Raw genomic sequence first — 115,343 nt, 5'->3', positions numbered from 1 at the left:
GCCCAGCGAGAAGGCCTTGGGTGTCAGGGATGTGTCGTTCATGTCCTAGCTCCTTGAGGATTCGTCATGCATGGTGCCGCCGTGGTGGCCGGCAATTCCTTTCAGCGCAGCGGCCAGAGCATACGTCGCAACGTGTCCTGGCCCTCCATCAGATGATGCTTGAAGGCGGCAGCGGCGTGACCAAGCGACAGGATGACAAGCGCCCAGGCCGCGTACCAGTGAACGTCTCCTGCCAACGTCGCCTGATCCTTCATCCCGCTGAGCAAGGCAGGCACGTCAAACAGCCCGAATACGCTGATGGCTCGTCCATCCGCCGTCGAGATCAGATACCCCGAGATCATCACCAGCAACAGCAATGCATACAGCAAGGCATGCCCGATGCGCGCCGCCCGCTGCTCGATGCGGGAGCCATGCGCCTGTGGCGTCGGCTGCATGGCTCGCCAGACAAGGCGCAGCAACGTGATCACGAACAGCACCACGCCCACGGAGCGATGCCACCAGGGACCCAGCTGATACCAGCGATCATAATAGCCCAGTGATGTCATCCACCACCCGAGGGCGAAGAGCCCGATGATGGCCAGCGCCGACAGCCAGTGCATCACGATGACGGGCCAGCCCCACCCCCGACGACTATTGCGCCACATGCTTGTCTCCCTGTCCTGTCATCCAACGCGCCGAGCGTGAGCCCACCTGCCGTGATCGACGCTCTGAACCGCGATACGACACCGTATCGTGATGATGCCTTCCCATGGCTGCCAGCTTACCCACTGGCCTGCCACGCGCCAAGCGATAGTCCCACCCCTTTCTCATCATGCCGCGCCAGCCATGCCGGCGCTGAGCGCTCTCTTCCCGAGACACCGGCCACCGTCACGACCGAGCAGATGCAGAAACGCCCGGCATGGCCGGGCGTTCCCTCACGACGGTGCTGGTCGACTCATGCAGACGCCAGGCGATCCAACCCAAGCGCCAGATCACGCTTGATGTCATCGAGATCTTCCAGGCCCACTGCGATACGCACCATGCCGTCCACGATACCGGCGGCCGCTTTCTGCTCATCACTCAAGCGGCCATGCGTGGTGGTGGCAGGATGCGTGATGGTGGTCTTCACATCACCGAGGTTGCCGGTGATCGACAGGATGCGCGTGGCATCGATGACCGACCAGGCCCCTTCACGGCCTCCCTTGATGACCACCCCCAGCACGGCACCGAAGGCCTTCTGCTGAGCCTTGGCGAGTGCATGCTGCGGATGACTCTCGAGGCCTGAATAGTGGACGCGCTCGACCGCAGGATGCGCTTCCAGCCAGTGCGCCAGCTCCAGCGCACGTGCACAGTGGGCCTCCATGCGAATGTTGAGCGTCTCCAGTCCCTTGAGGAAGACCCAGGCATTGAAGGGGCTCAGGCAGGGCCCGCACGTCCGCACCACGCCGAAGACCTCTTCCATCAACGCGCTGCTGCCGACCACTGCCCCGCCCAGGGTACGCCCCTGACCATCCAGATACTTGGTGGCGGAGTGGATGACGATATCCGCGCCCAGGGTCAGCGGACGCTGCAATGCCGGGGTACAGAAGCAGTTGTCGATGGCAAGCCATGCATCATGTTCATGTGCCAGCGCTGCCAGCGCCTTGATGTCACCGATCTCGGACAACGGATTGGAGGGTGTCTCGGCGAACAGCAGCTTGGTGGACGGTGTGATGGCCGCGCGCCAGGCCTCGAGATCCCCCAGTTCGACGAAGCGCGTGGTGATGCCCAGCTTGCCGAAGTACTTGGTGAACAGGCTCACACTGGAGCCGAAGATGGAACGCGAGGCGACGATCTCATCCCCGGCTTCCAGCAGGGCCAGCACGGTGGACATGATCGCGGCCATGCCGGAGCTGGTGGCCACGCAGCGCTCACCGCCCTCCATTGCCGCCAGTCGCTCCTCGAAGAAGCGCACCGTCGGGTTGGTGAAGCGCGAGTAGATGTTGCCGGCTTCGTCACCACCGAACTTGGCTGCCGCCTCGGCCGCACTGCCATAGACGAAGCTGGACGTGGTGTAGATGGGCTCGCCGTGCTCCTGCTCACCGCCACGCAAGTGACCGGCGCGGATGGCGAGCGTCTCCAGTCCCAGCTCATCGCGGGAAAGGTCGGCGCGGGAAAGATTGTCGTCGTGCATGGTGTCCAGTACCTCTACTGATGGAATCCGCTGATCTCTGTCTCGGATGACATGGCTCACGGGATTGTCAGGTCACGCGCCGCGGGCGCTTCTTTCATGAGCCGGGAAACAGAGCAGAAAGCTGTCGGTCAATGTTACCGGTTTTGAACGCGCAACGGGCCCCGGATTTCTCCGGAGCCCGTTGCGAATCACTCACCCTGCCATGACCTGTCACGCGAGACAGGTCATGGGGTCAGTCGATGTCTTCGGAATCGTTGTGCAGATCCACGACCGCGTGGGTCTCGCCTGCGTTCTTGGCACCATCGTTGCGTGAGGCCTGCAGGTCGTTGAGGTAGGCCTCATCGATATCGCCGGTCACGTAGATGCCATCGAACACGGAGCAGTCGAACTCGTCGAGGGCAGGATTGACCTCGCGACAGGCGTCCTTCAGGTCATCGAGATCCTGATAGAACAGACGATCCGCGCCGATCAGATCCGCGATTTCCCTCTCGGTACGACCATGGGCGATCAGCTCTTCCGCGGCCGGCATGTCGATACCGTACACATTGGGATAGCGAACCGCTGGCGCCGCCGAGGCGAAGTAGACATTCTTCGCGCCCGCCTCACGGGCCATCTGGATGATCTCGTTGCAGGTGGTGCCACGCACGATGGAATCATCCACCAGCAGCACGTTCTTGCCGGCAAACTCGATATCGATGGCGTTGAGCTTCTGACGCACGGACTTCTTGCGCAGCGTCTGCCCCGGCATGATGAAGGTACGGCCGATGTAACGGTTCTTCATGAAACCTTCGCGGTAAGTCACTCCCAGATGCTGAGCCAGCTCGAGAGCGGACGTGCGCGAGGTATCCGGAATAGGGATGACGACATCGATGTCCTGCTCCGGCCATTCCCGCACGATCTTGTCGGCCAGCTTCTCCCCCATGCGCATGCGGGTGCCGTAGACATAGGCACCGTCCAGCAGGGAGTCCGGACGCGCCAGATAGACGTGCTCGAAGATGCACGGCTTGAGTACCGGATCATCAGCGCACTGCAGGGTATGAAGCTGACGCTCCATGTCGATGAAGACGGCTTCCCCCGGTGCCAGGTCACGGATCAGCTCGAAACCGGCGACGTCCAGCGCCACGGATTCGGAAGCGATCATGTACTCGGTACCTTCAGCAGCCTCGCGCTTGCCGAAGCACGCCGGACGAATCCCGTGCGGATCACGGAAGGCGACCAGGCCGGTGCCGTTGATGATCGATACGGCGGCATAGCCGCCCTTGCAGCGACGGTGCACACGACGTACCGCATCAAAGACATCACCCGCGCCCAGACGCATGCCCTGCTTGCCCAGCTCGTGAGCGAAGACATTGAGCAGCACTTCGGAATCGGAGCTGGTGTTGATGTGACGCAGGTCGGAGGAGAAGAGCTCCTGCTTGAGCTGCTCGGAGTTGGTCAGGTTGCCGTTGTGCGCCAGGGTGATGCCGTAGGGCGAATTGACGTAGAACGGCTGCGATTCCGCCTCGCTGGAAGAGCCAGCGGTCGGATAGCGAACATGGCCGATACCCATGTTGCCCTTGAGTCGCTGCATGTGACGAGTGCGGAAGACATCACGCACCAGGCCATTGCTCTTGCGCAGCAGGAAACGACCCTCGTGCCAGGTCATCATCCCCGCGGCATCCTGCCCACGATGCTGCAATACGGTCAGCGCGTCATACAGCGCCTGGTTTACCGAGGCGTTGGCCATCAAACCTACAATCCCGCACATCCCGTCATTACCTCACTGATACACACTAGGAGAGGGAGGCGCCAGCCATCATCAGCGCGCCTCCACATGGCAATATGAGTGCTCACATGCCGCAATTGTCAGGCCTGCCCACACCACAGGCAACACCTGACCGATGGGTCAATCGATACCACGATGCTTGCTGCACCTCGACGCGCTGACCTGCTCGGGGGGGCGAACAGACAAAACAAAAGCGCCGAGCAAGAATGCCCGGCGCTTTTGTCGTCTCAAGGTGCTGCGGTGTCACCATCACGCTGCTGATGCTGCTGACGCATGAACTGCTCGGCGACCTGCTGACTGACGCCTTCACTCAGCGTGCGGCCTTCGTGGCGGGCACGCTCGAGCAGGCCACTCGCCTGCTGCTGGAAACCTGCAGTCTGTGAGGATGGAGCCGTCCCGTCCTGCGGCAACTGCCAATCTCCTCCCGTGTCCCACTCACGGTAGCGTGCCAGCGACCAGTCGCGCAGCTGCTCCAGCGTCGGGCGCAGCTGCGCCGCCTGCCAGTCCGCACTGTCACGCAGAGGTGTCAGGCCGACGACAGCCGTCACCAGTACCAGGATCACCGCCGCCCGAAGCGCGCCGAAGACACCCCCCAGCAGGCGATTGAAGCCCCCCATGCCGACCGCCTGGACCAGGCGTTCGAGCAGACGCAGCATCAGGCCCCAGACCAGCACCGTGCCCAGTACCACCAGCACGAAGCCGACCGCGGTGCGAATGCCCGGAGACAGGATCACCTCGTCGAGCAGAGCCCCGGCTTCCGCCCCGAACTGGCGTGCCGCCACCAGGGCCACCAGCCAGCCTGCCAGTCCCAGCGCCTCGCTGAGCAGACCACGCATCAACCCCAGCAACACGGAGATGATCAGCAACCCCAGACACAACCAATCGATCCAGACCAGCGCGTTCACTCACCCTCCTTCCGGCGTACCAGAAGGCCCTTGATATTGACCTGCTCCTGAAGGCGAGAGCGCGCGGACTCACCAATCTCGGAAGATTTGTAGGGACCGACGAATACCACGGTCAGATTGCCATCCCGCGCGACGCGATAGGCCGCGAATCCCTTGCTCTGCAGGTCCTTCTGGAGTCGCTCGGCGTTGGCCGGCTTGCCGAAGCTGCCGACCTGCACCGCCCAGCCACCGGCGGAAGAAGATGGCGCGCTGGCGGCAACGGCAGGCTTGGGCTCAGGCGCCGGTTTGGGCTCTGGCTTGGGCGTCGGGGCCGGCTTGGGCTGCGGTGTCGGCGCAGCCTTCGGCTCGCTGCTGGACACGGATCTGGTCGGCGACAGCTGCTGCGCCTCCGCCACGCGAGCTCGCGACTCGGAGGCGTTTTCGATGCCGGGTCCGGGATCACTGTCACGCACCTTGCCATTGCCATCCACGAAGGTGATGGGGACATCGGTACCAATCTTCAGCTCGCTGGGGGGCTGCGGTGCATCCACCGTCGAACGGTCGATATCCACCGGCTTGCCCAATGTCATCACCGGACTGGGACGCTCATCACGGGCCGGCGGCTCATCAAACAACATCGGGATGAAGATCACGCCCAGGGCCAACAGGATGACTGCGCCGCTGATCCGTTCTCGCTTGCCATATTTCATCGTGCCATCTCCCTTGCACCCGGATTCCAATGACCGCGGTCCTGCTTCACCTCAGGCATCCTCGTCGTCAAGCCATGCCAGCGCTTCGCCGACCGTGAAGAAGGAGCCGCAGACCAGCACCTCCCCCGCGGTGGCATGCTCCACCAGCCAATTCGCCGCCTCAGCGACCGAATCGCATTCCGCCAGCACGGTCCCCTGGCAGGCACGCACCACGGCAGCCAGCTCACTGGCCTGGCGAGCACGCTCGCCGCCCAGTGTCGCCACGACGAAGCCATCCACCACGGGCGACAGCGACTCGATCACGCCTCGTGCGTCCTTGTCTCCCAGCATGGCCAGCAGCACCAGACGCGGTCGAGCGGAACGCTCACGCGCCGCCAGACGACTGGCCAGATAACCTGCCGCATGCGGGTTGTGCCCCACATCCAGACACCAGTCACGCCCATGACGCTGGACCCATTGCATGCGCCCCTTGAGCTGGACATTGGCCATGGCATGGCGCACGCATGACACCTCAAGCGCCACACCGGCTGCGATGAGCGCATTCAGCGCACTGGCCGCGTTGTCGCGTGGCAGGCCGGGGTCCGGAAGTGCCTCGAGGGTCATGACGGGGTCGCTCAGTCGCTGCCAGCGCCAGAGCCCATCCGCTGACGACCTTGCCGGGGAGGCGAGGTCCTGCTCGCAGGCGTCCTGCCAGACAAAGTCCTGCCACAGCACCTGAGGCGTCACACCCAGCGAGCGGGCGTGCTCGGCACAGCTGCTCGGCAAGTGATCGGAGCCGAAGATGGCCGGGCGCCCTGCACGCAGGATACCCGCCTTCTCGAAGCCGATGTTCTCGAGGTCCGTACCCAGGAAGGCAGCATGATCCTGTGCCACGGTGGTGATCATCGCTACATCGCAGTCGATGATGTTGACGGCATCCAGACGCCCGCCGAGACCGACCTCCAGAATCGCCAACCGTGGCTGTCGCTGAGCGATCAACCACAGGCCAGCGAGCGTGCCGGCCTCGAAGTAGGTCAGGCTGATCACGCCCTGCCCATCTCCCGCATCCGAATGACGCGCCGAATCCACCTGCTCGAAGGCAGTGATCAGCTCGGCATCACTGGCGTGCTGCCCATCGAGGGTCACACGCTCGTTGTAATGCAGCAGGTGCGGAGAGGTGTAAGTCGCGGTCGTCAGACCATGCGCACGCCCGAGCGCCTCGAGCATGGCGACCGTGGAGCCCTTGCCGTTGGTACCGGCCACGGTGATGACCCGCTCGCCAATGCGACGAGCCCCGGGGCCGACAAGCCCCAGACGCTCAGCCACGCATTGCACGCGGGCGAGCCCCATGTCGATGCTGACGGGATGCTGGCGCTCCAGACGCGAAAGCCAGTCTTGCAGTGACAGCTCGCGTGGCACGGCCTCATGCAGGGCAGCAACGCTCAGCGGAGGCCGCTCACGGGACTGCAGCACCTCTCGGGTGCTGCAGTGGCCCGGCGCATTGGCCTGCTCAGCCATCGCGACGATCGCCTTGCGGCTTGTCGGCGGAGAATGTCTCGTCAAGCACGCTGTCAACCGCGGAGCGCGGCTCTGCAGGCTGCGGCTCGCTCGGTGCAGCCTCGACAGCCTCACCTTCGACGACGACTTCCGTGGCATCTACCCCCGGTGCCTGCAAGTCAGCCTTGACCGGCAGACCCTGCAGCTTGAGCAGGATGCTGGACAGACGCTCACGCATGTCGCGACGGTGGATGATCATGTCGACCGCGCCATGCTCGAGCAGGAACTCTGAACGCTGGAAGCCTTCCGGCAGTTTCTCGCGCACGGTCTGCTCGATGACACGCGGGCCAGCGAAGCCGATCAGGGCATTCGGCTCGGCAACGTTCAGGTCGCCCAGCATGGCAAGCGATGCCGATACGCCACCGAAGACCGGATCCGTCAGCACGCTGATGTACGGTACGCCTGCCTGCTTGAGCTTCTCGAGCGCAGCGGAGGTCTTGGCCATCTGCATCAGGGAGAACAGTGCTTCCTGCATGCGCGCGCCACCGGAGGCCGCGAAGCATACCAGCGGCACTTCTTCCGCCAGCGCGAGTTCGGCGGCACGCACGAACTTCTCACCGACGATGGCACCCATCGAGCCGCCCATGAAGCTGAATTCGAAGGCAACGGCCACGACAGGCTGTCCGGAAAGCGTGCCGCGCATGGCGACCAGCGCATCCTTTTCGGACGTCTGCTTCTGGGCGGCGCTCAGGCGATCCTTGTACTTCTTGGAATCGCGGAACTTGAGGCGATCGACCGGCTCCAGATCTGCCGCGATCTCCTCGCGACCCTCGCTGTCGAGGAACCAGGACAGACGGGCACGCGCAGTGAGACGCAGATGGTGGTCACACTTCGGGCAGACGTTGTCGTGCTTGGTCAGCTCCGGAAGGTACAGGACTGCTTCGCACTTGGGGCATTTACGCCACAGGCCATCAGGAATGGAGGTGCGCCGATCCTTGCGTTGGATACGGCTCATTGACGGCACAATCTTGTCAAGCCAGCTCATGGTGGGGAGGCTTCCGTTTTGCTGCTGTTCTGGGCACCGCTCGACGACTGTCGGCGGCCATGCGAGTTGGCACACGCCCACCTCTCCAGGAGGCAAGGACGTGGCGGGCAACGACTGACACCCTCTTCGCCCCCTTGTCTCGGGACGCTGGAGGAAGTCAGTGGCGCCAAAGGAAAAGACCGTGCAACCCATTGGTCGTACGGCCCCTTTTCCAGATTCTGGCAAACATTGTAGCGGCTTCGCCCCCCTTGCGGGTAGTGCGATATGCCAATTGCCTTGTGGAGTCCAGTGTTGCGCCTGTCCCGCGCAGGCCTTGCGGCATGCCGCGCAGGGCATCAGTGGAGTCAGTCGGCGGCTCGTACTGCCTGACAGAACGCCTGGAGGCGCTCCCATGACTTCTCGCCAGGGGCAGACTCTACCCCTCCCGAGACATCGACCGCGTGGGGCGCTACCTGCCTGACCGCCTCCGTCACGTTGCCGGCCTCGAGCCCGCCCGCCAGGATCACCGGCAGGGGCAATTCTCGAGGGATGCGCGACCAGTCAAAGGTCTCGCCCGTGCCACCGGGGACACCGGGACGATAGGCATCCAGCAGCAGACCGCGTGCGTCATGGAAGCGTTCTGCCTCTGCCGCCAGGTCGATCCCGTCACGCATGCGCAACGCCTTGATATAGGGGCGGCCAGCGGCGCGGCACTGCTCGGGCGTTTCGTTGCCATGGAATTGCAGCAGATCGAGATGCGGGGCAGCGGCGGCCACTTCGGCCTCACTGGCATCGACGAACAATCCGACACGCATCACGAATGCCGGCACCAGGCGCGAAAGCTCCGCCAGGCGAGCAACGTCCACCGCCCGCTTGCTGCCCGCCCACAGCACGAACCCCAGCGCATCGGCACCTGCCGTCACGGCGCCGGCGATATCCTGTTCACGTGTCAATCCGCAGATCTTGATTCGGGTACGCTGGCTCGCTCGAGCGCTCATCTCGGTCATGGGATCACTCCGTTCAACGTGAGGAATCATTCTGTGCGACAGGCGATCCTGCGGCAGGCGATCCTGCGGCAGGAATCGCTTGTTCATGTTCCCGACTGAGACGCTCGGCCTCACGGGCAACGCTTGCCAGCCGAATGGCTTCCTTTTCACTGAGCTTGCCTGCCGCCCGAGCCTCTTCGGCACCCTCGGCTTCGGCACGGGCCAGGCGTGAGCGTACCATCGGGCAATCCGGCAAGGGGCGCTCTCCCGTCCACTCCCCGAGATGGGCCACCAGACCAGGCCCGAGCGGCTCCCTGGGAAGCTCATAGCGCGGCGGGTAGATGACGTCGACGAAGTGAAGTCCCGTGGCTGCTGCCGTGGCACTCGAACGCGTGCGATCTCCCCCGCGCATCAGCTCGACGATCCACTCGACAGGCTTCTCGCCACGCCCGATGGCCATCAAGGTACCGGCGATATTGCGCACCATGTGGTGCAGGAAGGCATTCGCCTGGATGTCGATCATGACCAGCTGGCCGTGACGACTCACCTCGATGAAATGCACGTGGCGTCGTGGCGAGCGCGACTGACAACCTGCCGCACGGAAGGCCGAGAAGTCCAGCTCCCCTACCAGATGGGCGGCCGCCGCCTGCATGTCGGCGACATTCAGGGGTTCACGACACCAGGTGGCGTTGTGACGCTCCATCACCGGCCGAAAAGGCTGATTGATGATCATGTAGCGATAACGACGCGCGATGGCGCTGAATCGGGCATGGAAGTCATCGGGAACGGGGACCGCCCAATGGATGCCGATATCCGGGGGAAGATTGACGTTGCCGCCCATGCGCCATGCCTTGCGGCTGCGGCCCACGGGGGTATCGAAGTGCACGACCTGACGCACGGCGTGCACACCTGAATCGGTGCGCCCGCTGCAGTGGACGGTGATGGGAGTGGAAGCCACCTTGGAAAGCGCCTTTTCAAGCGTTTCCTGCACGGAGGGTGCGTGGCTGAGGCGCTGCCAACCGCAATAGCGGCTGCCATCATACTCGACGCCCAGAGCGATGCGCCCCGGGCGTCTTTCATTATCATCAAGCGGTGTAAAAAAGGGCATCAGGTCAGACCAAAGCGCTCCATCAACGCCAGCGCCTCTTCACGGATCATCCCGTCACTGGCGGAGGCGAGCGGCTCAAGCAGCGCTGCCGCTTGATCATCCTCACCATCCACCAGCAACTGGCGGGCTTCCTCGAGCTGCTGGAAGGCCACGCTGTCCTGGGCGCCAGCCCCTGCCCCTGCCATGCCGACAGAGGGATAGGCATTATCCTGATCCCCGGACTCGAACGCCACTTCCTCCACCTCGAATTGCGAGATATCACGACGAGGGACATCCACCTCTTCCAGCGTCATGCTATCCAGCGACGGCAACTCGTCGGCTGCTGAAAAGGCGCTTGCAGGCGCCACCTCGTCGCCTGAAGGTGCACTGGATTTCGCAGATTCACCTTCCTCATCGATGGAGGCGGAGGTAAATTCGACCGCCTCACCCTTGAGCGCCTCGTCCGCCTTCTCGGCACTTGCCACTGCCGCAGGCTCCACACCGTCATCAAGCGTCAGTTCCGGCGCCTGGTAATCTATCACGTTGTCACTGAAGAAACTGGTATCGGGTGCCGCCTTTCCGTGCTCGGGACTCTTGCCCTTGAGGCCGGGCTCGAATGCGACTCCCACGTCTGCCGGAGTGTCATTCGTGACGGCGGCATCAGCGTGCAAGTCATCCTCGAACGAGCCACTGTCCTGCCCTTCGCCTGAAGAGTCAGACACGTCACCTTCCGGCTCGCGCTCATCGTCCTGCAGGTTCGCGCCACCTGCCGCCAGCCTTTCAGAGGCTGCGCTGGCCGAGGATGGCACACGCAGGGACTGGGCATATTGACTGACGACACCGGAGAGATGCGTCACGTTGCTTGCGGCCACCGCGCCACCCATGGCGGCACGCATGGGGCTACCCATTCCGGCATAACGGTTGAGCAGCGCCTGAGCCTCTTCACGCTCTTCTGCATTGCCCGCCGCCAATACCTTCTCGCTTTCGTGATTCAGCGCCTCGAGATTGCCAAGCTCTCCATGCACACCCATCAGCTTGAGACGCAGGTCCTGACGACTCTCATCGTCTGCAAGACCGGCTTCCAGCAGGGCTTGCGCCTGATCGAAGCGTCCATAGGCGATGAAGATATCCGCCTCGCTGATGGCAGCGGCCTCAGGCTGGGCCAGAGGCTCAAGAGTGTGAGAGCCACGACTTGCCACTGCGGACGTCTCTTCCGGGACCTGTCTGTCAGCGGTACCCGCTGCAGCTCCAAAGGCACCCCGTGACGGGTCCTGCAGGTCCTGGTCGTTGTGACGCACGGCATCCGCGAAGCTCATGCTGGAGTCATCCTTCGGCCCCGAGCGACGACGCAGCAACAGCAACAGCAGCAACAGCAATGCTCCCGCCGCGCCGCCCACCATCATCAGATTGTCCTGTACCCACTTCCACGTCGCCTGCGGCCAGGGCTGGCTGGGCAACACGAGATTGCCTTCACCATCACGCGGCTGGCCCAGATCCACCCCGGCAGCGACCAGACTCTCGGGTAGCGTCAAGGGAGTGATGCCGCTGTTGACCAGCAGACGGTTCTGCTTGGCCAGCAATACCTTGGCCGTTTCCAGCTGCTCGGTACGCTCGGCCAGGGAAGCACGCAGTTCACCGACTTCACTGCGCAATGAAGCGACTTCACTACGCAGGTCGTCACGCTCCTGCTCCAGTTGATCCAGACGCTGCTGGTTGGTCAGCAACTGGTCTTCCAGCGATTCGAGGCGATCCGACAGCTCATCGATGGCCTGCTGGCTGCCTGCGGAAATCTGCGTACTGGCGGCCGCCTTGCTCGCCGGCGTGGCCTCTTCATCGATCAGCGTCAGGCGCGGCTTGCCGTCAGCACCCGCACTGGCGGGGCCGCTGGGAGCGGGCGCTGCAGCGGGCGTCTCACTGGCCGTGGCGGTATCCTTCGGAGACGCGGGCGTCGTCTTCTTGCTGGCCGGGGCAGGAATGGTCTTGCCTTGCGCCCCCGCGACCCACTGTTGATATTGCTCACGCACTTCGCGATCGGCCGCCGTGCGCGAGCGGCCCAGCATGGTGGCGCGATCGGGAACGCTCAGGACCACCCCCGCCCTCAGCTTGTTGATGTTGCCGCCCGGGAAGGCACTGGGATTGGCTTCCTGAATCGCCAGCATGGCCTGACGGATGCTGACCCCGGCATCCGGCCGCACGCGTCGTGCGATGGTCCACAGGGAATCGCCACTGCGTACCTTGATGCTTGACGGCGTTTCGCCCGCCGCGGGCGCAGCGCTTGCCGAGGACGACTGACCACTGTCACGGAAGACCACGGAACGCGAGGGTGTCGACCCCGTGTCGGCCAACGGACGTGAGCGCGCACCAGAAGGCGTCACCAGTGCCGGTTGACTGGAATAGCCCGCCGGATCGAACAGCAGCGTGACCTGACGCTGCAGCTTGCCATTGGGCCACTCGACGTCCAGCAGAAGATCCACATAGGGCTCACGTACCGCCCCGTTGGTGGTCAGCTGAAGATAATAGCGGCTGCCCTGCTGCTTGATGGCCACCTTGACGTCATCACTGACATAGCTGCGGTCCACACCGGCACGCGCAAAGGCGGCGGCATCGGAGACGTTCGCCTTGATCAGGCTGCTATCAAGCCCGGAGGTATCTGTCAGGCCGATGCGGGCATCCAGCGGTTGATTCAGATTCGAGCGCAATCGCGGCGATTCCATGCCGACCGCCAAGGCCTGAGCACTATAGATGGCGAAGGAGATCGCCAGTGCGAGAGGAAGCTTGCGTCCCATTGAGTGTCCCTTCGTATGCGACCGATTCAGTGTCCGGCCGGCGCATTATGTTACGTATTCTTACATATAAGATACCAGAGAGTCCGCCTCATGATTCAGGCAAGGCGCGACTCAGCCAGAAAAATTTCAACGCTAGCGGGCGTCGTCCCCTCTGATAGCCCACCTGCTCCCCGGATGACAGGAGTGACCAGCTCCACCTCATCCGGCTGACACGATACTCAAATATGCATACGAGATGCCATCATGCATCAACATCGCCAGCCAAATTCGCAAAAAATGCGCAAGCCGGAATGAAGCCGGTCAGTCATTGGAATGACATGCCGGTCATCTGATGCCCATGGCACTGCCGATCATCGGCACGACCGACCATCGCAATCACCCTTCATTGGGCATTCGGGACATGACCGGGAACCCGGACATGGTCCGCCAGGACATTCGCTAGGACATTCGCCAGGGACGTTCGAGTGCATGGACATTCGATTGCAGGATTTTCGATTGCAGAATTTTCGAGCGAAAAAAAGTCGCCCCCGGCTCCGAAGAGTCGGGGGCGACGTCTTGCATCACGCCATGGCACTCAACCGCGAGGGCCAGCCATCGTGATGATCAGGCAGCGCGATGTTCCCGCAGAATGGTCAGCATGCGCTTGAGCGGCTCCGCGGCCCCCCACAGCAGCTGGTCACCCACGCTGAAGGCAGACAGGTATTCACCACCCATCGCCAGCTTGCGCAGACGGCCGACCGGAACGGTCAGGGTGCCGGTAGCAGCAGCCGGTGTCAGGTGCTTGAGGCTGTCTTCCTTGGTGTTGGCGACGACCTTGACCCAGTCATTGTGCTTGGCCAGGCGGTCTTCGATCTCGTCCAGCGGCACGTCCTGCTTGAGCTTGACGGTGAAGGCCTGGGAGTGGGAGCGCATCGCACCGATCCGCACGCACAGCCCATCGATCATGATCGGGTTGCCCTGGCTGTCGAGAATCTTGTTGGCCTCGACACCGGCCTTCCACTCCTCGCGGGTCTGACCGGATTCCATCGGGGAATCGATCCACGGCAGCAGCGAGCCGGCCAGCGGCGCACCGAACTGCTGGGTCGCGAAATCATCGCCGCGCATGGTGGCGGTCACCTTGCGGTCGATATCCAGAATCGCGCTGGCCGGGTCTGCAAGCTCCGAGGCCACGCTGCCATTGAGCTGGCCCATCTGGGTCAGCAGCTCACGCATGTGGCGCGCACCACTGCCGGACGCCGCCTGGTAGCTCATGGAGGTCATCCACTCGACCATGCCGGCCTCGAACAGGCCGCCCAGGCCCATCAGCATCAGGCTGACGGTGCAGTTGCCGCCGACGAAGGTGTTGGCACCGGCACCGATCTTCTCATCGATCACGTGACGGTTGACCGGGTCCAGCACCAGCACGGCATCCTTCTCCATGCGCAGGGTGGAGGCCGCATCGATCCAGTCGCCCTTCCAGCCGGCTTCACGCAGCGGGCCGAACACCTGCTTGGTGTAGTCGCCGCCCTGACATGTGACGATGACGTCCAGCGCCTTCAGCTCGTTGATGTCGTTGGCATCCTTGAGCGCCGGCACCGGCGTGCCCACGTCCGGGCCGGCCTGACCGACCTGGGAGGTGGAGAAGAATACCGGCTCGATACCGGCGAAATCGTTGTCATCACGCATGCGTTGCATCAGCACGGAACCGACCATGCCACGCCAACCGACAAATCCGACTTTCAACATGCTTGTTCTCCTTGTTCATGCACGGCCGGGAACACGGAAGACACCGAAGCTCCCGGCACAGGAATGACCCGCAGCGAGCACAGGCAACTCACACGAGGCGAGCCTTGCCTAACGCTCCAGCCGCAGGTCCTGACACGAAAGCCCAGCGACGCACGCCAGGCTTCCTCATGATCATCTCGCGTGAACGCCACTCACGAGCGGCGTTCACGCGGGTCTTGCCTTACGCCTGGGCCTTGAAGGCGGCCAGCACGGCATCGCCCATCTCAGAGGTGGAGACCTTGCGAGTGCCAGCGTAGGCGATATCGGCGGTACGCAGACCTTCATCCAGCACCACACCGACGGCCTTCTCGATACGCTCGGCCCACGCCGCTTCATTCAGCGAGTAGCGCAGCATCATGGCCACCGACAGGATGGTGGCCAGCGGGTTGGCGATGCCCTGACCCGCGATGTCCGGCGCGCTGCCGTGGCACGGCTCATACATGCCCTGGCCGCTGGCATTCAGCGAGGCGGACGGCAGCATGCCGATGGAACCGGTCAACATCGCGGCCTCATCCGACAGAATGTCGCCGAACATGTTGCCGGTGACCATCACGTCGAACTGCTTCGGTGCGCGCACCAGCTGCATGGCGGCGTTGTCGACGTACATGTGCGACAGCTCGACATCCGGATAGTCGGCGGAGATGCGCTCCATCACGTCACGCCACAGCATGGTGACTTCCAGCACGTTGGCCTTGTCGACGCTGCACAGCTTCTTGTTGCGCTTCTGGGCCATCTCGAAGGCGGTACGGCCGATACGCTCGATCTCGGACTCGGAATAGACGTAGGTGTTGTAGCCGACCTGCTGTCCGTCGCGCGTCTCGATGCCACGTGGCTGGCCGAAGTAGATGCCACCGGTCAGCTCACGCACGATCATGATGTCCAGACCGGACACCACTTCCGGCTTGAGGCTGGAGGCCTCGGCCAGCTGCGGGTAGAGAATTGCCGGGCGCAGGTTGGCGAAGAGTTCAAGCTCCTTGCGCAGCCCCAGCAGGCCGCGTTCCGGACGCAGGGAGATATCTTCCAGCTTGTCCCACTGCGGGCCACCGACCGCGCCGAGCAGGATGGCGTCTGCCGCCTTGGCGGCGTCCAGCGTGTCCTTAGGCAGCGGATGGCCCGCCGCGTCATACCCTGCACCACCGACCTTGCCTTCGCTCAGCGTGATGTCCAGCCCTTCGCTGCGTGCGGCTTCAAGGATCTTCACGGCTTCGGCCGTGATTTCCGGGCCAATGCCATCACCGGGCAGAATCAGGATATTGCGGCTCATCTGGAACTCCTTGGGCCGGAGAGCATCCGGCAAGACCGACGGTTCACCGCCGGTGCTGAGACTGGGCTCGCTGCCACTCTGGACGGCGAGCCATGACGAATGTGTTGCGACTTCGGCGCTGACTGGCGTGACGCTGGACAGATCAGGCCGTCTTGCCATCGCGGAACAGCCACGGACGCTCGGCGCGATGACGCGTCTCGAAGCTGTCGATGGCGTCCTGATCCTTGAGAGTCAGACCGATGTCATCCAGGCCTTCCATGAGGCAATGCTTGCGGAAGCTGTCCACCTCGAAGGCGATCGACTCACCGGACGGCGTGATGACGGCCTGCGCCTCGAGATCGATATCCAGACGATACCCTTCCACCGCTTCGGCTTCCTTGAACAGGCGATCCACCGTGCCCTCGTCGAGGGTGATCAACAACAGGCCGTTCTTGAACGAGTTGTTGTAGAAGATATCGGCGAAGCTCGGCGCGATGACGACACGGAAGCCGAAGTCGGTCAGTGCCCAGGGCGCGTGCTCCCGCGAGGAGCCGCAACCGAAGTTGCGACGTGCCAGCAGCACGCTTGCGCCTGAGTAACGAGGCTGATTGAGCACGAAATCCGGATTCAGCGGACGCTTGCTGATGTCCTGTCCGATATAGCCCTCATCGAGATAACGCAGCTCATCGAAGAGGTTCGGGCCGAAGCCGGTACGCTTGATCGACTTCAGAAACTGCTTCGGGATGATCAGGTCGGTATCGACGTTGGCGCGATCGAGCGGTGCCACGAGGCCCTGCTGGCGAATGAACTTTTCCATGTCGGGCCTCCTCAGGCTGCGTGGGTATCGGAAGTAGGAATGGGGGCAAAGTCACGAACATCAACGAAGTGACCCGCAATCGCGGCAGCGGCGGCCATGGCCGGGCTGACAAGGTGCGTACGCCCACCGAATCCCTGACGACCTTCGAAGTTGCGGTTGGAAGTCGAGGCGCAATGCTCGCCGGCGCCCAACTTGTCGGCGTTCATCGCCAGACACATGGAGCAGCCCGGCTCGCGCCATTCAAAGCCCGCGGCGAGGAAGATCTCGTGCAGTCCTTCGGCTTCCGCCTGTGCCTTCACCAGGCCAGAGCCCGGCACGACCATCGCCTGCTTGAGGCTCTTGGCGACCGTACGGCCTTCGGCCACGCGCGCCGCTTCACGCAAGTCCTCGATACGCGAGTTGGTGCAGGAGCCGATGAACACGCGGTCCAGCTTGATGTCGGTGATCTTCTGCTGAGCGCTGAGGCCCATGTACTCGAGCGCACGGGTGATGCCACGCGCTTCGGTGTCATCGTTGGCGGCTGCCGGGTCCGGCACCACGCCATTGACGCTGGTGACCTGCTCCGGGCTGGTGCCCCAGGTGACCTGCGGGGCGATGTCTTCCGCCTTGAGCACGACAACCTTGTCGAATTCGGCGTCTGCATCGGAGACCAGATTGCGCCAGTCGGCCACGGCCGCTTCCCACTGCTGGGCGTTCGGCGCATAGGGACGGTCGCGCAGGTAATCGATGGTGATGTCATCGACCCCGACCAGACCGACCCGTGCCCCGGCTTCGATGGCCATGTTGCAGATGGTCATGCGGCCTTCCATGGAAATGTCCTGGATGGCGGAGCCGCCGAATTCGATGGCATAGCCGGTACCGCCGGCGGTACCGATCTCACCGATGATGGCGAGCACGACATCCTTGGCGGTGACGCCAGTGCCGAGACGACCATCGACGCGCACCAGCATGTTCTTCATCTTGCGCTGGATCAGACACTGGGTGGCGAGCACGTGCTCGACCTCGGAGGTGCCGATACCGTGAGCGAGTGCCGCGAAGGCACCGTGGGTCGCGGTGTGGGAATCGCCACACACCACGGTCATGCCCGGCAGGGTTGCGCCCTGCTCCGGCCCGACCACGTGCACGATGCCCTGACGCGCATCATTGATGGTGAACTGCTCGATGTTGAAGCTGTTGCAGTTGTCGTCGAGGGTCTGCACCTGGATGCGAGAGGTTTCATCCTCGATCCCCGCGATACCGGCAGCGCGCTCCTTGAGAGAGGTCGGCACGTTGTGGTCCGGCGTTGCCAGGTTGGCATCCAGACGCCACGGCTTGCGACCGGCCAGACGCAGCCCTTCGAAGGCCTGCGGCGACGTCACTTCGTGCAGCAGGTGACGGTCGATGTAGATGAGTGCAGTACCGTCTTCACGTTGCTTGACCAGATGCTGGTCCCACAACTTGTCATAAAGGGTCTGGCTGGCCATGTCGTGTCTCCTCGTGGCGCCCTACGGTAAGAGCGCTTGCTGCCTCGGGGCTCGTGGCGGCCCCTTGATGAGGTGTGTCGTCCAGTGTTGATGGCGGGGCGGTCGTGCGAGCCATGTCGCAGGTGGCTTGCCACCAGAGGCTCGAGCATCGCCGCCGCGTCCTGTGCATCAAGAGTACTCGGCGGCGATGAATAAAAGCAATTCATGTTTTTCATGCTTTGGATTCCCAGAAGGAATACCATTGCCTCAGCCGACATTCCCCCTGATCGCACGGAAGATCATTCTTCTGAATGCCCTCATGACAGGATAGCTGCCCCACATGGACACACCCTCTCTGCAGGCCTTCGTTGCCGTCGCGGAAACCGCCTCCTTCTCACTGGCGGCCGAACAGCTGCACCTGACACAACCCGCTGTCTCCAAGCGCATCGCGCAGCTGGAACAGCTCCACGGCGCGCGGCTGTTTGATCGCATCGGGCGGCGCGTCACCCTGACGGAGGCCGGCAACATCCTGCTGCCGCGGGCACGTGCCATTCTGGTGATGCACGATGACACGCGGCGCGCGCTGCGCAATCTGTCCGGCGAGGTAAAAGGCAGCCTGACGATGGCGACCAGCCACCATGTGGGCCTGCACCGTCTGCCGCCACTGCTCAAGGCCTTTACCATGTCCCATCCCGAGGTACGCATGGACATGCGCTTCCTGGATTCGGAACAGGCCTATCAGGGCGTACTGGATGGGGAGCTGGAACTGGCCGTCGTCACTCTGGCACCGCATCGCGATCCCAATCTGACGGTGGTGCCGGTGTGGCTGGACGAGATGCGCTTCGTGTGCGGACGAGACCACCCGCTGGCGGGACACAAGGCGTTGCCGCTGGCCGCCCTTTCACAGCACGACGCCGTGCTGCCGGGCCACCTGACCTTCACGCGTGGCATCGTCATCGACACCTTCGCGCGTGACGGCCTCTCGGTGGAAGTCTCGATGTCCACCAACTACCTCGAGACCCTCAAGATGATGGTCGCCATCGGCCTGGGCTGGAGCGTGCTGCCGGAAAGCATGATCGACGACGAGATCGAGATCCTGCCCATCGACCACCGCCCCATCGAGCGCCAGCTCGGCTACCTCTATCACAACAACCGCACCCTCTCGAATGCCGCCAGCGCCATGATCGAGCTGCTGGAAGGGGCAAGGGATGCGGCCTCGAGACACCGCTGACGAATTTCGAAAGCACAACGCCAGCCCTGAGGGCTGGCGTTGCTGTAGAACGTCCTGCTGGTGGTGCCGCTGATCAGCGCTTGCCAGTGTCCTTGTCATTGCCCGCTGAGCCATCCGTCTTGCTGGCCGCAGGCTTGGCCTCGTCCTTCTTGGCCTCTTCCGCTGCCTTGGCGGCGGCGGCCTTGCTGGCGTTGGAGGGACGGCCACGGCGCGGCTTGGGCGCTGCGCTGCCGGTATCACTCTTGGCATCTGCACCCGCCGCACTGCCAGTGTCCCTCTTGGCGGCAGATCCAGCAGCCTTGGCTGTGCTTCCAGCACCTGTGCTGCTGGCGGTCTTGGCAGTGCTTCCAGTGCTCGCACTCCCCGTCGAGCTGGAGGCTGGCTTGCTGGCCGCGGCGCGCTTGGTGGTGCTGGCTGTCGTCTTGCTGGAGGCTGGCTTGCTGGCCGCGGCGCGCTTGGTGGTGCTGGCTGTCGTCTTGCTGGAGGCCGCCGGCTTGCTTGCCGCGGTGCTCTTGGGAGCACTGGCCGCCGCCTTGCTCTGTGTCGCAGGCTGCTTGGCAGCGGGCGATGTCGCCGTGCTGCTGGAGCCCGAGGCAGTGGAAGCAGCGCCGCCGGTTGAGGTGCCGGCCGCAGACGGCTTGCTGTCAGAGGCTGACTTGCTCGCAGTCGTCTTGCTGGCAGCTGTCTTGCGCGGCGTGGAGGTCTTCGCCGCTGAGCTACCTGTACTGCTGGCAGCCGTGCTCGCAGTGCTCGGTTTTACAGTGCTCTGTTTTGCAGTACTCGGTTTTGCAGTGCTGTCGCTGGCCGTGCTGCTGGTGGTCGTTGCGCTCTTGGCAGCAGTGCTCTTGGTAGCAGGGCTTTTGGAAGCTGTGCTCTTGGGTGCAGCACGTTTGCGCGCGGCGGGCTTGCTTGCCGGCGCTGCTGACTCAGTAGCCGCTGATGCCGCCTTGGAAGCGGCAGGCCCGGTGCTGGCGCCTTGCGCCCTGGAGGCACCGGACGAGCTGCTGCCCTTCGCATCGCTGGCATCATTGCTCGCCTTGCCCGCCGCGCTCCCTGTCATTGCCGACACCATCTCTTCCAGTGGCAGCGTGACCTGCTTGAGCGCGTCATTCATGCGCTTCTCGACCGTCTCCTGCACATCACGCACGGTCTTGAGCTGCGCCTGTGCGGCTGAGGTGATCTCTTCCGGCACAGTCTGGCCGAGTACTTCGGGGATGGTCTGGCGCGCATAACGCCCCGGCGCCGCTTCGATCACGTCGAGCTTGCCCTCACCCGGCGTGCGCGCAGAGACTTCCGGTTCCGGCTCGACGAAACCATTGCCGGACATCCATGCCTGCCAGTCATTCCACCAGGAGCCTTCATGCGCCTCGGTGCCCTCAAGCCAGGCATCCGGTGTCGCCGGCAGCTCGTCATTGGTGACGTAGCCGTACTTGTTCTTGTGCGGCGGATTGACGATACCCGCGATATGGCCTGAGCCACCCAGCACGAAGCGCTTGATGGAAGCCTTGGGCAGCTGGGTGCCGTTGTAGGTGGTCTGCCACTTGGCGATGTGATCCTCGCGGGCGGAGACCCAATAGCTGGGAATCTCGATCTGCGAGAGGTCGATCGGGACACCGTCCAGCTCGATACCGCCGGGCTGCACAAGGCGGTTCTCCAGATACATGTGACGCAGATACCAGGCATGGGTACCGGCCGGCAGGTTGGTGCCGTCGGTATTCCAGTACAGCAGGTCGAACGCGGTCGGCGCTTCGCCCTTGAGATAGTTGGAGACGTAGAACGACCAGAAGAGGTCATTCTCGCGCAGCAGGTTGAAGGAGAACGCCATCACGCGGCCATCCAGGTAGCCGTCCTGCGCCATCTGCTTCTCAAGGCCCTGCAGTACCGGCTCGTTGAGGAAGACGCCGATCTCGCCGGGATCGGAGAAGTCCTGCAACGTCGCCATGTAACTGACCGAGCGCACGCGATCCGCCTGTTTCCTGGCCGTGAGATAGGCCATGGTGCTGGCCGTCAACGTGCCGCCGATGCAGTAGGACAGGATGTTGACCTGCTTCTCGCCGGTGGCCTGTTCGATGGCATCCATCGCGGCAAGCGGCCCCATCTGCATGTAATCGGCCCAGGTGAGATCGCTCTGCTCCGGCCCGGGATTGCGCCAGGAGATCAGGAACACGGTGTGCCCCTGCTCCACCAGCCAGCGCATCATCGAATTGTCCTGACGCAGATCGAGAATGTAGTACTTGTTGATCCACGGCGGCACGACCAGCAACGGCGTACTGAAGGCCTTTTCCGTCGCCGGGCGATACTGGATCAGCTGGATCAACTCATTCTCGAACACCACATCCCCCGGCGTGACGGCGATGTTGTCGCCGAGACGGAAGGCTTCGGTGTCGGTCATCGCGACATTGATGCCTTCGGCGGAGTTGGCAAGGTCTTCCCGCAGACGCTTCAAGCCGTCGAGCAGATTCTGGCCGCCGGTTTCACGGGTCACCCGCTGCACTTCCGGGTTGGTGGAGGCGAAGTTGGAGGGCGAGAAGGCACTGACGTACTGGCGCGCGTAGAACTCGAGATTGCGCTTCTGGCTCTCTGGCAATCCCTTGATGCCCGCCAGCATCTCATCCACGGCGCGCGAGAACAGCAGGTATTGCTGCACGAGGAAGTGATAATACGGTTCGCTCTGCCAGGCCTCATCGCGGAAGCGACGATCAGAGCGTGCGGGGCTGATCACGGGCTCGACACTCTCACCGCTCATCTCGCGCAGCGTGCCCTGCATCAGGGCCATCTGGTCCTGGAAGAGGCGGGTCTGCGTGGAAATCAGCAACTGGGGGTCACGTGCCAGTGCCTCCGCGCCTGCCTGGAAGCAACGTCCCATCTCGTCGTAGATGGTGGAGGCAGCAGCACTTGGCCACAGGCGCTCCAGCATGTCACTCATCAGAGCCTGATACTGGGTGCTGGCTTCCTGTACCACGCCGGCCCATTCGCCGCCGTCGACGCCATCGGGGAACAGATGGGAAAAGGCCTGAGAGAATGCCTGAGAAAGTGCCTGCTGCTGGGCTGAAACCATATCGCCCGTCCTCCTTGTCATTGGCTATCGAAGCATGGCTGTCGAACGAACGCCGACATGCACGATTTCATCGAACCGAATCCTTCCGTACCTCTGCAGTGCAATGCCCTCGAAAGGCGTTCGCGGCGCCGTCACTGGCACCTTGCACCGACTCTCTTCACTCTGGCGTCACTCTGGCAGGCCAGAGCCTTGCAGTCCGCTTTCCGTCGCATTCATGCCAGAGGCGCGAATACGACGGAAAGCCGGCTGAGACCTCTCATCTGTCGTCTTGCCGCCTCGGGGGGGGCGACTCTCAGCATGCACCCGGGCCGTGATGGGGGCAATGCCTGACCTCGCCAAAAAAAGGGCTGGCGCGTGCGCCAGCCCTCTCGATGATTCTTCAGCTCTGCTTGGCGCGGCTGGTGGCACTTGCCGGCTTGCTGGTGCTGTCTTTCGCGGCATCCGCCGTGGCGGAAGACGCCTTGCTGGCAGCGGAAGATGCCTTGTCCGTGGCTTCCTTGCCCGCATCGGAATAGGCCTGTTCCATCTGGCTGCGCATCTCGTTGCCCATTTCCGCCAGTTTCAGGGAATCGTCCATCATCTGCTGGGACAGCTCGGTGGCCACTTCCAGCTGACGATTGCCGAATTCGCTGAGCTGCTCGACACTCTTCACTTCCGTCGCGGCGCGGGCACGCTCGAAACCGGTATCGGCATAGCGCTTGGCGGCATCCATCTGGAACTCGGCCACCTTGCTCATGTGGTCGAGCACCAGGCTGTTGAGCTTGCGCATCGGCTGATAGAAGCTGCGGGCCTGCTCGGCAAAGGCGTTGAACATCTGATCCTGTTGCATGACGGTTCCTCCCATGGATTCCGTACCGGAAGAGCGCGCAGAAGACTCTGCGCCATCTTTGGAGCGCAGCATTATGCTGCACTGCACAAAGACTAGTCTGCTCCCGAAGCGGTTGCAATCCCATGACGATAATCCTGCACCGCAATGCCTTCAGCTTCCCTCGTCATCCATCAATCACGCTGACTGCGTGAGCGCGCGCTGGCGGCCTTGGGTCTGTCCTCGGCGGTCGCCTTCTGCGCAGCTCCCGCATGCGGGTCATTCCCAGCGGGCTCACTGTCGCCACCACTGGCCCCACCACTGGCGTTGCCCGTGCCCTGCTGACCGAACTGCTGCAAGGTATCCAGCATCATCTTCTGGTACTGCTGGAAAGCCGCCATGCCCTTGGCCATGCTGTCGCCCATCTCGTTGGATGAGGCCCCCGGGGAATCGGCCGCTGACGCGCCGCCCATCCCCGCCATGCCTTCCGCCATCCCCGGCGGCATGAACCTGGCAAACGGCGTGCCCGCCCCCGGTGTCATCAGCGGCTTGAGCAGGCTCATCGGATCATAGCCCTCGACGCCCGCTTCCATCTGACGACGAAAGCGCTCCATCAATTCCTGTTGAAAGGCTTCCACATCCGGCAGGCCCATCGCCTGGCGAAACTCCTGAGGCGTCAGGTCGAATTCGACATTGATCTTCATGGCAGTGTCCTTGTGTTGTCTGCCCGCGCACGGCGTGGTGCGCGAGTCCGCTGGCATGCTTGCCATTCGAGTCTAGCAGCGAGAATGACACGGGGGCAGCCTGCTACTTACGCCTTTTCTTATTTACTTTGTGCAAGCCAACCCACCACGCAAGACGCCCCAGCCACGGAGGATGCAGGGCATCACTCCACGGATGGGGCGTCTCTTTCTCACTAAAAGTTCAGCAGCTTGGCAGCGTTACAAGTTCAACAGCTGGGCAGCGCCAGCAGTTCAGCCGCGCCGCAAGCGGCTTACACCTCGCGCAGCACCGGTGTGTCGACCTTGACGTCGGTATTCTGGCCACGATGGCGCAGCAGGTGGTCCATCAGCGTCAGCGCGACCATCGCCTCGGCGATCGGCGTGGCGCGGATACCGACACACGGATCATGACGGCCAGTGGTGATCACCTCGACTGCCTCGCCGTTGACGTCGATGCTGCGACCCGGCAGTCGCAGGCTGGAGGTCGGCTTGAGCGCGATGCTGGCACGCAGGGTCTGGCCGCTGGTGATACCGCCCAGGATGCCGCCGGCATGATTGGAGAGGAAACCTTCCGGCGTCATCTCGTCACGGTGCTCGGTACCCTTCTGGCTGACCACGGCGAACCCGTCCCCGATCTCGACGCCCTTGACGGCGTTGATGCTCATCAGGCCATGGGCCAGCTCGGCATCGATGCGATCGAAGATCGGCTCACCGAGACCCACCGGCACGCCAGTCGCCTCGACGGTGACCTTGGCGCCCACGGAATCGCCTTCCTTGCGCAGGGCGTCCATGTACTGCTCCAGCTCCTCGAGGCGGTCCGCATCGCCACAGAAGAACGGATTGGTGTCGACCAGCGACCAGTCCTTGACCTCAAGCTCGATGGGACCGAGCTGGGACAGATAGCCGCGCACCTGCACGCCGTGGCTCGCCAGATACTTCTTGGCGATGGCACCGGCGGCAACGCGCATGGCCGTCTCGCGCGCGGAGCTGCGGCCACCGCCACGGTAGTCACGCTCACCATACTTGTGGTGATAGGTGTAGTCGGCGTGGGCCGGACGGAACTGGTCCTTGATCTTGCCGTAGTCCTTGGAGCGCTGATCGGTGTTCTCGATCATCAGGCCGATGGCCGTGCCGGTGGTGCGGCCCTCGAACACGCCCGAGAGAATGCGCACCTGGTCCGGCTCGCGACGCTGGGTAGTGTGACGCGAGGTGCCGGGACGGCGGCGGTCCAGATCGATCTGCAGATCCGCTTCGCTGATCTCGATGCCCGGCGGGCAACCATCGATGATGGCGCCCAGCGCCGGGCCATGGCTTTCGCCGAAGGTGGTGACAGTGAACAGCTTGCCGAAGGTATTTCCGGACATTCAGGGGGTCCTCAGGCGATGCCGCCGGTCATGGCCGACGGCGTTCTGATAATAGTTGTCGTGAGCTTTTTCAGGTCTGGCGCTGAAGCGAAGGCACCAGACGAGCCTGTCTTCAGGCGAATTCGGGGGCGCAAACGTCCAGTGTCTGGGCATCGATGGCGAAGACGCCGTTGCCGCCGCGCTCGAACTCCAGCCACATGAAGGGCACGTCCGGGAACGCGTCCATCAGGTGGCGCTCGGAGTTGCCGACCTCGACGATCAAGACGCCGTCGTCGGTCAGGTAGTCACGCGCCTCGCGCAGGATACGGCGCACGATATCCAGGCCATCATCACCGGCGCCCAGCGCCAGCGCCGGCTCATGGCCGAATTCCTGCGGCATGTTGGAGAGATCGAAGGTATCCACGTAGGGCGGATTGGAGACGATCAGGTCATAGCGCTTGCCGGCCACGCCCGCGAACAGGTCCGACTGCACGGCGATGACCCGCCCTGCCACGTCGTGACGTTCGATGTTGCGACGCGCGACTTCCAGCGCCTCGCTGCTGATATCGACCAGGTCGACCTCGGCGGTCGGCATCACCAGCGCGGTGGCGATACCGATGCAGCCGGAACCGGTGCACATGTCCAGCACGCGAGTCGGCGGCAGTTCCGGGAACCAGGCCGAGAAGCCGCTCTCGATCAGTTCGGCGATCGGCGAGCGCGGAATCAGCACGCGCTCATCGACATCGAAGGGAACGCCGGTGAAGAAGGCTTCACCGAGCAGATAGGGCAGCGGCTTGCGGGTGGTGATGCGTTCACGCACCAGCGCCACGATGCGCGCACGCTCCATGGTCAGCAGACGGGCGTCGATCACGGCGGGGTCCGTGTCCCACGGCAGATGCAGCGCACCCAGCACCAGCGCCACCGCCTCGTCCCAGGCAGAGTCGGTGCCGTGGGCGAAGTGCAGACGGTGCGCGTGGAACTCGCTGGTCGCCCAGCGAATCAGGTCGCGCAGAGTCACCAGCTCCTCGACGAGACGGGAATCCGGCTCACTGAGGCTGGAAGGATGGCGCAGGTCGGACGCGGAAGTAGTGGACACGGTGATTCCTGTAAGCGGACAGATGGACAACGAGCGCCGCCAGTCATGAAGCGTCGGTGGCGTCTCGCGCAGGCATTGTAGCGTTCACGAGGCGTGGCGGCGACCCTTGCACGCGCCATGGTCACCGCGCGTGACGTGCGCGACATCATGGGACGCCACTGACCTTGCACGGCACGGCGCGGTGCTTCACAGCACCGACAGCCACGCTATACTGCGCCCCTTGCCATTCACCGCTTGCGGAGCCCCCAGCCATGCCCCCCCGACACGACGACAGCTCGGATGACGGCGACGATTTCAACGCCTTCCGCGCCGCCCTCAAACAGGCCGGCGTGCGCAAGATCACCAGCAACCGGGCAGACCCCGGCCGCAAGCCGCTCAGCCGTGACGAGCAGGCCCGACTGGCCGCGCGTCGCGCTGCCGCCAGCGAAGCCTCGACCGACTCTCTCGGCACGCCATCGCGCACCACGGACGGCCAGGTCGAACCGGTCACGCCCAGCCAGCTGCTCGACTTCGCGGTACCGGACCTCCCCTACCGCCAGCGCCAGCGCCTCAAGCGCGGCGAGATCGCCTGGGAAGCCGGTCTCGATCTGCACGGCTACACACTGGAGCAGGCGCGCAGCGAGCTGGAATCCTTCATCGATGACGCCATCGCGCGGCGCTCACGCTGTGTGCTGGTCGTACATGGCAAGGCGTGGACCGGCATGGCGGATCACCCGATCATCAAGAGCCACGTCAACGCCTGGCTGCGCCAGTGGCCGGACGTGCTGGCCTTCACCTCGGCGCTGGAGCTGGACGGCGGCAGCGGCGCAGTTTATGTATTGTTGCGCAGCAAGGGCCGTGATCCGCTGATGGACTGAGCAAGCCCCTCCATCGCCACGCCACGGAGTAGCGACACAGGACATCTGAGCAACTGAACACCTGAGCAACTGAACACCTGAGCAACTGAACATCTGAAGCAGGCCTCACGCCGAGCCTGCCATCATAACGACAAGGGAACACCCCGATGACACCCAACGCTGAACACTCCACACGCCAGCCCTCACGCCGCGCGCGCTCCACCGCCATCTTCAGCGGCGTGACCGCAGCCACCCTGTCACTGACGCTTGCCACGCCCGCTGCCGCCAGCGATTCCCTGGCCGACAGCACGCTTTCCCGCGTGAAGGAGACTCAGGTGCTGAAGGTCTGCACCACCGGTGACTATGCCCCCTTCAGCCATCGTGAAGACGACGGCGAGTTCGAGGGCATCGACCTCGACATGGCCGCCTCGCTGGCCGCAAGCCTGGGCGCAAGCGTCGAGACGGTTCCGACCAGCTGGCCGACGCTGATGGAAGACTTCACCTCCGGCAAGTGCGACATCGCCATGTCCGGTATCTCGATCAAGCTGGATCGTCAGGCACAGGCCTACTTCAGCCTGCCCTACCAGACCGGCGGCAAGACGCCCATCGTGCGCTGTGAAGATGTCGACAAGTACCAGACCGTCGCCCAGATCAATCAGCCGAGCGTGCGCATCACCGTCAATCCGGGCGGCACCAACGAGCGCTTCGCCAATGAATTCCTGAGCGATGCCACGCGCGTCGCGCATAACGACAACCGCACCATCTTCAACAACATCATCGAAGACCGCGCCGACGTGATGGTGACGGATGCCATCGAGACCCAGCTGCAGGCCAGCCGTCACCCGGCGCTGTGCAGCGTGCATCCTGATGCGCCATTCACCTTCTCCCAGAAGGGCTATCTGCTGCCGCTGGGTGACAACCTCTGGAAAGCCTATGTGGATCAGTGGCTGACCCAGATGCAGGGCACCGGCGAGCAGGCCGCCATCTTCGAGAAATGGATCAAGGGCTGAACCAGCGCGTCAGCGTCAGCCTGAGCCACATGCCAAAAGCCCCCGCCAATCTCGTTTGGCGGGGGCTTGCGTCATTGCCGCGTGCTCATCGACCTCCTAGCCATCCAGCCCCTTCTCGTAACGATCCAGCGCCTCGGCGGCCAGGTGACGGCCCAGCTTGATCAGGCCTTCGGCCCGGTGGAATTCGTAGGCGCCACACACCGTCTTGGGGATCTCGACCAGAATGTCCGGCGGATACCCGGCGATCTTGTACTTGGCCAGTGTCGCCTGGGTGATATCGAAGGAGCGCATCATCATGTCGAGCTTGCCCCAGGCCTGCTCCGGCGAATTGTCGTCGTCGACTCCCTCCTCGATCTCCGCGAGGCGCCGCAACTCCCGATTCTCGCTCTGACGCCCCTGCGCCTCGCGCGGGTCAGCATCTTCCCGGCCCTCCTTCACGGCCTGATTCAGCACATCGTTCAGGGTCGCGCCCGTGCTGGTGGCGGGCTCCGTCTCCGGCGCCTCCGATAAGGTCGTGAAGGGCGGGGCGAGACTGCCTCCCGGCGGCAGCGGCACGCCGCCCAGGGGGCTCACCGCCGAGGTGGAGGATGGCGGTGGCTCAGCGAGCTCAGGAGGCTGTGTCGCCTCACGCTCGGCCGAGAACATGCGCTCGGCACTGCGGCGCACGCCACGCAGCCAGTCACCGAATCCGCCCTCCTGCGCCTGCAGCGCGGCCTCGCGTGCTTCCTCTTCGGCCGCCTCCGCCGGGGGCAGCATCTGCTCCAGCGTCTGGTTGCGCGGCGAGTGCGCGGTGGCATTCACCGCCAGCACCAGATCCACATGCGCGGCCACCAGCGGCGTGATGGGCAACGGATTCATCAAGCCACCATCCACCAGCATCTTGCGATCGCGCTGCACCGGCGTGATCACCCCCGGCACGGCGATGGAGGCCCGGATCGCCTCGAGCAGATTGCCGCTCTGGAACCAGACCTCCTTCTGGGCGATCAGGTCCGTGGCGACGGTGGTGAGCGGTATCGGCAGGTCCTCGATGCGCGTATCCCCGATCAGGGCCTCCAGCTCTTCCATGATGCGACGGGCGCGGATGGCGCCCATCGGGCTCCAGGTCACGTCCACCAGGCGCAGCACATCGAAATAATCCAACTTGCACACCCAGTCCCGATAGGCGTCGAGCTGACCGGCGGCATAGATGCCGCCCACCAGCGCGCCCATGGAACAGCCGGAGATGGCGCGAATGTCGTAGCCCCGCGCCAGCACTTCCTCGATGACACCGATATGGGCATAACCGCGTGCCCCGCCACTCCCCAGTGCCAGGGCGATGGTCTTGCGCTTGGCCATGGCATGTCTCCCGATGACGATGATGAAGGATGACCTTGGCGCGACGGACTACTCGCCCGCGACGATCCAGTCGATGATCCGTGCCGCGACCGCCGCGACATGTCCCGGCTCCAAATGCAGGTGATGGCCGCCGGGCAGGACGCAACGCTCCAGCCCGCGCACGGCCGCTCGCGCCAGCTGCGCTTCGGGCCGCTCCCTCAGGATACCCTGCTCCCCCTCGATCAGCAGCACCGGCTGATTGACGGCGGCCAGCAGCGCCAGTACCTGCTCCGGGGTATAGCGCATCACCGAGGGTCTGAGCAGACGACGGTCACTGCACAGCCGCCAGCCCTCTTCGAGGGGTTCGAGGTTGCGCTCGACCACCGGGCGTATCGTCTCGGCATCCACGGGCGTGACGCCACCGGCCACACGCGCCGCCACCGCCTCCTCGATGCCACGATAGTGCGCACGACGCGAGGGCTGGCTCCCCGAGGCCTCTCGCGAGAGCGGACGCGCATGAAGCGCCAGCAGGCCACGGCGCAACTGCCCCACCACCTCGTCAGCCGGTGTCGCCAGCGCCCCGATACCGTCGATCAGCACCAGTCGGGCGACATGCTCCGGCAGGGCCGCTGCGACTTGTCCGGCGACGGCAGCGCCAAGCGAGTGCGCCAGCAAGGTGACCGGCGCCTCCGGCATGCCCTCGCCTCGCAACCCTTCCAGCGCTTCGATGACATCGTGACAATAATCCCACACCGCATAGTCGCCATCCGGCCCCTGGGGACTCGAGCGACCATGCCCGACCAGGTCGATGGCCACGATCCGGATGCCCAGTCGCTCACACAGCAGAGGTGCCAGGCGCGTGAAGCTGGCGGCATTGTCGAGCCAGCCGTGCAGCGCCAGCCATACCGGGGCGTCAGCGCTGGCCTGCTCGGAGCGCCACTCCAGCGCCGCTATCTCGCCGCCGCAGCGACGCGTGAACGTCAAGGGACGAGGGGATGGGCGTGATGTGCCCGTCGTGGAATTCATGCCATCAACTCCGGTGCCAATTGCGAGAGGGTCGCCAACAGCGCCTCACGCGTCAGATCAGGATGCTCAAAGGGATACATGTGTCCGCCCGGCACCGTGGCGACCTCAAGCCCGGCCCGTTGGAGCCTGGCGATGCGCGGTGGCGTCAAGAGGTCCGACTGCTCACCTGCCAGTATCTTCACCGGCACCTTGAGCCTGGCCACGGACCCCGTGAGGTGATCACTCAGATGCCGGAAGATCTCCACCTCGTGACGCGTATCGAAGCTCAGCGACAGGCTGCCATCGCCGTGGCGATGCGTGGCATGCTCGATGTAGTCCGCAAGTGCGCGGGGCGTGAAGTTGGCGAACAGCGAGCGGCGACGCAGGTAATCATGCATCGCCTGAGGCGAATCCCAGCGGGCACGCCGGCCACGCGTGCGCCCTGCCGGCGTGACACGGTCGATGAAACCGAAGCGCTTGGCGATCTTGAGGCCGATGGCATCACGTCCCAGCATCAAGGGCGGGTCAAGCAGGATGACGCAGTGGAAACGCGCCGGCTGCTTGAGCGCGGCCATGTAGTTGACCACGCCTCCCAGCGAATGCCCCACCCCGATGACCTTGCGACTGTCCGGCGTGCCTACCGGCCCCAGCGCCGTGTCCAGACAGGCCAGCCATTCGTCCCGCAACGCGATCAGATTGCGCCCCACCGGATAGGCGGGATCATGCGCCAGCCTGTCCACCGGCAGCAGATCGAACGACTCGGCCAACGGGGCCAGCAGGCTGTTGTAACAGGCGCCGGTGAAGCCATTGGCATGGGCAAACGCCAGCAGCGGACGTGACTCTCGCGGCTCGGACACCTCCCGAGGCTCCGCTTGCGGCACGACCTCTACGGCCCCCGCCACGGCGGCTTGCCCAGCGGATGCTGATGAGGCATTGCGGGATGGCACTGTCATCATGAAGTCTCCTCACCTTGCGTGGCGGTGTCGCCGGATGCCACAAAGCAAACGGTCGTTTGACCCAGTCTCCCAGCATGCCAGCCCCACCGCCACCACGCTACTCGCCTAATGTCTCACCTTGCGCGGCAGACCTGGCATCCGCCGTCGAAGCCACCTCTTCGCTCGCGTGGGAAGCCGCCTGCAGAGCGGCCTGAATCGCCGTTGGCGACAGTCTGCCCGCCTCGAGGCCACCGCCCGCCTCTGCCGAGCCAGCGGACACGCCAGGATGAGGCCCGGTATGGGTCTCGATGACCTTGCCCAGACCGATCAAGCGCTCGCGCAGCGCACCGTTGACCTGGATCTCCACCGCCGCGAGACGCCGTACCAGAGCCGCCGGCCAGCGCGTACCCTCCAGGGTCAGACGCGCCCAGGGCTTGCTGCCGGAAGCGATGGACAGCGTCAGCTGCAGGTGATCATCCCGCGATGGCGGCTGGCGATACTGCCGCGCGGCGTGGGACCAGTTCAAGGTCAGCGTGACCGCCGGCTGCCAGTCCGCCTGCGCGACACGCAGGCGCAGATCGTTCTGGTTCAGGGGCGAGAGCGCCGCCATGAGGGCCTCGGCCGCCGCGCTGTCGGGGGCAAGCCCCCGCGTGTGCGGGGTATGGGATGCCTGCGGATGAGGCGCCAGACGCACCTCCACACGACTCAGCGCGGGCGGCCCCTGCCTCTCGTGCAGCAATGCGGACAGATCCAGCACCTCGCTTGCCGCCAGGCCGCCCCGCCAGTCCGGCAAGCCGATGTCGCGAGACAGTTCCAGCACCGGCGAATCCGGCAGCGAAAGCCAGCGCACGTAACGCCCCGGCAAGGCATCAGCACCACTGCGGGCAGCCGACGGCGTGCCGCCCAGTTGCAGACTCACCTCACCATCACTGCCGGTGACATTCACTACCGGAGACTGCCCCGCCAGCCCCAGCGCCTGAAGCGCCTGGTCAGTCGCGGGCTTGCGCGTGCGCAGGCGTGCCTCGTTCAGCTGGTGCAGCAGCCCGGTCACCTTGTCCTGACGCGCCGGCCAGTTGCCCAGTGATGCCAGCTGCCAATCCCCCTTCGGGTCTCGCGTCAGACTCAGCCAGTCCTGCGCCTCATCGGGATGGCGACGAATGCCGATTCTCTGCGCCGTCGCGGCGACATGCGACAACGCCGGCAGCGGTGTCAGGATGGCGCTTGAGGCCTCGCCCTCCTGAAGCGGAGCGCCTGGCCCGGCATCCGGAAACGAGCCCGACTCACGCGGGCCGAGCGTCAGAGCCCCGATCGCCAGCAACGAGGCCAGTGCTGTCAGCGCCCATCCGGCGCGATTGAAGCGACTCATGCGTCATCTCCCCTGCGGCGCTCGCCGCGATGATCCTCAGCGGCTCGGTCAGACGTGCTGGATGAGGCCGGCCTGTCGGATGCCGACGCCGTCTCGGCGCTGGTGGACGCGGACAGTCCCCCGCCACCGAGGCGATGACGACCGGGCTGACGATGGCCGGACAGTCGCCCGGCAGGGCGATAGCCCGCTCGACGGCTCGCGTGATAGCGCCGCCAGCAGATCAGCTCACCCAACAGGCCCAGCAACACCGGCAGCGCCAGCAAGGTCCAGAGACGAAGCCTGCGACGCAGATCATCACGCTCGGCATTCGCCGCGCGCTGCTGGCGCGCGAGTGCGCTCTCGAACGCCTGTTGCATGTCATCCAGTGCCGTTCGCTGGCGTGCCGCCTCCGCCTTGTCGGCCACCGGGGCAGCCCCCAGTGCACTCAGGCGCGACTGCCAGTCATTGCGCAGACGGGTTTCCTCGGCCGCCTGGCGATCCGCCAGCTGATGCAGTCGCGTCAACTCGCGCACCTGATGGGCACCGGCACGCAGCGCCACCAGCTCCGGGCTGCCCGCCAGCACATCCACCGCGTTCTCCAGCCAACGGGCATTGGCATTCAGCTCGTGCTCACTGCCGTCCGCCGCACTGCGCCGCCACAGGCGATCACTGGCCATGTCGACATCGCTGACCACCAGCAGCTGGCCCTCACGCCCGTCTTCATGCCCGTCGTCACGCGCTCCCTGACCCACTGGCGCCGGCCAGTGGGTCAGCACCGCCAGCCCACCCTCCTCGACGCCCTGTCCAGACAGGCCGGACAACGGCCGCGGGTCCATGCGGTTGGCGTACACCTTGTCGGCCGACAGCAGGCGCGTGGTATCGGCCCCTCGGATCAGCCACTGCCGCGAGGTCGCTGACGGTGTCTCCGCCATCTCCTCACGCGGGGCCAGCCAACCGGCGCTGGACATCACCAGCTGATCGACATTCTGGTTCAGCAAGGCATCCGACAGACGGTCCGGGCCGATGCCAAGCAGCGTCGGACTCAGGGCGCGCGTGCCGTCCAGCAGACCGATCGGCAAGGCAAGTCGGGTGTCCGCCACCACCTCGCCCGAACGTGACTCAAGTCCTGCATGGGCCAGCAAGGCGCTCAGAGCCTCAGAAGCCGGGGCTGGCTGATCGAGCATCTCGGGGAGCGGGTCCAGCATCATCAGCACTCGCCCACCACGATCCAGATAGTTACGGATCGCCGTCAGCGTCGCCGTCGGCAACAGGCGCGGGGCGATCACCAGCAGCGCATCCTGATCGGCGATCGGGCGCGTCGGGTCATCCCCGCCGGACAGCCAGTCGATGCGCAGGCGGGCATTGAGACGTTCCATCAGCCCCCAGCTGCCCAGTGCCCGGCCCTGCTCCATGCTCGGCTGACCCATCACCGGCAGGCTGGAGATCACGCCCAGACGGGGTGGCTGGGTGCGCGAGACTTCCTGGATCTGACGCGCGACCTGCGCTTCCAGTCCGCCGAGATCGGAGGCCTTGAGCATCGGGATCGCACGGCGCTCGGAATAGGGGCCATCGATGATCAGACCGAACAGCATTCTTTCACCGCCAGGCAGCGAAAGCGCCGTGAGTCCCTGGGCCTCGAGATCCGTGAAATCGGCACTGTCCGGCTGCGGGTCCACCCGCTTCAGGCGCACCTGAGGCTCACGCGCGAAGGCGCCCAGACGCGTCTCGATACGTGTCGCCAGCTCCCGCAGCTGGGGGAGGTCCGCGGCAAAGCGCTCGCTGTAGGCGAAGGTCAGCGTCACGGGGGATGTCAGCCGCGACAGCAGCTCCCGGCTGGCAGGGCTCAGGCTGTGCTGGCGGGTATCGGTGAGATCATGCGCCGTGATCAGCGGATTGGACGCGTTCGGGGATACCATGGCGGGCAGACGCTGGGCGGCCAGCAGCACGGCCGTGACACTTGATGCCACGGCCAGGGCGACCAGCCACTGGGGCGCCTGCCGACGCGTGTTGCGCTCCTGCTTGAGGCCACGCACCTGCAGCACCAGACCGGCCAGGGTCAACGACAGGAAGTAGCCGACATCCAGCAGCGCGGGGCGCCCTTCGCTGAAGGGCGTGAGATGGGCCGGCAGACTGATCAGGTCCAGCAGCTGCACCCAGTGTGGCGCCAGATGACGCGCCAGCTGTGCGGTCACTGCCGGCGTGCCCGGCAGCATCAACGCCAGCCCCAGCACCAGCGCCCCCAGCCAGGCCGAGAGCGCCGAGGGCGCACGGACCGCCAGCGCCTGACCGAGACTTGCCAGTGCCATCACCAACAGCGCCATGCCAAGATACCCGCTGAGCACAAGGCCGAGATCGGGATCGCCCAGCCAGTGGATCAGCACCAGCAATGGTGCCGTCATCGCCAGGCCCAGCCAGCCCAGCACACAGGCGCTTGCCAGGCGGGCGCCCGCCAGCCGCCATGGACCAAGCCCGAGCCCTGACAGCCATTCAAGCAGGCCATTGGCGCGCTCTTCCGGCCAGCCACGCAGGGCCAGCAACGGTGTCCATAGCACCAGCAGCCATGGCAATACCTGCCACAGCGCTCCCAGGTCCGCACGATCACGTGCCAGAAGATCACCGACCTCGAAGGCCCCCAGCGGGGCCAGCACCGCCATCACCACCAGCAGAGACCAGCTGGCCCCCTGGGTCATTGCCTGATGCAGGTCACGCCGCACCAGCGCCATCATCGCCCTCATGACGACACCTCCTGATCCGCATCCAGGGGGCGCTTCACGCGCGGCAATGGCGCGGGCTGCTCGGCCATGCGCGCCACCAGCTGACGGAATGCCACCTCGATGTCCCCCCGCTCATGCACGCACTCATCGAGCCGTATCTGCATGTAGCTGCACCACCGCGCCAGCGCGGAGCGCGGGTCCTGCCCGGGCCTGCCCACCAGTCGATAGGCCGGGTCCGCCATCAGGCGTCGCCCTGAGCGGGACACTCGCTCGGCGCCCTCGGGCGACACGGCGGTGATGGCCGCGACACCGGGCAGCCGCGAGACGCTGGCCAGTTCCAGCTCGCTGAGTTCACGGCTCAGGATCACCCGCCACACCGGCAGGGGCGACGTGCCGCCATGAGCGGCACCGAGTCGCTCACGATAGGCACTGGGCACCGCCTCGCTGACGGACAGGGCCGCCAGCGCCGCCGGCGTGTCATCGAAGCCCAGCTGGCCGTTGGCCATGACCAGCACGCGATCACAGATCCGCGGCACCTCTTCCAGCAGATGAGTGGAGACGATGATCAGACGCTCGCGCCCCAGCTCACGTATGAAGGCGCGCACGCTGTCCTTCTGCAGCGGGTCCAACCCATCGGTGGGCTCATCCAGCAGCAGGATGTCCGGGTCATGGGTCAGCGCCATCGCCAGTGCCACGCGCCGGCGATAGCCTTTGGATAACACGGCGCACAATTGATTGGCGAACGGCGTGATGTCGAGGCGATCCATCAAGGCAGGCAGGCGCTCCTTGCGAGTCCTGCGCGACAGACCATGCAGACCCGCGACGCACTCGAGCGTCTCGCGCACGGTAAGCTGCGGCCACAGTGGTGCCCCTTCCGGCAGATAGCCGATCCGTCGCTTCAGGCGATTGAGCTGACGCTGACCGGCTCGCCCATCGAAGGCCTCTCCCTCGAGCGTCAGTTCGCCATCGGTTGCCGCCAGGGTGCCTGCCAGCATACGCAGACTGGTGGTCTTGCCGGCGCCATTGGGCCCCAGCAGACCGATCACTTCGCCGCGAAAGGCCTTGAAGGAAAGTCCGGACACGGCCTGGTGAAGGCCGAATTGACGCCCCAGCCCCCGGCTTGCCAGCAGTGGCACAGGCGCAGGCTGATGGGGCAAGGGCACGGAAGACGATGCGGCAGAGGTCGCGTATGGGTCCTGCAAGTTACCCGCTCCTTGTGATGATGTGGGGCCTGCGCCCGAAAGATTGCAGCACAGGGTAAGCGGACAGCCTGCGCTCGCCAAGCCGGGCGCGCGCCTTCCAGTCTGCTGCGCTGCAAAATCCTGATATGCTGGCGCTATTCTGCCGCAAGGCGAGGCGCCGGACATCCGTGAGGCGCCGGGACCACGCGCTCACCCTTCCAGGAGTTCCCATGCCCGATCCGCACGTCAACTCGCCCTCTTCCGGCTCCCGTTCGAACGCCTCACCGACACCCGAGGACCTGGAGTCTTCCACGGACGAGCGCTCGACCAGGCGCCCGCAGCGTGACACACGCCTGCGCAATCGCCTGTTCTGGGCACTGCTGGCGGCAGCATTGATCACCGGCTTCTGGCTGATCTGAGGGCGGACTGACATGAGCGAGAGACTGACATGAGCGAGAGACTGGAATGAACGACATGCTGGCGCTGTTCGTCGCGACACTCAACATCACCGTGCCGGTCTTCGCGATGGTATTTCTGGGACTGGGTCTCAAGCGTCTCGGCTGGATCGATGACACCTTCATCGGCACCGCCTCTTCCCTGGTCTTCAAGGGCACCATGCCCGCACTGGTGTTTCTGTCCATCGTGCGAGCGGACCTCGATCACGCCCTGCGCCCCGGCATGCTGCTCTACTTCGCCTGCGCCACGCTTGGGACCTTCCTGCTGCTGTGGGGCTGGGCCATCTGGCGCATTCCGCTGAAGGAGCGCGGCGAGATCGTCCAGGGGGCGTTTCGTGGCAACTGTGCCATCGTCGGGCTGGCACTGGCAGCCAACCTCTATGGCGATCTCGGCCTGTCGATGGGCGGCATCCTGATGGGCGTCGTCATCCTGTCCTACAACATGCTGTCAGTGGTGGTGCTATCGAGTTATCTGGGCGATGGCCGCACCAGCTGGAGTGCCATCGCGCGCGGCATCATCACCAACCCGCTGATTCTCGGTGTCCTGGCGGCGCTGCCCTTCGCGGCGTTCAGCTGGCAGCTGCCCCAGTGGCTGGAAACCTCCGGCGACTACTTCGCGCGCATGACGTTGCCGCTGGCGCTGATCTGCATCGGCGGCACCCTCTCGATGCGCTCACTGCGTGAAGGCCGCCAGCTGGCGCTGAGTGCCAGCCTGATGAAGATGATCAGCGTGCCACTGGTGGCCACGGCCTTCGCCGTGCTGCTGGGCTTTCGCGGCACGGAACTCGGTGTGCTGTTCCTGTTCTTCGCCTCACCGACGGCGGCGGCAAGCTTCGTGATGGTGCGGGCCATGGGCGGCAATGATCGCCTCGCCGCCAACATCATCGCCATCAGTACCCTGATGGCCGCGCTCACCATCACCCTGGGCATCTTCCTCCTCAAGCTGAGCGGATTGGTCTAGCACCTTTCGGATGACGCAACGCAAGCGCCCCCGACAGCGAATGGCTGACGGGGGCGCTTGCGTCTGAAGCTCATGTCCCGGTCCCGGTCCCGGTCCCGGGCACGCGCCTGCGCGTGTTCAGTCAAGCTCCGCCGGGCTGACGAAGTGGTGCAGGTCCGCCAGACCTGCCGCCCAGATATCGGCATCCAGCCACGCCAGACTCGCGGTGGCAAAGGCCAGCTGAGTGCTGCCGGGGCCATCCACCAGCGCACTGGCCAGGCTCGACACCAGCGGGTTGTGGCTGATGATCAGCCAGTCACGCGGCTCACGCGCCTCGCTGCAGGGCGGGACGTGGGTCTGCAGCCAATCAAGCACCGGCGTGAGCGGGTCATCCGGGGTGATGATTTCCAGAGTCGTCTGTTGCTCACCGGCAAGCTTGAGCGCCGAGGAGACTTCCTGCGCCGTCTGCTGGGCACGGGTGAAGGGGCTGACGACGAGGGTCAGACGGGCACGGCGTTCCGCGGGCAACTGATGCGCCAGCCATTGCCCCATGCGGCGGGCTTCTTCACGCCCTCGGGCGCTCAATTCCCTGCTGGCGTCCGGCGAGCCGGAGCTTGCCTCCCCGTGACGCATGATCAATACACTCATGGCTTTCTCCTGAAGAGTGACTACCGCGCGGGACGAAGATCCGCCCTCGGCGGTCGATGACAGTGCTCGCACGGCCGGAGCGCCGAGCGAGGAACGGGATGGCACCACTCAGCCGATGCCACCCCATGGAATTGAGAGTCTTCAGGAGCCATCAGGTTCCAATTGACGCGCCTGCTTGACGGACTCGCGCGACAGCACGAACTCCACATCCGTGGATTGCTCACCGCCCATCAGGGCGCGGGCCATGTGGTGAGGATCGACATCCTCGAAGAGCACCTTGGCCATGCCATTCACCAGCGGCATGTAGATCTCCAGACGCTCTGACTCATCCTGCACCAGTCGCACCGTATTGACACCTTCCGCGACCTGCCCCAGCACCTCCACGGCCTGATCCAGAGTACGCCCCTCCCCGAGGGCGTAGCCGACCCGGTAGTTGCGCGACAATGGCGACGAGCAGGTGACGATGAGATCCCCCACGCCGGCCAGGCCGAGGAAGGTCATCGGATTGGCACCCTTGGCCACGGCGAAACGGCTCATCTCGGCCAGCGCCCGCGTCATCAGCATGGCGCGGGTGTTCTCCCCCATGCCCAGGGCCGCCGCCATGCCCGCGGCGATGGCGTAGATATTCTTCAGCGCCCCGCCCAGCTCCACCCCGTAGCGATCATTGCTGGCATAGACCCGGAAGTAATCACAGCCGAAGGCCGTCTGCACGCGTGCGCGGGTGAAGGGGTCATCCGAGGCGATCACCGTCGCGGTCAGCTGACGCTGAGCGATCTCACTGGCCAGATTGGGGCCGGAGAGCACGCCGATGTGGGAGAAGCCGGTTTCCTCTTCCAGCACCTCGCTCATCAGGGTGAAGCCTTCGCTCTCGATCCCCTTGGTGGTCGCGACCAGAATCTGCTCCTCGCGCAGATGCGGGCGCGCTTGACGCACCACACTGCGAAACGCCTTGGAGGGAATCGCCACGCACACCAGTTCCGCCTCCTTGAGGGCCTCTGCCATGTCGGTGGTGGCCCGCACGGCCGAGTTGATGACGAAATCCGGCAGATAGCCCGAATTGCGGTGCTCGGTGTTGACCTCTTCGGCCTGGCTTGCATCACGCATCCACTGGGTGACATTGGCACCATTGTCGGCGGCGATCGAGGCGATCGCGGTGCCGAAGCTGCCGCCGCCCAGCACACAGACATTCAAGCCGGCTGCCTGCGGTGCACTTTCCGAAAGCTCGCGATCACGGATGGCGCGACGAGGAGCGGGTGAAGAGGCAGACATGAAGACTCCTGGTAGTGGCGTAAGAAGGAGAAAGAAACGCGGATTCGGCAACTGTCGCGCATTGTACCTCTAGTCAGTGCCTGTCGTCGGCACCTGTCGGGCTGCCCACGCAAGCCAAAGCCTGCGTGGGCGATGACATCCTGACAGTGGTGGCGATGACGTCATATTCAACTCTCCTTGATGAGGGATGGCGAACACGAAAACGCCGACAACTCTCAAGGCAGGAGCCCCGGAAGTTGCCGGCGTCGTCACGAAGGCCGATGGCCATCGCGTCTTGCATCAGGCAGCGATCACCGCCCGGCAGTCAGTTCAGAGAGTCTTGAGCGCCGTGATCATGTCGCCCACCACCTTCTGACCATCGCCATAGACCATGCGCGTGTGGTCCAGATAGAACAGGTGATTCTCGACACCCGAGAAGCCTGCTCCCTGGCCACGCTTGATCACCAGCACGTTGCGTGACTGATCGGCATTGAGGATCGGCATGCCGTACAGCGGGCTCGAGGGATCGTTCTTGGCGACCGGATTGACCACGTCATTGGCGCCGATGACCAGCGTCACGTCGGTGTTCTCGAAGTCGTTGTTGATCTCGTCCAGGTCCGCGATCATGTCGTAGGGCACCCCGGCTTCCGCCAGCAGCACGTTCATGTGGCCCGGCATGCGACCGGCGACCGGGTGGATCGCGAAGCGCACTTCCACCCCACGCTCGCCCAGCAGCTCGACCATCTCCCAGACCTTGTGCTGCGCCTGGGCCACCGCCAGACCATAGCCCGGCACGATGATGACGCGCTCGGCGAAGGCCAGCTGCACGGCAGCGTCCATCGGATCAGAAGCCTTCATGCTGCCTTCGATCTCGCCCTGCTCCGCGCCGCTTGCGCCACCGAACTGCTTGAACAGCACGTTGCGGATCGGTCGGTTCATCGCCTTGGCCATCAGCTGGGTCAGCAGCGTACCCGCCGCCCCGACCACGGTACCGGCGATGATCATCGCGGCATTGCCCAGCACGAAACCTTCCATTGCCACCGCAAGGCCCGTCAGCGCATTGAACAGCGAGATGATCACCGGCATGTCCGCGCCACCGATGGGCAGTGCCAGCATGGCGCCGAACAGCAGTGCCAGCACGAAGAACACGATCACCAGCGAGCTTGACGGCTCCACCGCCGCGATCACCACCCCGAGATAGATCGCCAGGCCCAGCACGATCATGTTGATCAGCTGCTGATTCTGGAAATGGACAGCCTTCTTGATGCGCCCGTCCAGCTTGGCCCAGGCGATGATGGAACCGGAGAAGGCCACCGCACCGATCAAGGCACCGAGCACGCCCAGCCACAGGGCCAGCGAGCCGTGCTGCTCGATCAGCCCCGGGTTGTCGCTCATGCGCATCAGCTCGACCGCGGCGATCGCCGCCGCCGCGCCGCCGCCCATGCCGTTGTAGATGGCGATCATCTGCGGCATGTCGGTCATCGCGACCTTCTTGCCCGAGTACCAGGCAATGCCGCCACCGATCACGATGGCCAGCAGCATCAGCCCGTAGCGCCCGTCAATCTGCGGGTGCAGGAAGGTGAGCAGCGTGGCCACGACCATCGCGATCCCGGCCCAGTGGATGCCGCTGCGCGCCGTGGTGGGGTGCGACATGCGCTTGAGGCCCAGAATGAAGACCACCGCCGCGGCGAAATATCCTGTTTCGACCAGCCAGTTCATCAGCGAGCCTCCTTGTCGTTGATGGCGTTGGCCGCGTCAGCGCCCTTGCTGCGATCACTGGCCTTGAACATTTCCAGCATGCGCTCGGTGACGACGTAGCCGCCCACCGCATTCCCCGCACCCAGCAGCACGGCGATGAAGCCGATGAACTGCTGCATGCCGGTCTCGGCCTGGCCGAGGGCGATCATCGCCCCGACCAGCACGATGCCATGGATGAAGTTGGAACCGGACATCAGCGGCGTATGCAGGATCACCGGTACCCGGGAGATGACCTCGTAGCCGACGAAGGCCGCCAGCATCAGGATGTATATGGCTGAGAGTCCTTCGATCATGCGGCGTCCTCCGCGCGAGCGCGTACGTCATCGTGGGTGATGCGACCCGCTTCGGTCAGGCGCATCGGGCCGAGTACCGCATCCTCGAAGTCCAGCGACAGTTCGCCATCCTTCATGAAGGGTGTCAGCAGGTTGAAGAGATTCTTGGCGTACATCTCGCTGGCATTGACCGACAGGCTGGAGGCCATGTCCAGCGGGCCGAGCACCGTGACGCCGCCATGTTCGACCCGGGCACCGGGCTGGGTCAGCTCACAGTTGCCGCCCCCTTCCGCCGCCAGATCCACCAGCACGGCGCCGGGCTTCATGCCCTCGACCATCTCGCGGCTGATGATGCGCGGCGACGGACGCCCCGGAATCGCCGCGGTGGAGATCACCACATGGGCATCGCCCATGTGACGCGCCAGTGCCTCGGCCTGCTGGGCGCGCTCCTCATCGGTCAGCTCACGGGCGTAACCGCCCTCACCGGAGGCATCAACACCGGTATCGATCATCTTGGCCCCCAGCGACTCGACCTGCTCACGGGCGGCTGCGCGAATGTCATAGGCCCAGACCTGCGCGCCGAGACGCTTGGCGGTGGCGATGGCCTGCAGCCCCGCGACACCGGCCCCGACCACCACGACACGTGCCGGACGCACGGTGCCGGCAGCGGTGGTCAGCATCGGGAAGAATACCGAGGACTCGTTGGCCGCCAGCAGTGCGGCATGATAGCCGGCCACGGCGGCCTGGGAGGACAGGGCATCCATGCTCTGGGCACGCGAGATGCGCGGCACGAACTCCATGCACAGGCTGGTCAACCCGCGCTGGGCAAGCGTCTGGATCAATTGCGGATTCTGATACGGCGTCATCAGGGCCACGATGACCGCGCCCTCACGGAAGTCGTTGATCTGGGACTCGCTGGGCGTACGCACGCAGAGGATGAGGTCCGCCGCGGCACGTGCCGCCGGGATGTCCTGCTCGGCGACGATGGCGACTCCGGCCTGCTCGGCATAGGCGGCATCATCGAAGTGCGCATGGCGCCCGGCGCCGCTCTCCACGTGCACGATGGCGTCGCCGGAGTCAGCGATGGCGCTGTCCAGATGACGCGCCAGCTTGCCGGCCGTCACCGGGTCCAGCGCGACACGACATTCTCCGCGCGCCAGGGTGGGGTCTGCGCTGCCCTGCTGTCCGTCTGCGGCCTGCGAGACAGTATCGGGCGCACGCATTTCACGCACGACAAGAATATTCAGCATCGCGCACCTCGTTTCACATCCATGTTCATGCCAGAGGCTGCCAGCCTTGAAAGGTTCATGGCGTCGTTCCTGTTGAGCGCTGATTCGCGTCATCCCTGCCTGCCCGATGCGCTTTCAGCGACATTATTGTCTGTCACAGGTGAGGCGTGCCGGAATCGCAAGCCGCGGGTCACGCACGGCCAAGAGGCCTGACATCCCCTGTGACACGATGAGTGTCCAGTATCAGTCTTTTCTCGTCGGTGTATCAGGGTCAAGCGCTGCATTGCAAAAAAGGCAATAAAATCAATCATAAAGCTAACGTTATGCGCGACATAACAGTGAGCTTATGCCTGAACGACACTCCACATCTCGCCAAGCGACTGATTTCCAATGAGTTTGTGAATCAGGCCCTTCCAAGAATAGCTCAGCTTTGTGTTATGCATCGCATAATCTCGAGCTTATGGCTGTTGCCGCCATTGCCACGGGAAACGGGATGCCACCGAAGCAGCCTCCCCTCGTGATGGTGCCGACGTGAGTACCAGTGCATGATCCCGGCATTGCGCCCAGCGGATGCTCGGCCAGCGCTTGCACTGTCAGAAAGCGGTCCAGCCCTCTCGCCAGGCGCGGCTCAGGAAGAGCAGCTCATGCAGATCGGCGCGGCATTCGCCGCCGGCGGGCGTGTCCAGTCATCGACGAGTTCCGCCTCGACACCCTGCGCCTGACCGAGTACCTGCGCCGCCTCGAGACTGCCCTCTTCAGGACGATGGAACGGGGCACCCAGGCGCTCACGGAACGCTTCGAGCGTCGTGTCATCGCCCTGCTCGACCCGCGCGATCACTTCCAGCAACAGATGCGTGCGCGGCACGTAGAGCGGGTTCATACCCAGCATGGCGAGGCGCCGCTGGCGCTCATCATCGGCGGAGAGCCCGATGGCCATGACACGTGTCTGATAGCGTGCAAGCCAGGCCGAGGCTTCATCGCGCGCCTCTGCCGAGTTGCCGTGCGGCCCACGCTCGCCCGCCAGGCGCACGACCAGCGCTTCCGGCGCGGCCTGCGTGACATCCCAATGGCTGAGCAGACGATAGGCGTGGGTGTGATCCACCTTGCCGGCCGCCAGCAGCTCACGCCATTGCTGCACCAGTGTCATGTCCTCATCCCGGGAATCCGGCAGCCCGAGACGCGCGCGCATCAGGCGAGCATATTCGCGCTGCAACTCGCCTTCATAGGCGCCCAGCGCGGCGGAGAGCGCTTCCACATCGATCAGCGGCGACAGCGCAATCCCGAGGCGCTCCAGGTTCCAGAGCCCGATGCCCGGCTGCTGGGCAAACCCATAGCGCCCGGCCTGGTCGGTATGGTTGGGGATCAGATTCTCTTCGTAGCCATCGAGGAAGGCATAGGGGCCATAATCGAAGGTCAGCCCCAACAGCGACATGTTGTCGGTGTTCATCACGGCATGCACGAAGCCATACGCCTGCCAGGCCGCGATCAGTTTCGCGGTGCGAGTGATCACTGTCTCGAACATCAAAAGCGCGGCGGCGATGCGCGTCTCATCCGCCAGCGGCGCGCTGGGCGCTTCACCTGCGCGCGATGCCCCTTTCTCCGTGTCGGGCAGACACTCCGGGAAGTGCTCCCGCAGGGCGTGGTCGATCAACGTCTTGAGGTCGGCGTGACGGCCGGAGTGCGCCAGCCACTCGAAATGTCCGAAGCGCAGATGACTCTCGCAGACCCGCAGCACGGTGGCACCGGGCTCGAGCGTCTCGCGCTGGACCTGCTCGGCATTCACCGCCAATGCCAGCGCGCGACTGGTCGGGATGCCCAGCGCCGCCATGTACTCACTGGCCAGATACTCGCGCACGCTGGAGCGCACCACCGCCTGCCCATCACCGAAGCGGGAATATGGCGTACGCCCGGCTCCCTTGAGATGCAGGTCGAAGACGCTGCCGTTCTCGGTCTGAAGCTCACCGAGCAGCATGCCGCGCCCATCGCCCAGCTGCGGGTTGTAATGACCGAACTGGTGCCCGGTGTACTTCTGGGCCAGCGCGTCCATGCCCGGCAGCAGGCGCTCCCCTGCCATCAGCAGGCGAAGTGACTCGCGATCCTCCCGGCTTGACGCCATTTCCGCCACCAGCGAGTCCAGGCCCAGCAGGCGGGCGCAGTCAGGACTCACATCGGCCAGGCGAGTGCCTTGACGTGGCTGCGGCGCAACACGACTGAAGAAGTGCTCCGGCAGACGGGCGTAGCGGTTGTTGAAGCTCAATGACATCAGATCAGGCACGTTATCTCCGACAGCCGGGCTGTCTTCGCTGGGTTCATTCATCGGAAAGCGGGTCGCGCGGACGCGGTGGCGTGACGGCACCATCCGGGGATTCACGGGAGCTACGCTCCTCGTCACTGCCAATCCCAGGGGCTGTCGCGGGAGGCGCTTCAGGGGTCAACAGGCTACGCAGCCCCCCTGGCGGACGCCCCGGCGGCAACTGGCTGGCCATGTCATACAGCTTGCGCGCCGTGCTGTCCCTGTGCGCCTGACGCTCCAGCGCCTGGAGGCCGTCGTCGTGACGAGGCCGGGTCTGCACGTCGGGGGCCAGCTCGGCACCGGTCTGTCGGTGCTCGGCGGCGGCCCGAGTCGGTCGCACTGGTTCGTCGACGGCCTGATGAGTCCGCTTGAGCATCAGACGCTTGCGGGGCGTCAGGGCGAGTTCGGCCAGCCGCGCGCGCCCCCACCAGGGGTGAGGGGCACGGCTGCCATGGGCAGCCCCCGCCGCCTGCCCCCCCGCGGCCGGACGCCACATCGCCAGCATCTCGGCGGGCAACTCCTGGATCAGAGGGAAGCGCTCACTCTCGGCCTGCGCCTGCCACCAGTGGCTCAGCCGTTCGTTGAGCACCAGCAGCTGTCGTGCCCGCGTGGCAGCGGTGTAGGTCAGATTGGTGACCAGCACCTGATTGGCAAGCTGCTGTCGTTCACCGGGCAACATCAGGTCATCCGCCAGCACGACGCAATCGAACTCCAGGCCCTTGGCGCGGAAGACGGTCCCGAGCATGACGCAAGGCAGCGTGACGGTCTGGTCGGCCAGGATGGCGGCCTGCAGATCACCATCCTGCCTGCGCAGCTCACCGATCCATTGGTCCAGCGGCGCCTGCGCGTACCAGGAGGCCAGCTCGTGCAGGCTGCGCGCCTGATGATCATCGAGGCGCGCGAGAGCCCCCAGCACCTGTGCCGGGGTCTGGCCAAGCCGCGTCAGTGCTGGCGGCAACTGACGCCACCATTGCTGCTGCTCGTGCCTGTCGCCCTGCTCCGCCAGCTGGTGGCAGCGCCACAGGCGCCAGTGGTCCAGCAGACCCGCCAGTGGATAGCCTTCGATGCCGTCCAGCCATGCCACCGCGATGCCACGCTGATGCAGTGCCAGCGCTTCACCCAGCGCCGCGATGGGCCCGGCACTGATCACGGCATGTCGCGCGCCGGCGGTCAGCAAGGCCTCACGCACACCCGGTGCCGCCAGACGCGTGGCAGGCCCGAGACCGCTCATGGCCTGCTCACGCGAGGTCGGGGAACAGGCCGCCAGACGCGTTCCCAGCGCGGCCAGTGACGGCCCGAATCGCCAGGCCCCCGGCAGGGAATAGACGGTGGCATCGCCAAGCAGCGGCGAATCCAGCGAGCTCAGTCCCTCGGCCTGGCGTGCCAGACTCTGGTGTGGGTCGCCGATCAGCAGCAGATCACAGCGCTGGCGTCTCAGCATGGCCAGCAGCGCCGGCGTGGCGTCCTGGGCCTCATCCAGCATGACCAGATCGGCATCGAGCGACTGACCATGCTGGGACCACAGCTTGAGCAAGGCATTGAAGGACAGCGCCTGCTGATGGTCCGCCGGGTCCAGCAGGCACTCCCACACCAGTCGCATGCTCTCGACCAGCTGGCGCAGCTCATTGGCGCTCAAGCGGTCGGCGCAGCCCTCCGGCAGATGCTCCGGCATGGGCACGGCATCACTCAGCGTGAAGAAGGTATTGAGTCCCTGGGCGATCAGGCTGCGCGACTGACTGGACAGGCTGCCCAGCCAGTTGAGGCTCTGGGGCGACAGTCGGCGCGTGATGTCCGGCTGCCGCTTGAGCTTGTCGCCGTACTCTTCCTGCAGCGCCTGACGCGCCAGCTGGTGCAACGACAGGGACTGGACATTGGCCGGCAGCTGGCTGGCCGTACGTCCCGCGACCGCCGGGTTGAGTGAGGTATAGATGAGGATCTCATCGGCATAGGTCCGCGCCAGCTCCACCATCAGGACGGTCTTGCCGCTGCCGGCACAGGCTCGCACCACCACGCAATCGCTGTTCTCGGCACTGGTGGCCGGCGTGCGATCGCGCAGTCGCGAGGGAAAGGGGTGGGCGAGAATCCGCCGTTGATCATTGCTCAGATGCATCGGGGCATGATCCCTTCTGTCAGACCGTGGGACAAGCGATTCACGCAGGACGATATCCAGCACCAGGGCTCACGACAAGACACCATTGGCCGCCAGGCGCTCACGCACGGTACGGATCAGGCCGCGATTCCAGCGCAACAGCTCATTGAGCGTCGCGAAGTAGGCCTCGCCCCGGGTCGAATAGGCGCCCAGCATCGGGATGAGATCCTCGGCGCGCACCCGCTCGCCGGCATTGCGCAGGCGGGCCCGCAGCTGGCGCATCCTGGCATAACGCGGGTTGGCATTGAGGTTCTGGTAATAGGCCGCCAGCCCCGCCTCCAGACTCTCGAAGCGCTGATATTCACGCCCTGCCCGGCCGGTACCGCAGCCGGAGGTGAAGCAGCGCATGCCGAACAGATTGTTGGCGTTGCGGGCGTGACCGGACGTCCCCCAGCCGGACTCCTCGATGGCCTGTACCATCACCATGTCCAGTGGCAGGGTATCGATGCTCGCCAGCAGGTCGTCCCAGGGAATGCCGATGTCCGCGGCGCTGACGCTGCAGCGCTGCTGCGCCTGCTCGCACAGGGCATTCAATCGCTCCTGCTCACGCTCGCTGTAGTCTCTGCCGGCCTCGCCTGCTCGCCGACGCATCGCCTGCAGCCAGTCACGCTGCTCCGAAAGACGCTGATTCTGGGCCACCACCAGCGGGATCATCAGCTCGAAGAAGGCGACCTTGCGTGGATTGCCGGCAGCAAGGACACGCAGGTCCGGCATCTGATGGGTGGTGTCCCTGACCAGCAGCTCGTCATCCAGGCGTGCCGCCTCGGCGACCGAGCACACGGCCATCACCACCATCAAAAGGCAGAGGCCGGATCGACGTTGCATGCGTGACCTGGCAAAACGGCGCAGGAGTCGCTCGCCGGCGGCCAGCAGGCCACGAGCCATCGCGAGAGGCTGCAGGGACTGACGGCGGTTCGGGAGTCGACAGGAAAGCAGGTAGGTCATGCGCGGCGCTCATGTGATGAGACATGTGATGAGAATGGACACATCCAAGACGCATAATCACTGGCAGCGTATCTCATGAGGCTGCATGAAACCCCAAAAATGCCGTCTGGAGAAGCCCATCTCATCGCCAGCGACACGAAAGACTGACAGGCTGACAGGCACGGTTGCTGAAATACACGATGCCTGAAACGCACGATGCCCCCGCAGCCGGGGCTGCGGGGGCATCACGTCAAGCATGGCCGGTCACGAACGACCTGTCACGACGGGCACTCGAGCCTCCACGTGACGTGTTCGGTCAGTCGTCTCAGGCGCTGAGCATGCCGTTCAGGCGACGCACGTAGGCGGCCGGGTCTTCCAGCGCGCCACCTTCGGCGATGATGGCCTGATCGAGCAGCACGTGAGCGAGGTCGGTGAAGTAGTCGCCGTCGCCGCCTTCCAGACGCGAGACCAGGGCGTGCTCCGGGTTCAGCTCGAGAATCGGCTTCACTTCCGGCAGCGGCTGGCCGGCGGCTTCCATCATCTTGCGCATCTGGTAGCCCATCTCGTGCTCCGGCAGCACCACGCAGGCCGGGGAATCGGTCAGGCGGTGCGTGATACGCACTTCCTGAACGCTATCAGACAGCGCTTCCTTGACACGCTTGACCAGATCTTCCTTGGCCTTGGCAGTCTCTTCCTGGGCCTTCTTCTCTTCCTCGTTCTCGACATCGCCGAGATCGAGATCGCCCTTGGCGACGTCGGCGAAGGACTTGCCGTCGAACTCGGTGAGGTGGCTCATCAGCCACTCATCGATACGGTCGGTCAGCAGCAGAACCTCGATGCCCTTCTTGCGGAAGATCTCGAGATGCGGGCTGGACTTGGCGGCGTTGAAGCTGTCGGCGACAAGATAGTAGATCTTGCTCTGACCTTCCTTCATGCGCTCGACGTACTGGGCCAGCGACTGATCCTGAGTGGCACTGTCGGTATGCGTGGTGGAGAAGCGCAGCAGCTCGGCGATCTTCTCGCGGTTGGCGTAGTCTTCCGCCGGGCCTTCCTTGAGCACGGAGCCGAACTGGTTCCAGAAGGTCTGGTACTGCTCGGGGTCCTTGGCCAGCTTCTTGAGCATGTCCAGGCCACGCTTGGTCAGCGCGGACTTGAGCTTGTCGACCTGCGGGTCCTGCTGCAGCAGCTCACGCGAGACGTTCAAGGACAGGTCATTGGTGTCCAGCACGCCCTTGATGAAGCGCAGGTACAGCGGCAGGAACTGTTCGGCGTCGTCCATGATGAAGACGCGCTGCACGTAGAGTTTCAGGCCACGCGCGGCATCACGCTGGTAGAGGTCGAACGGCGCACGACCCGGCACGAACAGCAGGCTGGTGTACTCGAGCTTGCCCTCGACCTTGTTGTGGCTCCAGCTGAGCGGGTCGGAGAAGTCGTGAGAGACGTGCTTGTAGAAGTTCTTGTACTCCTCGTCGCTGACCTCGGACTTGGAGCGCACCCACAGCGCAGTGGCGGAGTTGGCGGTTTCCCAGTGGATCTGCTCGTTGCCTTCCTCGTCCTTCTCGACACGCTGCATGCGCACCGGCAGTTCGATGTGATCGGAGTACTTGGTGACCAGGTTGCGCAGGCGATGTTCATCGGCGAACTCGAGGGCATCGTCCTTGAGGTGCAGCACGATCTCGGTACCGCGCTCGGCGCGCGCGATGTCCGCCACGCTGAACTCGCCCTCGCCACGGGACTTCCACTCGACACCCTGGTCGGCATCGAGGTCGGCGCGACGGGTGCGCACGGTGATCTCGTCGGCGACGATGAAGCCGGAATAGAAGCCGACACCGAACTGGCCGATCAGACGCGAATCCTTCTGCTGGTCACCTGACAGGTTCTTCATGAACTCGGCGGTGCCGGAGCGCGCGATGGTGCCCAGATTGGCCACCACGTCATCGCGGCTCATGCCGATGCCATTGTCACGCAGGGTAATGGTCTTCGCGTCGGCATCGTGCTCGATCTCGATGCGCAGCTCGCTGTCGTTGCCGTAGAGGGCATCGTTGTCCAGCGCCTGGTAGCGCAGCTTGTCGCAGGCATCCGCGGCGTTGGAGACCAGCTCGCGCAGGAAGATCTCGCGATTGGAGTACAGCGAGTGGATCATGAGGTGAAGCAGCTGCTTCACTTCTGTCTGGAAGCCATGCGTTTCGGTGTGGGTGGCGGTGGTCATCGTGAAGGACCCCTCTATGTCTGTGCCTGATGTGGAAACCGGCGGCAACCTGCGTCACCGCTGCAAGGTGGTGGCGAAGGCTCGCCCGTCATTCTCGGGGACGGGTCGAGTCACGCTCTCGTGGACCAGATATGGGGCAAGGATGAACGATTTCAAGGCACTAGAGGCAGCATATTGCGCTTGGCGTCACGCTGATTCCTTCAGCAGGTTCTGCCAGCAGGTTCCGTCAGGCCAGGCGTGAGACGACAGGGCACCCGCGCGGGGTGCCCTGAGGTGTCGCTGACGAAGGTGGTTGAGGATCAGACCTCTTCATCTCTTGCCAGAGGTTCCAGCACGAAATGCATGCGCGCACTGGCGACCGGCCGTTGACTGGAGTGCTGCCAGGCACTGACGCGCACGTTGGCCATGCGCCGTCCCTCGCGCAGCACCTCACAATCGATGCGCGTGACACTGTCACCCCGCGCCGTGGCCAGATAATCGATGGAGAAATCGATCAACTTGGGCAGACGCGCCTGACGCCCTCCACGGCCATTCAAGCGCAGCACCTCGAGCGTGGCGGCCGTCTCCATCGCGGCCGCCAGCACGCCTCCATGCACGGCGGGCAACATGGGGTTGCCGACGTTCTCGGGCATGGCGGCCATCGCATAGCGAAGCGGGGTGGTCGGCAGCGGGTCATCCTCTGCCAACGAGGAGGGCGCCAGGGAGCACAGGCCCAGCCCGATGGCTCTGGCGTAGGGCAGGCTTGCCAGCAGGTCGGCAAGATCCCCTCGGGTGCGCTGGCCTTCGACGAAACGCCGGGCATGCTGCAGCCCGTTCCCCGGACGGCTGACGAACGGCTGCGACACAGCAGGGAGCGCCTCGTCGTCAGCGGTCTTCTGCGGGTCATCGATGACAGAGCCGGCCGCCCCCGTCGATGGGCGACCCTGCGCGGCGGCCATCAGCGCCTCGCCAAATCCCGGAGGCGTATTGCGCGCCCCCAGGCGAACGAAGTTGCCGATGGCGCGACACAGAAGCTTGCCCGGTTGCTGCCAGATCTGCGCTTCGGTGAAGACCATCGACTCGGTGACACGCAGGACGCGTGCCTCGCCGATCAACGCCATGCCTTCCACCCCGGGACGATAATGATCGAGGCGCAGATCCAGCGTCGGGCAGACTTCCGGACGCTCAAGGCCCGTCAGGACGGCACTGCCGCACAGGGTGTCGGCGAACATCGTCAGCACGCCGCCGTGCACCAGGTGGCGATGCGGGTCCCCCACCAGTGCCGCCTGCCAGGGTAACGTCATGCGCACGGCTGGCGCGGCGACCTCATCGACACTGACCTGCAATCTCGCGGTATGCGGAATGAAGCTCACGAACCCCGTCAGCGCCCTCACCCAGCTGGCGTCATCCAGCCCTCCTCCCGCCGCCGGCACGTCAGCGCGATTGACGGCCAGCCCCAGCAGACTGTGCGGCCCGTCTTCCGTCGCCTCCGACGCCGTCACATCCATAGCGGCATCGCGATCAGCGCGAGGGAGACCAGATAGCCGACGCCCCACAGCAGGGAGCGCAAGAGCGCGATATTCGCCAGATAGCAGCCCCAGTACCCCAGACGCGCCAGCACGAAGATCACCGCCAGAGTGGTGGCGATCGGCGCGCCGGGTGCGACGATGACACTCACCAGCACCCCGGCGGCAAACAGCGGGAATGCCTCGTTGCTGTTCTGATGCGCGGCGAGCGCACGCGCCCCGAAGCCCGTGAGTTCGCGCTGCTGCGCGCGGGGGTCATGGTTGTCATAGCGTCCGGTACGTTGCTGGGCCCAGGCGACGGGCGCCTTGGTCAGCACCAGCATCAGCGCCGCGAACAGCAGACAGGCATAGATCAGCATGCAGGATTTCCTCGAGACTCGTCATGAAAGGCATCGTCCGCCAGGGCGCGTGTGCATGTCACCGGCACGACGCGGTTCAAACTGGTGTTTGATGATCCCTCACGAGCATGACAGGTGATCCCCATCGCCGCCATGCGGCCAATGGGCAGTGCCCTGCCACCGCATGATCCGCCAGCGCCGTCAGGGTGCCGAGGGATCGGAAGGCTCGGGGTCAGGGACCTCGCCGCGCCACAGGCGATAGTCGGCCAGCGCATCATCGAGCTTGCCGAGCAACCAGGTCACGATCACCAGATCATCCAGAATCCCCAGCCCCACCAGCATGTCGGGGATCAGGTCCAGCGGCGAGACCAGATAGAGCAACGCACCTGCGGCCAGTCCCAGCGCCTTCCACGGCACCGGACGATAACGTCCACTGATCACGTCACGGCACAGCGGAACGAGTGTACGCAATGCCGCGCCGGCCTTGCCCAATACGTGTCGGCGACCAAACAGGCGGGTCAACCACATTGCCTTGCCCATGGGAACACTCCTCGTACATTGCCTGTATCGCAGGTATTGCATGTATTGTGACTGTCAGCATCCATCGACACTGTCATTCCTCGTCATCGGCTGCCACGATAGCCCTCAATGGGTGCTATCTCTGCAACCCCTGATACACGACATCGGGGCACTGGGGCGTCTACGCAAGATGCGGGCGACGCCTCAGCCCTCTTCACCTCGTTCATCGCAGGAGTCTCCAGGTGACACTAGGCAAGTTCGTATCCCCACCGGGCCGCGGCGCCCGCGCCATGCGCCGCCTCACATCGTTGCGCCATTTGACAAGCCTGGGTCTGCTGCTGGGCCTCAGCCTGCCGCTGCAAGCGGCCACCCCCAGTGATCAGAGCTTCCGCGCTGCGCTGGAGGATGCCCGAGCCAAGCGCTTCCAGGATATCCAGCAGGTCGCCGTCAACGGCCATGTGCTGGAAGGCTATATCGAATATCACCAGCTCAAGGCACGCCTGCCCTACGCAACGCCGGCGGAAGTCCTGTCCTTCATGGAGCGTCACGCCGATTCCCCCCTGGCGGAGTGGATGCGCGGCCAGGCCATCTCGGCCTACGGGCGCACCGGACGCCATGATGCTTTGCTCGAGGTCAGCGATGGCGTGCCGGCCGGCGCTAGCCGTCAGTGCCATTACTACACGGCACAGCTGAACAATGATTTCGCCAGCGCCTCGCAAGGCGGCCTGAAACTCTGGCATGTCTCGGGCTCGCAGGATTCCGCCTGTGACCCGCTGTTCTCGACGCTGCGCGAACGTGACGTGATCGATGATCAGGCCGTCTGGGAACGCATGATGCTCGCCTGGGCCGCCGGTCAGGGCAGCATGGTCAGCTACCTGGAACGCCAGCTGTCGGGCAACTGGCAGCAGGCCATCGCCGCACGTGAGCAGCTGGACGGCAACTTTGCCGCCATTACCCGGATTCCGACCGATCTGGGTCACGGTGGGCATGCCTTTGCCGCGCTCAGTGTCGCTGCCATGCATGGCTTCGTGCGCGCGGATACCGAGGCAGCCCTGGAGGCCTGGCGCAAGGTCAGCCCGCACATGCCGCTGAGCGATGAGCAGCGTCATGAGGTCGAGCGTGATCTGGCCTGGTATTCCCTGGTGCGTGACATTCCCAACAACCAGGGCTGGGTGGATGAGCGCCTGGCCATGCTCGATGATGAGGAGCTGTTCGACCTGCGCATGCGCAATGCCATTCGCGATGGCGCCTGGGGCGAGGTACGCGAATGGGTCCTCAAGATGCCGGAACGCTTCAGTGGCGAAGCCCGTTATCAGTACTGGCTGGGCCGTGCGGATGACAGCCTGGGACGCCGGGATGAGGCACGCGCCGCCTGGGCACGCGCCAGTGGCGAACGCAACTTCTATGGTTTCCTCGCCTCGGACCGGATCGGCAAGGCCTATTCGCTCAATCGCGATGACCAGACCTTCGATGATGCGCAACTGGCAGAGATTGCCCGCACCCCGGCCGTCAGGCGTGTCAGGGCGCTGATGGAGATCGATGAGATCGGTCTGGCGCGTTCGGAATGGTTCAATGCCGTGAGTCAGGCCGATGACGCCGGCGCGCGTCGCCTGGCGGCTTACGCCCTCAAGCAGCAGTGGTATGACCTGACCGTGTTCGCGACCATTCGCGGCAAGCTGTGGGATGGCCTGTCCTGGCGCTTCCCGCCCGCCTGGCAGCAGGACTTCCAGCGCTATGGGGCCAACGCCGGCGTGGACCCCTGGATGCTGATGGCACTGGCGCGTCGCGAGAGCGCCTTCAATCCTACCGCCACCTCGCCCGTGGGTGCCCGTGGGCTGATGCAGCTGATGCCGGGCACGGCGGCCAAGGTCAGTCGTGACCTGGGGCTTGCCACGCCCAGCCATGCCGCGCTCGGTGACCCGGACACCAACATCCGCCTCGGCAGCACCTATATCCGCGAGATGCTGGACCGCTACTCCGGCAATCGCCTTGCGGCAGCGGCGGCCTACAACGCAGGCCCGGGCCGCGTGGATCGCTGGCTGGCCGATACCCCGCGCGAATATGACCGCTTCGTCGAGCGCATTCCCTTCAAGGAAACCCGTGAGTACGTCAAGGCAGTACTGGCGTATCGCGTCATCTTCGAGTCGCTGGCCAAGGGCACGAGCGACGGCGTCAGAGTGGTCAGTGAGCGCGAGGTCAATCAGCCCTACACCACCGCGCTGGTGGACCGCCGCTGAAGAGAATCATGCCGAACGTCCAGCGCACGCGCTGACAGACCACTCGTGACGTCACACACGACAACGCCAGCCTCAGGGCTGGCGTTGTCGTCGTGCGTCTCCGCTACGGCTCAATCATCGCGTCGGGCATGGATTCCCGATAGCGGTGGCGTCTGGCCGTCACCCTGTCGGGGAGCTTCCTCATGCTGGGGAGCGTAGCGATTCAGCGCCTCGGCATAGCTCAGCGGACGCCCATCACCGCTGTCGCGCTGACTGCCCTTCCGGTTCTCGTCCTTGCGGGCGAGAGAGGGATTCGCGGGATATGTCGAGGACGGGGTCTCATGGGGTGTCTGGCGAGCCCCATCCGAGTGACGAGCCGAATGGCTGACGCGAGGGCGGCGCCACAGGCGCCAGGCCAGTATCAGCCCCCCTGCCCAGCTGACGCTCCCCAGCAGCCCGTAGGCGATCATGCTCCAGACATTGCCGGGACGATGGCCCGCATTGATGATGATCACCCGCGACAGGTCGATGTCCGGCCAGCGTTCACTCAACAGGGCGCGCTCGTCTCCGGGGAGGTCGGTCTCGGCATGCAGCACGGTACCGAACAGGCCATCCGGGAACTCGATGAGCGGCGGGACGTTCTTCAGGCTCTGGACGGAATCGGTACGCACCAGCACGCCCATGCGCTCGATGCGCGGCCACTCGTCCGAGGGAATGCCATCGATGCCACCGAAGGCGCGTGACAATCCTGCCAGCTCCAGCAGATAGGGGTTCATGTCCGAGATCACCGGGTAATAGAGCGTCTCGATTCGCTGCCCACCTTCGGCAGCCGCATCCAGACGAAAGGTCTCGGCATGTTCGCGATAGACGGCCCAGTGATCGCGTAGCGACACGAACTGATTGACCGGAAGATTGCCCTGTTCGACGGCTTCCAGGTTCAAGGTCTCAGGCCGGGACGTGACACGGCCCACCCAGCGCCCCTCTTCGAAGGCAAACAGCCAGGCCGCCAGCCCCACGAGCAGCAAGACGACGATACCCGCCCCGGCCAGCCGGCGACGCAAGGTGTAGGAAGGACTCATTGGTTAGCATTCCCTGCTTCTGCCAGCCTGACGTGCGGCCGGTCTTGATGTAATGACGACACGAACCATCGTGATCTTCACGACAGCATACCTCATCCACTCACGCGGCCTTTCCACACTCGGCCGGCCACGCAACAGCGGTGAGCGTCCGGACTCAAGGGCCCTTGAGTCGCGAGGACAGACGCTCACTTTCACGACAGTAACGCTGACGCAGACGCAGCACCTCAAGTGAGTTGCTCGACAGCGCATCCAGCACATAACGATTGCAGGCGCGTTCCGCACGTTTCTGGGCAGCTTCCAGCGCCTTGCGCGCCTCACGCTGGGCAGGTGTCATCCCGGCATAGGGGTCGCGCAGGGGCTTGTAGGTGGCGGCCGCCTTGCAATACATGGTGCGAGTGTCGAGATGGGCAGCACGCCCCCTCTGCTGCAGGGCGTGACAGGTCTCGACGAACAGACGGCTGGCCATGCGTGAGCAATCACGTTGCTCCGCCGCGCTGCCGGTCTTGCTCAGCCGAGCACACACCGACTCCTCCTGGATACGCCACAACTGATGACGGAAGTCGACGGTGTAGCCGTGATAGAGCACCTGTACCTGCTGGACACGCGAATCGTAGACATCGCTGATATCACGAGACTCAAGATGGGTCACGATCTTGAGGAAGGAGGCAAGGGTCAGCGTAGCAGGATCCATGTGGCGTGAGGGATAAGGCGTTCATCCCCGGCTTCTCCGTCGCAATGAGTGCTCTAGTGCCCGCAAAGGGCCGCGTGCAGATGTCAGACGCCGCCGTCAGCGGCTCAGGGCCAGGCGCGCGCCGAGTGCCACCATCACGGTGCCGGTGATGCCTTCCATCCAGCTGGCGACACGGGGTCGAGCCAGCCAGCGCCCGGCACCGCCCACCATCACCGCCACACCGATCTGCCACAGGTTGGCGATCACGAAGTGGACACCTGCCAGCCACAGCGACTTGAGAATGGCCGGGTCGGTCGGTGCGATGAACTGCGGCAGGAACGCCATATAGAAGACGACGGTCTTGGGGTTGAGCACGTTGGAGAGGAAGCCTTCGCGCAACGGTTGCCAGAGAGAGACTCGCTGACGCGCGACATCGGCCTGGATATCCAGCCCGCGAGTGCGGCGCGCACTGAGCAGACTCTTGATCCCCAGCCATACGAGATAGGTAGCACCGACCAGCTTGAGTGCCGAGAAGGCCCAGGCGGATTGCAGAAGAATCAGCGAGATCCCCGCCGACGACACCAGGGCATGCACGAAGAGTCCGGCACAGATGGCAACACTGGTGAGCACCCCGTCGCGCAGGCCGCCACGCAGGGTGTTGCGAATCACCAGCAGGGTGTCCACTCCGGGGGTCACGGTGAGCAGCGTGATGGCCACCACGAATGACCAGAACGCGGTATCGAACTGAATGAAGTCAAACATGCCGCATATCCTTGTGACGGACTTCTCCACGCCCTGCGGCATGAACGGATGTCCAGTCTAAGCGAGGGATGCGAGCCTGAAAAGTCATCGCTGACAACCTTCAGACCGCCAGCCCATCCTCGTCGCTCAACTGCCGCCCTCGCCCCCACCTCGGCGTGATCCCTTCCACTGAGACTCGCTCATGCCTTCGAGGGAGGCGCCCCGGGCGCCGAGGCGCCGCAGGGCTTCAACCGACCAGCCACAATCCCGCCACCACATCGGCAAGCAGCACCGCCAATGCCAGCAGAATGACGACGCCATCCTCACCGATCAGCCCCAGCCCGAGCAGCAACAGCGTCGCGGCGGGCAGTGCCGAGGCAAACGGCACCAGCTCCAGCGGCACCATGGTGGCCGCCAGCAGAATGGCCAGTGCAGCGATCAGACGATAGGCGATGCCACGTGTCATGAAACCGAGCCGCGGCTTTAGCAATCGGTCGATGCGCCGTGTCCAGGGACGCGCTCGCTGCACGCCATGGGTGAGGCGCTCATGCTCGAAACTGAAGCTGGCCAGCCGTCTGGGCAACCAGGGAGTGCGATGGCCCAGCAACAGCTGGAAGGCGATCAGCCCGATGAACAGCGCACAGGTAGTCGGCACGCCCGGAATGGCCCCGGTCGGCAGCAGAACCAGCAGCGCCGGCAACACCAGCAAGGGGCCGAAGCCGCGTGAATTGAAATGTTCCAGTATGGCACCCAGCGAGATGTCGCCTTCTATCTCGCGGTCCAGCTCTTCCAGCAATGCGGTGAGACCGCTGTCCTTGGCGTGTTCGCTCATGAGATATCCGTGGTGAGACGTGACAGGGAAGAAAGAGCAGACACATGGCAATACCGATGTCGGTCAGTCCTGCTATCGGCAAGCGGATCGCCTGCCATCAGCCGACCAGACGTTCACCGAGCATGCCGATCATGAATCCCAGCGTGGCCCCCAGCGGTGGAGACCAGTGATGCACCACTCGCGCCTGGGGGGCGATGTCCTGAAAGATCAGATATAGGATACCTCCCGCCGCGAAGGCCATCAGCCCGCCCAGCAACCGGGGGGCATCCGCCAACCACAGATGGCCGGAGAAGGCCGCCAGCGGACCGAGCAATGACAGCAGCAGGAAGGCGCCCAGTCCCTGTCGCGCGGTGAGGCCAGCGCCTTCCAGCTCCCGATAGGCATTGAAACCTTCTGGCAGGTTCTGCACGGCGATGAACAGCGCCATCAGCATGGCCGCCGCAGGTGAGGCGGATGCCAGGGCCCCGAGAGCGATCGCCTCGGGGATGAAGTCCATCAACATCGCCAGCAGCTGTCCCCTGGCGTCGCCGCTGCGGGCCAGCCAGCGATCCAGCTGCATGAAGACGAGCGCCCCGAGCAGAAACAGCCCGAGCAGAGGCAGGACGGACAGGGATTCCATGGCGCGAGGCACCAGCACCAACGCGACCGCTGCCAGCAGGATGCCTCCCCCCAGCGCCGTGATGCCAGCCAACCAGCTGCGCTTGACGTGGGTTTCGTGGCTACGCTCCAGTTGCGCGATCACCCCGCCCAGCGGGATGCACAACCCGGCCGCCCAGGCCATCGCCAACATTTCCCAGGGGAGGTCTGCCATCATGCTGCCGGGCGGCCACCAGGGGCCGGACGTTCACCCAGCACGCGCATCAGCAGGCTGGTACCGAGCCCCCAGGCACCATTGAGAATCAGGCCGCCGATGATCATCATCGGCACCACGGCGATGCCCTTGAGCGGGAAGACGACCAGCATGGCCACTGCCGTCGGACCGACGGCACCGAATGCCAGACTGATCAGCCAGTGGCTCATGCCGGTGCTGCGGCGTACCAGCGCCCATAGCGGCAGTCCCCATAGCCCGCCCCAGAAGGCCAGCGAGAGCACTGACGGAACGCCCAGCGGCCCGGCAGGGGTCATGTTGTAGGGCGCCTTGGGCAGGATATCGGCCAGATAGAAGAGCCCGAACAGCCCCTGATGGAAGATCAGGGTCGCCAGAAAAGCCGCCACGAAAGCCTTGAGCCAGATCATGTGAACATCCTTGTGATTGAGGCCGCCTGCACTGAAGGTCGGCGGCGTCCGGACAGTCCCGGAGCCACCTCCCGGGACCGATACGGCACTGACGCTTGCCGAAGGTGGATCAGCGGGCCTGTTCCTGGGAGATCTGCTCGTTGAGCGTCCAGAAATCATAGAGCACGCCGATGAAGAACAGCCCACCGGTACACAGATAGATCAGCCCGGTCAGCCACTTGCCCATGTACATGCGGTGGACGCCGAATACGCCCAGGAAGGTGAGCAGAATCCAGCTCAACGAGTAGTTGATTGGCCCTTCACGAAAGCGGAAATCCGCCTCGCGGTCCATGGCGGGAATCAGGAACAGGTCGATCAGCCAGCCGATCCCCAGCAGGCCGAAGGTGAACAGCCAGATGGTGCCGGTGACCGGTTTGCCATAGTAGAAACGATGGGCGCCGAGGAAACCGAAGATCCACAGCAGATAGCCCATGGTCTTGGAGTGCGTGTCCTGTACGACGGGCGATGCGGTCATCTGTAAAGCCTTAGCCGTGAAACGGCAGATCATGATTGCGAATACAGTCAATGCGGTCTTGGCGGGCGGGAATCAAGCCTCTCGTGCCCGCAAGCCCTGTCCAGACGCGACAACGCCACCCACGCAGCCGCGCGGGTGGCGTTGAAGCCTGTCGTGTCGTCACCGAAGCCTAGATCACGCCCAGTTCGCGCAGACGTTCCTTGAGATAGGAATCCGCGGTGTGCTTGTCAGACAGCACCACTTGTGGACGCGGATGCAGGAACAGCGGCAGGGACAGACGCGACTGACTGCACCCTTCCCCCGTCGGATTGATCACGCGATGCGTGGTGGACGGGAAATAGCCGCCACTGGCTTCCTGGAGCATGTCGCCGACATTGATGACCAGCTGACCCGGATCACAGGGCACGTCCATCCATTCACCATCGACATCCATCACCTGCAGCCCCGGCTCATTGGCGGCAGGCAGCACGGTCAGCAGGTTGATGTCCTCATGGGCAGCGGCACGCACGGCACCCGGCTCTTCCGAACCGGTCATCGGCGGATAGTGCAGGACGCGCAAGAGCGTCTGCCCACTGTCCTTGATCATGTTGGAGAGCGGCTCACGATAGAGCTCGGCCACTTCAGCGGGCGAATGCGCTTCCACCCAGCTCAGGAGCTCCGCGGCGAAGGCTTCTGCCTGACGGTAGTACTCCATGGCATTCTCGCGCAGGCTGTCCGGAATCTTTCCCCACGGATAGATGTGGTAGTACTCCTTGAGGTCCCGCGCCGTATGTCCCTTGGCGGTCTCGGAGACATCCGCCGGGAAGAGACCATCCTGGGTCTTCGGGTCGTAGCGCCACTCCAGCTTGTCGGCACTCGCGAAGAATTCCGCCCATTCAGCGTAGATCTTCTCGACCAATTCATGAGAAATCGGATGATTGCGAATCACGCCGAAGCCTGTCGTGCGCAGGGATTCGACAAATTTTTCGGCAGCATCGGCCGAGCGGTAATCTACGTTCTGGACCTTCATGGCATTTCCATCTATGTTGGCTCTGTGTACGCATCCTACTTGAGCAGGCAGACGTCGCCAATACGACGACTGACTATTCGGTCAAGATGCGAACATGTGCAGTTTCTACTGCAGGCGTAGGTCAAGCAGGAAAGGATGTCGTCGCAGGACGTAACGCGTCTCTCTGGTGGAATTCCCCCTAGCCGCACCAACGCAATCCGGTCTGATGGGCAGACCACCAACATCATCACGTAAGCAAGGAAAGAATCATGGCAACTGGCACAGTCAAGTGGTTTAACGACACCAAAGGTTTCGGCTTCATTTCTCCGGACGACGGCGGCGACGACCTGTTCGCGCACTTCTCTGAAATTCAGGCAGAAGGCTTCAAGTCCCTGCAGGATGGCCAGAAGGTTTCCTTCGACGTCACCCAGGGCAAGAAAGGCCTTCAGGCCGCAAACATCAAGCCGGTCTGATCATCTGATCACTCCGGTCAGTCCACCCTCATCGGTGGCCTGATGATGGCAAGACACAGAAACGCCCGCCTATTGGCGGGCGTTTCTGTGTCCGCTGCCTCCGCCAGAGCGATGGCACTACATCGCTTCAGGACGGCATGAGAGCAAGACGCACAACGCCGCAGCACGGGGCCGCGGCGTTGCAGGCAGGACATTCACTCACGTGAGTGATGGCATTGCCTCAAACGATCACTGCTGAGCGTCATCAACGGATTCGTTGGCCGCCTTCTGAGCTTCATTGATCTCGGCGTTGGCTTCCGCCGCAGCGTCATCACCCTGCTGTTCAGCGGAGTTGGTCAGTTCAGCAGCCTGCTCCTTGGTGGAGTCGTAGGCGTTCTTGGCAGCATCGGCGGTGGCGTCAGCGGCATCGTTCACACCCTGCTTGGCGGACTCGTAAGTCTCGCTGGCGGCGTTCTTGGTCGCATCGAGGGCATCATCGCTCTCGGCGGCAGCTTCGTCACCCATGGCGTCAGCGGACTGCGCTGCGTCATCGGCCATGTTGTCAGCCTTGTCAGCCGCGTCGTCCATTTCAGCAGCAGCTTCATCTGCAGCCTGGTCCATCTCGGCAGCAGCGGCTTCAGCAGCCTGATCGGCACTCTGCTCAGCCTGCTCTGCGCTTTGCTCTGCAGACGTCTCGGCTTGCTGGGCGGCCTTGTCGGTATCGCCATTGTCACAACCGGCGATGGCCAGGGACAGGCCAGCGGCCAGTGCGGGAATCATCCATTGCTTGAGCTTCATCGTCTTCTCCTTGATAGGTGGGGAGTCATCAGCCCCTTGTTTCCTGCGCAAAGCATTGCAACAAAGGTCGAGTATTCATGCAAGCGAAAGCGTGTTCAAACGCTTGGATGACTTCAACATGGTGCTCGCTTGGCAGCTTTTCAAGCAAATCGCCCTTTCAGTAGCATGAAAATGTTAACGAACACCATTTCTTTTCTCTGACGACTCTCTGATCACTCTCCGATATCTTCGTTCCATACTTCCGGCTGTTCGCGGATGAATGTCTCCATCAGCTCCCGACAACGCGCATTGTCCACGACGTCCACCTTGACGCCTTGAGCGCGCAGATGGTCTTCCGCGCCCATGAAGGTCCTGTTCTCCCCCACGACGACATGGGGAATCCCGTAGAGCTGGATGGCGCCACTGCACATCGGGCACGGGGACAAGGTAGTGTAGAGCACGCACTCGCGATAGACCTTCGCCGGCAGACGTCCGGCATTCTCCAGCGCATCCATCTCACCGTGCAGTACCGTGCTGCCCTTCTGCTGACGCTGGTTGTGGCCACGCCCGATGATCTTGCCATCGTGGACCAGTACCGAGCCGATCGGTACGCCACCTGTGGCATGGCCCTTCTCGGCCTCCTCGATGGCCGCTTGCAGGAAACCTTGGTGATCCTGAGTCTGCGCTGACATGGTCTTGCTCCTGAATATTCAGTAAGGGGGTTCAGTCATGAAACATCGGCGATGACGACATGGGGAGGCCACCCTGCAGGCACGCCCCTGTGAGCGAACCTGGCGTGAACGGCGAGCATCACCCGAGTCCCGCTTCCCCTGTCATCATCTGACGGGCTCGTCTCAGCCCTTCATTGCCGGCATTGGTGGGCTCACCGACTTCATTGGCAAGCTCGCGGAAGCTGCCCATCGCACCGAGCAGCGCCGAGGCTTCATAGGGGATGAAGACTCGATCACCGTCACGGGCCATGTCCGGCAGCATCTGCAGGTATTTCTGTCCCAGCATGTAGCCCACCACCAGTTGCGGATCTTCCGCCCCGATGGCATCACGCAGCTGGTAGATGGCCTGGCGCTCACCCTCGGCACGCAGGATGGAGGCCTGCTTGTCGCCCTCGGCGCGCAACACCGCGGACTGCTTCTCACCTTCCGCCGTGGCGATGGCCGCCTCGCGCTGACCATTGGCCTCGGTGACGGTGGCACGACGCCGGCGCTCGGCCGCCATCTGCAGACGCATCGCATCCTCGACTTCATCGGGCATGCTGATGTCCTGGATCTCGACTCGGGTGACCTTGACGCCCCACTTGTCACCGACCTCATCCATGGTGACCTGCAAGGCATCATTCACTTCCTTGCGACTCTCGAACAGCTTGTCGAGCTCCATTCGTCCGATCTCGGAACGCAGGCTGGTCTTGGCGAGCACCTCGATGGCCTGGGTGAAGTTCTCCACTTCATAGACCGCGCGCTTGGGGTCGACGATCTGGAAATAGAGAGCGCCATTGACGGTCACCGTCACGTTGTCCGTCGTCACCACGCTTTGTCCCGGAAAGTCCATCACCGTCTCACGACGGTCGATGCGCGTCTCCTCGACCACAAGCGGCAGGTTGTCGCCCTTGATCTGGCGATAGCGGCGAATGGTAATCGAGCGCGGCTTGTCGATGAAAGGCACGACCAGATTGATACCGGATTCCAGAGTACGGCTGTAGCTGCCGAGCCGTTCGATCACGACGGCTTCGGACTGCTGGACGATCATCAATCCCTTGGCCAGCAGAATGACGACAAGCGCCACGATGAAGAGAATGATGATGAGACCCGGACTGATGATCATGTTGCTCAACTCCCTTGAACTGGGCAGCTTCCTGCCGCCCGAATGAATGGTGATATCACCACTTGCCCGACCGCCAGGACGGCGAGGCGGACCTTGAGACAGATTACTCGACGCGCTCCACGCAGAGCGTGATGCCTTCGACGCTGAGGATCCTGACCGTGTCCCCCGCTGCCGGCTTCGTCTCCCCCTCCCAGCGTAGCGGATACTCATTGCCTGACACGCGCACGGCAAGTTTGCCGCCGTTGCCGATGATCACCTTGACCAGCTGGCCGGTCTCCGCGCCACTGCCCAGGGTACCGTAGGGCGTCTTGGGCAACAGATAGGGATGGATCTTGCGGACGAACAACGGCACGACCACCAGCGCCGTGATCGCCACGCTGATCAGCTGGACGTTGAGCCCCGCCCCGAGAACGGATGCCAGAGCGCCACTCAGCGCACTGACCCCCAACGCCAGCAGCACGAATTGCGCTCCCAGCAACTCAAGCCCCGCCAGAATCAACCCGAGAATGACCCAGAGATGCCACGCTGCCACACCTGTCATGCCATCGTTCTCCCAAGCGTTTCTCTCGTCCATTGCGGTCAAGAGACTGAAGAAATCTCGTGCTGAAAATGCCACGAGCGCAGCCCGAGTAAACCTCAGACTGCGCTCGTGTACCAGACTGGCATCGATGATGAGAGGAGCGCTAGCGATTCGCCTGCAACAGCTCGGTATCCGCCGGCGCCACCAGTTGCAGTGCCTGTGGCGCGATACTGAACTCGCTGTCCTCGATCAGATGACTCTCGCCGTCCAGATTGACCGGCAGCGGCTCCCCTCGATAGCGCAGCGTATCGGTACGCACATAACGCACGAAATGACCGTTCTCAGGCAGGGATTCCAACTCTTCCACCACCTCACCGATGCGCGCGATGGGGAAATCACGAATCACCAGCACATCGAAACCGGCATCATCGAGCAAGGCCCGTGGCGCCAGCTCCTGCCCGCCACCGGCCTGCCGACCATTACCGATGGCCAGCACGAACAGCGCAAGCTCTTCCTCGACCCCATCGAGCGTGAGACGTCCTCGATAGGGACGGAAATCCCACGCCTTGAGCACGCCCATCAGCGAATAGGCCCCACCCCCGAACAGCTTCTTGAGTCCGGCCGGGGTCGAGCGGGTCACCTCCGCTCCGAAACCGGCCGAGGCAACATTGAGGAAGTAGGCATCATCGAGCTGCACCAGATCCACCGCTCGTGATTGCCCTTCACAGGCCAGTGCCAGAGCCTCGGAGATACCGGGCGGTATCCCGAGCGAGGTCGCCAGGTCATTGGCCGTCCCCAGCGGAAGAATGGCCAGTTCCGGACGTTGAGCCCGTGGATGCGTCATCAGCGCATTGGCCAGCAGGTTGAGCGTGCCATCCCCGCCCCCGGCAATCAGGCGTGTGACGCCTTCCGCGATCGCTTCATCCACCAACCTCGCGACATCCTGTGCTTCGAAGGTCAGACGTATCTCCAACCCCTGGGTGCGCTCACGCTGGGCGAACAAGGCATCACGCAGCTCAGGCTGCTGTGCCTTCTCACCGTTGAGTATCACGCGCACACGCGCCGCTGATTCCATGTGGTGTCTCCTTGGCGACATGCGGATCGAGCGACAAGCATACTCCCGTCAGGCCTCAGGAATGAACCACCCACGCGAGCCCACATCGGTTAGCTGCCCTGAGGTGTCTCATCGACGCCAAGCCCCGGCTGACGGCGCGCGCCCAGCAACAGCAAGGGAAGAATCATCACCACGCTGATCAGGAGCAATCCCTGCTGCGGCGCCAGCGGGGTACTGAGCAGCGCGGTGGCCACGATGGCCGAGCCCCCCAGCTGAATGCTGCCCAACAGCGCCGCCGCCGTACCGGCACGCTCACCGAAGGCTTCCAGCGCCAGACTGGAAGCGGCGCCCAGGGCCAGCGAGAAACCGACTGACAGCACTCCCACCGGCACCATGAAGGCTGCCGCCGACAACGGCAACCAGGCCATGGCGGCCCCTTGCATCAGCCCGGAGACCAGGATGATCGCCAGTCCCAGCCGAACCGTCGGCTGGCGTCCCAGCCGGGTGATCACGCGCGGTGCGAAGAAGAACGTCAGGATATTGATCACGGCGTTGCCCCCAAACATCGCGCTGAAGGCAAGCTCGGAATGGCCCAGCGTTTCCACCAGCAACTCGGAAGAGGAGGAGACATACAGCAGGATCGCACTCATCGCCGACATGGCCACCAGCGCCTGATACAGGAAGCGCCAGCTGGTCAGCACCGGGCGATACCGCGCCCAATTGTAGAGCGGACGCTCCACCACCGTGTTGGCGGGGCGCGTCTCGGCGAACAACCGCCAGGCGGCTGACCCGACGCACAGCGCGAAGAACCCCATGAACAGGAAGTTGGATCGCCACCCGAACTGCACCGCCAGCAGGCCGCCCAGAACCGGCGCCAATGCCGGAATGATGCACAACGCACCATTGAGGTAGCTGTACATCCTGGCACCCTGCTCCGGCGTATAGCAGTCACGCACCGCCGCGAAGGCCACCGTGACGGTAGCACAGGCCCCCAACCCCTGCAGGATGCGCCCGACATACAACATGCCGATGTCCTGGGCCAGCGTCGCGACCACGGCACCTGCCAGATAGACCAGCGCGCCGCCCAGCAAGGCGGGACGACGACCATAGAGGTCCGTCAGCGGCCCGACCAGAATCTGGCCGACCCCCACCGCACCGAGAAACAGGGTCACCGTCATCTGCATCACGTCGGTGGGCTGCGCAAACTCGCGCGCCATCGCCGGCAGCGATGGGAGATAGATATCGATCGCCAGCGGCGAGAACATCACGCAGCCGACCAATAGCAGCAGCAGTTGTCGGGCACTCGGCAGGGGCCGTGCGGTAGCGGAGGAAGACGCGGACATGGAGTCTCTCATGGAGTCGGAAGGCAGCTCAGCGGCGAATGGCGAGCGAGTCGGAAGCTGCAGAGACTAGCGCCTGTGACTTATGCTGCAAAATGATATTATTTCAGCCCTGATATTCCACTGGCGAAATTCATGACCTCGACTTCCCGCCATGCTCCCTCCAATGCTGGCCTCCGGTCACCCGGCCCCCTCAATCCGCGCCTGGACCTCAATCTCCTGCAGGTGTTGCAGGTGCTTCTGGAAGAATGCAGCGTCACGCGGGCCGCGGGCCGACTGCACCTTTCCCAGTCGGCCGTCAGCAAGAGCCTGGCTCGCCTGAGAGCGATGTTCGATGACCCCCTCTTCATTCGAGAGCGTCATGGCCTGCGGCCCACGCCACGTGCGCTCGGGCTCAGGGGTGAGCTTGCCGAGCTGCTCTCGCGTCTCGAGCATCTCAGCGCACCGCCGACCTTCACGCCCGCCACCAGTCGCCGACGCTTCCAGCTGGCCGTGCTGGAGAGCGCCTGGGCGACGCTGATGCCCTCCTGTACCCGCGCCCTCACCCAGGCCCTCCCGCTCGGCAGTCTCGAGATCAGTCGCTGGCAGGCCGACTGTCTCAATCTGATGGAAAGAGGCCTGCTGGATATCGGCCTCGGGGCACACGACCATCCGACCGACACGCCGAGCGAGCCCCCGGCGCTACCGAGAGGCTTCCACTCGCACACCCTGTGGCGCGATGATCACGTGATGTTGCTGCGCGACGGCCATCCACTGCTCGAGCGTTCGGTGCCGCTGACTCTCGAGGAGTTCGCCACGCTCGATCATGTCCAGGCCACCTGCGAGGGCCGCTCTCGCTGGTCGCTGGATGAGCGGCTCGAACGGCATGGTGCTCCGCGTCGCATCAAGGTACTGGTGCCGGACTTCCGGGATGCCTTGAGCATCGTCGCGCACAGTGAGCTCATCTTCTGCGCACCCAGAAGCTTCGCCCAGGCCAGCCGCCAGCAACACGGACTGGTCATTCGCGAACTGCCGCTGAAACTGCCGGCCCTGAGTTATCGCCTCATCTGGCATGCCAGCCACGAGCAGGACCCGGGCCATCGCTGGCTGCGTCAATCGCTGATGACCCACATTCGCAACGCCCATGGGGCAGACGCAGCCGCCGACGAACACTAGAATGGCCGCACACTCTGCAACCCACCGCTTTTGCGAGCGCTGACCGAGGGTGCTGATCAAGAGCACTGATCGCAAGCGCAGTGCAAGCGTCGTCAAGCCCGTCACCAGGGCTTGACCCGACGCGCAAGCACTCACCTCATATCACCATCCGCCTGTACACGAGGTATTTCCATGCGCCCCATCATCCGCCTGTTCTTCCGCACTCTGCGACTGGTACTGGCCCCCTTCATGCTGCTCAGCGAGAAGCTGACCCGCGGCAGCGCGCTCGAGCGCAGCCCCGCCCAGCAGGCCGAGGTGGACGCCGAGACGGCCAAGCTGGCGCTGTATCAGTTCTCGACCTGCCCGTTCTGCATCAAGGTGCGCAAACGCATGCATCAGCTGAACCTGAACATCGAGCAGCGCGACACCCAGCACAACGCCACTCACCGCCAGGCCCTCGAACAGGGTGGCGGTCGCGTCAAGGTGCCGTGCCTGCTGATCACCCATGACGATGGTCGCGAAGAGTGGATGTACGAATCCGACACCATCAATGCCTACCTGCAGGAGCGCTTCGGTAGCGCGGCCTGACAATACAAAGGCTGATACGACGCAGACCGCAAGAGGCCGCTCTCATGAGCGGCCTCTTGCGGTCTGGTGAGCGCGATCACGCGCGCTTGGGTGTCTCTCTTCTGCTTACCGTCTTGCCCACATTCTGCCTCTCATCAGGCCAGCGCCTGCGAGACGGATGCCCGCTTGTGGCGAGCCGCCTGGCGCATCTGATCCATCGCCCACACCATCGCCAATGTCAGCATGACGGCCCCCAGGGTGTGCGCCAGCGCCAGATCCAGTGGCAGCCACCACAGCACATTGGCGATCCCCAGCCCAGCCTGCAGCCCCCAGGCTGCCAGCGCCCAGCCCCAGGGATTGAGCGTCCCCGTGGACATGAAGCGCCTATTGCCCGCCAGCCTCGCCAGCGGGCGTGCCAGTGAAGAGGAAGGTCGCGATGGAAGGACGGCCTCGGGATGCCCGGATTGCACATGACGCCGCTGGCGCCAGTAGAGCATCAGCAGCACTGCGCCCAGCAACACCGCTCCACCGCGATGCGCCAGATGGATGGCGGTACGCGCCTCCCCATGCAGCTGTCCGTGCAGATAGCTCGGGCCGACATCCTGAGACAGATGGAAGCCCTCTCCCCAATCCATCGCCGGCCATAGCGAGCCATTGCAGGTGGGGAAACCCTCGCAGGCGAGTCCGGCATAATTGCTCGAGGTCCAGCCTCCCAATGCCAGCTGTCCAAGCAACAGTGCCGCTGCCAGCGTGGCCAGCCACGGCTGACGCAAGACACGATGCCCGTGATCGTCCGCCGCCTTGGGCAGCGTTGCTCTCGCGTCACGCGCCGCCAGTCGTCGCGTCAGTGACAACCACAGCAACAGCAGCAGACTCGCCACGCCCAGGCCGCCCAACAGATGCAACGTCACCACCTGTGGCCAGAGCTTCAGCGTGACGGTAAAGGCGCCGAAGGCACCTTGTATCAGCAATGCCGCCAGCAACAGCCAGCACCCTGCCAGCGGGAAACAGGTAGCCATGTCCAGCGCCCGATGACGCATGCCTGCCGCCGACCGGGCGAGCCGCAGGCGGCGCTCACGCCGCCGGACACGCCAGCCCAGCACGAGTAATGCCAGTGACGCCAGCCCGAGCAGGCTCGCCGCATAGCGGTGAATCATCTCAGCCCATGCCTTGTAGCCCTCCAGCGGGTGGTGAGGACTATGCAAGCTTGCCGTGTGCGCATCCGGCACCACCAGGGCGCCATAACAGCCAGGCCAATCGGGGCATCCCAGGCCGGCATCCACCAGGCGCGTCCAGGCCCCGAGGCCGATCACGAGAATGACCAGTCCCAGCATGCCGGCGACCAGCTGCCGAGCCATCCGCCACACACGCAGGAGGTCTGTCTGACTGCCTGCCTGCCGGGCCATCGAGTCATCAGCAGCGGCCAGCGGTGTGATTCCCGGCACACTCCCAGGCAAAGGATGCCCTGTCAGCGAAGTGGCAGAGGTTGAGTGACGCAGGAACGGCGGCGGGGGTATCAGCGCGGCACCGCGCTGACGGGCGCGCGCGCTGACACGGGGACGCAGAGGGTAGCGCGGGTGCGAGACAAGGCGAGACATGGCGTATCTCCCTGCTGGAGAGCTAGGGGCGAGCGAGTGATCGACGCATCACACGCTCAGCTCAGCGCGGCGCAGCCGGATTGCGCTTGAGCAATCGGCGCACATCCTTCATGACGGCCTGCGGTGTGATCTCGGGGCCATATGCCACCACGACTCGCCCCTGTGGGTCGATCAAGCGCAACGGCTGTGGCGAGGCCCCGGCGCCATTCGCCGAGGGCCAATGGCCCAGCGCACGCTGCTCCCCCGGTACTTGGGGATGCTGAAAGGACTGCTCGGCCACCACCAGACGCCCCAGCCGCGGCGCCTCCTTGCCAAGGGCGCGGTGCAGACGCCACCAACGTTCGGCCTGCGCCGTGGCCAGCTCCGACCGCCCCGGCTCCGGCCAGCTGAGCCAGAAACGCTGCTCATCCGCGCCCCGAGCGGCTCTGGGCGGCATGCCACTGTCATCCTCGGGCTGTCGCGGGGCTGATGCACTCACGAGATACTCCAGTGACCAGTCCTGCAGCGGCATCACGTCCGGCAGCAAGGCGCCGTTCGCCACCCGCCCTTCGGGTATCCCCACCTGCACACTCAGCATGGCCCACGCCAATGGCAACGGGGCAGACAGCAGCCCCAGCAATGCCACGAGTTTCAGACGCTGTCGCATCACGTGTGTCATACCACCTCCTCCAGAGCAAGACGTCCCTTGACTCGCTAGACCTGGCGCTGACGCAGCGCGGCCTGTCGTTGGCGGCGCGCGCCCACGATCATCACCACCGCCGCACCGAGACTGAGCCCCAGCCACTGCAGGGCATAGGCGTAATGGCGCTCAGGCGTCATGTTGCTCGGCTGCCACCAGGGCAAGAACCTTCCCGCACCGCCGGTCTGATGCACGATGCCGGCAAACGCCGGAGCACCAAGCGCCTTCCAGGCACTCAGATCCACCTGCTGCAACCGCTGCCCCTCCCGGTTGGGGCCGAACAGTGGCCCACCGCTGGTCCCCTGGCCGTTCAACCACTGCCAGCGACCCCTGATCACCAGAGAGCCTTCAGGGGTGGTGAACTCCGGGTCCGCACGTGGCGCTGGCGATGCCACGAAGCCCCGCTCCACCAGCCACCAGCGGCCATCCCGGGACCTGAAAGGCGTGAGCACCGCCACGCCATGGCGCTTGTCCAACGTCCGGTTATCCAGCAACAGGCTGTGCTTCGCGAGCCACTCGCCCTGCAGCTCGATCAGGCTGGCACTCGCTGGCGGTGCCGTCGGCATCACCAGTTCCGGCGCACTGGCCGTATCTTCCAGATGCTGGGCTCGCGCCTGGCCACGCATCACCTGCCAACTGCACAGACACAGGCCCAGCACGATCAGACATCCCCAGAACAGCCACCAGCCTCGCCCGACACATCGCTCCTGCGGCGCCTCCGGTGACGCCAGCGCTGTCATCGCCGACTTGCGCTTGTCCGTCGGATGGGCTCGACTGTCAGATACGGGGCGAGCGAGAGCCTTGCCCTCGCCTGACAACGTCTGCGCCCCGGGAGGTGACATGCTGCTCAAATCGCTGATCGCGCTGGTCTTCGTCGGCATGCTGGCAAGTCTCATCGCCGGAGCCGGCTTTCTGTTACACGACGGCAGCCGCAGTCGACGCCTGCTGACGTCTCTCAAGTGGCGAGTGGGCCTGGCGGTCTGTCTGGTGATTCTGCTGGTCATGGGCTTCTCCACCGGAATGCTGAACTGACTCGCGCTCGACGCTCTTCGGCCTGCCTCAGAACACGTAGACGAACAGAAACAGGCCGATCCACACCGCATCGACGAAGTGCCAATACCAGGCAGCCGCCTCGAAGGCGAAATGGCGCTCGCGGGAAAAATGACCGCGAATCACCCGAACCAGCATCACGATCAGGATCACGGTGCCGATGGTGACATGCAGGCCATGAAAGCCGGTCAGCAGGAAGAAGGTACCGCCATAGACACCGGCTTGAAGCGTCAGCCCCAGATGATGCCAGGCCTCGTAATATTCGAGCCCCTGCAACAGCAGGAAGCACACCCCAAGCGTCACGGTACCCGCCAGCCAGTTGCGCGCCGTGCGGCGATATCCCATCTTCAGCGCCTCATGGGCCACCGTCAGGGTGACACTGGAACTGACCAGCAGCAGCGTATTGGCCAGCGGCAACTGCCAGGGGGACAGCACTTCCTTCGGTCCGGCAATGCTGGCATCCGGCGGATTCATCAAGGGCCAGCTGGCCGTGAAATCAGGCCACAACAGGGCCGTCACGCCCTTGGCACCCTCGCCATCCAGCCATGGCAACGCGAAAGTTCGTACGTAGAACAACGCGCCGAAGAAGGCTGCGAAGAACATCAGTTCAGAGAAGATGAACCACGCCATGCCCCAACGAAACGAGCGGTCCATCTGATCGTCGTAAAGGCCGCCCATCGACTCGCGAACGACATCGCGAAACCATCCTGCCATCACCAGCACCACGGCCAGCATGCCGATGCCTGACAACCAGGCGGCGCTGCCATGCACCATCCAGATTCCCGTGCCGATCATCATCCCACCCACGGCCAGCACACCGAGGATGGGCCAGGCACTGTGTGCCGGAACGTAATAGCTGCCACCGCTCATCGTTCACCTCCTGCAGAGTTCTCTGCCAGGTCGCCCGCCGGCATCGACGGCATCGTGACCGGGTAAAGGGTATAGGCCAGCGTCAGGTCGCGAATGCCCTCGGGGAGATCCGGGTCCACCTGGAAGACCAGCGGCAACTCACGCCGCTCTCCCGCCGCCAGCGTCTGTTCCTGAAAGCAGAAACACATGATCTTGCGCAGATGCAGCGAGCCCTCGGCAGGACTGACGCTGGGGACCGCACGACCACGCACCGGATGATCGGCGTGATTGGTGAACACGAAGCGTGCGCGGTACTGGCCACCGGGGTGGATGCGGAACTGCTCATCCAGCGCCTCGAGTGTCCAGGGCAGACCCTGTCCCTGCTGGGTGATGAAGCGCACCGAGACCCAACGGCTCTCGTCGATCTCCATGGCCACCGCAGCCCTGGCCTGACTGGCGGCCTTGCCATTGAGGCCCGTGAGATTGCAGAAGACGTCATAGAGCGGCACCAGCGCGAAGGCGAAGCCCAGCATCCCGACCAGCGCCAGCAGCGTGCGCCGCACGGTACGTGCCACCGCCTGTTGCTGTGCTGCGTGATCGCGTGAGGACATGTCACTCTCCTGGCCACTGGCTATCGCTCAGCGGATGATCTGACCATCGCGGGTCTGCGGCGGTATCTCGAAGGTATGCAGCGGTGCCGGGCTTGGCACGCTCCACTCAAGATCCACCGCCCCTTCCCAGGCCTTGGCTGGCGCCCTGACACCGCCGCGCGCGCACTTGATGATCACGACCAGGAACAGCAGCTGCGAGATACCGAACAGGAAGGCCCCGATACTGGACAGCATGTTGAAGTCGGCGAATTGCAGCGCGTAATCCGGAATGCGCCGTGGCATGCCGGCCAGCCCCGAGAAGTGCATCGGGAAGAAGGTGAGATTGACGCCGATGACCGACATCCAGAAATGCCATTTCGAGAGCCCCTCGTGGGGATAGAAGCCAGTCCACTTGGGTAGCCAGTAATAGGCCCCGGCGAGAATCGCGAACAACGCGCCAGGCACCAGCACGTAATGGAAATGGGCCACCACGAAATAGGTGTCGTGATACTGGAAATCCGCTGGCGCGATGGCCAGCATCAACCCCGAGAAGCCGCCGATGGTGAACTGGACGATGAAGGCGATGGCAAACAGCATCGGGGGCTCGAAGCTTAATGAGCCGCGGAACATGGTGGCGATCCAGTTGAAGACCTTCACGCCGGTCGGCACCGCGATCAGCATCGTCGTGTACATGAAGAACAGTTCCGCCACCAATGGCAGGCCGACGGCGAACATGTGATGCGCCCAGACCAGGAAGGACATGATGGCGATGGAGCCGGTGGCGTAGACCATCGAGGCGTAGCCGAACAATCGCTTGCGCGAGAAGGTCGGCACGATGGCGGACACGATGCCAAAGGCCGGCAGGATCATGATGTAGACCTCGGGATGGCCGAAGAACCAGAACAGATGCTGGAACAGCACCGGGTCTCCCCCGCCTGCGGCATTGAAGTAACTGGTGCCGAAATTGATGTCGAACAGCATCATGGTGATGGCACCCGCCAGCACCGGCATCACCGCGATCAGCAGGAAAGCGGTGATCAACCAGGTCCAGACGAACAGCGGCATGTCCATCAGGCGCATGCCCGGCGCACGCAGATTGAGGATGGTGGCGATGATGTTGATGGCGCCGAGAATCGAGCTGATGCCGGCGATGTGCAGCGAGAAGATGAAGAAGCTGGTCGAAGGCGGCGCATAGGTGGTGGAAAGCGGTGCGTAGAAGGTCCAGCCGAAGTTGGGGCCCCCGCCCTCCATCAACAGGGTGGAAAGCAACAGCAGGAAGGCGACCGGCAACAGCCAGAAGCTGAAGTTGTTGAGACGCGGCAGCGCCATGTCAGGGGCGCCGATCTGCAACGGAATCATCCAGTTGGCCAGTCCCGTGAAGGCCGGCATGATGGCACCGAACACCATGATCAGCCCATGCATGGTGGTCATCTGGTTGAAGAACTCCGGCTGCACCATCTGCAGGCCGGGCTGAAAGAGCTCGGTACGGATCACCAGTGCCATGATGCCGCCGATGAACAGCATGCTCAGCGAGAAGATCAGATAGAGCGTGCCGATATCCTTGTGGTTGGTGGTCAATAGCCAGCGCAGCATGCCGCGCGGCGCGGTGCCATGGCCTCCTCCCGCACGGGAGCCGCCGGCGGTCCCCTCGCTCTCGCTGGCCTGAAGTACCGCCTTGCGTGGCTGTTCACTGGCCATGACACGCCTCCTGAATGCGTCGCTTGCACGCTATTGAGACAGCTGTTCCTTGATGACGGCTGGCTGTACCAGCTCGCCGGTATCGTTGCCCCAGGCATTGCGCTCATAGGTGATGACAGCCGCAAGCTCGACCGGACTGAGCACATCGGCGAAGGCCGCCATGGGCGTGCCTGCCTTGCCGTTCACCACGATATCGATGTGCGCCTGCATGTCCTGCGTGACGATGGCACTCCCCACCAATGAGGGGAATGCCGGGGGCATGCCCTGTCCATCCGGCTGGTGGCAGGCGGAGCAGATGGTGGCGTAGGTCTTCTCGCCCTTCTCCATCAACTCCTCGAGACTCCAGTCGCGTCCGGCATCATTGCGTGACGCTTCGGCCTCGGCCTTGCGTGCGATCAGCCACTCGTCGAATTCGGCCTCCGGCAGCGCCTCGACCACCACCGGCATGAAACCGTGGTCCTTGCCGCACAGCTCGGTGCATTGGCCGCGATAGGTGCCGGGTGTCTCGATGCGGGTCCAGGCCTCGTTGATGAAGCCGGGGATGGCGTCCTTCTTGACGCCGAAGTCCGGCACCCACCAGGAGTGGATGACATCGGAGGACGTCGTCAGGAAGCGCACCTTGCGATTGATGGGCAGCACCAGCGGATTGTCGACTTCCAGCAGGTAATGCTCGCCCTTGGCGGCGGTGTTGTTGATCTGCTCGCGCGGGGTCGCGAGACTTGAGGTGAAGGCGACATCCTCGCCCAGATACTCATATTGCCAGCGCCATTGGTGCCCGGTGATCTTCACGTCAAGCGCCGATTCGGAGGCGTCGTACATGTCCTTGAGGGTGGCGGTGGCGGGAACTGCCATCACCACCAGGATCAGCAACGGGATGGCGGTCCATAGAATCTCGATGCGGGTGTTCTCGTGGAAGCTGGCCGCGACCGCACCACGCGACTTGCGATGCTTGACCATCGCGTACCCCATCACACCGAACACCACGATCCCGATGACCACACAGATCCAGAAGATGATCATGTGCAGGGAGTGGATCTCGCGACTGACGGCCGTGACGCCGACCGGCATGTTGTATTCGACTCCCCATGCCGCGGGAACGAGCCCCATCAGTGACACCGCCGCCAACGGGCGCCACGATCGCCGCCACCGGAGTGCGGTGACACGGGAAAGGCATTCCGCGATCCACGACATCGGCGCCTCCTTGTCATTGTTATCGAGAGCCTCATCCGGATGACGGCAATGAGCGACTCCCTGTGCTCCGACTTGCTTGAAGTATAGAAGAGCTGGGCGGAACACAAGGTCGCGTGGATCAACCCACTGATACTCCTTGGTCGCAAGGCGAGGAAGTGCAACAGCGGCTACGCGGTTCCACCAGACAAGCGCCGGCAGGGCCCCGGGCGACTTCCGCGATGTCTCCACGCACCGCGTGTATTCCAACTGCTTGCCTGCGCTTGCAGACAGGGTCCACGTCGGGTCAGCCCGGGGCGACCAATGGCGAAGTTATATGCGCAAATATAGATGTTAGCGTCACGCCGATGACACGCCATGCACTGCCGTCGCCCCACTCACACGCCTACTGGAACGCCCCATGAACGCCATCTGGCTCGCCCTGTTCGGCTGTCTCGCCTTTGCCATCGGTTATCGCTTCTACTCGCGCTTTCTGGCGGAACGCATCTTCCGTCTCGACCCCGATTACGTGACTCCCGCCCATGCGCTGCGCGATGACACCGACTACCTGCCGACCAATCGCTGGATACTCTGGGGCCACCACTTCACCTCGGTCGCCGGTGCAGCGCCCATCGTCGGGCCGGCGATCGCCGTCTACTGGGGCTGGCTGCCGGCGGTGCTGTGGGTCGTGCTGGGCAGCCTGTTTGCCGCGGGAGTCCATGACTTCGGTACCTTGACGCTCTCGGCGCGTCATCGTGGCCAGTCCATCGGCACGCTGGCGGACAAGCTGATCGGCAAGCGCGCCAAGCTGTTGTTCCTGTTCATCATCCTGATTCTGGTGCTGATGCTGAACGCGGTGTTCGCCTGGGTGATCGCCAACCTGTTCATCAACTTCCCGGCCAGCGTGCTGTCGGTGCTCATCCAGATTCCGCTGGCGGTCTGGATCGGCCATCGTGTCTATCGGCGTGGCGGCAAGATGCTGTTGCCCTCGATACTGGCGCTGCTGGTGATGTATGCCGCTGCCCTGCTGGCCGGCCAGTACGAATTCTTGCAGATTGATCTTGCCGGCACCTTCACCGCCATGGCAGGCGGCGAGGATGGCACCTTGCTGTTCGGCCTCTCACCGATCTCCAGTGCCTTCCTGGTGTGGATCGTCGTGCTGATGGCCTATGTCTACATCGCCTCGGTGCTGCCGGTGTGGAAGCTGCTGCAACCGCGCGACACCATCAATTCCCATCAGCTGGTGGTCGGGCTGGTGCTGCTGTATCTGGGGCTCGCCGTGGGCGGCCCACATCTCACGGCGCCGGCCTACAACACCGAAGCCGAGATGTCCTTCTATCCGCTGCTGTTCATCACCATCGCCTGCGGCGCGATCTCGGGCTTCCATGGACTGGTCGCCTCGGGGACCACCTCCAAGCAGCTTGCCCATGAGCCGGATGCACGCATGATCGGCTACACCGGCGCACTGGGCGAAGGCATGCTGGCGCTGATTTCCATCATCGCGGTAGCGACCCTCTTCGGGACCCAGGCCGATTTCACCGCCACCTATTCAAGCTTCGCCGCCGCCGGTGCCAACGGGCTCTCCAGCTTCGTGGAGGGTGCAGGACAGCTGATCTCGCACCTTGGCCTGCCGGCCAGCATCGGCAGTACCCTGGTGGCGGTCATCGTGGTGAGTTTCGCGGCCACCACACTGGATTCCGCGGTACGTCTGATGCGCTACATCATCGCGGAGCTGGGCAGCGAGTACGGCATGCCGGCACTCAGCCACAAGCACGTCGCGACCAGCATCGCGGTCATCTCCAGCGCCGCGCTGGTCATCCTGCCGCAGGGGCCCAAGGGCTTCGGTTCCGGCGGCTATCTGCTGTGGCCGCTGTTCGGGACCAGCAACCAGCTGCTGGCAGGGATCTCGCTGATGCTGATCTCGGTCTGGCTCAAGCGTCAGGGACGCCCGGTGATCTACACCCTGGCTCCGATGGTCTTCCTGATGATCATGACCCTGTGGGCGATGGTGCAGCAGGTAGTCCTGGACTGGTCCGGCATGGGCAGCAACGACCCGCAATGGCTGCTGTTCACCTTCGGCAGCCTGATCATGGTGTTCGCGCTGTGGATTCTGCTGGAGGCCAGCCGCAGCCTGAAGGCACCCGCTCAGGTGAGCGCCCATGAGAGCTGATGACGACTCCCGCGTGACGCGCTCGCCACGACACCCCGGACTGACGAGGCGCCTGCTGACAGGTGCCGCAGGGCTGCGGGATGGCTGGGAGGCCATGCTGCGCGTCAATCAGCAGCGTGACCTGGCGCAGCTCGCCCGCGAGGAGGAAGACATCTTCATGATGATGAGCTTCGCCGAGCTGATGGGCATCCCCAATCCGGCACCCGCCGTCTCACTGGAGATGCTGCCGCTGATGCTGGAGCGCATGCACGACTGGCACCTGCGCCAGGGACTTGAGCATTCACCGCTGGAAGGGATCAAATGCTGCTGAACTGGCTCAGGCGGCGTCGCCGACAGGATGGGACTCGACGCACGCATGCAGCCGAAGGCCGCTCCGACCTCGGCAGGGTGCGTGAGACCCAAGAGGAAGGCGCCATCCCCCGCCCCGAGATCTGGTTCTTCGGCGGCAAGGGCGGTGTCGGCAAGACCAGCTGCGCGGCGGCGCAGGCATTGGCGCTGGCAGAGAAAGGCGAGCCGACACTGCTGGTGTCGACGGACCCGGCGCACAATCTGGGCGATCTGTTCGGGGATCTGGGAGGCAGACCGCGCGCCATCGCGGCGTGCCTGGATGTGATGGAGCTGGACCCCGAACAGGAGTGCGAGCGCTATCTCGAGGAGGTACGCCAACGCATCGCGCCACTGGTCAGCGGGGAGCGCAGCGCCACGGTGATGCGCCAGCTGGCACTCGCACGCCATGCGCCGGGCACCAGTGAAGCGGCGCTCTTCGATGCGCTGGTCGAGATCATCCTTACCCCGCCGGCCCCACTGGCACCGGACAGCTCATCGTATCGACACATCCTGTTCGATACGGCTCCCAGCGGGCACACCATCCGACTGCTGAGCTTGCCGGAGGTGCTGGGCGGCTGGCTGGAAGGCATGCTGGGCCAGCGCCGGCGAGCCGTCGCGGAGCGCAGCCTGTGGCTGGACAGCCAGCAGACAGCCACCGCCAGCGAGACCGGATCCTCTGCCCCCGAAGACCCGATCAGCGAAGCGCTGGAGCAACGTCGTACCCGCTACAAAGCGCTGCGTCGGTGCCTGACGGATGCCAGCCGGGCGCGCGTCATTCTGGTCAGTACGCCAGAGAAGCTGCCGTGCCTGGAGACAACTCGAACACGAGACGCGCTGGAAGCACATGGTCTGGCCGTCGGCGGCCTGATCATCAATCAGTGCCTGCCGGACGCCTCGTCAGAGGTGTTGGGCGCAAGCTCGCCCTCCTCCGGGGAAGCACAGGCTGACTGGGTCGCGAGCTGGAGAGAACAGCAGCAACACTGGGCGGCCAGATTGGAGGACGCCTTCGTTGATCGCCCCTGCCTGCGCCTGTCACGTCAGTCACGCCTGCCGGAAGACAGGAGGAGCCTCGCCCCCCTGATCACGGCACTCTCGACGTTCCGCCCGTGGCGCCACGCCAGCTCATGCTGTCAAGCCAGGTCTCCCCATCCCACGACGTGCACTTCGGCACATCGCCCGCAGCACCAGAGGTGAATCATCTCCGCCTCTGCTCACCCTCAGGGCTGGACCGTCCCCATCACGGCCCGCAGCTGACCAGAGAACCTGCCGGTGCCAGCTCCGCAAGCCGTTTTCAGCCTGCCTGACAGGACACGCCCCGAGGGTTGCACAATAAGTGCATACATATGTCATGCCCTTCCGATAGAATAGCTGGCTAAACACTTTATTCGCTTCGCCTCCCACTGTCGGCAACTGGCCTTCAGGGCGGTGGTCACGTATTCGTGCAGCAGAACATCATTGAGGATTCTCCATGGTCTCGACTTCTCCGAGTCACCTCCGCCCATCGAGGCGCTTGCCGAAACTCCGCATTCAGCGCCGCCCGGCCTTGTGGTCTGCAGGCCTGCTGTTGATGGGCGCCTTGCTGACGGGCTGCAATGAGAGCGGGGATGCTGACCCGTCCTCCGCTCAGGTCCAGAGCGCCCCACGTGCCACGGAAGTCGAAGCTCTCACGGTCACTGCTCAGGACATCCCGATCACCAATGAACTGGCAGGCCGCACCAGCGCCTACCAGTCCTCCGAGGTTCGCCCACAGGTCGGTGGTGTCATCCAGTCGCGTGATTTCACTGAAGGCAGCGTGGTCGAGGAAGGTCAGGTGCTCTATCACATCGATCCGCGCACCTATCAGGCGGACGTGGATAGTGCCAAGGCCAGTCTTGAGCGTGCCCAGGCTACGCTGCATACCTCGCAGCTGCAGGCGAAACGCTACAAGACGCTGGTGGCACGCAAGATGGTCAGTCAGCAGGATTACGATGACGCCATCGCCACCGTCGGTGAAGACACGGCGGATGTCACCTCCGCCAAGGCAGCTCTCAAGAGTGCCCAGATCAACCTCGACTACACCACCGTGAAAGCCGCCATCAGTGGGCGAATCGGCAAATCCAGCGTCACCAAGGGGGCCTTGGTCACTGCCAGCCAGGACACCGCTCTGGCGACGATTCAGCAACTGGACCCGATCTATGTCGACGTGACCCAATCGGCCAATGACATCCTCAGAATCAAGCGTGAGCTGGCCAGCAACGGCAAGGCCGCGTCCGCTCCCGACATGGCCATGGTGGAACTGATCTTCGACGATGGCAGCCGCTACGAGCATCAGGGCAAGCTCCAGTTCACCGATGTCAGCGTCGATCAAAGCACCGGCATGGTGACATTGCGGGCACTGTTCCCGAATCCGGATGAACTCCTGCTGCCCGGTATGTTCGTGAAGGCACGTCTGGTCGAGTCAGTGGCCAGAAATGCCATCCTGGTACCGCAGAAGGCGGTCAGCCGCGACAGTGGCGGCAAGGCCACAGCGCTGGTGATCAACGATGAGAACAAGGTGGAAAGCCGTGAACTGGTGACCGGCCAGGCCATCGATCACCAGTGGATCGTCCTCCAAGGCCTGAAGACGGGAGACAGGGTCATCACCAGTGGCCTGCAGAAGATCCAGGAAGGTGCCACCGTCACGGTGGCGGAAGATGAGACAACGGGCTCGAACGGCGGCAACGAAAGTCCGGCCGCCTGATCCTCGTCGCACACCAGGGCGACAGGTCATCTTGATGATGCTGACCGCAAGGTCAGGACCTGTCGCATGTCCCGAACGACGTTTCAGGAGCCCCAAACGTCATGGTCAGATTCTTCATCGATCGCCCCATCTTTGCCTGGGTGCTCGCCATCATCGTGATGCTAGGCGGTACGCTGAGCATTCTGAAGCTGCCTATCGAGCAGTATCCGTCACTGGCCCCGCCCAGCATCAAGATTCAGGCCACCTACACCGGTGCCTCTGCCGAGACGGTTCAGAACACCGTCACCCAGGTCATCGAGCAGCAGATGACCGGGATCGACAACCTGCTTTACATGTCCTCGACCTCGGACTCCACGGGCAGTGCCGCCATCACGCTGACCTTCGCCAGCGGGACGGACTCCGACATCGCCCAGGTGCAGGTGCAGAACAAGCTGTCACTGGCTGAGGCGAGACTGCCCACCAGCGTGCAGACGGCAGGTATCGAAGTCACCAAATCCTCCTCGAGCTTCCTGATGGCCATGGCCTTCGTCTCGGACGACGACAGCATGACCAACCAGGAGCTTGCCGATTACGTATCATCCAACGTCCAGGACGAGATTGCGCGTGTCAATGGGGTCGGTGAGACCCGCCTGCTGGGAGCCCCCGGTGCCATGCGCATCTGGCTTGATCCGGCCAAGCTCAACAACTATTCCCTGACGCCCAGTGACATCACGGCAGCCATCGACACACAGAACAGCCAGACCACATCCGGTCAGCTCGGCAACCTGCCGGCAGAGGCAGGACAACAGCTCAACGCCACCATCGTGGCACGAACTCTGCTGCAGACACCGGAGGAGTTCGGCAACATTCTGCTCAAGACACAGGCAGACGGCTCACAGGTTTACCTGAAAGACGTCGCACGCGTGGAAAAGGGCGCGGAAAGCTACAGTGTCATCACACGTTACAACGGCAAGCCTGCCGCCGGCATGGGGGTCATGCTGTCTTCAGGGGCCAATGCGCTGGATACCGTGGAAGCAGTGAAGCAGCGTCTTGACGAACTGGCGCCCTATTTCCCGGAAGGGGTCTCCTACAAGGTGCCCTATGACACCTCCCCCTTCATCAAGCTGTCCATCGAAGAAGTGGTGATGACGCTGCTGGAGGCCATCGGCCTCGTCTTCCTGGTGATGCTGCTGTTCCTGCAGAACTTCCGGGCCACCCTCATCCCCACCATCGCCGTACCCGTCGTGCTGCTTGGCACCTTCGGCATCCTTGAGCTGTTCGGCTATTCCATCAACACCCTGACGATGTTCGCCATGGTGTTGGCGATCGGGCTACTGGTAGATGACGCCATCGTGGTGGTAGAGAACGTCGAGCGCGTGATGCATGAGGAAAAGCTCTCGCCGCTCGAGGCGACACGCAAGTCCATGGGGCAGATCACCGGCGCCCTGGTCGGTATCGGGCTCGTGCTGTCTTCCGTGTTCATCCCGATGGCCTTCTTCCCCGGTACCACGGGTGCGATCTATCGACAGTTCTCGGTGACCATCGTGGCCGCGATGGTGCTGTCCGTGCTGGTCGCGTTGATCTTGACACCGGCCCTGTGCGCCACGCTGCTCAGGCCGACCAAGGAGAAGACCACCGGTTTCTTCGGCTTGTTCAACCGTGCCTTTGACCGCTCCAACGCGCGCTATCAGAAGGGTGTCCAAGGGATGCTCAAGCGCACCGGGCGCTCGATGATCGTCTATGTGCTGGTCGTCTTCGGCTGCGGCGCACTCTTTACCCAGATTTCCTCCGGCTTCCTGCCGGATGAAGACCAGGGCAACATTTTCAACCAGGTGGTGCTGCCGGCCGGTTCGACCCAGCAGGAAACCGTCGAGGTGATGAAGAAGCTTGAGCATCACTTCCTGGTCGACCAGTCCGATGCCGTCATCCAGGTCTTCAGCGTGGCAGGCTTCAGTTTCGCCGGCAGCGGCCAGAACATGGGTCTGGCCTTCGTCAACATGAAGCCCTGGGATGAGCGCGAGCGCTCGGCATTCGATGTCGTGGGCAAGGCTCAGGCCTATTTCAATACCTTGAAAGGCGCTCTCGCCTTCGCCGTCAACCCGCCCTCCATTCGCGAGCTGGGGAATGCCACCGGCTTTGACATGATGCTGGTGGACCGAGGCGGCATCGGACATGAGGCACTGACACAGGCGCGCAACAAGTTGATGGGCATGGCCGCTCAGAACCCGGCCGTCACCGGCCTGCGCCCCAATGGACTGGAAGACAGACCCCAGTACAACGTCAAGATCAATGAACTCAAGGCCACCGCCATGGGCATTGATCTTTCCGATGTCTACACCACGCTCTCCACGGCCTGGGGCTCCAGCTACGTCAATGACTACCTAGACAATGGCCGCACCAAGAAGGTCTACGTGCAGGGGCAGGCAGAGGCCCGCATGCAACCCGATGACCTGAACAAATGGTACGTCAATAACAGCGCGGGCGAGATGATCCCGCTGTCGAGCATCGCCACCGGTAGCTGGACCTTCGGCTCACCCCAGCTGCAACGTTACAACGGGGTCTCCGCGATGGAACTGCTGGGCACCGCAGCGGAAGGTTACTCCACCGGGGAAGCCATGGCAGCGATGCAGAGCATGGTCGATGAGCTGGGCGGTGGCGTGGCGCTGGAGTGGACCGGCATCTCGCTGCAGGAATCCCAGAGCAGTGGCATGGCACCTTACCTGTATGCCATCTCGCTGGTCTTCGTCTTCCTGTGTCTGGCCGCGCTCTACGAGAGCTGGAGCATTCCGTTCTCCGTCATGCTGGTCGTCCCGCTGGGGGTGCTCGGCGCCCTGCTCGCCACCTGGCTGCGTGGCCTGGACAATGACGTCTACTTCCAGGTCGGCCTGGTGACCACCATCGGGCTCTCGGCGAAGAATGCGATCCTGATCGTCGAATTCGCCAAGGACCTCGAGGTCCAGGGCCGCTCACTGATCGACGCCACCATGGAAGCGGTACGCATGCGTCTGCGCCCGATCCTGATGACCTCCATGGCCTTCACCCTGGGGGCCGTGCCACTGGCCATCTCGACCGGTGCCGGTGCGGCCAGCCGTCATGCCATCGGCAACGGCGTGATCGGCGGGATGATCTCGGCCACGGTACTGGCGATCTTCCTGGTGCCGGTCTGCTATGTGGTGGTTCGCCGCGTGTTCGGGGAGCCGAAAGAGCTCAAGCGGGCCCATGAAGCCGCAAGCCAGGAAGACGATCTTGTCTGAGCATTGATCGCACGCTTCCTCATTGCCGTCACCTCGCGTGATGGCCCTGCACGCCGCCCTCTCCGGGCGGCGTGTCGGTTCATGCGTCTGGTGGATCGATGACGGCACGGGTGCCCGTGATGTCTCGTGAGCGATGCTTCGCATTGGCGGGCATTGAGTGCGAGGCGAGTTTTGCGGCATCATGCAGGTATCGAACAGTGTTTGCCTGCCGCCGGGGCAGGCGCCAGTCACCCGGACTTCGCCCTCGTCATTCTCGCCACTCGCCTTCATCCGGCATGGCGCCAACGCGCCCCTTCATTCAGGAGAGACATGCCTCGTCCTCTAGCTGCCTTGCGTCGTCTTGCGCGCCATACCCTGGAAAGACGTGACCCGCCGACACTGTTCGCGCCTGTCACGCGCAGCGTCTCACGGCGGCGACTTCGCGCATGCGAATGCTGTGACCTGGTCGTGGCCCTTCCGGCGCTCAAGACCGGCGAGCGGGCGCGTTGCCCACGCTGTGATCATCTCTTCGCCCAACGCCACGCCCATTCCGTCCAGCGCACCCTGGCACTGGCGACGGCGTGCCTGTTGATGCTGGGGCTGACGCTGCCCTTCGAGTTCATCGCCTTTGCCACCCGCGGCATCTCCGCCAGCCTCAGTCTGGTGGACACGCCAGCGGCGCTGACGGCAGAGTCGTATCCGTCGCTGGCGGTGCTGCTGATTCTGACCATCGTGCTGCTGCCGGCGCTCTACCTGATCGGGGTGATCTACACCCACACGGCCATCGGCTTGAAGGTGGCGTTGCCCGGCATTCGCGGCATTGCCAGAACGCTCAGCCATCTGCGCCCCTGGATGATGGCCGATGTCTTCCTTGTGGGCGTGATGGTGAGTCTGGTCAAGATCGCCGGCATGGCCGATATCAGCTTCGGCCCGTCGTTCTGGGCCTTCTGTGCCTTCGCCCTGCTGATGACCAAGACCCTGGCCAGCATCGACGGTGATCGCATGTGGTTCGCCCTGGCGGGCGAGCCGCCGGCCCCGGAGACAGCCAGACCGGGGCTGGGGGCCGCGCTGCAGGGGCTCGGCAGCTGTCACAGCTGCGGGTTGATCAATGAATGCACGCAGGACCAGCACGTCAACTGCCGGCGCTGCGGCGACCCGGTCCATCAGCGCAAGACACATAGTCTGCAACGCACCTGGGCGTGGTTGATCGCGGCGCTGATACTGTATCTGCCGGCCAACCTCTTCCCGATCATGAGTACCGTGAGTCTGGGCGAGAGCGACCCGCAGACCATCGCCGGCGGTATCGTGGTGCTGTGGTCCCACGGAGACTGGCCCATCGCGATGGTCATCTTCATTGCCAGCATCCTGGTGCCGGCCTCCAAGATGATCGCCATCGCCTGGCTGTGTCTCAGTGCGCAACGCCCGCAGGTCCAGCATGCCCGCGCGCGCGTCACGCTCTATCGCATCACCGAGTACATCGGCCGCTGGTCGATGGTCGACGTCTTCGTGGTGGCGCTGCTGGCGGCATTGATCCAGCTGGGCGCCCTGATGTCCGTGCACCCGGGGCCGGCAGCGCTGTCCTTTGCCAGCGTGGTGGTGCTCACGATGCTGTCCGCCCAGAGCTTTGATCCACGTCTTGTCTGGGATACGCCACAGGAGGCGCGAGTCGCGACCAGCGGCCTTCTCCAGGCAAGCAAGGAACGTGAGGTCTCCCCCGCTTCCTCCCCTATCGATTCACCGTCACAGGATGACCTATGAGTGATGACTCTCGTGCGCGTCGTGAAAGCCGACGCCGTCTTTCGCCGATCTGGATCGTCCCGATCGTGGCATTGCTGATCGGTGCCTGGATGGTGTGGCACAACATCGCCAGCCGTGGCCCGCAGATCACCATCGAGATGGAGACGGCAGAAGGTATCGAGGCCGGCAAGACCTTGATCAAGACCCGTAACGTCGAGGTCGGCAAGGTCGAAACCGTACGCCTGTCGGACAACCTCGACAAGACCATCGTCACGGCACGCATGTCCAAGGACAGCGAGCGCATGCTCAATGAGGACACGCGTCTGTGGGTGGTCAAGCCGCGTATCGGACGCGAAGGCATCAGTGGTCTGAATACCGTGCTGTCAGGCGCCTACATCCAGCTGCAGCCCGGCGACAGTCGCGAGGAAGCCGACCACTTCGTGGCGCTGGAGCAACCTCCGGTCACGACCCAGGACGCCAAGGGGCTGCGCATCGACCTGACCAGCAATGATGGCAGCGTGCTGTCCGATGGCGACCCCGTGACCTACGAGGGCTTCGTCGTGGGGCGCGTGGAATCCAGCGAGTTCCGCCCCAGCGAGAAGGAAATGCATTACACCCTGTACATCGACTCGCCCTACAACGAGCTGGTGACCTCGACCACGCGCTTCTGGTCCACCAGCGGGGTCAGCCTGCGCCTGGACTCCCAGGGCTTGCAGGTCGATGTCGGATCACTGGAAAGCGTACTGAGCGGTGGCGTCGCCTTCGGCATCCCCGAAGACCTGCCACGTGGGCGTCCGGTGGTGGAGAACACCTCCTTCACCCTGTATTCCGATCAGGAAGAGGCCCGTGAAGGCAGCTTCCATCAGGCCATCGACTACGTGATCATGGTCGACGACACCGTGCGCGGCCTGTCGCGTGGCGCACCGGTGGAATTCCGCGGCGTGCGACTGGGCACGGTGGTCAGCGTGCCCTACCGCCTGACCCATCAGCGGGTACGCACGCTCTCCAGCTTCGAGATTCCCGTGCTGATTCGCATCGAACCAGAACGCCTCGAGGGGCAGGTCGATGATGAAGGCGTCAAGCAGTGGGAGAAGCGACTGGAGCGACTGTTCAAGCGTGGTCTGCGCGCGACGCTCAAGTCCGGCAACCTGCTGACCGGCGCCTTGTTCGTCGACCTGGACTTCTATGACAATCCACCGCCGTACAAGACCGATACCTTCGATGACATCGAGGTCATGCCCAGCGTGTCAGGCGGCCTCGCGCAGATGGAAGCCAAGCTCAATGCGCTGCTCGACAAGCTCAATGGCCTGGACATCGAGCCGGTGCTGGGCAATCTCAACAAGACCCTGTCGGCCTCCGAGAGCCTGGTGAAGCGTCTCGACAAGACCGCCGGCCATGTCGATGCCCTGTTGGGTTCCGATGAGGTACAGAAGCTGCCGAGCGACATCAGCACCAGCCTCGACAACCTCAATCGCACCCTGGATGGCCTGACACCGGAGTCTTCTGCCTATCGCAAGCTGGAGGGAGACCTCGAGCGCCTGGACCGCGTGCTCAAGAAGGCCGAGCCGCTGCTCGACACGCTGGAGAAGAATCCCTCAAGCCTGATCTTCGACAAACCGACGACCCGTGATCCGATTCCGAGGGCCCAATGATGACAACAGCCATGAGTCTCTCGACCCGCACGGCAGCCATGCCGCAAGCGTGCAGCGCGTCTGCCTCACCGCGCACTTCAACGTCGCGCAAGGGCCGCTTCGGCGGCCTGATGGCAGGTTTGCTGATGCTCGGCACACTGGCGGGTTGCACGACCGCCGCCACTGGTGGCGCTTACCTGCTGCCACAGACGACACAGACCGCTGCCCAGCGCAGCGTTGCCGCCGATGCACCCCTGCTGGAAGTGATGCCGGTGCAACTGGCCAGCTATCTGGAAGGCGGCAGTCTGGTCTATCAGACGGACGACATCACCCTGGTACAGGCCAGCCAGAACCTGTGGGCCGATGACCTGCAGGACATGCTGACCCGCCAGCTGCTGAACCAGCTGAAAGCCAGCCCCGCCCAGCCGCTGAGCCAGTACCGTATCGCGGATACCAGCCTGAGCGGATTGAAGGGTGCCCGCCTGAGCGTCAGCCTGGATCGCTTCATCGGTCGCCATGATGGCCAGTCCGTCATCACCGGTCGCTGGCGCCTGCGCGGCGTGGATGGCAGCGTGCTGGAGGAAGGCGACATCCAGACGCTGACTCCACTGACGGATGACGGCTATCCGGCACTGGTCAACAGCCTGGGCGAAGGCTGGCGTGTGACCGGCGAGCAGTTGGCACGTGAGATCGCCAAGGCATTGCCCTCCACAGCGGATGCCAGCTGACGACCAGAGAACCTGACTGTCTGACAGACTGACTAAACAGGGTACGGCTGGATGCCCAGAGAGCTGGATGTCCAGAAACCAGAAGACCCCCGACGGATTCCGTCGGGGGTCTTCTGGTCTGGCGACTATTGCGCAGAGCGATCGAGGGAAACGTTTGAGAGAACTCATCGAGCCGCGCCTGTCGACGCTCTTCGTCTCCGCCTGACCGCTCGGCTATCTGGCCTCAGCCCTGCTGTGGCAGTACCAGCTCACCGTCACGAATCTCGAAGCGCTTCACATCCGGCTTGTCTTCAAGATGCACGGTGCGAGTCTCGTCGCCCATGTCGACCTTGACGTCATAACCCACCACCTTGTCGCTGGCATCCTGCACTGTCTCGCAGCGCTGCTCGGTCGTGGTGTAGGTATCGCCCTTCTTCATCTGTCCCTGGATCTGATTGCCGGCATAGCCGCCACCCACGGCACCCGCGGCGGTCAATACCTTCTTGCCGTTGCCACCGCCGAATTGATTGCCCACCACGCCTCCGACGATCGCACCGACGGCAGTGCCGACGACATTGTGGGTATCCTTGCTGGGCGCCTGATGGGTCACGATCTCGTTGTGGCATACCTGACGCGGGGTGGTCACGGTTTCCGTCACCGCATCCACCGCCACGATATCGGCGTATTCAGGGCCTGAGTTGCTGGCCGTATAGCTGCCGATCGCCACTCCACCACCAATGCCCAGTGCAGCAACGATCGCGCCAATCAGGATGGACTTGTTCATGCGTGTTCTCCTCACCGAATAGTGTTGCAGCCTGGCTCGTCGGCCAGTCAGCCATGCCCCTGGATAACACTTGAGGGGCGTGCCGCTGCGTTAGGAGAGTAATCTAACACTGTTCGATAAACTCGGTAATGTGGCAACTTCACCACCCGGCTGTCTCAAGAAAGCAACAACCAGCCCGATAATGGCATATCGACGCTAGAAGATGCCGCTATTATGCAAATATTCTAAACATTTGAATATCCGGGCCTCGATTCGAAAGACTCAAGCAGCCAGGCATGCTCGGCCCCCTTCCAGCAGGGGTTCAGGTCGTCAGTCCCGCTGCGTCGCGGTGATGGAGACAGCCTCGTCATTGCAGAACTGGACACGAACATCTCCCCACCAGCTGAGCAGGCGGCATGACTGGTTGTCGGCGATGGTCTCGCTGACATCACTGGGCTTGCCCAGCAGGGACACCGCCTGAGACTCACTCATGCCTTCCACCAGATAGCCATCATCGATGGCCGAGCGAATCCGGTATTGGCGCTGGCTCTCCTGACGGGCCGCCAGAGTCCGCTGCTTTTCGCGCTCGAGACGCTCCGCGGTGGCGTCTTCCTCCAGATCTGCCGGCCCGCGTTGCGCAGCGGGTACCACCGTCAGGGAGTCATCCAGCGCCACCGGCGCATCCCCTTGATGACAGGGCTGCTGCTGCCAGGTGGGGACACCGTCGAGCATGCAGCGATAGATGCTGTTGCCGGCCTTGGCAGCCGTTGGCAGGGCCGGCGCCACAGCTGGCGCGGCGGCACTGGCCTGGCCGGCCTTCACATCACCGTCCTGCGTCGTTGCAGGAGCCGCCAGTGTCATCTCTGCCGTCAACAAGGCTGCGGTCATGAACAGGCACTGCCAGAGACGCCCCGCGCGTCCACCACTCGTATCGATCATCAATCTCAATCTCCGGAATACGCAGAAAGGGTCTTGCCACCGGGCTGCCCGGGTACGGCCATGGAAGTGGCGCGACCGTCATCGGGAGCGGTGCGATTCAAGGACGTTTGTAGCCATAGCATCCAGCCCCGGCGACATGGGAGCTACCTTCGCCGTGAGTGTCCTGCTGTCGCGTCTCGCGCTGGGAGCCCTCCACACAGAGACGCATCTCTGACGAGGATGACGCAGGACTCGGCATCGGGGCGGTGGCTTGTGCTGTCGCCGGGATATCGGCCGCGTCGGTCTGGCTGCGGGGTTCATCCAGCATGTCCCAGGCCGTCACCACCCGATTGCGACCGGTACGCTTGGCGCGATACATCGCCTGGTCCGCACGACGGATCAGCTCCGGCAGCAAGGACTCGGCTGCCGTGGCCGGCCCTCCCTGGGCCACGCCGATACTGACCGTGACCCGCAGCAGCTTGCCATTGTTCAATACGAAGGCGCGTCCGTTGATGGACTGCAGCAGCCGGTCGGCCGCGTGTCGCAACCCCTGGCGATCATTGCTGGGGCACAATGCCACGAACTCCTCGCCCCCCTGGCGACAGAGCAGATCACTGCCGCGCAGGTGATGACTCAGACGGCGTGTCAGCTCCACCAGCACATCGTCACCGCTGGCGTGCCCATGCGTGTCATTGATCGTCTTGAAGTGATCCACGTCGATCATCAACACCCCCAGCCCGTCCTCCTGAAGCATGCGTGCGCCCTCCTCCCTGAGCGCAAGCCGCGAGAGGGCCCCCGTCAGCTGATCATGGCGCAACTCCCGCAGATAGCGCTTCTCGCGCCGCTCGGATTCCCACCCCATCTCGATGGCCACCAGGCCGATGAAGGTGACACAGATCACGAGATTGACGATGCTGGCCGTGGCCATGAACTCATAGGAGCCGATGTAGACAGGCCCCGGCAGGGATTGGGCGATCAGATAGAAGATCAGCAGGCCGCCACTGGTCAAGAGACGCGTGATCCGCGCCATCGGCGCGATGCAGATGAAGAAGATCGACAGGATGTGGTAGTACTCGAATCCCGCACCCACGCCGAACTGGTGCTCCCACCATGACGCCTTGAGCGATACCGGCACGACCAGCAGCAGCAACGCGGTCTGCAGATGTCCCCTGCGATGCAGGATGATGGAAGCCACGGTGAGCAAGGTCCCGACCACCTGGGCGACGACGGGCTGCGGGTAGGGCTGCATGCTGAGCAGGGCGAAATAGCCGATGTGGCAACCCAGCGCACTGATGTAGCACCACATGAACAATTGATAGAGCCCGGCATGCCGCTCAGCCAGCCCTCCTGGAGCCGGCCAACGCCACTTCACCCCAGCCAGACCGGTCCTCTCCCCGGCCCGACGGCGATCAGGTTTCGCCATGATTCCTTCCTCTTTGAACTGACACCTTCCATGTGTCCCGTGTGAGAATCTCATACCGTCTGAATGCTCCCAGTCTACCTCACGTTCGAGAGTGAAACGTGATGGCGACAGTCCATGCGCGTCATTCAAGGCATGCAGGAAAGGGGGCATAACGTGACATAACGTCGCCGTTTGACGCGGGAAAGGCATATGGACGTGCCAAGTCTTCGTTGTTGGCGTTTGCGCCAGGGGCCACATCTCGTAGAAGATTTCAGGCAAGAGTGTGAGTGAGGTGCCATCACCTGCAAATGGCAGCCTGATACTCCTGCATGACAGCCAGCCTGATCACGTCTCGCCGACAGGCGCCGCAATCCGATGCCGCCCACCTCAAATGCCATCCCTCTTCCGCACGATGTCCATCCCCCTTCCGCACGATGTCCATCCCCCTCGACATGACCTGGCCGCGCATTGAATGCGGCCCATTATCCGGTGAGGCTGCATGGCGCATCAACCACGGTGGATGCCACGGGGCCGCGCAATGCTCGACGCTCATGCGCGGCGACGCTTGCCTTGGCAGCGCCCTTCGGATTAGGGATGATGAGGGCCATCAGTGATACGCCTGACTGCCGGGCCGGAGCAGCACGACCACAAGGTTCTGCCTCCCGCCACCATCCTTGCCCGTTTCCCCCGCCAGGGGGCAACGGCCTTCATGCAACAAGAGAGTATTCAATGGACGCGACCACTCTGACGCGCGATTTCCACCTGTGGCAGCGTTTCTCCAAGCAGGATCGTCTCGAGCGCGAACACCGTGCTGCCCGTCGCAAGATTGCCGAAGCCGGCACCATGGCGACCCGCATGATTCAGGCCTACCAGAGCATGGCGGCCAAGGGTGCCTCGGAAAACGCCTGCTACCGCACGATCTACAAGCACAAGGATGCCCAGGGGGATGTCCTGGTGCGCGAAGGTTGGCTGAAAGTCCGCCGGATCGTCGCCGAAGGCGGCACTACCCGTCTGCGTGGCACGCTGATCACCACCTTCAGTCTGGCAGATGGCGAGCGGGAGCCTGCCGATGCCGAGGTGGAGAAGCTGACGCTGGAGGTCTATGACGAGATCGTGGCCGGGACTCGCATGAAGCTCGCCTGCAAGGTCGATCGCTGCGATGGCGAGGGTCAGACGGACTTCATCACCTTCCTGGACTCGGTGCGCGGCGACCTGAAAGAGTGGCTGTGATGCCGTGAGCATGCTGGCATCAGGGCTCTGACATGAGGGCTTGGCATAAGGGCCCTGGCATAAGGGCTTCGACATGAGGACTTCGACATGAGGGCTCTGAAACGGAGCCGGCGGCGCATTGTTGCCAATCCGGAACAACAGCTGGGCCTGCTGATGCGGTGATGAGCTCACTGCCCCCTGGATGAACAAGGCACGACGTGATTCCTGATCCGGGAGGACGCCGTGCCTTGTCACATCCCGCCATCATTCAGCGCAGGATCTTTCACCCCCCCGCCCCATCCGGCTTTCTTGCCAGTCACTTCGCCTCTGTCCCATCCTGCCCGCCTGCTGCCAGACAGGCGTCTTTCCGCGCGCCAGTCACACGCCCGCCTCTCGATCGGGGCCTTGCATCAGTGGTTGCGACAACAGCAACAAGTCGTTACTCCCGGTGCAGGAAACTCCCTTGATCAGCGTGACTCTCATCTTGCAGACGCTCATCGTTCATCAAGTATCGGAGTCATTCCATGAATGCCATCGCCCCATCTGCCTATCACACCCTCGAAGTGAAACCGCTTGAACAGGTCACCACCTCACGCCTGCCTCTCCAGCCTCTGGGCGACATCAACATGGACAGCCCCGCCAGCGAACTGCTGACCGATTTCTCGGTGACCGCGGGTCGCAGCATCCAGGGGAGCGCCTCCATCGGTCAGGCGCTGGCGACCATGAAACAGGCAGGCGTGCGTCTTCTGCTGGTGCATGATCACGACGGCACCTTCACCGGCGTCGTCACCTCCCGCGAGCTACAAGGCGGGCGCGTGGTGATGCGGGCCATGACACGCTTCGATGTGCAGCGTGATGAAGTCACCGTCGACATGGTGCAGGTGCCACGCGCCGAGCTGCACGGCATTGCCCTGTCAGTGCTCAAGCGCGCCAGGGTGGGCGATCTGGTCGAGACCCTGCGTCAGAGCGGAGAATCCCACCTGCTGGTCACGGAAGAGGACAGCGATGGCCACCCCTGCATCCGTGGTTTGATCGCGGCATCTCGTGTCGGGCAGGCCCTCGGACTCCACCTTGAGCATCCCCCGGAAGCCCGCAGCTTTGCCGACATCTGCCGGGCGGTACTTGGCAAGTACGAGTGACATGAGCACTTGGCACCAGACGCCTCAGCCCTTGTCATCAAAGACGCCCATGAATCCAGCGACAGGTTGCATAGATCACTGCGCCAAGGCGCTGGATTCAGGAAATCCTCGACAGGACGGCGTATGATATAGTCGACAGATATCGCTTCAACGCCATCCAACCCGTCTGGCGACCCGCCACTGAAAAGAGGCCAGAAGCTGCCAGAGAGGATTCCCGCCATGCCCTTGAGCTCATTGCGTAATCAACTGTTCAAGCAACGCCACGTCGAGGTGCTTGTCATCAAGCAGATCGACGGCGAACTGTTGCACGTCTGTGGCGTGGGTGTCCTGGAAGGGTCTGGCAGCGTCAACCACAAGCGACGTGAACTGTCCCGCGACAACCACGCCTTCCCGGTGCGCATGCATGAAGGCAACCAGGTCCTTCAACCCCAGGACTTCAATCGTCTGGTGTTGCTGGAAGAGGTACAGCTTCACCCCCGGGGCTGCCGTCCCAGGGAAGCCGTATCGCTGGAGGTGGAGGGCCACCGCTACCGCGTCGCCCATACCCCGATGCGTTGCTGGCACTTCAAGGGCCTGTTGAAGATCGAGCGTACCCAGCAGGGCCTGCTGCTGAGTACCGAGGACATGTCCCTGATTCGTGCCAAGGCGCTGCGTCGTCCCGCTGCCTCGTCGACCAGCAGCGTCTCGCCTGATCGCACGTCGTCGCTTTCCTCATGGCGCAACGGTGACACCAGGTCACGTACCGGGCAGCAAGGGCAGGGAACTGGCACCACGCCACGCAAGACTCCGCTTGAGCTCTACCCCGGGGCTCGCGAGCTGGAGCTCGAGCCGAAATACTGAGCCCCTCTCTGCAACCCGCCTTATCTCACAAGACGCCCAGCCTCTGCTGGGCGTCTTGCGTTGTGGATGCCAGATCGTGAATGGCAGGTCGTTCATTGCACGGCGTGCCTTGCATCATGGGTATTGCATATTGGTCGGAACCCGCAAGACAGTGCGGGAGGATGACGGTATTCTCGCAGAACTGTCCAAGCGTTCAGGAGGTTCACTGCCCCTGTCCGCCCGCGTTTCATGACTCTCCTTCACTTCAGGATAGGCCTGCCTCATGCGCCGAATGTCCGTCCCGCTGTTTCTGCTCATCCTGATACTGGTCGCCCTCAATCTACGACCGGCGCTGTCCTCGCTGGCCCCCCTGCTGGATCGCATCACGCAGGATCTTGGCCTGAGCACACTGGCCGCCGGCCTGCTGACGACTCTGCCGGTGATATGCCTGGGACTGTTCGCGCCACTGGCACCCCGCCTGGCGGGGCGACTGGGGGCGGAGCGTACCTTGAGTCTGGCGCTTGTCATCCTGGGAATCGCCTTGTGGCTGCGCGCCAGCGACCTGACCCTCCTTCTCTATCTGGGGACCTTGCTGTGCGGTGGCAGTATCGGTATCGCGGGCACCCTGTTGCCCGCCATCGTCAAGCGCGAACATCCCGAGCGCGCTGACCTGTTCACCGGTGTCTACACCATGGCGCTATGCCTTGGCGCCGCCCTTGCCGCAGGGCTCAGTGTGCCGCTGGCCAACTGGCTGGACAGCTGGCAGGCCTCTTTGAGCTGCTGGGCATTGCTGGTGGTGATCGCCCTACCGGTCTGGCGTCTGAGCATGCCGCACCCCTGGCCTCGGCGCCTGCCGGCCGGTCAACATGACGCGCCACGCCTGTGGCACCTGCCACTGGCACGACAGATCACCTTCTTCATGGGCTGCCAGTCATCACTGGCGTATATCGTCTTCGGCTGGCTTCCGTTTCTGTTGCAACAACGTGGCTTGAGCGATGTCGAGGCCGGCTGGCTGATGGCCGCCTCGGTGATGGCCCAGGTACTCACTGCCCTGCTGGCGCCGGTGATCGGGCGCATGGGACGGGATCAGCGTCCCGCCATCCTGCTGCTGCTTGCCTGTTCGGCGGTCGGCTTGCTCGGCCTGATGGTCGGCCCGCTGTCACTGCGCTGGCTGTTCGCCGTACTGCTGGGCTTTGGTCAAGGAGGCAGCTTCTCGATGGCGCTGACCTTGCTGGTACTGCGCAGCAACGACGCTCGCCTGGCCGGGGCGCTGTCGGGAATGGCGCAAGGCACCGGCTACATGCTGGCGGCGCTCGGCCCGCTGGCGGTGGGCATACTGCTTGAATTCACCAATGACCTTGACGTGATCGCCTCGCTGTTCGCGCTGATTCTCATCGCCGCCGCAGCGCTGGGTCTCAAGGTCGGGAGACGTCAGCGCATCTGTCTGCGCGATGATGGCAGCCCCGAGGTCATCGACGGCTGAGTCCTCTGCTGCGCATTCTTCATCTCTTCCCTGCCCCGCCCTTTTGCCCAAGCGGTTGCACGCGCTGACGTGATGTTCGAGCGTGCGCCCGGCGAGGCCTGTTGACGCGAGCGTCCCGCTCCGGCATTCACACGCTGACGTGCTGATGTCAGCCTGCCTGATATCGACCAGACCTGTCATGCACCTCCAAGTGATAGATTCTATCGATTCAACAATTACGATTAATTTATATATTCCGAATGTCTCATTTGGATTATTCCTGCCTGACCCTACCCTCTGAACTCGCGTAGTAAAACAACGTACTTCACGGTACCTACTTCGCGGCACGTACTTCACAACAACAAGCTCACACTCAGAGGTGAAAGCCCATGTCCTGCCCCCGCAACAGACTGTCCTCCTCAGGCTCGGGAGATATCACATGTTGTCATTGATCGGCGTCGCCATCATCGTGGTCGGTCTGGCACTGCGCTTGAACGCTCTGCTGGTGGTCCTGGTGGCAGGCTTTGCCTCGGGACTCGTGGCCGGCATGACGCCCACCGAGATCCTCGGCGCCCTCGGCCAGGCCTTTACCGACAACCGCGCCGTGTCACTTTTCATCATCACCCTGCCGGTCATTGGCCTGCTGGAGCGCAATGGCCTGCGTGACCAGGCCGAGCATCTCGTGCAGAAGCTGCGTGCCGCCAGTGCCGGCCGCATCACCCTGAGCTACCTGCTGCTGCGCAAGGTGACCAACGCCTTCGGGCTGCAGCTGGGTGGGCACCCGGCGATGATCCGTCCGCTGGTCGCGCCGATGTCGGTCGGTGCCGCCGAGCGCGACCTCTCCGAGGAAGCCGTGGCCTCCCCCCGCTTCAAGACCCTGAGCCAGCGCATCCGGGTACTCAATGCCGTCAGCGAGAACTTCGGCAACTTCTTCAGTCAGCTGATCTTTGTCGCCTCGGGCGGCCTGCTGCTGATCAAGAGCGTGCTGGACAAGAGCGGCACCAGCGTCAGTCTCGCGGACATGGCGCTCTATGCCATTCCTACCGCACTCGTCTCGCTGGTCGTGGTCTTCATCCTGTGTCGCCGGCTGGACAAGCGCATCCAGCAGGAGCATCGACTGCTGCGCGAGGAGTATCCCGCCTCCCCTTTGCAGGCAACCCCCGCGTCAGCCCCTGACAGCTACACCACTCCCGTGACGGAGAGCCACTCATGAGCGGTATCGATGCCCTTTACCTGATCACCGGCTTCGCCGTCATGGTGTTTGCCCTTCTGACCCTGACCGACCGCGACCATCCGCGTCGCCTTGGCACCAGCGCCTTCTGGATGATCTTCGGGATCAGCCTGGCCTTCGGCCAGTGGCTGCCCAATGTCGTGGTCGGCCTCGCCATGCTCGCCATGGCGCTGCTGGCCGCCACCGGTCAGCTCGGCTTCGGCAATTACGGACAGCTCAGCGATGAAGCCCGCCAGCAGCGCCGCCAACGTCTGGGGTCTCGGCTGTTCATTCCGGCACTGGTGATTCCCATCGGCACCTTCCTCTACACCCTCACCACCGGGCAGAGCGCACTGGTCGGGCTGGGGCTTGCGACCGTGCTGGCGTTTGCCGTTGCCCTGCTGCTGCTGCGTGAGCGCCCCGGCACCGGCATGCAGGAAGGTCGTCGCCTGGCGGATGCCATCGGCTGGGCCGCCATCCTGCCGCAGTTCCTGGCCGCGCTCGGTCTGCTGTTCGATCAGGCCGGTGTCGGCCAGACCATCGCGGGGCTGGTCTCAAGCGTGGTTCCCGATACCAGTCTCATCGCCTGCGTGATCGCCTACTGTGTCGGCATGGCCGTGTTCACCATGCTGATGGGCAACGGCTTCGCCGCCTTCGCCGTCATCACCTCCGGGATCGGCTATCCGCTGGTCATCGCCCTGCATGGTGGCAATCCCGCCATCGTCGGCGTGCTGGGGATGCTGTCGGGCTATTGCGGCACGCTGATGACGCCCATGGCCGCCAATTTCAACATCGTGCCGGCGGCGCTGCTGGAGCTGGATGATCGCTATCACATCATCCGCGCCCAGATCATTCCGGCGCTGGTGATGCTGATGGCCAACATCAGCCTGATGCTGCTGCTGGCATTCTGATTCGTTCTCATGCTTACCCGCGCATCGATCACCGCCAGCAGTGGCCTGCGGTGATCGATGCCAGTCAAGGAGTCTCCCATGTCCCGTCTGCTTCTCTGTGGTTTCGAGCCCTTCGGCCACGACAGCGTCAATCCGGCACTCAAGATCATCGAGCAGCTGGAGGGTCAGACCCTGGCCCTGCCGAATGGCTCATCGGACAGTGTCGAGATACGCACCTGCCGCGTGCCGGTGACGCGCTACGCCGCGATCGAGAGCGTGGTGGAGGCCATCGAGCGTCACGCCCCCGATACCGTGATCATGCTGGGCCAGGCGAGTGGTCGCAGCGCCATCACGCCGGAGCGCGCCGCCATCAATCTGGATGACTACCGCATCAAGGACAATGGCGGACACCAGCCGGTGGATGAACCCATCGAGGTCGCAGGGCCCGATGCCTGCTTCACCACCCTGCCCATCAAGGCGATGGTCAATGATCTTCAGGCAGCGGGTCTGCCGGCCAGCGTCTCCTATACCGCCGGCACCTTCGTCTGCAACCACCTGTTCTACGGCGTGCAACGCCATCTGGCGGACAGTCCGATCCGCTCCGGCTTCGTGCATATTCCGGCGCTCCCCGAGCAGAGCCTCGATGGCCGACTGCCGACCATGAGCCTGGAGAGCCTGCTGGAAGGCGTGCGCGTCCTCTGCATCAGCGCCATGACCCATCAGCAGGATGTGCGCATCGGCGGTGGCAACATCAGCTAGCCCTTCCGCCGCCACCGCACTCGCTGCTGACCTGGTCATCCCCTTGGCAGCACGTCTCACCCGCCAGCCGGCATGCGTTACAATGCCGGCTTTCCCATTTCTGGCAGGTGGATACGATGACTCCCGAGACACACATCCTGGTGCTGTATACCGGCGGTACGCTGGGCATGGTCGAAAGCGAGCAGGGCCTGGTGCCGGCCGGAGACTTCGATGCGCGTCTGCGAGCAGCGCTGGAGGATCTGCCGCCCAGCCGTCGTGGCCGTCTGCCCGCCTTCACCCTGCGCGAATTCCCGCAACTGATCGACTCCTCCTCGGCGACGCCCGCTGACTGGCAGCAGATCGCGGGCGAGATCGCCGATGCCTATGACAGTTTCGATGGCTTCGTGGTGCTGCAGGGCACCGACACCCTCGCCTGGACGGCGTCAAGCCTCGCCTTCCAGCTCAAGGGCACCGCCCGCCCGGTGATCGTCAGTGGTGCCCAGCTGCCACTGGAGGCCGACGGCAGCGATGCTCTTGCCAATGTCGAACTGGCCCTCACCGCCGCCGCCCAACCGACCCTCAATGAGGTGGTGGTCGCCTTCGGCGGTCAGCTGCTGCGCGGCGTGTGCACCCGCAAGTGGTATACCCAGGATCACCGCGGCTTCACCACTCCCAATGCGCCCCTGCTGGGCGAGTGGGTCGATGACCGTGTGGTGGTCTATCCGGGTCGTCTGATGGATGACCAGGGGCCGGCCTTCGAATTGCCGGATTACGCCTGCCTCGGCCAGGATGCCATCATCCGCCTGCCGCTTTACCCCGGCATCAGCGCCGAGAGCGTACGAGTGCAGTTGCTGCGCAGCGAAGTGAAGGGCGCGGTGCTGGAACTGTGGGGCAGCGGCAATCTGCCGGCGGATGCCGAGCTTCTGGGCGTGCTGGCCGATGCGCGCGGCGAAGGCAAGCTGCTGGCCGGCATCAGCCAGTGTCCGCATGGCCCGGTCAGCATCGGCCACTATGCGGCAGGCGCGGGCCTTGCCACCATCGGGGTACTGTCCGGTGATGACATGACGCTGGAGGCCGCCTTCACCAAGCTGCTGCATCTGGTCGCGCTCAATCAGGATGAGGACTGGCAGCGGGAACGCTTCCTGATGCCATGGGTAGGAGAGCGCGCCAGCGGCCTGCTGTAATCAGATACCGCCGTTAGCTTCATGACAACGAAAAGCCCCGACAGGCATGCCTGTCGGGGCTTTTTCATGCAGTGACTCAAGACTGGCCGACGCGATATCGTCAGCCGCCGCCTCAGCCGGTGTTGCGCAGACCGGCCGAGATACCGGCCATGGTCACCATCAGGGCGCGCGACAGCTCGGCGGAGATGGCGCCATCGGCGTCCCGGTTGCGCTGCAGAAGCTCGGCCTGCAGGCCATGCAGCGGGTCGATGTAGGGGTTGCGCACATCGATGGCCTGACGGATCAACGGCATGTGCTCCAGCAGCGTCTGTTGATCGCGGATCTCCAGCACCACCTTCTCCAGACGCTCGAGACGATCACGCAGCGACTGCCCCAGCTCCTTGAGCGCCGGCTCATCCACCAGACGTTGCTCGTAGTAGGCCGCCGTCGAGAGATCCGCCTTGGACAGCAGCATCTCCAGCATGTCGACATAGGTGGAGAAGAACGGCCAGTCGTTCATCATCTCGCGCAGGATTTCCAGCCCACCCTCTTCCTCGAGCCGATTGGCGAAGGCTTCGCCACTGCCAAGCCACGCCGGCAGCATCAGACGAATCTGGGTCCAGGCGAAGATCCACGGGATCGCCCGCAGCGTCTCGACGCCTCCGTCCTGACGACGCTTGGCCGGGCGTGACCCCAGCGGCAGGCGCGCCAGTGCCGTCTCCGGCGTGACCGAGCGGAAGTAAGGCACGAAGTTCGGGTCCTCGCGCACCACTCCGACATAGGCCTTGTGCGCGACGTCCGCGAGACGATTCATCTCGTCGCGCCATTCCTGACGCGGGGCGGGCGGCGGCAGCAGGCTGGCCTCGAGCACCGCACAGACATAGATCTCCATCGAGCGGCTGGCGATGTCCGGCAGGCCGAACTTGAAGCGGATCATCTCGCCCTGCTCGGTCACGCGCAGGGAACCGGTCACCGAGCCCGGCGGCTGCGAGAGGATCGCCGCATGTGCCGGACCGCCCCCGCGACCCACCGTGCCGCCACGACCATGGAACAGTGTCAGTTCGACGCCGTGCCGCTTGGTGACATCCACCAGCGTCTCCTGGGCACGATACTGTGCCCAGGCCGCCGCCAGCTGGCCGGCATCCTTGGCGGAGTCGGAATAGCCGATCATCACTTCCTGACGATTGCCGGCGTGCTTGCGATAGATCGGCATGCCCAGCAGCGTGTCGATGACCGGGCCGGAGCGATCCAGGTCGTCCAGGGTCTCGAACAGCGGCGCGATGGGCAGGCGCACATCACCGCCCACCTCCTTCATCAGCAGCGCCACCGCCAGTACATCGGAGGCCTGGCCCGCCATCGAGATGATGTAGGTGCCCAGCGCCTCACGGTGTTCACGCGCGATGACCTTGAAGGTATCCAGCACTTCGCGGGTATCGGTGGAGCATTCCCAATGACGCGGGATCAAGGGGCGCTGACCGCCCAGCTCCCTGGCGAGGAATTCACAGCGCTTCTGCTCATCCCACTCGAAGTAGCTGCCCATGCCCAGCGACTGGGTCAGCTCGTCGAGCACCTGGGCGTGGCGCGTACTTTCCTGACGGATGTCGAGCTTGGTGAGAGTCACGCCGAAACAGGCCACGCGGCGCAGCGTGTCGAGCAAGGCGCCATTGGCGATGGTGTCCAGTCCCACGTCACACAGCGAGCGGTAGCAGGCCAGCAGCGGTGCATAGAGCTGCTCACGCGTCTCGATGATGTCGAGCCCCTCGTGACGCTTGCCGTCCAGGCCAGCCTTGGCCCAGTCACGGGTGCTTTCCATGCGCAGGATCAGACGCCGCAGGATCTCGCGGTAAGGTTCCGCCACATCGCCGGCCTCGGCACGCAGCGCCGCGGAGCACTTCCACATGGAGAGCTCGGACTTGAGCTGCTCGAGATCCCGCAGGTAGAGATCCGCCGCCATCCAGCGACCCAGCAGCAGCACGGTGCGGGTGACCCGCGCGGTGACATTCGGGTTGCCATCGCGGTCGCCCCCCATCCAGGAGGCGAAGCGCAGGGGCGCGGCGTCCAGCGGCAGACGCTCGCCGGCCGCCTCCAGCGTCATCTCGTCCAGCTGACGATGGAAGTCAGGCACCGCCTGCCACAGCGAATTCTCGATGGTGGCAAAGCCCCACTTGGCCTCGTCCACCGGGGTCGGGCGCTCGTGACGGATCTCGTCGGTATGCCAGGCCTGGCTGATCAGCTCAGAGAGGCGTGCACGCGCGAGCGTCGCCTGTTCCGGGCGATCACAGGCACCTTCCATCTGGGTCAGGCAGCCTTCGATGGCATCGTACTTCTGGATCAGGGTACGGCGGATGACTTCCGTCGGGTGGGCCGTCAGCACCAGCTCGACGCGCATCGCCGACAGCTCCTCGACGATCTTCTGGGCACTGAAGCCACGCTCACGGATACGCGTGATCAGCTCGCCCAGATCCGGCTGACTGCCGGGACGATAATCCTCGACACGCTTGAAGCGGCCGCGGTAGTGCTGCTCGGCGATGTTGGAAAGATTCAGAAACTGATTGAAGGCGCGGGTGACCGGCAGCAGATCGCTGTCGGGAAGGTCGCGCAGGTAATCGATCAACTCGCGACGGGCCGCGAGGTCGCCTTGCTGGCCTTTCTTGGCCAGGGCGCGGATGCGTTCGATACGCTCGACGAAGTCATCGCCGAGATCGGCCGCGATGGTCTGGCCGAGGTTGTCCCCGAGAATGCGCACATTGTCGCGCAACGATTCATGCAGGTCGTGACTCATGCAACCCTCCTTGGGAGTGACGGTGCCGCCGCGGGAATCATCCCCTGTCATCAGGGGCATTCAATTGACAGATCCATGACGGGCTCGCGGCCCGTCGCAAGCCGTGCGCCATCTGACACGGAGACTGGCACAGAGATCTGACGCATGCCCCAAACGAAAGGCCCGCGGCGCAGCAGACCGGAAAGCAGGACAAGGCACTTGCCCTGATCGCTTACCATCAGCATACGACCGCGGGCCTTGGCTCCACAATCCGACTATCGCGTAAACTTACTACATTTTCTTTCTGCCGCCTGACGACGGCATCACATCACCTGACAAGCGGAGTCACCGCACGCGCGTTCGACGAGCCATCCTCGAGGCTCTCGGACTGACTGGCCGCCCGCTCCCGGCGCTTGGCCTCATCCCAGTGCGCATCCATCTCGGCGAGACTGGCCTCCTTCAGCGAACGCCCCTCTGCCGCAATCGCGGCTTCCACATGACGGAACCGGGACGCGAAACGGGCATTGGTCGCCCGCAGCTGCTGCTCCGGGTCCGCCTTGAGCGTCCGCGCCAGATTGACCACCGCGAACAGCAGATCCCCCACCTCCTCACGCGCATGGGCCTCATCGCCCTCGGCCAGCGCTTCCTCGACCTCGCCGAGTTCCTCGCGGATCTTGTCCAGCACACCGGCAGTGTCCGGCCAGTCAAAGCCCGAACGTGAGGCCTTCTTCGAGAGCTTGGCCGCCCGCGTCAGCGCCGGCAGGCCCAGCGGCACGCCATCCAGCACGCTGACGTCAGCGGCCTGGCTGGCAGATGGCTCGCCGGACTCCTGCTGCTTGAGGGTCTCCCACTGGGCATTCAGCGACCCTGCGTCCACCTCATGCGTGGCGATGCCCTCACGGCGCGAAGCCAGGGTGCCATCCGGGAAGACATGCGGATGGCGGCGCAGCATCTTCTCGGTGAGCACATGAATGACGTCATGGAAGTCGAAACGCTGCTGCTCGCTGGCGATCTGGGCGTAGAACACGCCCTGGAAGAGCAGGTCGCCCAGCTCCGCCGGCAGCTCGTCGAGTACCTCGGCATCTGCCGCGGCCCGCTCGATCACGTCGGCGACTTCATAGGCCTCCTCCAGGGTGTGCGGCACCAGGCTCGCGTAGTCCTGCTTCAGATCCCACGGACAGCCGTACTGCGGGTCACGCAGCACGGCCATCAGAGTCAGCAGGTCCTCAAGGCCATGGCGTCCGGGGGGAGTTGCGGCACTCATGACTTGTTGCCACCGACCCGCAGGCGCTTGACGTCGATGATGTTGGGCAGCTGCTGGATACGTGCGAACACGCGTCCCAGCACATCGAGGTTCTCGACCTCCAGCGTGATCCTGAGCGTGGCGATGTTGTCGAGCTGGTCGGTGCGCGTATTGACCGACAGCACATTGACCTTGTCGCCACTGAGCACATTGGTGACATCGCGCAGGAGCCCCGAGCGGTCCCAGGCCTGGATCTCGATATCCACCGGATACTGGCTGCGTGACCGCTGGCCCCAGTCGACATCGACGATGCGCCGCGGCTCGTCCGAGCGCAGCTGGATCAGGTTAGGGCAGTCCTGACGATGCACCGTCACGCCACGCCCCTGGGTGATGAAGCCGGCGATCTGATCCCCCGGCACCGGATGGCAGCAGTTGGCCATGGTGGTCTTCAGGTTGCCGACCCCCAGCACCATGACGGCGTCCGGCTTCTCCTTGCCCTGCGGCTTGCGCTGACGCAGCAGGCGCTCGAGCTGCTCCTGATCATCGGTGTCGCCGAACAGCTGCTGCGCCTGATGCAGCACCTGGCCGACCCGCAGGTCCCCCGCGCCGATGGCGGCGTACATGTCATCACGCGTCGGATAGTTGACGGCGTTGGCCAGCTTGTCGCGATCAAGGTTCTCCAGCGCCAGACGCGAGAATTCCTTCTCGAGCAGCGCCTTGCCCTCGTCGACGTTCTGATCCCGCGCCTGGAGCTTGAACCAGGTCTGGATCTTGGCGCGAGCGCGCGAGGTGCGCACATAGCCCAGGTTGGGGTTGAGCCAGTCACGACTCGGCCCGCCCTTGGTGGCCGTCAGGATCTCGACCTGCTGGCCGGTCTTGAGCTTGTAGGTCAGCGGCACGATACGGCCGTCAACCTTCGCACCACGACAGCGATGCCCCACCTCGGTGTGCACGCGATAGGCGAAGTCGATGGGCGTGGCGATCTTGGGCAGGTCGATGACGTGCCCTTCCGGCGTGAAGACATAGATGCGATCAGGCGCCACGTCGGAACTCAGGCCCTGACGGATGGACTCCTGTCCCCCGCTCTCGCCGACCTCGTCCTGCCATTCGAGCACCTGACGCAACCAGGCGATCTTGTCCTCGTAGCTGCGACTCTTGTGGCCGACGTCGTGGCCCTTGTAACGCCAGTGGGCACACACGCCCAGCTCCGCCTCCTCGTGCATGTCGAAGGTGCGGATCTGGATCTCGATGACCTTGTTGCTGGGCCCGACCACTGCGGTGTGCAGCGACTGATAGCCATTCTTCTTCGGATTGGCGATGTAGTCATCGAACTCGTGAGGCACGTGGTGCCAGCGCGAGTGGACGATGCCCAATGCCGTATAGCAGTCACTGACGGTGCCGACGAGAATCCGCACCGCACGCACGTCATACACCTGCGAGAAGGCGATGCGCTTGATCTTCATCTTCCGCCAGATGGAGTAGATGTGCTTGGCGCGGCCGGCGACATCGAAGTGCTTGATGCCCTGATCGCGCATCAGACTGCGCATCTCGACCAGCAGATCGGCGATGTAATGCTCACGCTCCAGACGCTTCTCGGCCAGCTGCTTGGCGATGTTCTTGTACTCGGTCTCCTCGCGGTAGCGGAAGGACAGATCCTCCAGCTCCCACTTGAGCTGACCGATGCCAAGACGGTGAGCCAGCGGGCCATAGATGTCGAAGACCTCATTGGCGACCCGCATGCGCTTCTCGCGCGGCGCATCCTTGACGTGACGCAGGGCGACGGTGCGCTCGGCGATCTTGATCAGCGCGATGCGCACGTCATCGATCATCGACACCAGCATCTTGCGCAGGTTGTCCTGTTGATCGTGCTGCGCCATGCCATGACTGGGCGCCTGCAACTGACTGATGGCGGCCATGTTGAGCACGCCCTCGATCAGGCGTGCCACCTCGGCACCGAAGTGCTTGTCGATGGCCTCAAGCCCCAGGTGCCCCTCACGCACCGCGCGATAGAGCACTGCCGCCACCAGCGCAGGCTGGTCGAGTTTCAGCTCCGAGAGGATATCCGCCATCTCGAGACTGAAGCGGAAACTGACCAGCGGCTCACGCCAGGGCTTGTCGCCACGCGCATCCGCCTCACGCGCCACCTTCAATGCGACTTCACAGGCTCGCACCATGACCTCGGCATTCACCGACGGGACTTCCTCGCGCAGTCGCGCGACCCACACCGGGATGTCCACACCACCGCTATCGGTCAGCGGCTGATCTTCGCGCACCTTGACCATGACCCTATGTCCTTGAATATCTTGCCATCTTGATGACAGCGCCCGGGGGCGCCGTCTCAGTCTTCCATCCGCTCCAGCAGCAGCATCGATTCCAGATGTGCCGTGTGAACGAACATGTCCGCCATCAGCGCACGCGTGACACGATAGCCGGCGTCGGTGAGCATCTTCACGTCACGCATCAACGTGGTCGGGTCACAGGCGATGTACAGCACCCGTGCGGGTGCATGGGAGACCTTCCCGGCATGCAGGTGACGTGCCAGCTCATCGCATAGAGGCTGAGCGCCATCGCGCGGCGGGTCCAGTACCAGAAGGTCGATACCCTCGAGTGATGGCAGCGCGCGACTGAGGTCGGCGCGTCGAGCACTCACCTGAGGCAGCGCGTTGTGCTCGGCATTGGCGATCAGCTGATCCACCATGCCCTGGCTGCCTTCGATGCCGGTTACCTTCGCGGCCCCCGCTGCCGCCACGGCCAGCGTGAGATTGCCGACTCCGGCATAGAGGTCCATGACCGCAAGGCCACTGACGTCGCCCAGCCAGTCCAGCGCCGTATCCACCAGGCGCTGATTGAGCGCGGCATTGACCTGCACGAAGTCACCCGGCGAGAAGGCGAGACGCAGTGTCCGCTCGCCGACGCGCACGGAGTAGGCGGCGTCCGGCGTGCCGGCCAGCCATTCCAGCACCACCGGATCACGCCCGACTCGCCAGCCGACCACCAGCCCATGCTGTTCGGCAAAGGCCTGCCAGCGCTCGGCATCACGCGGCACGGCCTTGAGCTGTCGAATCACCAGGATGACCTGGTCATCCGCGGCCGTCAGCTCCAGATGCCCCAGACGCTTGGGCGCTTCCAGCGTATTGATCAGCTCGCGCAGCGGCGTGATCAGTCGATCCAGCGCCGGCACCAGCACGCTGCAGCTCTGGATATCCACCAGCTGATTGCTGCCACGGCCGCGGAAGCCCAGCTGGATCTCGCCGCTGTCCGTGACGCGCACCCCGAGGCGTGCACGCCGACGATAACGATGCTCGTCCTCGCCCAGTGGCTGGATATCCGCCAGCGCCACGCCATTGCGCTGTGCATGCTCACTGAGCACCTGCACCTTGTGGGTGCGCTGGGCCGGCAATGCCATGTGCTGGAGATCACAACCACCACAGGTGCCGAAGTGCGCACACGGCGGCGTCACGCGACTCTCGGCAGCATTGTCCCGCGAGCGCACATGCGCCTCGTTGAAGCGCTTGTGGGTTCGGTGGATGGCCAGCGTGACCCGCTCACCGGGCAAGGCCTGGTCGATGAACTGGGTCTTGCCGTTCTCGTCATGCGCGACGCCTCGCCCATCATGCGCCAGACGTTCCACCGTCAGCCATTGGCTGTCGGCATCACTGACGTTGCGCGTCTCGCGACTGGCCACTTCCTTCTCACGACGCGTCGGTTTGCGCGCTGGGCGTTTCTGTCCGAGCAGTGCCATCAGAGGTCATCTCCGTGGGTGTAGAGGCCGGTCGACAGATAGCGGTCGCCACGGTCACAGACGATGAATACGATCACCGCGTTCTCGACCTGCTCCGCCACCGTGAGCGCCCCTGCCAGGGCGCCGCCGGAGGACACGCCCGCCAGAATGCCTTCCTCACGCGCCAGACGGCGCATGCAGACTTCGGCGTCCCGCTGAGCGATATCCAGGGTGCGGTCGATGCGCGAGGCATCGAAGATGCGCGGCAGATAGGCCTCGGGCCAACGACGGATGCCGGCGATGCTGGCGCCGTCCGCCGGTTGCAGTCCCACGATCTCGATGGCGGGATTCTGCTCCTTGAGATAGCGCGAGGTACCCATGATGGTGCCGGTCGTGCCCATGGAGGAGACGAAATGCGTGATGCGTCCCTGAGTCTGTTGCCAGAGTTCCGGTCCGGTGGTGCGGTAGTGCGCCAGGGGATTGTCCTGATTGGCGAACTGATCAAGGGCCTTGCCCTCGCCACGCGCGATCATCCCATCGGCGATGTCCCGCGCGTGCTCCATGTTGTCTGCCTCGATCAGCGTCGCGCCATACGCGCCCATGGCCTGCTTGCGCTCGCTGGAGGCAGTGGAGGGCATCACCAGCACCATGCGGTAGCCCTTGATGGCCGCGACCATCGCCAGCGCGATGCCGGTGTTGCCGGAGGTGGCTTCCACCAGGGTGTCACCGGGCTGGATCTCGCCACGGGCCTCGGCTTCATTGAACATCGAAAGCGCCGGACGATCCTTCACGGAACCCGCGGGATTGTGGCCTTCCAGCTTGGCCAGCAAGACGTTGTTGCGACCGGCGGTGATACGCGTCAGGCGTACCAACGGCGTATTGCCGACGACATCGGCAAGACTGGGGAATTCAGTCGCGGCAAGATCCGCGGGGTCACTGACATGAGACATGAGGGGCAGACTCCAAGGACGCGCCCGGATACTCCGATGCTGACCGTCAGGAGGCAGCATCGAGACCTGAGACAATCGGGGCCACGTCGGGGGTGTAGAAGATGTGCGCAGTATATCGCTCCCGCCACCTCCCTGTCAGGGCGCGAACCATCGCATCACTGCAGTCTGGAAGGTATGCTTGAGCCTGGCTTTCGCACGCCGCTCGTCGCTGGCGGCTGTGCGGGCCTTGCACGCAGGCCCTCGGACACGTCACCTCCGGAAGGTGCGGCGCTGCAACCCTGTTTTCCTCTTCCTGCGGCATCCGAGTCTCTGGCTCGCTGCCCCGTCGCGATGGACTGCCATGCTGCTTAGAACCCGCTTTCAGCTCGCGTTGCTTCTGCTGCCGCTTGCCACGAGCCTGCTGTTCAGCCTCTATGTGGTGGATCGTGAGATCAGTCGTGAACGCACCGCCATGATGCAGCGTCTGCAGGCCAGTGTGCAGGCGATCATGCCCGGGCTTGCCAATGCCGCCCTGGAAGCCGACGACCAGCGTCTGCATGAACTGGCACAGATGCTCATCGATCAACGCGACGTGCGAGGGTTGACGCTGCGCACCCCCGAGGGTGGCACCCTGCTTCACATGGGGCCGAGCCAACGTCCACAGACAAGCTCGCTGCTGGAAAGCGACGCCTATCCGCAAGCCCCCGACGCGCTGGTGCTGGTGACACCGGTGATCGACCCATGGCGGGAGGCACGACGCGGAGACCGCATCTCCTGGCTGATTCTCGAGGCCTCCGATACCCGTATCGTGCTGCACCGCTATCAGCTGCTGGTCGGCTATGGGCTGGCCAATCTGGTCTTCGGACTGGCACTGCTGCTGTTCGCCTACCATGCCTCACGTCGCATGCTGCAGCCCTTCCATGACCTTGGCGAAGCCATGACCCGCCTCGCGCGCGGCGAGACTCACCAGCGTCTGCCGGTGCAGGGGAATGACGACATGAGCGAGCTGGCCGAGCACTACAATCTCAGCGTCGAGCAGCTCAAGCGCGCGCGGGAAGACATGCAGGACCAGATCGACCAGACGACGCGTGACCTGCACGAATCGATGGAAACCGTCGAGATCAAGAACATCGAACTGGACATGGCCCGCCGCAAGGCGCTGGAAGCCAACCGCATCAAGTCGGAATTCCTCGCCAACATGAGCCATGAGATCCGCACGCCGCTCAATGGCATCATCGGCTTCAGCAACCTGCTGGGGCGCAGTGACCTGGACAACCGCCAGCGCGACTGGCTGGGCCACATGCAGAACGCCTCCTCCTCGCTGATGTCATTGATCAATGACATCCTGGACTTCTCCAAGATCGAGGCCGGCAAGCTCGAGCTCGAGAAGGTCCAGATGGACATCGAGCCGCTCATCGAGGAAGTGCTGGCGATGCACGCCCCGGAAGCGCATCGCAAGCATCTGCACCTGCTGGGGCTGGTCTACGATGACGTGCCACAACGCTTCGAGGGTGACCCGCTGCGCATCAAGCAGGTAGTCACCAATCTGGTGGCCAATGCGGTCAAGTTCACCGAGCAGGGCGAAGTCATCGTCCGCGTGATGGTGGATGACCTTTCCGGCAGCAGCACCCGCCTGAAGATTGCCGTGGCCGATACCGGCATCGGCATGGACAGTGCGCAACGCAACCGCCTGTTCCAGGCCTTCTCCCAGGGTGACCCGTCCCGCGCCCGCCAGTTCGGCGGCACCGGCCTGGGCTTGATGATCTCGAAGCGCCTGGTGGAGCAGATGGGTGGCGAGATCCAGGTCGAAAGCCTGCCCGGTCATGGCTCCACCTTCCTGTTCAGCGTGCCGGTGGCCGTCAGCAGCATCGAGGAGCGCCCGCGCGAGATCGTCTTCGATCATCAGCGCATCTGCCTCATCGAGCCACACCCGGCCACGCGCCGCGCCCTGAGCTACCTGCTCTCGCGCTGGTCGCTGGACCTCGTCGGCATCGAGGAGCAGCCTGATCTCGTGGTAGTCGCCCTGGAAAGCCGTGACCTGAAGCGGCTGGAGGAATGGAGTCAGCGCCTCAAGCACCTGCCGTGTCGCGTGCTGTGTCTGCTGAATGCGCCACTGCCGGCCAATATCGAGGACCTGCAGCAATACGGGATCGACGAACTGCTCAGCAAGCCGGTCACACGCCTGCAGATGCGCCACAAGCTGGCCAACCTGCTGCATTCACCGCGGCGTGACACACCACGCCTCCAGGAGCTGCCGGCCTTCACGCCGCTGGAGGATGGCACCACGGCCGGGCGGCTGACGCCTGATCTTTCCGCTCCGCTCCCGGAGCGCTCGCCGGCATCGCCGCGGGCCCCCGAGGCGCCGCCTGCCTCCCCCATGCCTGACGGGCTGCCTCAGGCTGCCACGCCTGCGGAGACGCCGAACATGACGCGCAAGTGCGTGATGGTCGTCGATGACAACCCCTCCAATCGCCTGCTGGCCGAGGAACTTCTCACCGACATGGGACTGGATACCCTGGCCGCCCAGAGTGGCGAGGAAGCGTTGGCCCTGGCACAGCAGCAGCCGGTGGATGCGGTACTGATGGATATCCAGATGCCGGGCATGAACGGCCTGGAAGCCACCAAGGCTCTGCGCCATCAACAGCGCATGCGCCATGAGCACCTTCCCGTCATCGCGTTGACCGCGCACGCCCTGGCACACGAGCGCCGGGAGCTGCTGGCCGAGGGCATGGATGACTACCTCATCAAGCCGGTCGACGAGCACCTGCTGGCCAACATGCTGAGCCGTCACCTTGGCATCACGCTCAGCGTGCCGAAGACCCCGCCACACGACACGGCCCCCGCCTTCTCCCCCCTCTCCAGTGCCACTGACGCGGGCAGTATCGAGCGTGGCAAGCGCCCCGAGGGTGCACCTCCCATGCCCGCCGCATTCGAGGGACTGAGCGAGCAGGATGGCGAACTGCCCATCGTCGACATGGCACTGGGCATCGAGATGGCCGGCGGGCGCAAGGCGCTGGCCCTGGAGATGCTGGGACTGCTGATCAAGAGCCTGCCGGAGAGTGAGGTCACCATCCGCAGGGCCTGGGCGGTACAGGATGGCGAGGCCATGCTCGATGGGGTGCACTATCTGAATGGCGCCTGCCGCTACTGTGGCGTGCCGCGCCTGGCACTGCTGGTCGAGGCGCTGGAGACACGCCTGCGGGTCAGTGGCCTGGATCAGCTGGAGGACGACGTCGCCGCGCTGTTCGATGCCATCGCAAGCCTTGCCCAGTGGGCGCAGAGCGAGGAAGCCACCTTGCTCCTGGCAGAGTCGCGCCCCGACGCCTCGGACCGCGAGCGCTGAGCGAGAGCGCTGGTCGAGAGCACTGATGACGGCACCCGCTCTTCGCCACCCCTTTTTCTCTTCCCTTTTCCGCCCCCTCCTCACCATCCCTTTGCCGACAACGACAACGCCACCCTGGCCGCAAGGCGAGGGTGGCGTTGTCATGTCCAGCACTTGTCAGCGGTCAGCGGATGCTCAGCGCTCCAGCACCACGAAGGCGATGGCCTGATCACGCTCATCACTGATCGACAGATGCAGATGACGAATCCCGGCACGTGCAGTCAGCGCTTCCGCCTCATCTGACAGCACGAAGGACGGCTTGCCCAACGCATCGTTCACCACCTGGATCTGGGTGAAACGCATGCCCTGGCGCAGCCCGGTGCCCAGCGCCTTGACGAAGGCTTCCTTGGCCGCGAAACGCTTGGCCAGAAAAGCCGCCGGCTGGGGGTGATCCGCGAAGCGTGCCAGCTCCTGCGCTCCGAGCAGACGCCGAGCGAAGCGCTCTCCGTGACGTGCCATGCCGGCCTCGAAACGCTCGATTCGCGCGATGTCCGTGCCTATCCCGACGATCATCCGCAGCAGCCTGACCCTTGCACGTGCTCATGATCCTCATCGTGCTCATGGTCATGGTCGTGTGCATCCAGCGCTGCCATCAGCCCCGCTTCCTGTCCGGCGATGCACAGGCGCTTCATCTCGATGACGGCCTCCTTGAGGCCGACGAACATGGCACGCGCGATGATCGCATGGCCGATGTTCAACTCGTTCAGCCCCGAGATGCCCGCGATGGCCTCGACGTTGTGATAGTTGAGACCATGCCCGGCATTGACGATCAGGCCCAGCTCGTTGGCGAGCTCGGCTGCAGCCGCGATGCGCTCGAATTCGACACGCGCCGCTTCACCGCTGGCATCCGCGTAGGCACCGGTGTGAAGCTCGACGACTGGCGCCCCGGCCTCGAAGGCGGCCCGAATCTGCTCAGGCTCCGGGTCGATGAACAGCGAGACTTCACAGCCCGCCGTCGCGAGACGCTCACAGGCCGCGCGAATGCGTTCCAGATCCCCGGCGACATCCAGACCACCCTCGGTGGTCAGTTCCTCGCGCTTCTCCGGCACCAGGCAGACATTGGCCGGACGCACTTCCTCGGCCAGCGCCAGCATCTCGTCACTGACGGCCATCTCGAGATTCATGCGCGTATTGAGCACCTCGGCCAGAAGACGCACGTCGCGCTCCTGGATATGGCGACGGTCTTCACGCAGGTGCACGGTGATGCCATCGGCACCGGCTTCCTCCGCGACCAGCGCGGCCTGGACCGGGTCCGGATAACGGGTGCCACGCGCCTGGCGCAGAGTGGCGATGTGGTCAATATTGACCCCGAGCAGGATACGCAGCGGGTGCATGATCAGCTCCTAGCGATGGAGATGGAAAATAGGCATGGCAACAGGTGCCATGACGAAGACAGCTTGCATGACGACAGGATACGATCTGCAGGCAAGGCCCGCATCATCCCGTCTGACGACTTTCACGTCGCCGGGCGGTCAGCTGACGCATCAGTTCACGCGAGCGCAGCGGACGCTCTCCCAACAATGGCGCCAGGGCGCGCCGCGCCAGCCATAGACTCTCGCGCGACAGGCCGGCGTGCCCCCAGTCCTCACTGGCCAGCAGCTTCAAGGCACGCCCCTCGATACCTGCTGCCCCCTCGGGTTGGGCGCGAAAACGCCGCTCGCTGGCGACATAGTCGTAGCGCACGTCGGGCATCAGAGGGGCATCCTCCAGCGTACGAAACTGCGGCAATTGCTCAAGGGCTTCCAGCAGGGTGTATTCCAGTCGCCTGAGCGCCGGGGCGCGACGAGCAGGCAGCGCCACGTCATCCAGGGTCAGCGAATAGAGCGCGAACAGCTCCGGTACCGGCATTTCCACCGGCAAGGTGCGCGTCAATAGCTCATTGGCATAGAAGCCACACAGAAGCCCCTCCCCCGCCAGCAGACTGGCGCTGCCGCCGGTCTCCATCAGGTTGAGCGTCTTGAGATCGCTTTCCCCGCGCCAGGTGACGTGCAGGGGAGTGAACGGCTGCAGTCGCGCCCGCGACTTGCTGCCCGGACGCTGGACACCGCGTGCCACCGCGCGCACCCGACCATGCTCGAGGGTCAACAACTCGATGATGGCACTGGTTTCACGATACGGCTTGCGATGCAGCAGGAAGGCCGGTTGCGGCGTCATCGGACAGGCTCACGACAGAGAGGGCTTGCGGACAGGGAAGATGGCATCCGGCAGAGGCGAACGCCGAGCATCAGGCGATGCTCGACTGATGAGGCCACCCGTGGGGGGGGGGGGGGGGGGGGGGGGGGGGGC

Annotated in this window: 96 protein-coding genes and 1 pseudogene (1 of these 97 running past the window's edge); 27 read left to right on the top strand and 70 right to left on the bottom strand. The window is 64.0% G+C overall.

The genetic code is table 11. The features are described 5' to 3' along the window. The 15 genes from PJK54_RS00485 to leuC all read right to left on the bottom strand — a co-directional run. On the bottom strand, positions 1 to 42 hold the start of the coding sequence (locus tag PJK54_RS00485) for a YceI family protein (protein WP_077372421.1). 576 nt of this gene lie to the left of the window's left edge; the window shows 42 of its 618 coding nt (coding positions 1–42); the start codon lies at positions 40 to 42; the stop codon falls past the left edge of the window. A 59-nt stretch (positions 43 to 101) separates the two neighbouring features. Then, entirely contained in the window at positions 102 to 644 is a 543-nt protein-coding gene (locus tag PJK54_RS00480) for a cytochrome b (protein ID WP_077372418.1), read from the bottom strand. A 290-nt stretch (positions 645 to 934) separates the two neighbouring features. Then, positions 935 to 2,152 carry an O-succinylhomoserine sulfhydrylase gene (locus PJK54_RS00475; RefSeq protein WP_077372415.1) on the bottom strand — a complete coding sequence of 406 codons (1,218 nt, stop codon included), beginning with the start codon at positions 2,150 to 2,152 and terminating at the stop codon, positions 935 to 937. Between the two features lie 232 nt (positions 2,153 to 2,384). Next, complete coding sequence (gene purF, locus PJK54_RS00470) at positions 2,385 to 3,899, bottom strand: amidophosphoribosyltransferase (RefSeq protein ID WP_077372413.1); 1,515 nt, start codon at positions 3,897 to 3,899, stop codon at positions 2,385 to 2,387. Positions 3,900 to 4,144: 245 nt separating this feature from the next. Continuing rightward, positions 4,145 to 4,822, bottom strand: coding sequence for a CvpA family protein (locus PJK54_RS00465; RefSeq protein ID WP_084209069.1), 678 nt, complete (start codon positions 4,820 to 4,822; stop codon positions 4,145 to 4,147). Next, positions 4,819 to 5,511 (bottom strand): SPOR domain-containing protein, encoded by a 693-nt coding sequence (locus tag PJK54_RS00460; RefSeq protein ID WP_084209070.1) that lies wholly within the window; start codon positions 5,509 to 5,511, stop codon positions 4,819 to 4,821. The genes PJK54_RS00465 and PJK54_RS00460 overlap by 4 nt, the downstream gene beginning before the upstream one ends. A 51-nt stretch (positions 5,512 to 5,562) precedes the next feature. Then, positions 5,563 to 7,008: a bifunctional folylpolyglutamate synthase/dihydrofolate synthase gene (locus PJK54_RS00455; RefSeq protein WP_271301958.1), complete on the bottom strand. Its 1,446-nt coding sequence runs from the start codon at positions 7,006 to 7,008 to the stop codon at positions 5,563 to 5,565. Then, positions 7,001 to 8,032, bottom strand: a complete 1,032-nt coding sequence (accD, locus tag PJK54_RS00450) for an acetyl-CoA carboxylase, carboxyltransferase subunit beta (RefSeq protein WP_271301957.1) — start codon at positions 8,030 to 8,032, stop codon at positions 7,001 to 7,003. The genes PJK54_RS00455 and accD overlap by 8 nt, the downstream gene beginning before the upstream one ends. 344 nt (positions 8,033 to 8,376) lie before the next feature. Continuing rightward, positions 8,377 to 9,009, bottom strand: coding sequence for a phosphoribosylanthranilate isomerase (locus PJK54_RS00445; RefSeq protein ID WP_271302123.1), 633 nt, complete (start codon positions 9,007 to 9,009; stop codon positions 8,377 to 8,379). A gap of 22 nt (positions 9,010 to 9,031) precedes the next feature. Then, a complete protein-coding gene (gene truA / locus PJK54_RS00440) occupies positions 9,032 to 10,105 on the bottom strand; it encodes a tRNA pseudouridine(38-40) synthase TruA (protein WP_271301956.1) in 1,074 nt (357 codons plus the stop codon). Continuing rightward, on the bottom strand, positions 10,105 to 12,870 hold the full coding sequence (locus tag PJK54_RS00435; protein ID WP_271301955.1) for a type IV pilus assembly protein FimV: 2,766 nt from the start codon (positions 12,868 to 12,870) through the stop codon (positions 10,105 to 10,107). Before PJK54_RS00435 ends, truA begins: the two co-directional genes overlap by 1 nt. Positions 12,871 to 13,473: 603 nt before the next feature. After that, positions 13,474 to 14,595, bottom strand: a complete 1,122-nt coding sequence (gene asd, locus PJK54_RS00430; RefSeq protein WP_084209075.1) for an aspartate-semialdehyde dehydrogenase — start codon at positions 14,593 to 14,595, stop codon at positions 13,474 to 13,476. 220 nt (positions 14,596 to 14,815) lie between these two features. Beyond that, on the bottom strand, positions 14,816 to 15,898 hold the full coding sequence (gene leuB / locus PJK54_RS00425; protein WP_271301954.1) for a 3-isopropylmalate dehydrogenase: 1,083 nt from the start codon (positions 15,896 to 15,898) through the stop codon (positions 14,816 to 14,818). A gap of 142 nt (positions 15,899 to 16,040) precedes the next feature. Then, positions 16,041 to 16,694 (bottom strand): 3-isopropylmalate dehydratase small subunit, encoded by a 654-nt coding sequence (gene leuD, locus PJK54_RS00420; RefSeq protein WP_271301953.1) that lies wholly within the window; start codon positions 16,692 to 16,694, stop codon positions 16,041 to 16,043. Between the two features lie 11 nt (positions 16,695 to 16,705). Continuing rightward, positions 16,706 to 18,157 (bottom strand): 3-isopropylmalate dehydratase large subunit, encoded by a 1,452-nt coding sequence (leuC, locus tag PJK54_RS00415; protein WP_141392273.1) that lies wholly within the window; start codon positions 18,155 to 18,157, stop codon positions 16,706 to 16,708. Positions 18,158 to 18,476: 319 nt separating this feature from the next. Between leuC and PJK54_RS00410 the strand changes: the two genes are divergently transcribed. Continuing rightward, complete coding sequence (locus PJK54_RS00410) at positions 18,477 to 19,367, top strand: LysR family transcriptional regulator (RefSeq protein WP_077372378.1); 891 nt, start codon at positions 18,477 to 18,479, stop codon at positions 19,365 to 19,367. 1,195 nt (positions 19,368 to 20,562) lie between these two features. Here PJK54_RS00410 and phaC read toward each other — a convergent pair. The 5 genes and pseudogenes from phaC to prmB all read right to left on the bottom strand — a co-directional run. Next, positions 20,563 to 22,293 (bottom strand): annotated as a pseudogene (gene phaC / locus PJK54_RS00405) (class I poly(R)-hydroxyalkanoic acid synthase); the annotation flags it as partial. Positions 22,294 to 22,804: 511 nt separating this feature from the next. Beyond that, a complete protein-coding gene (locus tag PJK54_RS00400) occupies positions 22,805 to 23,254 on the bottom strand; it encodes a phasin family protein (protein ID WP_167593039.1) in 450 nt (149 codons plus the stop codon). A gap of 170 nt (positions 23,255 to 23,424) precedes the next feature. Continuing rightward, entirely contained in the window at positions 23,425 to 23,934 is a 510-nt protein-coding gene (locus PJK54_RS00395) for a DUF6489 family protein (RefSeq protein ID WP_191237983.1), read from the bottom strand. A 290-nt stretch (positions 23,935 to 24,224) separates the two neighbouring features. Further along, positions 24,225 to 25,316 (bottom strand): chorismate synthase, encoded by a 1,092-nt coding sequence (aroC, locus tag PJK54_RS00390; RefSeq protein WP_271301952.1) that lies wholly within the window; start codon positions 25,314 to 25,316, stop codon positions 24,225 to 24,227. A gap of 112 nt (positions 25,317 to 25,428) precedes the next feature. Then, positions 25,429 to 26,391 (bottom strand): 50S ribosomal protein L3 N(5)-glutamine methyltransferase, encoded by a 963-nt coding sequence (prmB, locus tag PJK54_RS00385; RefSeq protein WP_271301951.1) that lies wholly within the window; start codon positions 26,389 to 26,391, stop codon positions 25,429 to 25,431. Between the two features lie 251 nt (positions 26,392 to 26,642). Between prmB and PJK54_RS00380 the strand changes: the two genes are divergently transcribed. Together PJK54_RS00380 and PJK54_RS00375 are read left to right on the top strand one after the other, a co-directional pair. Continuing rightward, complete coding sequence (locus PJK54_RS00380; RefSeq protein ID WP_136938208.1) at positions 26,643 to 27,248, top strand: Smr/MutS family protein; 606 nt, start codon at positions 26,643 to 26,645, stop codon at positions 27,246 to 27,248. 146 nt (positions 27,249 to 27,394) lie between these two features. Beyond that, positions 27,395 to 28,237 (top strand): transporter substrate-binding domain-containing protein, encoded by an 843-nt coding sequence (locus tag PJK54_RS00375; RefSeq protein WP_271301950.1) that lies wholly within the window; start codon positions 27,395 to 27,397, stop codon positions 28,235 to 28,237. Positions 28,238 to 28,333: 96 nt separating this feature from the next. Here the strand turns inward: PJK54_RS00375 and PJK54_RS00370 are convergent, their stop codons facing one another. The 6 genes from PJK54_RS00370 to PJK54_RS00345 form a co-directional block, all read right to left on the bottom strand. Further along, entirely contained in the window at positions 28,334 to 29,572 is a 1,239-nt protein-coding gene (locus PJK54_RS00370) for a patatin-like phospholipase family protein (RefSeq protein ID WP_271301949.1), read from the bottom strand. A 48-nt stretch (positions 29,573 to 29,620) separates the two neighbouring features. Next, the gene (locus tag PJK54_RS00365) at positions 29,621 to 30,577 is read right to left on the bottom strand and encodes an alpha/beta fold hydrolase (RefSeq protein ID WP_271301948.1); all 957 of its coding nucleotides are present in this window, start codon (positions 30,575 to 30,577) and stop codon (positions 29,621 to 29,623) included. Then, positions 30,574 to 31,509: an alpha/beta fold hydrolase gene (locus PJK54_RS00360; protein WP_271301947.1), complete on the bottom strand. Its 936-nt coding sequence runs from the start codon at positions 31,507 to 31,509 to the stop codon at positions 30,574 to 30,576. Before PJK54_RS00360 ends, PJK54_RS00365 begins: the two co-directional genes overlap by 4 nt. Before the next feature lie 100 nt (positions 31,510 to 31,609). Then, positions 31,610 to 32,857, bottom strand: a complete 1,248-nt coding sequence (locus tag PJK54_RS00355; RefSeq protein ID WP_271301946.1) for a DUF4340 domain-containing protein — start codon at positions 32,855 to 32,857, stop codon at positions 31,610 to 31,612. Beyond that, on the bottom strand, positions 32,854 to 35,571 hold the full coding sequence (locus PJK54_RS00350; protein WP_271301945.1) for a GldG family protein: 2,718 nt from the start codon (positions 35,569 to 35,571) through the stop codon (positions 32,854 to 32,856). The genes PJK54_RS00355 and PJK54_RS00350 overlap by 4 nt, the downstream gene beginning before the upstream one ends. Then, on the bottom strand, positions 35,568 to 36,752 hold the full coding sequence (locus tag PJK54_RS00345) for an ABC transporter ATP-binding protein (protein WP_167593040.1): 1,185 nt from the start codon (positions 36,750 to 36,752) through the stop codon (positions 35,568 to 35,570). Before PJK54_RS00345 ends, PJK54_RS00350 begins: the two co-directional genes overlap by 4 nt. Positions 36,753 to 36,961: 209 nt before the next feature. Here PJK54_RS00345 and PJK54_RS00340 point away from each other — a divergent pair, with 209 nt between their 5' ends. Continuing rightward, complete coding sequence (locus PJK54_RS00340) at positions 36,962 to 37,150, top strand: hypothetical protein (RefSeq protein WP_077372345.1); 189 nt, start codon at positions 36,962 to 36,964, stop codon at positions 37,148 to 37,150. Positions 37,151 to 37,196: 46 nt separating this feature from the next. Beyond that, complete coding sequence (locus tag PJK54_RS00335) at positions 37,197 to 38,147, top strand: AEC family transporter (RefSeq protein ID WP_077372342.1); 951 nt, start codon at positions 37,197 to 37,199, stop codon at positions 38,145 to 38,147. Positions 38,148 to 38,264: 117 nt separating this feature from the next. Here PJK54_RS00335 and sixA read toward each other — a convergent pair whose 3' ends face one another. The 12 genes from sixA to PJK54_RS00275 all read right to left on the bottom strand — a co-directional run bounded on the left by sixA (position 38,265) and on the right by PJK54_RS00275 (position 53,239). After that, the gene (gene sixA, locus PJK54_RS00330; RefSeq protein ID WP_077372339.1) at positions 38,265 to 38,774 is read right to left on the bottom strand and encodes a phosphohistidine phosphatase SixA; all 510 of its coding nucleotides are present in this window, start codon (positions 38,772 to 38,774) and stop codon (positions 38,265 to 38,267) included. A gap of 141 nt (positions 38,775 to 38,915) precedes the next feature. After that, positions 38,916 to 40,043 carry an NAD(P)H-dependent glycerol-3-phosphate dehydrogenase gene (locus PJK54_RS00325; protein WP_077372336.1) on the bottom strand — a complete coding sequence of 376 codons (1,128 nt, stop codon included), beginning with the start codon at positions 40,041 to 40,043 and terminating at the stop codon, positions 38,916 to 38,918. Between the two features lie 309 nt (positions 40,044 to 40,352). Then, positions 40,353 to 41,741 (bottom strand): NAD(P)(+) transhydrogenase (Re/Si-specific) subunit beta, encoded by a 1,389-nt coding sequence (locus PJK54_RS00320; RefSeq protein WP_077372333.1) that lies wholly within the window; start codon positions 41,739 to 41,741, stop codon positions 40,353 to 40,355. Then, a complete protein-coding gene (locus PJK54_RS00315) occupies positions 41,741 to 42,073 on the bottom strand; it encodes an NAD(P) transhydrogenase subunit alpha (protein ID WP_077372330.1) in 333 nt (110 codons plus the stop codon). The genes PJK54_RS00320 and PJK54_RS00315 overlap by 1 nt, the downstream gene beginning before the upstream one ends. Continuing rightward, complete coding sequence (locus PJK54_RS00310; protein WP_205632706.1) at positions 42,070 to 43,302, bottom strand: NAD(P) transhydrogenase subunit alpha; 1,233 nt, start codon at positions 43,300 to 43,302, stop codon at positions 42,070 to 42,072. Before PJK54_RS00310 ends, PJK54_RS00315 begins: the two co-directional genes overlap by 4 nt. Before the next feature lie 607 nt (positions 43,303 to 43,909). Then, positions 43,910 to 45,598: a protein adenylyltransferase SelO gene (locus PJK54_RS00305; RefSeq protein ID WP_271301944.1), complete on the bottom strand. Its 1,689-nt coding sequence runs from the start codon at positions 45,596 to 45,598 to the stop codon at positions 43,910 to 43,912. Next, positions 45,591 to 47,684 (bottom strand): AAA family ATPase, encoded by a 2,094-nt coding sequence (locus PJK54_RS00300; protein WP_077372324.1) that lies wholly within the window; start codon positions 47,682 to 47,684, stop codon positions 45,591 to 45,593. The genes PJK54_RS00305 and PJK54_RS00300 overlap by 8 nt, the downstream gene beginning before the upstream one ends. A gap of 69 nt (positions 47,685 to 47,753) precedes the next feature. Next, positions 47,754 to 48,668: a glucosaminidase domain-containing protein gene (locus tag PJK54_RS00295; protein WP_077372321.1), complete on the bottom strand. Its 915-nt coding sequence runs from the start codon at positions 48,666 to 48,668 to the stop codon at positions 47,754 to 47,756. 304 nt (positions 48,669 to 48,972) lie between these two features. Then, positions 48,973 to 50,856 (bottom strand): molecular chaperone HtpG, encoded by a 1,884-nt coding sequence (gene htpG, locus PJK54_RS00290; protein ID WP_077372318.1) that lies wholly within the window; start codon positions 50,854 to 50,856, stop codon positions 48,973 to 48,975. Positions 50,857 to 51,155: 299 nt separating this feature from the next. Continuing rightward, positions 51,156 to 52,343: a PaaI family thioesterase gene (locus PJK54_RS00285; protein WP_258038159.1), complete on the bottom strand. Its 1,188-nt coding sequence runs from the start codon at positions 52,341 to 52,343 to the stop codon at positions 51,156 to 51,158. After that, positions 52,334 to 52,720, bottom strand: coding sequence for an MAPEG family protein (locus PJK54_RS00280; protein WP_077372316.1), 387 nt, complete (start codon positions 52,718 to 52,720; stop codon positions 52,334 to 52,336). Before PJK54_RS00280 ends, PJK54_RS00285 begins: the two co-directional genes overlap by 10 nt. 180 nt (positions 52,721 to 52,900) lie before the next feature. Next, a complete protein-coding gene (locus PJK54_RS00275; RefSeq protein WP_077372313.1) occupies positions 52,901 to 53,239 on the bottom strand; it encodes a YkvA family protein in 339 nt (112 codons plus the stop codon). A gap of 221 nt (positions 53,240 to 53,460) precedes the next feature. Between PJK54_RS00275 and PJK54_RS00270 the strand changes: the two genes are divergently transcribed. Continuing rightward, positions 53,461 to 55,455 carry a transglycosylase SLT domain-containing protein gene (locus PJK54_RS00270; RefSeq protein ID WP_271301943.1) on the top strand — a complete coding sequence of 665 codons (1,995 nt, stop codon included), beginning with the start codon at positions 53,461 to 53,463 and terminating at the stop codon, positions 55,453 to 55,455. Positions 55,456 to 55,565: 110 nt separating this feature from the next. Here PJK54_RS00270 and PJK54_RS00265 read toward each other — a convergent pair whose 3' ends face one another. The 8 genes from PJK54_RS00265 to PJK54_RS00230 all read right to left on the bottom strand — a co-directional run bounded on the left by PJK54_RS00265 (position 55,566) and on the right by PJK54_RS00230 (position 61,515). Continuing rightward, a complete protein-coding gene (locus tag PJK54_RS00265; protein WP_077372310.1) occupies positions 55,566 to 56,513 on the bottom strand; it encodes a hypothetical protein in 948 nt (315 codons plus the stop codon). Between the two features lie 154 nt (positions 56,514 to 56,667). Beyond that, positions 56,668 to 57,204 (bottom strand): hypothetical protein, encoded by a 537-nt coding sequence (locus PJK54_RS00260; RefSeq protein ID WP_077372307.1) that lies wholly within the window; start codon positions 57,202 to 57,204, stop codon positions 56,668 to 56,670. A 96-nt stretch (positions 57,205 to 57,300) separates the two neighbouring features. Further along, the gene (locus tag PJK54_RS00255; protein ID WP_271301942.1) at positions 57,301 to 57,945 is read right to left on the bottom strand and encodes a LysE family translocator; all 645 of its coding nucleotides are present in this window, start codon (positions 57,943 to 57,945) and stop codon (positions 57,301 to 57,303) included. Positions 57,946 to 58,171: 226 nt separating this feature from the next. Beyond that, positions 58,172 to 58,756: an exopolysaccharide biosynthesis protein gene (locus PJK54_RS00250; RefSeq protein ID WP_084209094.1), complete on the bottom strand. Its 585-nt coding sequence runs from the start codon at positions 58,754 to 58,756 to the stop codon at positions 58,172 to 58,174. Positions 58,757 to 58,853: 97 nt separating this feature from the next. Then, positions 58,854 to 59,567: a ZIP family metal transporter gene (locus PJK54_RS00245; RefSeq protein WP_077373170.1), complete on the bottom strand. Its 714-nt coding sequence runs from the start codon at positions 59,565 to 59,567 to the stop codon at positions 58,854 to 58,856. Then, the gene (locus PJK54_RS00240) at positions 59,567 to 59,992 is read right to left on the bottom strand and encodes a hypothetical protein (RefSeq protein ID WP_077372298.1); all 426 of its coding nucleotides are present in this window, start codon (positions 59,990 to 59,992) and stop codon (positions 59,567 to 59,569) included. The genes PJK54_RS00245 and PJK54_RS00240 overlap by 1 nt, the downstream gene beginning before the upstream one ends. Before the next feature lie 109 nt (positions 59,993 to 60,101). After that, complete coding sequence (locus PJK54_RS00235; protein ID WP_077372295.1) at positions 60,102 to 60,506, bottom strand: NINE protein; 405 nt, start codon at positions 60,504 to 60,506, stop codon at positions 60,102 to 60,104. 169 nt (positions 60,507 to 60,675) lie between these two features. Beyond that, positions 60,676 to 61,515, bottom strand: coding sequence for an isopenicillin N synthase family dioxygenase (locus PJK54_RS00230; protein WP_077372292.1), 840 nt, complete (start codon positions 61,513 to 61,515; stop codon positions 60,676 to 60,678). Positions 61,516 to 61,763: 248 nt separating this feature from the next. On the opposite strand from PJK54_RS00230, the gene PJK54_RS00225 reads away from it, so the two are divergent. Next, a complete protein-coding gene (locus PJK54_RS00225; RefSeq protein WP_043335501.1) occupies positions 61,764 to 61,967 on the top strand; it encodes a cold-shock protein in 204 nt (67 codons plus the stop codon). Positions 61,968 to 62,195: 228 nt separating this feature from the next. Here the strand turns inward: PJK54_RS00225 and PJK54_RS00220 are convergent, their stop codons facing one another. The 6 genes from PJK54_RS00220 to PJK54_RS00195 form a co-directional block, all read right to left on the bottom strand. Continuing rightward, on the bottom strand, positions 62,196 to 62,744 hold the full coding sequence (locus PJK54_RS00220) for a hypothetical protein (RefSeq protein WP_065392582.1): 549 nt from the start codon (positions 62,742 to 62,744) through the stop codon (positions 62,196 to 62,198). A gap of 212 nt (positions 62,745 to 62,956) precedes the next feature. Beyond that, positions 62,957 to 63,415, bottom strand: a complete 459-nt coding sequence (locus PJK54_RS00215; protein ID WP_271301941.1) for a nucleoside deaminase — start codon at positions 63,413 to 63,415, stop codon at positions 62,957 to 62,959. 118 nt (positions 63,416 to 63,533) lie between these two features. Further along, complete coding sequence (locus tag PJK54_RS00210; protein WP_077372286.1) at positions 63,534 to 64,559, bottom strand: SPFH domain-containing protein; 1,026 nt, start codon at positions 64,557 to 64,559, stop codon at positions 63,534 to 63,536. 103 nt (positions 64,560 to 64,662) lie between these two features. Next, positions 64,663 to 65,100 (bottom strand): NfeD family protein, encoded by a 438-nt coding sequence (locus PJK54_RS00205; protein WP_271301940.1) that lies wholly within the window; start codon positions 65,098 to 65,100, stop codon positions 64,663 to 64,665. A 142-nt stretch (positions 65,101 to 65,242) separates the two neighbouring features. Then, positions 65,243 to 66,154, bottom strand: coding sequence for a lipid kinase YegS (gene yegS, locus PJK54_RS00200; RefSeq protein WP_084209096.1), 912 nt, complete (start codon positions 66,152 to 66,154; stop codon positions 65,243 to 65,245). An 89-nt stretch (positions 66,155 to 66,243) separates the two neighbouring features. Continuing rightward, positions 66,244 to 67,476: a multidrug effflux MFS transporter gene (locus PJK54_RS00195; RefSeq protein ID WP_176502746.1), complete on the bottom strand. Its 1,233-nt coding sequence runs from the start codon at positions 67,474 to 67,476 to the stop codon at positions 66,244 to 66,246. 132 nt (positions 67,477 to 67,608) lie between these two features. On the opposite strand from PJK54_RS00195, the gene PJK54_RS00190 reads away from it, so the two are divergent. Both PJK54_RS00190 and PJK54_RS00185 read left to right on the top strand, forming a co-directional pair. Beyond that, the gene (locus tag PJK54_RS00190) at positions 67,609 to 68,628 is read left to right on the top strand and encodes a LysR family transcriptional regulator (RefSeq protein WP_136938225.1); all 1,020 of its coding nucleotides are present in this window, start codon (positions 67,609 to 67,611) and stop codon (positions 68,626 to 68,628) included. Positions 68,629 to 68,799: 171 nt separating this feature from the next. Next, positions 68,800 to 69,195, top strand: coding sequence for a glutaredoxin family protein (locus tag PJK54_RS00185; protein ID WP_271301939.1), 396 nt, complete (start codon positions 68,800 to 68,802; stop codon positions 69,193 to 69,195). Between the two features lie 134 nt (positions 69,196 to 69,329). Here the strand turns inward: PJK54_RS00185 and PJK54_RS00180 are convergent, their stop codons facing one another. The 3 genes from PJK54_RS00180 to PJK54_RS00170 all read right to left on the bottom strand — a co-directional run bounded on the left by PJK54_RS00180 (position 69,330) and on the right by PJK54_RS00170 (position 72,293). Continuing rightward, positions 69,330 to 70,532: a COX15/CtaA family protein gene (locus PJK54_RS00180; protein ID WP_271302122.1), complete on the bottom strand. Its 1,203-nt coding sequence runs from the start codon at positions 70,530 to 70,532 to the stop codon at positions 69,330 to 69,332. A 301-nt stretch (positions 70,533 to 70,833) separates the two neighbouring features. Beyond that, entirely contained in the window at positions 70,834 to 71,430 is a 597-nt protein-coding gene (locus tag PJK54_RS00175; protein WP_271301938.1) for a hypothetical protein, read from the bottom strand. Positions 71,431 to 71,465: 35 nt separating this feature from the next. Then, a complete protein-coding gene (locus PJK54_RS00170) occupies positions 71,466 to 72,293 on the bottom strand; it encodes an SURF1 family protein (protein ID WP_271301937.1) in 828 nt (275 codons plus the stop codon). Between PJK54_RS00170 and PJK54_RS00165 the strand changes: the two genes are divergently transcribed. After that, positions 72,292 to 72,483, top strand: coding sequence for a DUF2909 domain-containing protein (locus PJK54_RS00165; RefSeq protein WP_077372262.1), 192 nt, complete (start codon positions 72,292 to 72,294; stop codon positions 72,481 to 72,483). The two genes, PJK54_RS00170 and PJK54_RS00165, sit on opposite strands and share 2 nt — an antisense overlap. 27 nt (positions 72,484 to 72,510) lie before the next feature. On the opposite strand, the gene PJK54_RS00160 is transcribed toward PJK54_RS00165, so the two are convergent. From PJK54_RS00160 to coxB, 4 genes are read right to left on the bottom strand one after another with little or no spacing between them, the layout of a single operon-like run. Beyond that, positions 72,511 to 73,371: a cytochrome c oxidase subunit 3 gene (locus PJK54_RS00160; protein WP_077372259.1), complete on the bottom strand. Its 861-nt coding sequence runs from the start codon at positions 73,369 to 73,371 to the stop codon at positions 72,511 to 72,513. Beyond that, positions 73,368 to 73,961: a cytochrome c oxidase assembly protein gene (locus tag PJK54_RS00155; RefSeq protein WP_077372256.1), complete on the bottom strand. Its 594-nt coding sequence runs from the start codon at positions 73,959 to 73,961 to the stop codon at positions 73,368 to 73,370. Before PJK54_RS00155 ends, PJK54_RS00160 begins: the two co-directional genes overlap by 4 nt. Before the next feature lie 27 nt (positions 73,962 to 73,988). Further along, on the bottom strand, positions 73,989 to 75,638 hold the full coding sequence (ctaD, locus tag PJK54_RS00150; RefSeq protein ID WP_271301936.1) for a cytochrome c oxidase subunit I: 1,650 nt from the start codon (positions 75,636 to 75,638) through the stop codon (positions 73,989 to 73,991). Between the two features lie 30 nt (positions 75,639 to 75,668). After that, positions 75,669 to 76,829, bottom strand: coding sequence for a cytochrome c oxidase subunit II (gene coxB / locus PJK54_RS00145; protein WP_374700388.1), 1,161 nt, complete (start codon positions 76,827 to 76,829; stop codon positions 75,669 to 75,671). A gap of 397 nt (positions 76,830 to 77,226) precedes the next feature. Here coxB and PJK54_RS00140 point away from each other — a divergent pair, with 397 nt between their 5' ends. From PJK54_RS00140 to PJK54_RS00105, 8 genes are all read left to right on the top strand, one after another. Next, a complete protein-coding gene (locus tag PJK54_RS00140; RefSeq protein WP_077372250.1) occupies positions 77,227 to 78,975 on the top strand; it encodes a carbon starvation CstA family protein in 1,749 nt (582 codons plus the stop codon). Next, positions 78,965 to 79,285 carry a cory-CC-star protein gene (locus PJK54_RS00135; RefSeq protein WP_205632707.1) on the top strand — a complete coding sequence of 107 codons (321 nt, stop codon included), beginning with the start codon at positions 78,965 to 78,967 and terminating at the stop codon, positions 79,283 to 79,285. Before PJK54_RS00140 ends, PJK54_RS00135 begins: the two co-directional genes overlap by 11 nt. Beyond that, the gene (locus PJK54_RS00130; protein WP_077372247.1) at positions 79,276 to 80,496 is read left to right on the top strand and encodes an ArsA family ATPase; all 1,221 of its coding nucleotides are present in this window, start codon (positions 79,276 to 79,278) and stop codon (positions 80,494 to 80,496) included. The genes PJK54_RS00135 and PJK54_RS00130 overlap by 10 nt, the downstream gene beginning before the upstream one ends. A 316-nt stretch (positions 80,497 to 80,812) precedes the next feature. Continuing rightward, positions 80,813 to 82,021, top strand: coding sequence for an efflux RND transporter periplasmic adaptor subunit (locus PJK54_RS00125; RefSeq protein ID WP_271301935.1), 1,209 nt, complete (start codon positions 80,813 to 80,815; stop codon positions 82,019 to 82,021). A gap of 101 nt (positions 82,022 to 82,122) precedes the next feature. Further along, entirely contained in the window at positions 82,123 to 85,254 is a 3,132-nt protein-coding gene (locus tag PJK54_RS00120; protein ID WP_077372241.1) for an efflux RND transporter permease subunit, read from the top strand. A 309-nt stretch (positions 85,255 to 85,563) separates the two neighbouring features. Further along, the gene (locus tag PJK54_RS00115; protein WP_077372238.1) at positions 85,564 to 86,991 is read left to right on the top strand and encodes a paraquat-inducible protein A; all 1,428 of its coding nucleotides are present in this window, start codon (positions 85,564 to 85,566) and stop codon (positions 86,989 to 86,991) included. After that, on the top strand, positions 86,988 to 88,622 hold the full coding sequence (gene pqiB / locus PJK54_RS00110; protein WP_077372235.1) for an intermembrane transport protein PqiB: 1,635 nt from the start codon (positions 86,988 to 86,990) through the stop codon (positions 88,620 to 88,622). The genes PJK54_RS00115 and pqiB overlap by 4 nt, the downstream gene beginning before the upstream one ends. An 11-nt stretch (positions 88,623 to 88,633) precedes the next feature. Further along, entirely contained in the window at positions 88,634 to 89,329 is a 696-nt protein-coding gene (locus PJK54_RS00105) for a PqiC family protein (RefSeq protein WP_170877344.1), read from the top strand. A 223-nt stretch (positions 89,330 to 89,552) separates the two neighbouring features. Here PJK54_RS00105 and PJK54_RS00100 read toward each other — a convergent pair whose 3' ends face one another. From PJK54_RS00100 to PJK54_RS00090, 3 genes are all read right to left on the bottom strand, one after another. Then, on the bottom strand, positions 89,553 to 90,092 hold the full coding sequence (locus PJK54_RS00100; RefSeq protein ID WP_271301934.1) for a glycine zipper 2TM domain-containing protein: 540 nt from the start codon (positions 90,090 to 90,092) through the stop codon (positions 89,553 to 89,555). Positions 90,093 to 90,401: 309 nt separating this feature from the next. Next, positions 90,402 to 91,010, bottom strand: coding sequence for a hypothetical protein (locus PJK54_RS00095; RefSeq protein WP_077372226.1), 609 nt, complete (start codon positions 91,008 to 91,010; stop codon positions 90,402 to 90,404). A 97-nt stretch (positions 91,011 to 91,107) separates the two neighbouring features. After that, positions 91,108 to 92,412: a GGDEF domain-containing protein gene (locus tag PJK54_RS00090; protein WP_271301933.1), complete on the bottom strand. Its 1,305-nt coding sequence runs from the start codon at positions 92,410 to 92,412 to the stop codon at positions 91,108 to 91,110. Positions 92,413 to 93,120: 708 nt separating this feature from the next. Here PJK54_RS00090 and PJK54_RS00085 point away from each other — a divergent pair. The 8 genes from PJK54_RS00085 to PJK54_RS00050 all read left to right on the top strand — a co-directional run bounded on the left by PJK54_RS00085 (position 93,121) and on the right by PJK54_RS00050 (position 101,042). Further along, entirely contained in the window at positions 93,121 to 93,621 is a 501-nt protein-coding gene (locus tag PJK54_RS00085; protein ID WP_077372220.1) for a hypothetical protein, read from the top strand. 503 nt (positions 93,622 to 94,124) lie between these two features. Beyond that, positions 94,125 to 94,739, top strand: coding sequence for a CBS domain-containing protein (locus tag PJK54_RS00080; RefSeq protein ID WP_065392490.1), 615 nt, complete (start codon positions 94,125 to 94,127; stop codon positions 94,737 to 94,739). A gap of 219 nt (positions 94,740 to 94,958) precedes the next feature. Continuing rightward, positions 94,959 to 95,579, top strand: a complete 621-nt coding sequence (locus PJK54_RS00075; RefSeq protein WP_077372217.1) for a hypothetical protein — start codon at positions 94,959 to 94,961, stop codon at positions 95,577 to 95,579. 262 nt (positions 95,580 to 95,841) lie between these two features. Next, positions 95,842 to 97,041: an MFS transporter gene (locus PJK54_RS00070; protein ID WP_077372213.1), complete on the top strand. Its 1,200-nt coding sequence runs from the start codon at positions 95,842 to 95,844 to the stop codon at positions 97,039 to 97,041. 418 nt (positions 97,042 to 97,459) lie between these two features. Next, entirely contained in the window at positions 97,460 to 98,233 is a 774-nt protein-coding gene (locus tag PJK54_RS00065; protein WP_077372210.1) for a DUF969 domain-containing protein, read from the top strand. Further along, a complete protein-coding gene (locus tag PJK54_RS00060; protein ID WP_077372207.1) occupies positions 98,230 to 99,141 on the top strand; it encodes a DUF979 domain-containing protein in 912 nt (303 codons plus the stop codon). Before PJK54_RS00065 ends, PJK54_RS00060 begins: the two co-directional genes overlap by 4 nt. Positions 99,142 to 99,219: 78 nt before the next feature. Beyond that, positions 99,220 to 99,879, top strand: coding sequence for a pyroglutamyl-peptidase I (pcp, locus tag PJK54_RS00055; RefSeq protein WP_271301932.1), 660 nt, complete (start codon positions 99,220 to 99,222; stop codon positions 99,877 to 99,879). A gap of 116 nt (positions 99,880 to 99,995) precedes the next feature. Next, complete coding sequence (locus tag PJK54_RS00050; protein WP_077372200.1) at positions 99,996 to 101,042, top strand: asparaginase; 1,047 nt, start codon at positions 99,996 to 99,998, stop codon at positions 101,040 to 101,042. Positions 101,043 to 101,154: 112 nt separating this feature from the next. On the opposite strand, the gene ppc is transcribed toward PJK54_RS00050, so the two are convergent. The 5 genes from ppc to cysM form a co-directional block, all read right to left on the bottom strand. Continuing rightward, positions 101,155 to 103,803 carry a phosphoenolpyruvate carboxylase gene (gene ppc / locus PJK54_RS00045; protein ID WP_077372197.1) on the bottom strand — a complete coding sequence of 883 codons (2,649 nt, stop codon included), beginning with the start codon at positions 103,801 to 103,803 and terminating at the stop codon, positions 101,155 to 101,157. A gap of 307 nt (positions 103,804 to 104,110) precedes the next feature. Continuing rightward, the gene (gene mazG / locus PJK54_RS00040) at positions 104,111 to 105,046 is read right to left on the bottom strand and encodes a nucleoside triphosphate pyrophosphohydrolase (RefSeq protein ID WP_077372194.1); all 936 of its coding nucleotides are present in this window, start codon (positions 105,044 to 105,046) and stop codon (positions 104,111 to 104,113) included. After that, positions 105,043 to 107,307 carry a GTP diphosphokinase gene (relA, locus tag PJK54_RS00035; protein ID WP_077372191.1) on the bottom strand — a complete coding sequence of 755 codons (2,265 nt, stop codon included), beginning with the start codon at positions 107,305 to 107,307 and terminating at the stop codon, positions 105,043 to 105,045. The genes mazG and relA overlap by 4 nt, the downstream gene beginning before the upstream one ends. 56 nt (positions 107,308 to 107,363) lie before the next feature. Continuing rightward, positions 107,364 to 108,767 (bottom strand): 23S rRNA (uracil(1939)-C(5))-methyltransferase RlmD, encoded by a 1,404-nt coding sequence (gene rlmD, locus PJK54_RS00030; protein WP_176492962.1) that lies wholly within the window; start codon positions 108,765 to 108,767, stop codon positions 107,364 to 107,366. Next, on the bottom strand, positions 108,767 to 109,696 hold the full coding sequence (gene cysM, locus PJK54_RS00025; protein WP_077372185.1) for a cysteine synthase CysM: 930 nt from the start codon (positions 109,694 to 109,696) through the stop codon (positions 108,767 to 108,769). Before cysM ends, rlmD begins: the two co-directional genes overlap by 1 nt. 340 nt (positions 109,697 to 110,036) lie before the next feature. Here cysM and PJK54_RS00020 point away from each other — a divergent pair, with 340 nt between their 5' ends. After that, positions 110,037 to 113,018, top strand: coding sequence for a response regulator (locus PJK54_RS00020; RefSeq protein ID WP_169477170.1), 2,982 nt, complete (start codon positions 110,037 to 110,039; stop codon positions 113,016 to 113,018). Between the two features lie 174 nt (positions 113,019 to 113,192). On the opposite strand, the gene acpS is transcribed toward PJK54_RS00020, so the two are convergent. From acpS to recO, 3 genes are all read right to left on the bottom strand, one after another. Beyond that, positions 113,193 to 113,570: a holo-ACP synthase gene (gene acpS, locus PJK54_RS00015; protein WP_077372179.1), complete on the bottom strand. Its 378-nt coding sequence runs from the start codon at positions 113,568 to 113,570 to the stop codon at positions 113,193 to 113,195. Further along, positions 113,567 to 114,391, bottom strand: a complete 825-nt coding sequence (pdxJ, locus tag PJK54_RS00010; protein WP_176492960.1) for a pyridoxine 5'-phosphate synthase — start codon at positions 114,389 to 114,391, stop codon at positions 113,567 to 113,569. The genes acpS and pdxJ overlap by 4 nt, the downstream gene beginning before the upstream one ends. 103 nt (positions 114,392 to 114,494) lie before the next feature. Continuing rightward, positions 114,495 to 115,211, bottom strand: a complete 717-nt coding sequence (gene recO / locus PJK54_RS00005) for a DNA repair protein RecO (RefSeq protein WP_077372173.1) — start codon at positions 115,209 to 115,211, stop codon at positions 114,495 to 114,497. Positions 115,212 to 115,343 lie beyond the last annotated feature (132 nt).

It is taken from the genome of Cobetia sp. MMG027 (assembly GCF_027947415.1).
Lineage (GTDB): Bacteria > Pseudomonadota > Gammaproteobacteria > Pseudomonadales > Halomonadaceae > Cobetia > Cobetia marina.
Note: the sequence above shows the minus strand (reverse complement) of the source record. Positions and strands in the feature narration are given on the sequence as shown.

Bases quoted from the DNA above. Each gene is read 5' to 3' on its own strand.
- PJK54_RS00480 (WP_077372418.1), bottom strand. From the start codon at position 644: ATGTGGCGCAATAGTCGTCGGGGGTGGGGCTGGCCCGTCATCGTGATG.
- PJK54_RS00475 (WP_077372415.1), bottom strand. From the start codon at position 2,152: ATGCACGACGACAATCTTTCCCGCGCCGACCTTTCCCGCGATGAGCTG.
- purF (WP_077372413.1), bottom strand. From the start codon at position 3,899: ATGTGCGGGATTGTAGGTTTGATGGCCAACGCCTCGGTAAACCAGGCG.
- PJK54_RS00460 (WP_084209070.1), bottom strand. From the start codon at position 5,511: ATGAAATATGGCAAGCGAGAACGGATCAGCGGCGCAGTCATCCTGTTG.
- PJK54_RS00455 (WP_271301958.1), bottom strand. From the start codon at position 7,008: ATGGCTGAGCAGGCCAATGCGCCGGGCCACTGCAGCACCCGAGAGGTG.
- accD (WP_271301957.1), bottom strand. From the start codon at position 8,032: ATGAGCTGGCTTGACAAGATTGTGCCGTCAATGAGCCGTATCCAACGC.
- PJK54_RS00445 (WP_271302123.1), bottom strand. From the start codon at position 9,009: ATGAGCGCTCGAGCGAGCCAGCGTACCCGAATCAAGATCTGCGGATTG.
- truA (WP_271301956.1), bottom strand. From the start codon at position 10,105: ATGCCCTTTTTTACACCGCTTGATGATAATGAAAGACGCCCGGGGCGC.
- PJK54_RS00435 (WP_271301955.1), bottom strand. From the start codon at position 12,870: ATGGGACGCAAGCTTCCTCTCGCACTGGCGATCTCCTTCGCCATCTAT.
- asd (WP_084209075.1), bottom strand. From the start codon at position 14,595: ATGTTGAAAGTCGGATTTGTCGGTTGGCGTGGCATGGTCGGTTCCGTG.
- leuB (WP_271301954.1), bottom strand. From the start codon at position 15,898: ATGAGCCGCAATATCCTGATTCTGCCCGGTGATGGCATTGGCCCGGAA.
- leuD (WP_271301953.1), bottom strand. From the start codon at position 16,694: ATGGAAAAGTTCATTCGCCAGCAGGGCCTCGTGGCACCGCTCGATCGC.
- leuC (WP_141392273.1), bottom strand. From the start codon at position 18,157: ATGGCCAGCCAGACCCTTTATGACAAGTTGTGGGACCAGCATCTGGTC.
- PJK54_RS00410 (WP_077372378.1), top strand. From the start codon at position 18,477: ATGGACACACCCTCTCTGCAGGCCTTCGTTGCCGTCGCGGAAACCGCC.
- PJK54_RS00400 (WP_167593039.1), bottom strand. From the start codon at position 23,254: ATGCAACAGGATCAGATGTTCAACGCCTTTGCCGAGCAGGCCCGCAGC.
- PJK54_RS00395 (WP_191237983.1), bottom strand. From the start codon at position 23,934: ATGAAGATCAATGTCGAATTCGACCTGACGCCTCAGGAGTTTCGCCAG.
- aroC (WP_271301952.1), bottom strand. From the start codon at position 25,316: ATGTCCGGAAATACCTTCGGCAAGCTGTTCACTGTCACCACCTTCGGC.
- PJK54_RS00380 (WP_136938208.1), top strand. From the start codon at position 26,643: ATGCCCCCCCGACACGACGACAGCTCGGATGACGGCGACGATTTCAAC.
- PJK54_RS00375 (WP_271301950.1), top strand. From the start codon at position 27,395: ATGACACCCAACGCTGAACACTCCACACGCCAGCCCTCACGCCGCGCG.
- PJK54_RS00370 (WP_271301949.1), bottom strand. From the start codon at position 29,572: ATGGCCAAGCGCAAGACCATCGCCCTGGCACTGGGGAGTGGCGGGGCA.
- PJK54_RS00365 (WP_271301948.1), bottom strand. From the start codon at position 30,577: ATGAATTCCACGACGGGCACATCACGCCCATCCCCTCGTCCCTTGACG.
- PJK54_RS00360 (WP_271301947.1), bottom strand. From the start codon at position 31,509: ATGACAGTGCCATCCCGCAATGCCTCATCAGCATCCGCTGGGCAAGCC.
- PJK54_RS00355 (WP_271301946.1), bottom strand. From the start codon at position 32,857: ATGAGTCGCTTCAATCGCGCCGGATGGGCGCTGACAGCACTGGCCTCG.
- PJK54_RS00350 (WP_271301945.1), bottom strand. From the start codon at position 35,571: ATGAGGGCGATGATGGCGCTGGTGCGGCGTGACCTGCATCAGGCAATG.
- PJK54_RS00340 (WP_077372345.1), top strand. From the start codon at position 36,962: ATGCCCGATCCGCACGTCAACTCGCCCTCTTCCGGCTCCCGTTCGAAC.
- PJK54_RS00335 (WP_077372342.1), top strand. From the start codon at position 37,197: ATGAACGACATGCTGGCGCTGTTCGTCGCGACACTCAACATCACCGTG.
- sixA (WP_077372339.1), bottom strand. From the start codon at position 38,774: ATGAGTGTATTGATCATGCGTCACGGGGAGGCAAGCTCCGGCTCGCCG.
- PJK54_RS00325 (WP_077372336.1), bottom strand. From the start codon at position 40,043: ATGTCTGCCTCTTCACCCGCTCCTCGTCGCGCCATCCGTGATCGCGAG.
- PJK54_RS00320 (WP_077372333.1), bottom strand. From the start codon at position 41,741: ATGAACTGGCTGGTCGAAACAGGATATTTCGCCGCGGCGGTGGTCTTC.
- PJK54_RS00315 (WP_077372330.1), bottom strand. From the start codon at position 42,073: ATGATCGAAGGACTCTCAGCCATATACATCCTGATGCTGGCGGCCTTC.
- PJK54_RS00310 (WP_205632706.1), bottom strand. From the start codon at position 43,302: ATGCTGAATATTCTTGTCGTGCGTGAAATGCGTGCGCCCGATACTGTC.
- PJK54_RS00305 (WP_271301944.1), bottom strand. From the start codon at position 45,598: ATGAATGAACCCAGCGAAGACAGCCCGGCTGTCGGAGATAACGTGCCT.
- PJK54_RS00300 (WP_077372324.1), bottom strand. From the start codon at position 47,684: ATGCATCTGAGCAATGATCAACGGCGGATTCTCGCCCACCCCTTTCCC.
- PJK54_RS00295 (WP_077372321.1), bottom strand. From the start codon at position 48,668: ATGACCTACCTGCTTTCCTGTCGACTCCCGAACCGCCGTCAGTCCCTG.
- htpG (WP_077372318.1), bottom strand. From the start codon at position 50,856: ATGACCACCGCCACCCACACCGAAACGCATGGCTTCCAGACAGAAGTG.
- PJK54_RS00285 (WP_258038159.1), bottom strand. From the start codon at position 52,343: ATGGATGTGACGGCGTCGGAGGCGACGGAAGACGGGCCGCACAGTCTG.
- PJK54_RS00280 (WP_077372316.1), bottom strand. From the start codon at position 52,720: ATGCTGATCTATGCCTGTCTGCTGTTCGCGGCGCTGATGCTGGTGCTG.
- PJK54_RS00275 (WP_077372313.1), bottom strand. From the start codon at position 53,239: ATGGGCAAGGCAATGTGGTTGACCCGCCTGTTTGGTCGCCGACACGTA.
- PJK54_RS00265 (WP_077372310.1), bottom strand. From the start codon at position 56,513: ATGAGTCCTTCCTACACCTTGCGTCGCCGGCTGGCCGGGGCGGGTATC.
- PJK54_RS00260 (WP_077372307.1), bottom strand. From the start codon at position 57,204: ATGGATCCTGCTACGCTGACCCTTGCCTCCTTCCTCAAGATCGTGACC.
- PJK54_RS00255 (WP_271301942.1), bottom strand. From the start codon at position 57,945: ATGTTTGACTTCATTCAGTTCGATACCGCGTTCTGGTCATTCGTGGTG.
- PJK54_RS00250 (WP_084209094.1), bottom strand. From the start codon at position 58,756: ATGAGCGAACACGCCAAGGACAGCGGTCTCACCGCATTGCTGGAAGAG.
- PJK54_RS00245 (WP_077373170.1), bottom strand. From the start codon at position 59,567: ATGGCAGACCTCCCCTGGGAAATGTTGGCGATGGCCTGGGCGGCCGGG.
- PJK54_RS00240 (WP_077372298.1), bottom strand. From the start codon at position 59,992: ATGATCTGGCTCAAGGCTTTCGTGGCGGCTTTTCTGGCGACCCTGATC.
- PJK54_RS00235 (WP_077372295.1), bottom strand. From the start codon at position 60,506: ATGACCGCATCGCCCGTCGTACAGGACACGCACTCCAAGACCATGGGC.
- PJK54_RS00230 (WP_077372292.1), bottom strand. From the start codon at position 61,515: ATGAAGGTCCAGAACGTAGATTACCGCTCGGCCGATGCTGCCGAAAAA.
- PJK54_RS00225 (WP_043335501.1), top strand. From the start codon at position 61,764: ATGGCAACTGGCACAGTCAAGTGGTTTAACGACACCAAAGGTTTCGGC.
- PJK54_RS00220 (WP_065392582.1), bottom strand. From the start codon at position 62,744: ATGAAGCTCAAGCAATGGATGATTCCCGCACTGGCCGCTGGCCTGTCC.
- PJK54_RS00215 (WP_271301941.1), bottom strand. From the start codon at position 63,415: ATGTCAGCGCAGACTCAGGATCACCAAGGTTTCCTGCAAGCGGCCATC.
- PJK54_RS00210 (WP_077372286.1), bottom strand. From the start codon at position 64,559: ATGATCATCAGTCCGGGTCTCATCATCATTCTCTTCATCGTGGCGCTT.
- PJK54_RS00205 (WP_271301940.1), bottom strand. From the start codon at position 65,100: ATGACAGGTGTGGCAGCGTGGCATCTCTGGGTCATTCTCGGGTTGATT.
- yegS (WP_084209096.1), bottom strand. From the start codon at position 66,154: ATGGAATCAGCGGCGCGTGTGCGCGTGATACTCAACGGTGAGAAGGCA.
- PJK54_RS00195 (WP_176502746.1), bottom strand. From the start codon at position 67,476: ATGTCCGCGTCTTCCTCCGCTACCGCACGGCCCCTGCCGAGTGCCCGA.
- PJK54_RS00190 (WP_136938225.1), top strand. From the start codon at position 67,609: ATGACCTCGACTTCCCGCCATGCTCCCTCCAATGCTGGCCTCCGGTCA.
- PJK54_RS00185 (WP_271301939.1), top strand. From the start codon at position 68,800: ATGCGCCCCATCATCCGCCTGTTCTTCCGCACTCTGCGACTGGTACTG.
- PJK54_RS00180 (WP_271302122.1), bottom strand. From the start codon at position 70,532: ATGGCTCGGCAGCTGGTCGCCGGCATGCTGGGACTGGTCATTCTCGTG.
- PJK54_RS00175 (WP_271301938.1), bottom strand. From the start codon at position 71,430: ATGACACACGTGATGCGACAGCGTCTGAAACTCGTGGCATTGCTGGGG.
- PJK54_RS00165 (WP_077372262.1), top strand. From the start codon at position 72,292: ATGCTGCTCAAATCGCTGATCGCGCTGGTCTTCGTCGGCATGCTGGCA.
- PJK54_RS00170 (WP_271301937.1), bottom strand. From the start codon at position 72,293: ATGTCACCTCCCGGGGCGCAGACGTTGTCAGGCGAGGGCAAGGCTCTC.
- PJK54_RS00160 (WP_077372259.1), bottom strand. From the start codon at position 73,371: ATGAGCGGTGGCAGCTATTACGTTCCGGCACACAGTGCCTGGCCCATC.
- PJK54_RS00155 (WP_077372256.1), bottom strand. From the start codon at position 73,961: ATGTCCTCACGCGATCACGCAGCACAGCAACAGGCGGTGGCACGTACC.
- ctaD (WP_271301936.1), bottom strand. From the start codon at position 75,638: ATGGCCAGTGAACAGCCACGCAAGGCGGTACTTCAGGCCAGCGAGAGC.
- coxB (WP_374700388.1), bottom strand. From the start codon at position 76,829: ATGTCGTGGATCGCGGAATGCCTTTCCCGTGTCACCGCACTCCGGTGG.
- PJK54_RS00140 (WP_077372250.1), top strand. From the start codon at position 77,227: ATGAACGCCATCTGGCTCGCCCTGTTCGGCTGTCTCGCCTTTGCCATC.
- PJK54_RS00135 (WP_205632707.1), top strand. From the start codon at position 78,965: ATGAGAGCTGATGACGACTCCCGCGTGACGCGCTCGCCACGACACCCC.
- PJK54_RS00130 (WP_077372247.1), top strand. From the start codon at position 79,276: ATGCTGCTGAACTGGCTCAGGCGGCGTCGCCGACAGGATGGGACTCGA.
- PJK54_RS00120 (WP_077372241.1), top strand. From the start codon at position 82,123: ATGGTCAGATTCTTCATCGATCGCCCCATCTTTGCCTGGGTGCTCGCC.
- PJK54_RS00115 (WP_077372238.1), top strand. From the start codon at position 85,564: ATGCCTCGTCCTCTAGCTGCCTTGCGTCGTCTTGCGCGCCATACCCTG.
- pqiB (WP_077372235.1), top strand. From the start codon at position 86,988: ATGAGTGATGACTCTCGTGCGCGTCGTGAAAGCCGACGCCGTCTTTCG.
- PJK54_RS00105 (WP_170877344.1), top strand. From the start codon at position 88,634: ATGAGTCTCTCGACCCGCACGGCAGCCATGCCGCAAGCGTGCAGCGCG.
- PJK54_RS00100 (WP_271301934.1), bottom strand. From the start codon at position 90,092: ATGAACAAGTCCATCCTGATTGGCGCGATCGTTGCTGCACTGGGCATT.
- PJK54_RS00095 (WP_077372226.1), bottom strand. From the start codon at position 91,010: ATGATCGATACGAGTGGTGGACGCGCGGGGCGTCTCTGGCAGTGCCTG.
- PJK54_RS00090 (WP_271301933.1), bottom strand. From the start codon at position 92,412: ATGGCGAAACCTGATCGCCGTCGGGCCGGGGAGAGGACCGGTCTGGCT.
- PJK54_RS00085 (WP_077372220.1), top strand. From the start codon at position 93,121: ATGGACGCGACCACTCTGACGCGCGATTTCCACCTGTGGCAGCGTTTC.
- PJK54_RS00080 (WP_065392490.1), top strand. From the start codon at position 94,125: ATGAATGCCATCGCCCCATCTGCCTATCACACCCTCGAAGTGAAACCG.
- PJK54_RS00075 (WP_077372217.1), top strand. From the start codon at position 94,959: ATGCCCTTGAGCTCATTGCGTAATCAACTGTTCAAGCAACGCCACGTC.
- PJK54_RS00070 (WP_077372213.1), top strand. From the start codon at position 95,842: ATGCGCCGAATGTCCGTCCCGCTGTTTCTGCTCATCCTGATACTGGTC.
- PJK54_RS00065 (WP_077372210.1), top strand. From the start codon at position 97,460: ATGTTGTCATTGATCGGCGTCGCCATCATCGTGGTCGGTCTGGCACTG.
- PJK54_RS00060 (WP_077372207.1), top strand. From the start codon at position 98,230: ATGAGCGGTATCGATGCCCTTTACCTGATCACCGGCTTCGCCGTCATG.
- pcp (WP_271301932.1), top strand. From the start codon at position 99,220: ATGTCCCGTCTGCTTCTCTGTGGTTTCGAGCCCTTCGGCCACGACAGC.
- PJK54_RS00050 (WP_077372200.1), top strand. From the start codon at position 99,996: ATGACTCCCGAGACACACATCCTGGTGCTGTATACCGGCGGTACGCTG.
- ppc (WP_077372197.1), bottom strand. From the start codon at position 103,803: ATGAGTCACGACCTGCATGAATCGTTGCGCGACAATGTGCGCATTCTC.
- mazG (WP_077372194.1), bottom strand. From the start codon at position 105,046: ATGAGTGCCGCAACTCCCCCCGGACGCCATGGCCTTGAGGACCTGCTG.
- relA (WP_077372191.1), bottom strand. From the start codon at position 107,307: ATGGTCAAGGTGCGCGAAGATCAGCCGCTGACCGATAGCGGTGGTGTG.
- rlmD (WP_176492962.1), bottom strand. From the start codon at position 108,767: ATGGCACTGCTCGGACAGAAACGCCCAGCGCGCAAACCGACGCGTCGT.
- cysM (WP_077372185.1), bottom strand. From the start codon at position 109,696: ATGTCTCATGTCAGTGACCCCGCGGATCTTGCCGCGACTGAATTCCCC.
- PJK54_RS00020 (WP_169477170.1), top strand. From the start codon at position 110,037: ATGCTGCTTAGAACCCGCTTTCAGCTCGCGTTGCTTCTGCTGCCGCTT.
- acpS (WP_077372179.1), bottom strand. From the start codon at position 113,570: ATGATCGTCGGGATAGGCACGGACATCGCGCGAATCGAGCGTTTCGAG.
- pdxJ (WP_176492960.1), bottom strand. From the start codon at position 114,391: ATGCACCCGCTGCGTATCCTGCTCGGGGTCAATATTGACCACATCGCC.
- recO (WP_077372173.1), bottom strand. From the start codon at position 115,211: ATGACGCCGCAACCGGCCTTCCTGCTGCATCGCAAGCCGTATCGTGAA.